Below are 115343 nucleotides of genomic sequence, written 5' to 3'. Positions count from 1 at the left end.
GCAGCATTTATTCTGGATATTCGGTCACCCAGAAGTATACATACTGATCTTACCTGCATTTGGGGTATTCAGTGATATCTTATCAACCTTCTCTAAAAAACGTTTATTCGGATACACAGCAATGGTATTTGCAACCATTCTAATTGCGTTTTTAGGATTTATGGTATGGGCGCACCATATGTTTACCGTGGGATTAGGGCCTGTCGCCAATGCAATTTTCGCCATTGCAACAATGGCCATTGCCGTACCAACGGGTATTAAAATATTTAACTGGTTAGCAACCATGTGGGGCGGAAGTATAACGATAAATTCAGCAATGCTTTGGTCGCTAGCATTCATTCCTTCCTTTACTATAGGTGGAATGACAGGGGTAATGCTTGCTTCAGCAGTTGCCGATTATCAGTATCACGATACGTATTTCGTTGTTGCGCATTTCCATTATGTCATTGTAGGTGGGGTTGTATTTGGTATCCTAGCAGCGCTTCATTATTGGTGGCCAAAACTTTTTGGGAAAATTCTTAATGAAGCAATGGGTAAATGGGCATTCTGGTTATTCTTTATTGGATTCCATTTAACGTTCTTTATTCAACATTTCCTAGGTTTAATGGGGATGCCACGTCGTTATTGGGTATTCTTAGAAGACCAAGGGCTTGATACCGGTAACTTGGTTAGTACGATTGGCGCTCTACTAATGGGTCTAGGTGGTTTAATCTTTGTTATTAATATTATTTATACGGCATTTAAAGGAGAGAATGCATCTGGAGATCCTTGGGATGGTCGTACGTTAGAATGGGCGATTCCTTCACCACCTCCATTCTATAACTTTAAACAGACGCCACTTGTTCGTGGTTTAGATCCATTATGGATTGAGAAAACAGAAGGAAAAGGTGAAATGACTGGTGCTGAACCGATTGGTGATATCCACATGCCAGATGGATCGATTTTACCATTTATTATGTCGATTGGTTTCTTTATCGCTGGTTTCGGGTTTATTTATCAAACGGATCAAAAAGCATGGTTACTGGCAGTATTTGCTGGAATGGGGATAGCACTACTATGTATGCTTATTCGCTCATTAAAAGATTACCATGGCTATCATATCACCAAAGAAGAACTAGAAAGGGAGGCTGACTAAGATGAGTCACGATCATTCCTTAAATCCAGAAACAATGCCTCAAGAACCAGAAAAAGCTACCCTGGAAGGCAAGAATAAATTTCTTGGGTTATGGTTTTTCTTAGGCGGTGAAACAGTCCTATTCGCAAGCTTATTCGGTACCTATCTCGCGCTTAGGAATTCAACCGCAAATGGTCCAACTGCACAAGATTTATTTGGACTTGAGCTTGTTTTCATCATGACAATGTTACTTTTAACTAGTTCATTGACCAGTGTATATGCAATGTATCATATGAAGAACAACGATTTTAAAAAGATGCAATTATGGCTAGGAATAACTGCTTTCCTTGGTATAGGTTTCTTAGCCTGTGAGATCTATGAATTTTATCACTATATCCATGAATATGAATTCACTTTTCGATCATCCGCATTTGGTTCAGCTTTCTATACACTAGTTGGCTTCCACGGTGGACACGTGGCATTCGGGTTAAGCTGGTTAATTGCTATTATGGTAAGAAATGCAAAACGAGGATTAAATCTTTACAATGCACCTAAATACTACACATTTAGTTTATACTGGCACTTCATCGATGTGGTATGGGTATTTATCTTTACAGTCGTATATCTAATGGGAAAGGTGGGTTAATTCATGCCGGATAACACCAATACCAACTCATTTCAAAAGCAGAAAAATAAAGATGAAATGAAGAAACAATTAATTTCGTTTGCTTTAATGATTGGTTTTACCATTATTGCATTCGCGATTGTAGCTGCAGAAGTAATGGATAAAATGTTTGCTGTACCTTTACTGCTAGTACTGGCGGTAGTGCAAGTAGCATTTCAATTTTATTATTTTATGCATATGAAAGATCGGGGACATGAGTTTCCTGCTATGATGATTTACGGTGGTGTTTGGGCAGCTGTATTAACAATAGCGGCCCTTGTAGCTATCGTATGGTGGTAGATAGAATAAAGAAAGGTCGGGGGCATTGATTTCCCGACCTTTTTAAATGGTTTTTGGAAGGGATTAGCGGTTCAGTTACCGAATCTATATTCATATTTGTTGCTTTGTTTCTAAAAGTCGTCACATTATACACGTGTGTTATTGTTTCTTATAAGTTATAATGGTGGGGACAATCCTTTGATTTGAGGTGAATCGAGATGTGGTTAGAGTTGCAGATCTTTGGGTTTCGTGGGTTATGGAGTCCATACTTTCTATTATTTATCATCGGATTAAGTGTTGCCTATTTTCTAATAACAGGACCATATCGGCATAAATTTGGCGGAACAGATAAGCCAACAAATAAACAACAGGTAATGTTCTATACAGGGATGGTTCTTCTTTACGCAGTCAAAGGGTCGCCAATTGATTTATTATCCCATATCATGTTGTCGGCACATATGATTCAAATGGCGATTTATTACTTAGTTTTTCCGATATTATTAATTCAAGGTATTCCTGTTTGGATTTGGAAAAAGGTGATTTACGCACCAATTATTCAACCAATATTTAAATTAGTTACAAAACCATTAATTTCATTATTATTATTTAATGCATTATTTTCTATTTACCATATTCCTGCCGTATTCGATTTTGCAAAATCAAACACGGTGGCACATACATCGATTTCTTTAACTATTCTAATCACCGCGTTTATTGTATGGTGGCCAATTTTATCACCAATTAAAGAGCTAGATACAATGCGGCCGCTTGTCAAAATTGGTTATATCTTTGCAAATGGTGTATTAATTACACCTGCATGTGTTCTAATCATCTTTGCAGACCATCCGTTATTTGCTGCTTATAGCCAAGACGGTGCATGGTTACAAGCCTTAGCTTTGTGTGTACCTGGAGAAGTTCTACAAGGAATTTCTTTTAGTATATCAGGACCAGAAATGTTCTCACCAATGAGTACACTGGAAGATCAGCAACTAGGTGGAATTATTATGAAAATTATGCAGGAAATAACATATGGGATTTTGTTGGGAAGAATATTCTTTAAGTGGTTTAATAACGAAAGTTTGAAAGTCGATCCATTACCAAAAGATGTACAGCATGAACTTCGCTAAAGAAAAAATTCCCGTTTTTCTTTACATAAACGGGAATTTTTTCTATGAAGTGTAATTGCATTTTTGTTACTATGCTATAGAGAAGGGAGTTAGCAAGATGCCTATCTTACCATCAATCAGTACATTCTTTATTGTACTAAGTGGTATCTTAGTAGCTATCGGGTGGCGTTATATTGTAAAAGGTAATGCCAAAAAACATAAGAAGACAATGATAGCTGCTGCTATTAGTGCTTTGATCTTTTTTATCATTTATGTATCACGCACGATTTTTATTGGTAATACTAGTTTTGGAGGACCTGATGATTTAAAAATATACTATACCATTTTTCTAATCTTTCATATCACATTAGCAACAACGGGTGCTATTTTTGGAATTGTAACGTTAACGTTAGCTTTTAAGCGAAAAATTAGGATACATAGAAAGATTGGGCCAGTAACTAGTATCATTTGGTTTTTTACAGCAGCAACGGGTACCGTTGTTTACCTTCTTTTATATATTTTGTATGAGGGTGGAGAAACAACGAGTTTAATTAAAGCGATACTAGGAACATAATAAAAGGGTTGGAGTTCAAAACTCCAACCCTTTTATATTTTAACGTTCCAAGTAATAATACCTGCTTCTTTTGCAGAATTAAATGCGATAACTAATAATGGACCAAGAATGAAACCAAACAGTCCTAATAACTTTAGACCGATAAACATGGATATTAGTGTCGCTAATGGGGATAACCCAATGTGTTGCCCCATTACCTTTGGTTCAACAGTTCGTCTGATCGCTAATAAGATAATAGCCAGTACTGCTAATTGTATCCCCATGTTCGTATCTCCTGCTAAAAACATAAAAATAGACCATGGTCCGAGAATTGCTATGGAGCCAATTATTGGGATGAGGTCAACAATCCAAATAATCAGTGACATAATAATGGCAACTTCAGGTGCAATGAAGAAAAGTCCAATTAGGGTCACGGCTAATATTATTAAGCTTACTAGGAACTGAGCCTTAAAGAATCCGAGAAATACACTTGTCAGTCTTGCATTCATAAAGGAAACTTTTTCGGCTGTTTCTTTTGTCATTAAGTGGTACATCTTTGCTTTAAGTATTGGTAATTCAAGCATAAATAAGAATAAAGCAATTAAATAGACGATGAAGCTAATCAAGTATTGAGGCACTTTTGCAAATACTTGAGCAATATTTTCTAATGTAATGGTTTCTTGAGCAGTTCTACTAAGAGCATTGAGATTTGATTCAATACTATTGGATACTTGGTCGACAAATTCTTTGGGTAAGTTATCCGTATATTGTTGAATATCTGATTCCCAATTTTCATAGATACGATTTAATTCATTAAAATGGGAAGGAACATCTTCAACAAAATTGACAACTTGTGTTACTGCCCTAGTAACTGTAAATGTCCCAGCTACTGCTAAAACTACAAGAAAAAGTAAAAAAACAATCGTTACCGATATTTTACGATTTAATCTCAGTTTTCGCTGCATCATCCGTACAATTGGATTTAGGAAAAGGGCTGTAAAAAAAGCAACGATTAATGGGATTGAAATCGGTAAAATAAAGATGAAAAGCAGGATGGCAATGATACATAATAAGATGATGGTCCAATGGCGTTTTGTAATATTACGAAACAACGTATTACGATGGCTCCTTTCCTCATAAACAAACAGATTCATATACTATACAAAATATAGCATTTCTTTACTTATTTGAACAGAATTACGGATGCGATAGATAATAGAGGGGTAATCTATATTGGACTCATAACCGTGCAACCATAAGAAAAATCATGATAAGTGTAAAAAACCGGCTACTTTTTCCATGGAAGTAGTCGGCTATCGTATTCAAGCATTAAATTGATCGATTTCTGTTTTTACTTTGCTAACTAAATCATTTGCCCGTTCTACTAAGTTCTCCGGGAATATTTCTTCTTCTCCATATTCTACACCATGTGGGTAGTAGTGTTTCCCTAACAATGGGGTCATTAATTTAATGACTGCGTTTCCACGATCAACATCGCCTTCAATTGCATATCCTTGGATCCGGATATAGTATGTAATGTTTTTTTCTTTCGAGTCCATTCGATAATCATACGTAACACGTTCATAATCCCATTGCCCAGCCCGAATAAATGCGTGTTTTGCAGTTAAATGGTCCAGTGGTTTTAAATCAATAACCTTGTCTTCTAATCCAGTATTTTCTAATCTCATTTTATCCACCTCACCTAAAGAGTCCTCATTATCTTATATTAGTATGAATTCCAAAAACTTGCAATCGAAAAGGCTACCAAAGTGTATTGTTTGCTGTGCTACTTTATTTTTATTATGATACGTATAAATAATAGAGAAGATAGCATTGTTTATCTATGTTTTGCATATACATACGATAAAAACGATAAGGAGACCAAGTGATGCGATTTATTCGAAATCTAATTCTTTTATCTCTAGTAGCAGTCGTAGGATTTTATTTTTTGGAACGAAATGATGTGTCTCCAGAAGCTACCATTGAATCCATTAGTCAGACTGTAAAAGAGAAGAAACAAATGCTTGAATCAAAAGTTGTTCCAGAACGAGAGGAAGAAGTGCCTTTAGAAGGGGAATTATTTCAATGGTTTGGAAAATCGTCCGATGACTTAGAACAACAGTTAGGAGATCCAAATAGAAAAGATCCCAGTGCATATGGATATACTTGGTGGGTTTATACAGATCAATCAGAACAATATGTACAATTTGGTGTACAGAACGGTGAAATAAAAACGATCTATGCTACAGGGAATCAATTAAATATGAAACCTGTATCCATTGGTGATTCATATGAAGAAATTGGTAAGGAGTTTTCATTTACGGAAGAAGTGAATTATCGAAATGGTCTGGCTTCTTATACATTCAAGCTGAAAGAAGAAGACCAAAATATGCGTCCACTTGTAAAAATATCAGATTCGATTTTTATGCAACTCTATTTCGATACATTTACAAATAAGTTATCCTCTGTACGTGTATTAGACGCTGATACACTATTAAAGCATCAGCCATATGAACTACAGTATCGTGGAGATATGCCGTCAAAACCAGATTTATCTAATGAAGAATGGCAGAAAGTTGAAGAGGGAATGGAAAAGCAGATTTTCGATATAACGAATGTTATGCGGAACCAGTATGAGAAAGACCAATTAAAATGGGAAGCATCCGTTGGCGAAGTTGCATTTTTGCATAGTAAGGACATGGAGAACAATAATTATTTCTCTCATTCAAGCCAGGATGGAAGAGGATTAAAGGAACGACTAGATGCAGGAGACGTTTCTTTTACTTCAGCTGGAGAAAATATCGCGGCGCAGTATCCAGATGCTGCAGCTGCAATGGAAGGATGGCTTAATAGCGAAGGTCATCGGGAAGCATTGTTAAGCGATAAATTCACGCATTTGGGTGTGGGGGTATATCGGCTATATTATACACAGAATTTCCTAGCGAAGCCTTTTTAAGTAGATGGAGAGGAAAAGCTTACCACATAAAAAACGTGGTAAGCTTTTTTCACATCTATCATGATGGAACATAAAATGAATAGTACAGATGACCATATAAAAGAGGTGATGAGGATGAATGATACGAACTTGCATCCTTCAGTTAGTGAATTTAAACAGTTTATTAATCAACATCCCAAGCTGATTAAGCATATTAGAAAAAATGGCAGGCCGTGGCAAGAAATGTATGAAAAATGGGTGTTATTAGGAGAGGACGACCCATATTGGGAATCATTTAAAAGCGATAGTGAAGACAACAAAGAAGAAAAGAAAGAAAGTAAAAAAGATAAAAACTCGGAACTGTTTAGTCAGTTAGTGAAAATGACGGAGTCCATGGATTTGGATAAATTTCAAAAACAAATGGATCAATTCAGCTCGTCATTAGGAACAATTCAAGAATTGATAGGGCAATTTCAAAAGACAAAAGAAAACAAACAACCCCCAATTAATGAACGCATGGGCTGGTTCCGTGATTAAGGAGATAAATAATGGATCGAATGTGTTATGAATATTTACAGCGTAACCCGGAATTAAAACAGTTTGTTCGACTAAATCCTGTATGGTATCGTTATTTATCCAGAGATCCAAGTCTAATACCTGAGATGAAAAAAGAAGCAAAACGGTATTATGGAAAGACATTTCCCCAACAAGTTGAAAAGGTGAATAACCAAGTGCAAATGATTGGAATGCTTATGCAGTTCGCTGGTGCGATGAAAGATTAGTTATTTCCAGATCTAACAAAAGATGATAAGATGAAAGTGGAGGTGTATAGGATGATAGCGACAATGGAGTATGTAGATATTCTAGATCGTTCTGAGGAATTAGGAAGAATGGTATTGGATTCAGACGTTATGGAAGCCTATAATCAATCCCAAAAAGAACTTAATCAGGACCCTAAAGCACAAGAGCTAATTCAAGCGTTTAGTGATATAAAAACTCATTATGAAGATGTACAGAGATTTGGCAGGTATCATCCGGATTACAATTCAATTATGAAAGAAGTACGCAAAGCGAAAAGAGAAATGGATATGAATGATAAAGTAGCTTCTTTCAAAATAGCTGAACGTAATCTGCAGCAATTATTGGATGAAATCAGTAATTATGTTGCACATAGTGTCAGCGAACAAATTAAAGCACCTAAAGACGGCGCAGCATTGACTGATAGTGGTTGTGGCTGTGGAAGCGGTGGAGGCTGTGGATGTGCCTCTTAAGTTAAAATCTTAATTGTTGTTAGTGAGGATAAATGATATGCGGACAAAACGTCAAGGAATTATCGTTTGGTTTCAACATATGAAGAATCTGAAACAAATTAAACGTTATGGTCATTACCTATATAGTTCAAAGAAAATGAAGTATGCTGTCTTGTATATTGATCAGGATCAGATAGAAGTGATAGAAGCTAAACTATTAAAGCTTTCTTTTGTTTCGAAAGTCGATCGTTCGTATAAGCCTTTTATAAGAATAGATTTTGAAAATGCGAAACCAGACAAGGCTAAACAATATGATTATAAGATGGGCATTTAATCGATAAAAGCTGCGATATCACTCGCAGCTTTTATCGTGTACATGAATTTTACTTAAAAAAAGAAAAAACCTGCAGAAATAAATTATCTACAGGTCCCTTTGTTTTCCTGTTAGAAAACAAAAAGGCAAAGGGAGAGGAGAAACCGGAAGAAGAACTTATGGGGAAGAGTAAGTCTTCTCCGTGTTTGAAACAGCTAAGCTAATATATTAGCTGTTACATTAACCTAGTATGTACGTTGAAAAGAAATTTATACGCTTTCAAATAATATTTTTCTGAAGAATAATTCTTATTTTAGTTTCTTAACTTTTGTGGTAGGATAAATGTCGAATAGTAGTTAATTGAGGTGGAGTTATGCGCATAATTGCAGGAGAGCATAAGGGGAGACAACTAAAGTCTGTCCCCGGAAAGATGACCAGACCAACTACTGATAAAGTAAAAGAGGCTGTTTTCCAAGTGATTGGCCCATTTTTTCAAGGTGGGATAGTTTTAGATCTTTTTGCAGGTAGTGGAGGGCTAGGAATAGAAGCTTTGAGTCGGGGAATGGACAAGGCAGTATTTGTAGATAAACAGCCAAAAGCGATACATACGATTTATGAGAATATTAAACAATTTGGACTCGAAGAGAGAGTGGAAGTATTTAGAGCGGACGCATATCGTGCGATGCAAGCTGCTGCTAAACGTAATCTACAATTTGATTTGGTTTTGCTTGATCCTCCCTATAAAAAAGTTCATTATGAAAACCTACTACATGAACTTATCAAGCTCGATCTATTGAAACCAGAAGCTAGGATCTATTGTGAGCATGATCTATCCGAAAAGCTACCAACAGATTTGAGAGAGCAACACTTAGAGATTGTTAAACAGTCGAATTATGGTGGAACGATAGGAATCACGATTTATAAAAAGAATTAGAAGGGAGCACTTATCTTGACCAGACTGGCAATATGTCCTGGGAGTTTTGACCCGGTGACTTATGGACACTTGGATATCATTCAACGAGGCGCAAAGATATTTGACCATGTGATTGTAGCTGTATTTAATAATCAATCGAAATCACCTTTATTTACGGTAGAAGAACGAATTGATTTATTGGAAAAGTGTACTACTGATTTACCAAATGTTACGATTGATTCTTCTAATGGTTTATTGATGGATTATGCCAAATCGAAAAACGCCCAAGCAGTTATTCGGGGGCTTCGGGCTGTAAGTGATTTTGAATATGAAATGCAAATAACATCGATGAACCGAAAGTTAAATAAAGATATTGAAACCTTTTTTATGATGACCAATAACCAGTATTCGTTTCTAAGTTCGAGTATTGTGAAGGAGATCGCCAAATATCGTGGTAATGTAAGTGATCTAGTACCTGATGCAGTAGAAGCAGCACTAGAAAGGAAATTTAAACAGCTTTAAAGTAAAAGAGTCGAACAGACATTTTGTGTACTTCATCTAATGTCTGTTCTTTTTCTATAGGCAATAATTAGCGCTGCGCATAGAGATAGAATAGTTACCATAGGTCCTATTTCTGCTAATTGATTCAAAATTGTAACCCATAAACTATCACTTGTGCTTATCGATACTGGGATATCATTTGTATCAAAAGCTTGCTTATCTAAATACAATGGTTTGTAAAGAATGATTGTTAGAATGCTTGCAATAACACCATGAAGAATACGAGCAAAGAAGTAGGGAGCAAATCGTATATCCGTTTTTGCTAACACACTAGCAACCTGTGCTTGGACACTAAAACCATTAAACCCTAAAATAAAGCTAACAAGGATAGCTTGTATGAGTAATGTATCATTAACATGGGAAATGCTTTGTGCTCCAATTGTAATTTCAAATAGCCCGGAAAGTAATGGTAAAGCAAAGTCAGGGGACATTGAAAATAGCTGTAAAAGCTGTTCAAAGAAGATGCCGATAATAGAAGATAGTCCTACTAAAAAGAACAGTTTCGTTAAAACTGAAAATAAAACAATGAATCCTCCTACGGTTACTAGTGTTTTAACCGAATTAATCACTGAATCGCCTAAGATCTCGCCCAGTGGGCGTTTATCGCCTAACCTGGTTTGATGCATTTCGTGAAAAGCGGCAGTTAGCGACACTTTTCCTTTATGTTTTTTACTAAGCTTGTCTTGCTTTCTACCATAAAATCGCATGCATATCCCAACGATTGCATTACTGATATAATGACAGGCAGCTAATAAAATTCCGAGTTTTGTATCATGAAAAAAACCGACGGAAATGGCTGCAAAAATAAACAAAGGACTAGAAGCATTTGTAAAGGATACAAGCCTTTCTGCCTCGATTTGAGATAACTGTTGTTCTTCTCTTAACCGACTAGCAATTTTAGCCCCAGTCGGATAACCGCTGGCCATCCCCATCATCCAGCCAAAACTGCCAACTCCTGGTAGGTTAAACAGCGGGCGCATGATTGGTTCAAATAACACACCAATAAACTTCACAACACCAAAACTGATTAAAAGTTCTGCGGTTATGAAAAAAGGCAATAACGAAGGGAAAACAACTTCCCACCAGATATTTAAGCCACGAATGCTTGCTTCCAGTGCTTGATCTGGAAATTTTATTAAGGAAAATGCAATAAATGCAGTAATACTAGAAAATAAAATGGTTTTTAGTATTTGTGTCAATGTTGCGCCTCCTAAATCATTAGCCTTACTCTGTACTTATTCGGATGATAGTAGTAGAATTGGAATATCGTTGTTAGGGCTTTCTTTAATAAATGTACAAGTCTATTTAAATATACGCACATACATATTAATTTTATGCCATACACTTTTTAAACAGGGATGTTAATGGTGGTAGTGGAGGGTAAGAAATGACAAAAAAAAATTTAGCTAGCTTGCTACTGGTAATCGTCGCTGTCTATTTTTTGGCAGTTTATCAGCTCCCGTATTATATTTATAAACCGGGCGGAGCAGATGCTCTAAACCCAATTGTCGAAGTTGAACAAGGTTATGACAGTAAGGGAGACATGCATCTCGTGACAGTCAGTGGTGGACAAGCTACGATTACGCAATACATATTAGCAAAGGTACTACCACATCATCAGGTAGTTCCAATAGAAGATGTATTCCCAGAAGGGGTTACGGATGATGAATATATGCATGTACAATTACAAATGATGGAAAATTCCCAAGAGGCTTCGACCGTTGTTGCTTACGAAGCAGCAGAAAAAGATATTACCATTGATTATAATGGAGTTTATGTTGTTTCTGTAGTGGAAGGAATGCCGGCTGAAGGCAAGCTTGCAATGGGTGACAGGATTAATGGTATTGATGGTAAAGAAATAAATGAAGCAGATGATTTAATAGAATATGTTGAAGGAAAGAAAGCAAATGATACCATTACCGTTGAATTTGTTAGAGATGATAAACAAATGACAGAAGAAATCGTCCTGAAAAAATTATCCGATTTAGGAAATAAACCAGGGATCGGAATTCAATTGGTAACCGACCGTGCTGTATCAGTGAATCCAGAGGTTCATTTTTCTAGCGGTAATATCGGAGGACCAAGTGCTGGCTTAATGTTTTCTTTAGAAATTTATGATCAATTAACAGAAGCGGATTTGACGCATGGATATGAAATTGCCGGTACTGGCGAAATTGACTATGATGGGAATGTACATCGAATTGGAGGAATTGATAAAAAGGTAGTAGCTGCCGATAAAGAAGGCGCAGATGTCTTTTTTGCTCCAAATGAAGAAGCTGGTGAAGAATCAAATTATCAAGTAGCTCGTAAGAAAGCAGAAGAAATTGATACCGATATGAAAATCGTTCCAATAAAAACATTTGACGATGCATTGCAATATTTACAGGATTTAAATTAAATAATAACAGGCCCTCCTTCTCTAGGGGGCCTGTTATTTCGTTTGTATTGGTGGATTTATTTCCTGTCTACGCAAGGTAATTTTATTTGTTGGTGGTAGAATGCTATAATAAGCATTACTTGCGCGTTCTTCGATTTCTAGCATCGGATGCATATGACGGCCGATTTTTTGAATAATTGGAACTTCCATCTGTTTCTTTTGTTGATGGATATAGGCTTGACCTGTTCTGTTAAAGCCAAGAATGCGTACATAAGGCAACTTTGATGGAGTGGATAAAATATCAATTTCCTTCTTTTTGGTATTGGTAAGAATATGTACAAACATGCGCTGTAATCTTGTCCAAGTATAACGCTTGGTTTTTAACTTCTCCATCCATTCGTTAAAGGAGCATACATTTCTGGCTGTTTTTTTAAGGCGATGTTCGAGCCCCTCATCAACTCCTTGAATCAGGGAAAGCTCTTGCAAGGATAATGTCAACACACGGTAATGAATATAAGAGAAATAATGATCCCAAGAATGCCATAACGATGCCTTGCTTTTATATTCCTCTATTTGCAATTTGGTAGCGTCAGGTATCGCATTCGTAATTGATGTTGTCAGTCTATTTTTATTTGAAAGTGTTTTTCGAATACTTGTTGCACTAGCGATCGTACCTGTTATGGATTGATCATGATAGCCACTTTGGCTTCGCTTGATGGTTAGAGGTGTAATTGACAAATTATAATCTAATATTGTCTTAACATAACTGAACCCTAGGATATTATTGGGTTTCGTCAAATCCATTTCTTCAGTGGAGATGTTGGTCTGCTGATAGGCTAAGCTGCTCGCTTCTGGAAATGACGCTCCATCTGCTAAATGACGCTTTAGTGTTTGTTGGTATTGATTTCGTTTTTCTTTAAAAAGGTGATAACTTCGAATAAAATGGGAAGTATCTCCAGATTCACTGCCAAAGCATAAACTTGTAATTCCAAGTTCTTTTAGTGTTAATATAGACCCTTTGGCAAATAAATCACTACTTTGCACCGCAAATGGATAAGGGAGTTCTACAACAATGTCAACCCCATTGCTAAGTGCCGCCTTTGTTCGAGAAAACTTATCAATAATAGCCGGTTCGCCGCGTTGTAAAAACGGACCGCTCATGACTGCAATTATACAGTCTGCCTGTGATGCTTTTTTTGCTTGCTCCACATGATATACATGACCATTATGGAACGGGTTATATTCAACTATTACTCCACATGCTTTCATTTCACCATCTCCCTGTAAGTATGTGTTTTATTGTAGCAGAAAGTTTAGACATTCGCATTATCAAGGTGTAGGATGACTATTGTAAAGAATTAAGGGAAGACTTTTTAAAGATAGAATGAAGTATTGATAAGGTTAAAATCTGTAAAGAAAATATGTTGACAAAAGACGTGTTTTCTTTTAAAATTACTCTTGTTGCCTTGAGGTGATTAAAATGAAATTTGCATTGGCTCAGTTGAAAAAAAGTGCTTACAATGAACCATTCACTTTTAATGAAAAAGTAGATGTTTCTGAACTGGAAAAAATGAATAATGATATTCGTCAGATTAAACCTGTGGACGTCTATGGACAGTGTTTTTTCCAAGGAGATAAAATTATCTTTTCCTTTCATATTACAGGAGAAATGATTCTCCCTTGTGCACGGACATTAGTAGATGTACCATATCCGTTTGATATACAAGCTGATGAAGTCTTTACGACATCATCCTTTATTACAAAAGAAGAGGCGGAAGATGAAATTCATCCAGTTGAGGGGGAAGTGCTTGACTTAGCCCCGCATATAAAGGAAAATGTTCTATTAGAGGTTCCGTATCGAGTATTTTCTAATGAAACAAATAACCAGCAGAATCCTCCTTCCGAAGGGGAAGGCTGGGAATTTATTTCGCAAGAAAAGAACGAAAAGACGATAGATAAGCGTTTTAAAAAATTGGAATCATTACTGAAAGATGACGAGACGGAAAAGTAATAACGCTCGGTTTTCTTATCTTCTATGAAGGAGGTGTAAGTCATGGCAGTACCTAAAAGAAGAACTTCTAAAAAAGTAAAAAATCAACGTCGTACTCATAAAAAATTACACGTACCTGGCATGGTAGAATGTTCAAATTGTGGGGAATTGACAAAACCACATCATGTATGTAAATCATGCGGACAATATGACGGGAAAGAAGTAGTAAGTAAGTAATTTGGAATAATTTAAAATTACGAGTAAACAGGTCACAGTAAGTGATCTGTTTTTATTTTTGTTAAAATATAGTTTGTCTATTTGCTGTAGGGAAAAACTAATAGTTGCTACTTGTATTGACGAAGAATGGGCATGAAAACGGCACGAAATTATTTAAAAATGAAAAAACTGTTAAAAATACATTCTATCACTCCTAGTTTTCGCATACATTGATAGCAAATGTATAAGGAGGGATGATATGAATGCAACGCGACAAGATGCCTGGACAAAGGATGAAGATATTTTACTTGCTGATACAGTCTTACGCTATATAAGAGACGGGAAGACACAATTAGAGGCCTTTAAAGAAGTAGCTAATAAGCTATCAAGAACTGCTGCTGCTTGTGGGTTTCGATGGAATGCTTCTATTCGCAAGCAATATCAGGATGCTATACAAACAGCGAAAGAAGAAAGAAAACAAGGAAATCGAAAAGATATTTGGAGTTTTTCTGAACCGCATGATCATGAAAGAGAAACAATAGAGACAGCTATTTTGTTATTGGAACGCATGAAGTCCAACTTTGGAATTACGAATGAAAATCATCTAAAAGCACATCAAGAGAAGACAGAACAATTAGAAAAAGAAAATGCCCAATTAAAGGAAGTATTGGCTCGTTATGAAAATGCCTGGGAAGAAATGGGGAAACTTTGGAACTGGGTAGAACCAGAAAAGGATTTACAAAAGTTGAAGTGAAAATAGAATGTGGAATTATTTATAGAACTTTTCTTCACGTTTATACATCCATTTACTAAATCAGTGTAAAGAAGACAATCTCTCGTATTTAAACACATCACTTTAAATAGGCAATTAGTGTCTATACTGTTAAGAGGGATGATTTTCTTTTAAAACAAAACCTTGCCTGTTAAAAAAAGACATGAATGCATTCACACATTCATGTCTTTAGTTGTATATGGACGCCATATTTAATTAGTGTGTTCTTGTTCTTTAACACCTTCAGGTAGCCAAATTAACGGATTTTCCCCTAAATCCCTTTCCATTTCGTAGTGAGCTTTTTGGAAGCCCATTTTTTCCCAAAAACCATGAGAATTAATGCGTGGATTTGTTTTAATTGGTATATTGTATCCTTTGGCAAAATCGACAAGTACTTTACCGTAGCCTTCCCCTTGATATTCAGGTAAGACTTCTAATTTCCACAGAGTTAAATAATCTTGGGCTGGCTCAAAGTAAAAATCGTATTTTTTGTTTATTTTATAAAGACTCATGCGGGCAATTAGACTGTCACCAATATAAATTCCGTAAAATGGTGAATCGTTTTGATTCTCGATCATATTGTTTTCAAGATCTTCAAGCATCGATAATTCTTGATTTCCATACTCCTTAAAATGTTTAAACTTTTCAAGTGTTTTATAATTGATCATGAGTTTTTCCACTTTCACAGCTTGCATAATAACTCCCCCTCGTATCTGTGGTGTATGGTTTTGTGAAATTATTTTTGCTTTTCTATATATTTATTATAATATAAAAAGAGGACAGATGAAATAAAAGAATGATAAAAGACCAATAATGGCATTTTTGTGGAGGGATTAGAATGGGGAATGGTCTTATCTATATTTTCGCATTTTTTATTACAGCTCCAATCGTAATTACATTTATTATTTATGTGATTGCTTATATGGCAAGCAATTACCGATTGAAAGCCTTCCATCATGCAGTAAATTGGACAACATGGTTATACATTATTTCCGTGATTGTTTTAACAAAAATGATCTTCGGAGTGCAAATGGTTGGTATCGTCATTGTATTATTGCTAATCATACTAGGTGCTATTATGTTTTCGCAATGGAAAATACAAACAGAAATCATACTGAGAAAAGCTTTGAAAATTATGTGGCGATTTTCTTTTTTATTGTTTGCATTTCTATATATTGGACTTATTTTGATTGGTGTTATTCAAAAGATAGTCAGTTAGCATTTGCTTATAAACAGATGACATGAAATTTTCGTTTTTTTTATGTACAATACATGAAGGACATTACATATAGAAGGAGCATGGGATCTATGCAGGTCGACCCTATCGTTTTGGAAAAACAAAACAAACTAGTAAAAGATTATCGAGATAATGCGGGGCAAATCACCGCTTTTTTTGACTATCCAATACCAAATAAGTTTTATCAGAGGTATCAAGATCTCAAAGAACGATGTTTTAAGCGAGAAGCGCTAAGCCAAGTACTACGTACGATTAATAAGCAGTGGGGTGCTCCGTCATCTACATATCATAATATCGATCGACTTGAAAGAGAAGATAGTGTTGTGGTTATTGGTGGACAGCAAGCTGGATTATTAACTGGTCCAATGTATACCATTAATAAAGTGATATCGATTATCCAACTTGCGAAAGAACAGGAAGAAAAATTGCAAGTTCCGGTGATTCCTGTTTTTTGGATTGCCGGAGAGGACCACGATTTTGAAGAAGTAAACCATGTATTTTTACCACATGAACAACAGATGAAAAAATTCAAGTTGCATGATCAAAATTGGGAAAAACGATCGTTGTCTGAAAAGGCAATCGATCACAACAAAATGGAAGAATGGCTCGACTCCTTGTTTGTTCAATTATCAGAAACAGATCATACGAAGGGTTTGCATGAACGAATTAAACAGTGTTTGTCTCAGTCTAATACCTATGTAGATTTCTTTGCAACGTTAATTTATCAACTATTTCCTGATCATGGATTAGTATTGATCGACTCAGGAAACCATCTCGTGCGTAAACTAGAAAGCGAGTATTTTATTCAATTAATCGAAAATCAACCCAAAATTAGTGAAGGGGTATGCAATGCGTTAATGGGTTTAGATCAATATGGTTATTCAGTATCGTTAGAAGTTGAAAAATCAGATGCGCATCTATTCTTTCATAAAGATAATGAACGAATCCTACTCCGACGAACAGCAGATGGACAGTGGCAGGGAAAACAAAATGAAGTGCTATTATCGACAGAGGAAATAATCTCAGTTGCCAAAGAAAATCCAGAGAGTTTAAGTAATAATGTAGTAACAAGGCCAGTAATGCAAGAGTTAGTCTTCCCCACTCTAGCTTTCATTGGTGGTCCGGGTGAGATAAGTTATTGGTCTGCTTTAAAACCAGCTTTTCATGCACTGGAAATAAATATGCCACCAGTATTACCACGTCTTTCCTTTACTATTATTGAGCGGCAAGTGGAAAAGTTATTAAAGGAATATCATATTTCTGCCCACTATGCAATCAACTATGGGACAATGGATGAGAAAAAGCAGTGGTTTGAAGAAAAGAATCAACCTGCCGTTGACAAAGTAGCGCAGCAAGTTAAAAAAGCTGTTGAAGAAGCACATGTACCGTTAAAAGAATTGGCTAAAGGCATGGGTAATGATTTAGGTGATTTAGCTGATAAAAACTTATATTACTTGAAAGATACGATAAACTTTTTAGAAGATCGGTTGATAAAAGCGTTAGAAGAAGAGCATTCAGAAGAGTTAGCAGCATTTAATTCCTTACACTGTACACTACAACCAGAAGATGGGTTGCAAGAACGAATATGGAATCCACTACCTTGGCTAAATCGTTATGGTTTAGAGGTCATAAAAGAAATTACTGATCACTCTTTCCCACTTGAGAATGAACACTATGCTATTTATTTGTAATAATAGGGATAATCCCCCACTTTCATTTTATTTTATAAATTAAAGCCGTTATACCTTGGTATAACGGCTTTTTTTGTTTGTTTTAAATTAGTGCTTAATGGTTAATTTTATGGCAGAAATAAATAAATTTAAAAAACTAGTGGTGAATAGTGGGGCAATGTGGTAATATAGATTGTACGAAGGTGGGGCGGACTATATGTTCATGGGTGAATACCAACATAACATTGATACTAAAGGTAGAATCATTGTCCCTTCTAAGTTCCGTGAAGAGCTTGGAGAAAACTTTGTTGTGACTCGTGGACTGGATAAATGTCTGTTTGCTTATCCAATGGAAGAATGGAAATTATTGGAAGAAAAGTTAAAAAAACTCCCACTTACAAAAAAAGATGCAAGAGCTTTTACACGGTTTTTCTTCTCTGGAGCTATTGAATGTGAAATAGACAAACAGGGCAGGATAAACATTCCACAAACTTTACGAAACTATGCTGCTTTAGAAAAGGAATGTGTCGTGATTGGAGTATCAAATCGAATTGAAATTTGGTCCAATGAAAATTGGGAAACGTATTTTTCTGACTCAGAGGAATCATTCACAGAAATTGCTGAAAACCTCATGGACTTTGACATTTAAGTGATGAATTTTCATTTCAACTCAGATTACCGATTATGGATAACAAATGCAATCAAAAGCGGCAAGGGTAGAAATGGGTGTATGACATGTTTGAACATTATAGTGTCTTAAAAGAAGAGACGATTAAAGGGCTGAATATTCAACCGAACGGTATATATATTGACTGTACGGTTGGTGGAGGCGGTCATTCTGAAGCAATCGCATCACAATTAGGTGAGAATGGGTTATTGATTGCTTTTGATCAAGACCTAGCAGCTTTAGAGGCGGCAAAACATCGATTAGCTGCTTACCAAGATCGCATTTTATTTATTCATTCCAACTTTAGCCAACTTGAAGAAGCATTGACTAAACAACAAATTAAACATATTGACGGTATTTTATTTGATTTAGGCGTATCTTCTCCTCAATTGGATAGAGGAGAGAGAGGTTTTAGCTATCAACATGATGCGAAGCTTGATATGCGAATGGATCAAACAAAAGACTTAGATGCATATCAAATCGTAAACCATTGGGAATATAACGACTTAGTGAAAATTTTCTTTCGTTATGGTGAAGAAAAGTTTTCAAAGCAAATCGCCAGGAAAATTGAAGCATTCCGTAAAAACAAACCAATTCAGACAACACATGAGTTAGTAGAAATTATTAAAGAAAGTATACCTGCGCCAGCAAGACGAAAAGGCGGACATCCTGCGAAGCGCATCTTTCAGGCGATACGAATTGCTGTTAATGATGAACTAGGTGTTTTTAATGAAGCTCTTCATCAAGCAGCACGATCGATTGCTGTTGGAGGAAGAATTACGGTAATAACCTTTCATTCTTTGGAGGACAGGCTATGCAAACAAGCCTTTAAGAAATGGAGTACTCCGAAAGAGACACCAAGGAATTTGCCTATTTTGCCTAAAGAAAATCAAGCACCATTTCGTCTAATTACAAGAAAACCAATTGTTGCAAACGATGAGGAGTTAGAAGAGAATCGTAGATCACGGTCTGCAAAGCTGCGTATCATTGAAAAAGTGACGGACTGGAACGAACAATTTACGTATGAGGAAGGGTGGAGAAAATAATGAGTGCAAATCATGCAAGAACTTGGGAACCGACAAAACCGCAGCAAACGCCAAGCCAAGAACAATCTACAACTGTAAGGGTTCATAGACAGGGGTGGATAACGAAAGGAGAAAAATTAATATATTCCATTGTAGCAGTCTGTATTATTATAGCAGGTATATACATGGTTTCTTTTTCTTCGTCAACGGACACGGTAAATCGTGAAATGCAGCAATTAGAAACTCAAGTAAACACACAAAAATCAGTCAATGAACAGTTAAGCTTTGAAAAAAAAGAATTAAGCCGTCCTGAACGTATAACAAAAATCGCAAAAGAAAATGGGTTGAAAATCCAAGATGCTAAAGTAAAACAAGCACACGAGATGAACAACTAAATAACTAATTACTCAAGGAGAACATGTTATGAGGAAAAATAAAACTACTCACTTCATGGCAGGGATTCTAATTATCTTTTTTGTTGGTATATTCTTGACGTTGACAGGGCGTTTTCTTTATATACAAGCAACCGGAGAAATTAATGATGTTTCATTGGAGGAATGGGCAGATAAAAAACGAACAGCTTCTTATACATTACCTGCTGAACGTGGAAAAATATATGATAGTAATGGAATGACTTTGGCGTATGATCGGCCAACATATCGTTTATACGCCATTGTTGATGAAGCTTATTCCGAAGATTTAGAGGAGCCAAAGCATGTTAAAGATCCGGAGAAAACTGCGGAAATGCTGGCTCCTCTATTAGATATGGAAGAAAGTGATATTCTTAAGCGTTTAAAGACAGGAATTGAAGAAGATAGGTTCCAAGTGGAATTCGGTACGAATGCGAGAGAACTTTCACAACAAAAGAAAGATGAAATTGCTGCCTTAGACCTGCCAGGAATTAATTTTGAGGAAGAAGCAGTGCGATTTTATCCAAATGGGATGTTTGCTTCACAAATCATTGGTTTTGCTAGGGAACTTGAGCAAGAAAATGAGAATGGTGGCACAACACAGGAAATCAAAGGAATTGCCGGTATGGAAAACCAGATGAATGCCTTGTTAAGTGGAAAAGATGGTCGTATTTCTTACCAACGTGACAATTATAATACAAAGCTACTTCATCCTGAAGAAGTGGTTACAGAACCAGAGGATGGAGATGATGTTTACTTAACAATTGATCAAAAAATACAGATGTTGTTAGAGGATACCTTAACACAAGTGGATGAAGAATATAATCCAGAAAGAATTTCAGCTGTAGTTATGGACCCGAAGACTGGAGAAGTTGTAGCTATGAGTAACCGTCCTAGTTACAATCCAAATAATCCTGAGGATGTAGAAAATTGGTATAATGATGTTGTCTCTACACCGTTTGAACCAGGTTCAACCGTTAAGATGTTTACTTGGGCGGCGGCAATTGAAGAAGGTGTCTATAATGGGAATGACACGTTTAAATCCGGAAGTTATCAACCGAATGAACAAATAAAGCCAGTACATGATCATAATGGTGGTGAAGGATGGGGGACGATCACGTATGATGAAGGTTTTCAACGGTCGTCTAACGTCGCTGCTTCTAAATTAGCATGGGAAAAGATCGGTCCAGATAAGTACTTAGAATATCTAAAGGCATTTCAACTGGATCAAAAAACCGATATTGATTTACCGAATGAAACGGCTGGCGAGATATTATATAAATGGCCTGCTGAAAAGCTGACAACCGCTTTTGGGCAAGGTACAACATTAACACCGATTCAACAAATGAAGGCAGCGACAGCTATTGCAAATGATGGTAAAATGTTACAACCCTATGTGATAGATAAAATAGTTGATTCTAACTCTGGAGAAATATTAAAAGAGAAATCACCAAATGTGGTAGGTCAACCTATTTCAAAAGATACTTCTGAACAAGTGTTAAAACTCCTAGAATCTGTAGTAAATGGTGAAAAAGGTACCGGAAAAATGTATAAACTAGATGATTATACTGTCGGAGGTAAAACAGGTACTGCGCAAATTCCAAATCCAGAGGGTGGTTATCTAACAGGCAATGAAAATCATATCTTTTCATTCCTAGGTATGGCACCAATAGATGATCCACAGTTAATGATGTATGTATCTGTGAAACAACCAAAGCTTGAGCCAAAAGAAGACGGTACGATACCAACAGGTTCCGAACCCGTATCCTTTATATTTAAAAATGTAATGGAAAATGGTTTGCATTACTTAAATATAAATCCGGATAAAGAGAAGACGGAAGGTGTGAATAGAGTTGAAATTCCTTCCCTTATTGGAAAGAATGCAAAAGATATTGAAAAAGAATTATCTGAGAAGGGATTACAAGTAACAGTAGCTGGTAAAGGGGAAATTACTGCAAGTAATGTAACGGAAGGGGATAGTGTATTACCAAATGATCATATTATTTTGGTAACAGAAAATCCAAAGATGCCTAAAATTATTGGCTGGTCATTAAGAGATGCTTTACAACTAGCTAATCTATTGGAATTAAAAACAGAGACATTTGGTAATGGTTATGTTGTAACACAGAATATAGAATCAGGAAAAGCAGTCAAAAAAGGTGATTATTTAGGAATTGAGTTAGAGCTCCCTAATCAAGAACAACAAAGTGAGGAAGAAGCAGAAGAAGAAAATAATGAAAGTTAAAACCAGTAGAGAAACAGTGTTCTAATCCAGTTTCTTTGTTCATATAGTGGATACAAGCATGTCTACGAAAAGGAGATGTACTATGAAACGTGTATCCGCTGTAACGACGAAGAAAAGGATAGTCGCTGTTTTTCTTATTGGCGTATTAATTTTTACGGTTATTGATATTCGCTTGGGCTATGTCCAATTTATGATAGGTGATAAATTAATGGGACAGGCTACTGAACTATGGACAAGAGATATCGAATTTGAGCCGGAAAGAGGAAATATCTTAGATAGGAATGGTGAAGTACTTGCAGAAAATGTTACAGCTCCTTCTGTAGTCGTCGTACCAAGACAAATTGTGAATCCAAAACAAACTGCTGAAAACTTAGCGTCTATTCTAGACATATCTTATGATAAAGCATATGCGTATGTCACTAGGGATGCTTCGAGTGTCAATATCCATCCAGAGGGACGAAAGATTAATGAAAAACAAGAAAAAGCTATACGTACACTAGATATGAGTGGTGTTTACTTAGCAAAAGATTCGAAGCGACATTATCCATACGGAGACGATCTTTCTCATGTATTGGGTTTTGCCGGGATCGACAATCAAGGATTAATGGGCCTGGAGCTATATTATGATGAAAAATTAAGTGGGGAGAAAGGCAGCCTTTCGTTTTATTCCGATGCTAAAGGGAGAAGATTAGATCGATTAGCAGACGACTATTCCCCGCCAGAAGATGGATTAGACTTAAAAACAACAATTAATACGAAGGTCCAAACAATTATGGAACGTGAATTAGACTTGGCTGTATCTAAGTATAATCCAGATGGCGCGTTAGCAATTGCTGTTAACCCTAAAACAGGTGGTGTATTAGGGATGACAACAAGACCCAATTTTTATCCAGAAAATTATCAAGAAGTAGATTCCGATATCTTTGATCGAAATTTACCAATTTGGAGCACATATGAACCAGGTTCCACATTTAAAATTATTACGCTAGCGGCTGCTCTGGAAGAGGATGTAGTAGATTTAGAAAACGACCATTTTCATGATGATGGGGATATTTCTGTTGGTGGTGCCGAGCTACATTGCTGGAAAAGCGGTGGGCATGGACATCAAAGCTACTTAGAAGTAGTACAAAATTCATGTAACCCTGGCTTTGTAAGTCTAGGACAAATGTTAGGTACAGAAAAGCTATTCTCTTATATTCATAATTTTGGGTTCGGCCAAAAAACCGGAATTGATTTGCAGGGCGAAGGTAATGGGATACTATTCAAACCAGAAAATGTGGGTCCAGTAGAATTAGCTACAACAGCATTTGGCCAAGGGGTATCTGTAACACCGATTCAGCAAGTTATGGCTGTAGCGGCTGCTGTAAATGGAGGCTATCTATATGAGCCTTATATAGCAAAAGAATGGGTTAACTCAAAAACTAATCAAGTTACTGAAAAAATAGAACCAACACTCAAGGAGCGTGTGATCTCAGAATCTACTTCAAAAGAAATTCGAAATGCCTTAGAGAGTGTTGTCGCAAAAGGAACAGGTCGTCCGGCTTATGTTGATGGTTACCGAGTAGGCGGAAAAACGGGAACCGCCCAGAAAGTTGGACCGGATGGAAGATACATGGAAAATAATTATATTGTATCATTTATCGGATTCGCACCTGCAGATGACCCGGAAATTGTGGTATATGTTGCAGTAGATAATCCGAAAAATACCGTGCAATTCGGTGGTACTGTCGCAGCACCAATTGTAGGAAACATTATTGGAGATAGTTTACCAGCTATGGGAGTTGAACCTCGAACTGGAGGGTTGGATAAAGAGTATCAATGGCCAGAACAACCTAAGGTCGAAGTACCAGATTTAATGGGGCTAGAAAAGAAAGAGTTATCCGAATACATGACGAACTTATCTATTCAAACAAGTGGTCAAGGCGATTATATTGTGGATCAAGAACCGAGTCCTGGTACAAAAGTGGAACAGGGCTCAAAAATCAGGATATATTTATCGGAAAATAATCGTTAAACAAGTGGAAATTTGCTATAATAGATAAGCAGAAATCAATAAGAGGGTGATACCACCCTCTTAAAAATTGTTATCTATGAGAATACATATGTGGGATATTATTTTAGAATGGGATGTTACGAATGAATTTAGCAGAATTAATAAGCGCATTACCTTTTTATGAAACGAATGCAAGACTGGATCAAATTGAAATTTCGAATATTGTCATGGATTCACGTGCTGTAAAACCAGGCAATTTATTTGTATGTATTAATGGTTATACCGTGGATGGGCATGACTTTATAGTGCAAGCAGTACAAAATGGAGCACAAGCGATTATTGCTGAAAGACCTGTAGAGGCGGAGGTACCAACCATTGTTGTACCTGATACACAACGTGCCTTATCTATGATAGCAGTGAAATTTTACCACAATCCTTCCACGAAACTTCCATTAATTGGTATTACTGGTACGAATGGGAAAACGACAGTTACTTATATATTAGAAAAGATTTTTAATGAATTTAAAAGAAAGACAGCAGTTATTGGAACCATTCAAATGAAAATAGGTAGTGAAACATATCCGGTTACAAATACAACTCCTGATGCGTTACTACTACAGCAATCTTTTAAAAAAATGCTTGATAAAGGTGTAAACCAAGTAATGATGGAAGTGTCTTCCCATGCGTTAGTCCAAGGCCGTGTCTATGGTTGTGATTATGACATTGCAATTTTTACGAACTTATCGCAGGACCATCTAGATTTTCATAAGGATTTGGATGATTATTTACGAGCAAAGAGTCTGTTATTTGCTCAATTAGGAAATACCTATAGCGAAGAAAATCAAAAGTATGCTGTAATTAATCAGGACGATGATGCTAGTACGCTTCTTAAAAGCAGTACTGCCCAACATGTTATCACCTATGGAGTGAAGCATGCTTCACAAGTCATGGCAAATAATATTACCCTTGGTTCAGGTGGAACAACTTTTCAATTACAGACACCTATTGGTGAAATAATGATTCAGAGTAAATTAATTGGAATGTTTAATGTCTATAATATGCTAGCTGCTAGTGCAGCTGCAGTTTGTTCGAATGTTCCGTTGTCCGTTATCCAAGCCGCGTTAGCGAAGATATCTGGTGTAGATGGTAGGTTTGAGCCAGTAGATGCAGGTCAATCATTTGCAGTCATCGTCGATTATGCACATACTCCAGATTCGTTGGATAATGTTCTGCAAACCGTTAAAGAATTTGCTGAGAATAATGTATTTGTGATTGTTGGTTGTGGAGGAGATCGTGATCGATCGAAGCGTCCTATCATGGCAGAAATTGCTTTGAAATATGCAGATCAAGCAATCTTTACATCCGATAATCCACGTACAGAAAATCCACAGGCAATTTTAGATGACATGACAAACGGTCTGCATCAAGATGAAAATTACCAAGTTATTGTTGATAGGAAAGAGGCGATCCATGTTGCAGTATCGCAGGCAAAAGCCGGTGATGTAATTCTTATTGCTGGTAAAGGCCATGAAACATATCAGCAAGTTGGAAATACGAAATATGATTTTGACGATCGCGAGGTCGCTAAAGAAGCGATTCAAATTAAGGAGAAATGATGATGTTTACGTTAGAATGGCTAGCTAGTTTTTTACAAGAATTCACTGGACAGTTAAAGAACCGATCTATCGACCATGTGTACACAGATAGCAGACTAGAGAAGCAGAATGGGTTATTTATACCAATTATTGGAGAGAACTTTGATGGTCATGACTTTGCAGAACAAGCAATTGACAATGGAGCAACCGCCATTCTATGGGATACAACGAAGAAGCTTCCAGCGAATATACCGAGTACCTTTCCTGTATTTAAGGTGGATAACACCATAAATGCGCTCCAACAAATTGCATTTCACTACCGACATGAGGTTAACCCAACTGTGATTGGAATAACTGGTTCTAATGGTAAAACATCAACAAAAGATATTGTAGCTGCAGTTATGAATAGGAAATATCGTACACATTTTACAGATGGTAATCTAAACAACCATATTGGACTGCCGTTGACTATTTTAACGATGCCTACAAATACGGAAGTGTTAGTATTAGAAATGGGAATGAATAATTTTGGAGAAATACAAACACTTTCTGAGATAGCAAATCCGGATTATGCGGTCATTACAAATATTGGTGAATCACATATTGAGTTTCTTGGTTCTCGCGAAGGAATAGCTAAAGCAAAACTCGAGATTACCAGTGGACTTGCGGAGGAAGGTCAGCTAATTGTTGATGGTGATGAAGCATTATTACAACATGTTCATCACAAGCGGAATGTTCAAACATGTGGTTTTCATAAAAATAACCAAAAGCGAATATCGTCTGTACAATTAAAGCATCAGCAAACGATCTTTAAATTAAATGACGAACCATACACGATTCCTTTTTTAGGAGAACATCATGCCAAGAATGCTGCTTTTGCAATACTATTGGGTGAACTTCTTCATATAGAGAAAGAGGAAATACAAACTGCTTTTTCTAACATGGAAAAAACGGCTATGCGTTTTGAGTGGATTACAGGTAGAAATGAAGCTACACTAATTAATGATGCCTATAATGCATCACCCACATCAATGAAAGCAGCCATTCGAGTTGTAAAGCAGTTAGCTCACTTTCAGGAAAAGATTCTTGTACTTGGGGATGTATTAGAGTTAGGTGAACAATCTGAAAGCTATCATCGTTCCATCGCTGAGGAGATTACTAAACCAATTACGAAAGTATTCACATTTGGTAACGATGCGAAATATATTACAGAAGCACTGAAAGCAAAGCAGATGACAGATGAAATTTTGGCAATGCATTATACTAGTCAGGATGCATTAGTGACAGATTTGAACCCATATTTAAATCAAAACACGGTAATATTATTTAAAGCTTCAAGAGGGTTAAGGTTAGAAGCAATTATCAATCAATTAATTGAATATTAGTTGGACGGTTTTGAACAAGGAGGAGAAATAATGAATATTTCCGTTTTATTAATAACTATAGCAATAGCGTTTCTAATTACCGTCCTTTTCTCTCCAATTTTTATTCCATTTTTACGACGATTAAAGTTTGGACAAAGCATTAGGGAAGAAGGACCACAATCTCATATGAAAAAGACTGGGACTCCAACGATGGGCGGCCTAATGATAGTGTTTAGTGTTATCATTACTTCAATTATAATGGCTGCTAAAACTAGTCCGGATGGTATTGGCTATGAGCTGTGGGTATTACTTCTGGTATTAATCGGCTACGGCCTTTTAGGGTTTTTAGATGATTTTATAAAGGTTGCAATGAAGCGCAACCTTGGCCTTACTTCAAAACAAAAAATGCTGGGCCAATTAATTATTGCACTCATTGTTTATTTCATTTTAAGAGACCAGGGCTTTCCTACTTATATTTCTATACCTGGAACTTCTGTTCAATTAGAATTAGGCTGGGGGTATGCTTTATTAATCATTTTCATGCTTGTTGGTGCATCAAATGCTGTTAACCTAACCGATGGTTTAGATGGATTGCTCGCAGGAACTGCCGCAATTGCATTTGGAGCTTTTGGTATATTAGCATGGTACGGTTTCCCTCAAAATGAAGTTACCATTTTTTCATTAGCTGTAGTCGGTGCATTATTAGGTTTCTTAGTCTTTAATGCACACCCTGCGAAAGTCTTCATGGGAGATACTGGTTCACTGGCACTAGGTGGGGCAATTGCAGCCATTGCAATTTTAACCAAATTAGAGATATTATTAGTTATTATTGGCGGTGTTTTCGTCATAGAGACATTATCAGTAATTATTCAAGTAATTTCTTTTAAAACAACAGGAAAAAGGGTGTTTAAAATGAGCCCACTTCATCATCATTATGAATTATTAGGATGGTCAGAATGGCGTGTAGTTACTACTTTTTGGCTAGTTGGTCTCATTTTTGCAGCTTTAGGTATTTATATTGAGGTGGGCTTAAATTGAGGAAACTTAAAAACTTTCCCTATCAACATGTATTAGTTTTGGGGTTAGCCAAAAGTGGTACAGCTGCTGCAGAAGCTTTATTGAAGAATGGGAAAACAGTACGAATAAATGATAAAAAGGCAACGAAAAATGATCCAGAAGTTATTCGATTGGAAGAGATGGGCGCAGAGGTAGTTATTGGCTCCCATCCTATTGATGTGCTTGACGGCATAGACATTCTTGTCAAGAACCCAGGAATATCTTATGAGAATATTATTGTTGATGGAGCAGTCCAACGTGGAATTCCAGTGATTACTGAAATAGAAATTGCTGCCCAATTAACGGATGCCAATATTATTGGAATCACTGGTTCAAATGGAAAAACGACAACAACAACCTTAACAGCAGAGATGCTAACACAAAGCAAGCAGCCTGTAAAAGTTGCTGGAAACATAGGAATTGTTGCCACTGAGGTAGCTCAAACCATAAACGAAACAGATAACCTCGTGCTAGAACTATCTTCATTTCAATTAATGGGAATTCAAAACTTTAAACCAAATATTGCTGTGCTATTGAATATATTCGAAGCACATTTAGATTATCATAAGACACTTGAAAATTATAAACAAGCGAAGTTTAATATCTTTAAAAATCAAACAAGTGATGATTACTTGGTGTACAATGCGAATGATGAAAGTATCATAGAAGCTGTAAAAGCGTCTTACGCAATAAAAATTCCATTTTCCGTTAAAGAAAAGGTAGCAGATGGGGCATGGATGGATGAGAATTCCTTGTATTTTCAAAATGAAAAAATAATTGACCGATTGGATATCGCTTTATTAGGAGAACATAATTATGAAAATATCCTAGCATCGATTGCTGCTGCAAAATTAAGTGGTGCAACGAATGAAGGGATACAAAATGTCTTATCTATTTTTACTGGTGTAAAGCACCGACTTCAATTTGTAGGTAAGCACAAAGAACGGATGTTTTATAATGATTCAAAAGCAACAAACATTTTAGCTACTCAGAAGGCGTTATCTGCTTTTGAAAAACCAGTTATTTTGTTAGCTGGCGGTTTAGATAGAGGCAATGAATTTTCTGAGTTATTACCATACTTAAATCGCGTGAAAGCAATGGTATTATTTGGCGAGACGGCTGAAAAAATTAAAATGTTAGGGGAAGAGGCAGGGATTTCATCCATTTGTTTAACGGATAATGTACAGACTGCTGTACAAGAAGCATATAATATATCGGAAGAAAAAGATATCATTCTTTTGTCACCAGCATGCGCTAGCTGGGATCAGTATCGAACATTCGAGGAAAGAGGAGACATGTTTATACAAGCCGTGCATACATTAGTATAGGGGCTTGTTTAAAGACATGATAAAAATGAATAACACTTTAAACAACACCCCTAGGTTCAATTATGAAGAGGGGTGTTATTTTGCTGGAAAAATTAAAGAATTCCAAATCACATGCCTCACCTGATTATTTCTTATTAGGTGTTATTATTAGTTTACTTTTAATAGGAGTTATTATGGTTTACAGTTCGTCTTATGTTTGGGCGGAATACAAATTCGGGGATGCTTGGTACTATGTGAAAAGACAAGTATTGTTTGCTGGTGCAGGAATAATAGCAATGCTCTTTACGATGCAAGTACCTTATACCACATGGAAAAAATACGCAAAGCTAATTCTACTGGCATGTTTTGTTTTGTTATTCTTAGTACTTATTCCTGGTATAGGAATGGTTCGTGGCGGTGCACAAAGCTGGATAGGGATTGGAGCCTTTAGTATTCAACCATCTGAGTTTATGAAATTAGGATTGATTATTTTTCTGGCTACTTATCTAGCAGCTAACCAAAAATATATCACTTCGTTCAAAAAAGGTTTCATTCCCTCTATTTTATTAATATTTACTGCATTTGGCCTAATCATGCTACAGCCGGATTTAGGTACTGGTATGGTACTCGTACTCACTTGTATGATTATGGTATTTACTGCTGGTGCTCGTTTATCTCATTTTTTTGGACTAGCAGCATTAGGGTTAATCGGTTTTATTGGTCTAATTGCTTCTGCTCCTTATCGGATTAGTCGGATAACGGCTTTTTTGAATCCTTGGGAAGATCCATTAGGGGATGGATTCCAAATTATACAGTCTTTATATGCGATTGGACCGGGTGGTTTAATGGGTCTAGGATTCGGGAATAGTTTACAGAAGTATTTCTATTTACCTGAACCACAAACTGATTTTATTTTTGCTATATTAGGAGAGGAACTAGGCTTCATTGGAGGTACTATTGTATTGTTGCTTTTTTTACTCCTTTTATGGCGTGGTATCAAGGTTTCACTTGAAGCACCTGATAATTTTTCCAGATTTTTAGCATTAGGTATTGTCTCTATGCTTGCGATTCAAGCAATGATTAATATCAGTGTTGTAATCGGCTTAATTCCTGTTACAGGTATTACGTTGCCGTTTTTGAGTTATGGCGGCTCCTCTTTAACACTAATCCTGTGCTCTGTTGGGATATTGTTAAATATTAGTAAGTATACCAAATTATAAGCAAATACAAGCGAATAAAAGCCGTTTTCTGGTAGAGTAAGATTTCAGTGAGATTAAAATCTTGTTTTTACCTTAACTCTACTACATCAAGTAAGGGATAATGTGATATACTCTTTATAACAGTGAAGAAATGGCATTTTTTGTGCCATTTCTTATTGTTAATTTAGTACAAAGGAAGAAATGGAGATGGCTAAAAAAAAGATTGTTTCGATAGAAGATCGTATTCCGAAGTTGAAACAGGCAAGGAAGAAAAAAGCAAATCGACGATTAATATTTTATCTTTCAATTTTTTTCTTTTTAATTTCCATCATTGTTTATCTGCAATCTCCATTAAGTCAGGTGCGAACGATTGAAATAAAAGGAAATATTTTCCTGACAGATGAACAAGTGCGAGAACAAAGTGAAATAACGGAAGGTATGAATATTTGGACGATGGATAAATCTGCAAATGAAAAAGCCTTAAGTAATAATCCTATCGTTGCTTCCGTTGACATCAATCGCCATTTACCCTGGACAGTATCTATAGAAGTGGAAGAGTATCATCGTGTTGGATATATACAAAAAGATACGAGTTATTATCCAATTTTGGGAAATGGAACAATGCTTCAAAGTATGGAAACAGGAACGTTCTATGGGGACGCTCCATTAATTACCAATTTTGAAGAGGAAAGTTATTTACATAGGATGACAAGTGAGCTTGAGAAGTTACCAAAAAGCCTTCTTAAATTAATTTCAGAGATTCATTGGGCACCAACAGATGATAATAAAAATAAAGTCGTATTATACATGAACGATGGTTTTATGGTAGATGCAACGATACGTAACTTTGCTGAAAGAATGGAAGTGTACCCTTCTATCGTTGCTCAACTAGATGAAGAAAGTAGAGGAATTATCCATATTGGCGTAGGTGCCTACTTTGAATCATTTGATAAGGGTACTAGTTCAGAAGAATCAGAAGCGGAAGTTAATGGAGAAACAGAGGAAAATCAAGAATAGGTAATTAAATTACCGACGAAAGTCATAAGTTCCGCTTTGTTTACGAAATAGTTTAATAGAAGTGGCATGCTTATCGACTTCCTGATTAATAGGATGATTCTCTACGAATTGAGAAATTTGCTTCATTTTTTTAAAAAAATACCGAAAAATAAAGGGAATCCTTTGTTTTATGTGGAATAACCTATATATATTTTATTTTTAGGGAAAGTCTATACTATTATCATATCAGGATAATTACAGAAATGGATAGAGAGAAGTTTGCATGAAGCAACTTCTGAAATAGGGGGTGCCTTACTTGAACAACAATGAAATATTAGTAAGTCTTGATATAGGTACATCAAAAATCAAAGTAATTATAGGTGAAGTGTTAAATGATTCACTAAATATTATTGGAGTCGGTTCTGCAAAATCAAACGGCATGAAAAAAGGTGCTATTATTGATATTGATCAGACGGTCCAATCGATTAGAAATGCGGTTGAACAAGCCGAAAGAATGGTCGGTATGCAAATTGATCGTGTTGTAGTGGGAATTAATGGTAGTCATATACAACTACAACCTTGCCATGGAATAGTAGCGGTTCAAAGTGAAAACCGCGAGATCGATGATGAAGATATAAATCGAGTTATTGATGGAGCACAAGTTATGTCTATTCCTCCGGAGCGAGAAATTATTGATGTGATACCTAAACAGTTCATCGTAGACGGGTTAGATGAAATCAATGATCCTAGAGGGATGATCGGTGTACGATTAGAAATGGAAGGTACGATAATTACTTGTTCCAAGACAATCTTACATAACATTTTAAAATGTGTAGAACGAGCAAACCTACAAATAGCTGACATTTGCTTACAACCGCTTGCTGCCGGTACAATTGCATTATCCAAAGATGAAAGGAATATGGGAGTTGCACTGATCGATGTTGGAGGCGGCTGTTCAACGGTCTCTGTATTTGAGAATGATCAGTTAGTCTCTACAAGTGTCATTCAGCTTGGTGGCGACAATATAACAAAAGACCTTTCAATTGGACTCAGAACATCAACTGAAGAAGCAGAAGATGTTAAATTAAATCATGGACATGCTTTTTATGATTATGCATTAGAGGATGAAGTTTTTGATGTGTCAATTATTGGAAGCAATTCGAAACAAACGTATAACCAACTAGAAATTGCAGACATGATTGAAGCACGAATGGAAGAAATTTATGCATATGCAGAGCGTGAAATCAGGAAAATGGGATATCAGGGACTGCCAGGCGGGTATGTGCTAACTGGTGGTACAATGGCAATGCCAGGAGTACTAGAATTGGCAGAGGATTTATTCCATTCCAATGTACGTATTGCTATACCTGATTACATTGGGGTAAGAGAGCCACAATTCACTGCTGGTGTAGGAATCTTGCAATTTGCCTATCGTAATGCGAAAATACAAGGAAAAGAGTTATTTCCTACAGTTATAAGACAAGATCATCAAGAAAATCAACAACCAAAACGAGTGAAAAAGCAACAGAAATCTAATGAACCGAAAGAGAATAAGAAAAAGGAATCTGGGATTGCTAATTTGTTTAAGTACTTTTTTGATTAATTACTTATTCTACGTAAACTAGTTTTAGATATGAAGGTTTATAGTAGATTTAAATGATTATCTATCTAGAACGCTTGTAATTTTGCATATTAGGAGGAACGAGATATGTTGGATTTTGATACAAACATGGAAGAATTAGCTACAATAAAAGTAATCGGAGTTGGCGGTGGCGGGAATAATGCCGTTAACCGTATGATTGAACATGGTGTTGAAGGCGTTGAATTTATTGCTGTTAACACAGATGCTCAAGCGTTGAATCTATCAAAAGCAGAATTAAAAATACAAATTGGCGGTAAATTAACACGTGGTCTTGGTGCGGGTGCGAACCCGGAAGTCGGGAAAAAAGCTGCGGAAGAAAGTAAAGAGCAATTAGAAGAAGTGCTACAAGGAGCAGATATGATCTTTGTTACTGCCGGAATGGGTGGAGGCACAGGAACGGGTGCTGCACCAGTTATTGCACAAATTGCTAAAGATCTTGGTGCTTTAACGGTTGGTGTCGTTACACGTCCTTTTTCATTTGAAGGAAGGAGACGTTCTACACAAGCTATCTCTGGAATCGAATCATTAAAAGGTGCAGTAGATACATTGATTGTCATTCCAAACGATCGGCTATTAGAAATTGTAGATAAAAACACTCCGATGTTAGAAGCCTTCCGTGAAGCGGATAATGTTCTACGCCAGGGTGTTCAAGGGATTTCTGATCTAATTGCTAAGCCAGGTTTAATTAATGTGGACTTTGCCGATGTAAAAACAATCATGTTTGATAAAGGTTCAGCTCTTATGGGGATTGGGGTTGCTACTGGTGAAACAAGAGCAACGGAAGCTGCTAAAAAGGCAATTTCCTCACCATTACTAGAGACATCAATCGATGGTGCACATGGTATTTTAATGAATATTACTGGTGGTACTAATCTAAGTCTCTATGAAGTTCAAGAAGCAGCTGATTTGGTAACATCAGCTGCTGATAATGAGGTAAATGTCATCTTTGGTTCGGTTATTAATGAGAATCTAAAAGATGAGATCGTGGTTACTGTGATAGCTACAGGTTTTGATGAAACGAATAAACAAATGGAGCAACAAGCCAAACAGCAACGTCCTGTAATTAATCATAAGCAGCATGCTGCAACTCGTATGAATGATGATTTACCAACACGAGATAATAGAGAGCGTGAAACAGAAGTGCCTCAACAACAGAACCGTCCACGTCAAGAAGAAGATGGGTTGGATATTCCGACTTTCCTTCGAAATCGAAACCGAAATCGGAATCGTTAATTCGATGATGGATTTAAAAGCAAGTGTCTATATGGACATTTGCTTTTTTATGGAAAATTTTTTCTAATTGTTTCATGGTAATCAGGCAAGCGCCTTTCCCAATTGCAATTTTCAACATAGTTTAAGTAGTAGGTATTAGTACACTCTTCGTCCGTACCCACCAATTCGGTTGCGCCAGATCCAGTTCCAGGGGCCAAACCTAAATGATGTTTGCTACTTTCTAAATAGTACTTGTTCGTCAATGGATTTACAGATGAAGAGTCACCACGGTTTAGGGAATGTCCCAAGAGATTAATCATTGTTGAGCCAAGAAATTTAGTTTATGTAAGGCTTAGTGATGGCACCATTGTGGTGATTAATGAAAGCAATTATGAAGTTTTAGGGACAATAATCTTGGAAACTACCTACTGAAATTGATGTTTTGCCATAGTTTTTAAAACGACTACCTTTACCTTTTCGGTTTCTAGAAGCCACTTGCTGGCTTCTTTTTTTATTTCAATTTTACCCGACAATCTTTCTAATAACTCGGTAAAATTAGTCAAGTAGTTCGTACAGGAAATGACAGACTTTGCTTATTTGCTCCGTTATACTTTAGACACTATAAATTGAATAAAATATCTAATCTTTCAAATGACAGAATACGTGAAAGGAAGGAAAGGTGTGACTATTTATCTGGATGCTGTTTGGGCATTAAATTTTTTAATTGATTTAATGCTTATCATGCTAACTCAGGCTTTAGCAAGAGATAGTACACGAAAGCGTCGGCTAATTAGTGGAGGATTTGTAGCCTCTTTACTTGTGCCGATTTCTATTTATTTTCCTGACTCGTTTTTGACAACTGTAATAGGAAAATTGTTATTTTCCTGTTTAATTATTTATACGGCATTCGGATTTAAAAATTTTTACCGTTGGAGCAAGCTTGTATTCATATTCTATTTCGTCACCTTTGCTATTGGAGGTGGATTAATCGGTATTCATTTTTTATTCCAACAACCATTTAATATTGACAATAATGGTTTTTTAACCTTTCATAGTGGGTTTGGCGATCCAGTTAGTTGGATGTTTGTATTTATTGGATTTCCAATTGTTTGGCTTTTTACAAAATCCCGTATGGACAAGCATGCTGTGGAAAAAATACGCTATGACCAATTATACCCAGTTTCGATCGTATTAAATGGCAACAGTTTTTCTACTACTGGTTATATAGATAGTGGAAATCAATTGACCGATCCGATAACGAAGAAACCAGTTATTCTTTGTGATGAGCCCTTTTTAAAACAATGGTTTTCAGAAGACGAGTGGGAACAATTAAAAAAATGTAACGAATCATTGCAAATAGAAAATCTACCAACGAAATGGGAGAGCTCTATACAACTGGTACCCTATCAAGGAGTTCAAGGTAGCAGCATGTTTTTACTTACCTTACGTCCTGACAAATTAATTGTCTATTATGGCGAACAAAGAATTGAGACATCGAAAGTATTAATTGGAATACAATTTGCGGAACTAACGAAAGACAGAAGTTATCATTGTTTATTGCATCCACAAATTATAAACCTAGCCACAATCCATTCTGCATAAAGGGGAGATAGTATTGAAATTAATAAAATTACGGGTACGTCTGTGGTGGTATAAGGTATTAATTAAATTAGGTATCAAATCAGAAGAAATCTATTACATTGGAGGAAGTGAAGCTCTTCCACCACCCTTATCAAAAGAAGAGGAACAAGAACTTCTTGCGTTACTACCAAAAGGTGATAAATCAGCACGAGCTATATTAATTGAACGTAACTTACGATTGGTTGTTTATATTGCTCGTAAATTTGAGAATACAGGTATTAATATTGAGGACTTAATAAGTATTGGAACAATTGGGCTTATAAAGGCTGTAAATACATTTAATCCCGAGAAAAAAATAAAATTAGCAACTTATGCCTCACGCTGTATTGAAAATGAGATATTAATGTACTTAAGACGAAATAATAAATTAAAATCCGAGGTTTCTTTTGATGAACCATTAAATATTGATTGGGATGGCAATGAATTGCTTTTATCCGATGTGCTGGGAACAGATGAAGATATTATTACCAGAGATTTAGAATCAAGTGTAGATAAAAGTTTATTAAAAAATGCGCTTTCGCAGTTAAATGCACGCGAAAAACAGATTATGGAATTGCGGTTCGGGCTTATTGGCGAAGAAGAGAAGACACAGAAAGATGTTGCTGATATGTTAGGTATTTCTCAATCATATATTTCACGGTTAGAGAAGAAAATAATTCGGCGACTAAAAAAAGAATTTAATAAAATGGTCTAGCCTTGTGGCTCTAAGTTAAATCGATTATTATTGCTTCTTTAAGAAAAAGGATTCTGCATAAAAATCTTTCCAGTCGGAGATACTGTCCATGAACAGCATCACCAACTGGGAGGGTTGAACGTAGATGACAAGACATAAAGTTGAAATATGTGGTGTTGATACATCGAAGCTACCTGTACTAAAGAATGAAGAAATGCGGGAATTATTTAAAAAATTGCAGCAGGAGGATGGAGATTCATCTGCGCGGGAAGAACTGGTCAATGGTAACCTAAGACTTGTTTTAAGTGTAATTCAGCGCTTTAATAATCGCGGAGAATATGTCGATGACCTGTTTCAAGTAGGTTGTATCGGACTAATGAAATCCATAGATAATTTTGATTTATCCCATAATGTGAGATTTTCCACTTATGCTGTTCCAATGATTATTGGGGAAATCAGAAGGTACCTGAGAGATAATAATCCAATTCGAGTCTCTAGATCTCTACGAGACATTGCTTATAAAGCTTTACAAGTTAGAGAAAAACTTATAAGCAAAACATCAAAAGAACCAACACCAATGGAAATAGCTGAAGAAATGGGAATCCCTCATTCAGATATTGTATTTGCATTGGATGCTATTCAAGATCCAGTATCTTTATTTGAACCCATTTATAATGATGGCGGCGACCCTATTTATGTAATGGATCAGATAAGTGATGATAAGGATAAAGATTCAACATGGCTTGATAAACTATCATTAAAAGAAGGGATGTATCAATTAAACGAACGTGAAAAAGATATATTAAATAAACGGTTTTTTCAAGGGAAGACACAAATGGAAGTTGCCGATGAAATTGGTATCTCCCAAGCGCAAGTATCTCGTTTAGAAAAAGCCGCAATTAAACAAATGAATAAGCAAATGTTCGAATAACACTTATTTTATAAGTACGAGACAATAGGGAAGAAAATTCACTCTTTCCTATTGTTTTTTTGTGTTCCATGAAAGATTGACTTTCAAGCGCATATATATAAAGTAAGGTGAGGTGAATAACATGATAAAATTATCCGAGTTACAAATTAAAGAGGTTATTATTATCGATAGTGGCAGAAGGCTAGGTCATATTAGCGATTTAGAGATTGATACGAATAATGGTAGAATCCTTGCTATCGTAATTATTCCTAAGGATAAGAAAAGTGGTTTATTTGGTAAGTCAGAGGAGTTCGTTATCCATTGGAATCAAATTGTTCGAATTGGTTCAGATGTTATCCTCGTAAAGGATGTAGAGAAACCGAAATTATATAATGAGCCAATCGTACAAGAAAGAAAATAAAAATACCTAAATCTGTGGTAAAATAGATCAATAAGTAACTTCAGGGAGGAATAACGTTGAAAGATGCCTTTATTAGACAACATGAGACATGTTTACATATCGAAAAATGGCAGCAATTACATCCCAAATTAGTTGCTGGTTTTACCACAAGAAACGGTGGTGTCAGCTCCGCCCCTTATCAATCTTTAAATGGAGGGTTACATGTCAATGATGATCCGTATCATGTCCTGACCAATCGAGAACGTGTAGGTGAACATTTAGGCTTTCCACTAGATAAGTGGGTTTGCGGGGAACAGGTACACCAAACAAATATTAAAGTTATTGAAGACACGGATAAAGGAAAAGGAGCCTCTGAACTATCGACCGCAATTCAAGGAGTAGATGGGTTAATTACAAATAAGACAGATATACTATGCACAGCTTTCTTTGCTGATTGCGTTCCTTTGTTCTTTTATGATCCAAAAACGTCCTTTGTTGGTATTGCTCATGCTGGTTGGAAAGGGACAGTCAATCAAATTGGAGTTGAAATGGTAAGCGCGTTAAAACAGCAAGGTGTGATATCCAGTAATTTAATGGTGGCAATTGGACCATGTATAACGAAGAATTATTATGAAGTAGATCAACACGTCATTAATCATATTCCGCTAGAGTGGAGAGAGAATGCTGTTTCTTCTAGAGAAGGAGGTCGATATTTGCTTGATTTAAAACAGTTAAATATAGATATCCTTTTACAAGCTGGGGTTTTACGTAATAATATAGATGTAACCAATTACTGCACATTTCGTGATGAAGACTTATTTTTTTCACATCGAAGAGATCATGGAAGAACAGGTCGAATGTTAGGATTTATTGGCTTTTCTTCATGATTATACGAGGGAGGAGAATTGGGAACAATGGATGTAGCAACAAATCTAGAACAAATCCAGCAGAAAATTAGACAGGCATGTCTGAATACTAGCCGAAATCCAGAAGATATTACAATAATTGGTGTGACAAAATATGTTACAATAGAGCGAACAAGAGAAGCAATTGAGGCTGGGGTTACGAATCTTGGTGAAAATCGTCTAGAAGGTTTTCAGCAAAAATACGATTCTTTTCAAGATAAAGCCATTTGGCATTTTATTGGGACATTACAATCTAGAAAAGTAAAAGATGTTATTCAGCAAATTGATGTATTGCATTCCTTAGATCGTATTTCCTTAGCAAAAGAAATCAATAAACGAGCAGAACGCAAAATCGACTGTTTTGTACAAGTGAATGTAAGTGGTGAATCATCAAAGCATGGACTTGCACCAGACGAAGTAGCTAATTTTATTAAGGAAATCGAAAAATATCCTCACGTACGCGTCATTGGTTTGATGACAATGGCACCTCATATTAAAGATGAAGATCGCTTGCGTTCGATATTCAAACAACTAAAAAAGTTACAATTACACATTCAGGATAAACAGCATGCTCACGCACCTTGTATGTATTTATCGATGGGAATGAGTAATGACTATCAGTTGGCAATTGAAGAAGGTGCCACTCATGTTCGAATTGGAACAAATTTAGTAGGGTGAGGTGAACGAAATGAGTATTAAAAATAAGATTAAGAATTATTTTACGATGGATGATGAGTATGAATATGAATATGTTGATGTAGATGAATTTGATAACGAGCAACAGCAGTCTTCATCAAAAGAGAAGCATAGAAATGTCGTCAACTTGACCAGTATGCAAAATCCTACATCTAAAGTCGTACTGTGCGAACCAAGAACGTATAATGAAGCTCAAGAAATTGCAGATAACATTGTTAATCGCCGAGCGGTAGTCATTAATTTACAACGCCTTGACAGTAATCAAGCAAAACGAATCGTGGATTTTCTTAGTGGTACCGTATATGCTGTAAATGGAGATATCCAGAAACTTGGAGCACAAACGTTTCTTTGTACTCCGGATAATGTGAATGTTTCTGGTACCATTACAGATGCATTCTCAGAAGATGAATATGAAAAAGGATGGTAGCAGCAGATGTTTGAATTATACCGTATATTAGATTTAGCGTTTGTGATTTATAGTTACGCGTTAATTGTTTATATTTTTATGTCTTGGTTCCCTGGAGCACGTGAGTCCTCATTTGGAGAAATGTTAGGCAAAATATGTGAACCATATTTAGAGCAATTCCGTAAGTTTATTCCACCACTTGGTATGATTGATTTATCTCCAATTGTAGCGATATTTGTATTGTATTTAGCTAGAATGGGGTTAGGTCAATTTTTCCAAATGTTTGTTTTCTAGAGGGTACATAGGATGGATATATATCAGCATTTTAGAAAAGATGAAGAAGCTTTCATAGACCAGGTTTTTTCTTGGCGAGAGCAAGTATCGAAATCTTTTCAGCTTAAACTAACCGACTTTCTTGATCCACGTGAACAGCAGATTGTGGACATGCTGATGGGGACAAAGGAATCAGATATTCAGGTCATGTTTTTCGGTGGAAATCCACATACCGAAAGAAAACGTGCAATTATTGCTCCCTTTTATGAACAGATTGCAGAAAAAGATTTTCAATTGACGATGTTACAGACCAAGTTTCAAAGTAAATTTGTTAGTCTGACCCATCGCGATGCAATGGGAGCTTTTCTATCTTTAGGAATAAAACGAAAAAAGCTTGGTGATATTTTAGTAGAAGATGGTATTATCCAAATTGTTGTAGCTGAAGAAATTGCAGCTTATGTGATGGCAAATCTAAATGCAATAAAAAAAGCAACGTTACAATTAGAGGAAAAACCTTTAGACTTCCTACAGGTTAAGCAGCTAAATTGGGAAGAAACGGAAAGTACGGTTTCTTCTTTGCGATTGGATACTATCGTTAAAGAAATTTATCGTATTTCTAGAAAAGATGCTGCGGAATATATAAAAAAAATGTATGTAAAAGTGAATTTTAAAGTTGTAGAAGATGGGAAATTCCAATTGCAAGAAGGGGATTTAATTTCATTAAGAGGAAAAGGAAGAAGTAAGGTCGTAGAAGTGAGAGGAAAAACAAAAAAGGACAAGCTAAAACTTACAACTGCAATCTTAAAATAAATTGCAGGACTTAGCAGATATTTGTCGAATAGACATGGTAGGATGTGATGATTCGTTCTTTGATCTAAATTAAAATAGGAGGTGGCTATCGTGCCATTAACACCATTAGATATTCACAATAAAGAATTCACAAGAAGCTTTCGTGGATATGATGAAGATGAAGTAAATGAATTTTTGGATCAAGTAATTAAGGATTATGAAATGGTCATTCGCGAGAAAAAAGACCTACAAGAACAAGTCGATCATTTAAATGAAAAGCTTGGTCATTTTACTAATATTGAGGAAACATTGAATAAATCCATATTAATTGCTCAAGAGACTGCTGAGGAATTAAAAGGAAGTGCCTCAAAAGAATCGAAATTAATCATTAAAGAAGCAGAAAAAAATGCAGACCGTATTATTAATGAGGCATTAACCAAATCGCGTCGGATATCGATGGATGTAGAGGAATTAAAAAAGCAAGCAAAAGTATTCCGTACACGATTAAAAATGCTTGTTGAAGCCCAATTAGACATGATCGATACGGACGATTGGGACCAGCTATTTGATACTGAGCTTGGTGAGGACTTAGATTTAGTTGAAAATGAGTCATAAGCCTTGACGGTTGTTGATATTTTACATATAATTCATAAACAGATAGCTTTACTAAAACAAAATTGTTTAAAAGCAAAGATAGAGCCAGTATAGAAGTGTTAAACTGTTAAGCGAGCTAGGGTATGGTGAAAGCCTGGTACAGATACGCTTTTAGAATATCACTCTTGAGCTTTCATTATGAAAGTAGTAGTAATGAACGGTTATTCACGTTACGAATGCTAAGTGGATTTGACAGGTATGTCAAATTTATAAGGGTGGTACCGCGAGCCTTCTCGTCCCTTTTGGGGATGAAGAGGGCTTTTTTTGTTTAATTCAAAGGAGGAATTAATATGGAGTATAAAGATACATTACTTATGCCAAAAACAGGCTTCCCTATGCGAGGGAATCTGCCGAATAAAGAACCGATACGACAGGCTGCATGGGAAGAAAATAATATTTATGAAAAAAGTTTAAATCGAACAAAAGGCCGTCCGCTATTTATTCTTCACGATGGACCACCATATGCAAATGGAGATTTGCACATTGGTCATGCATTGAATAAAATTTTAAAAGACTTTATTACCCGTTATAAATCAATGAGTGGTTATTATGCTCCATATGTTCCAGGATGGGATACACATGGACTGCCAATTGAAACGGCATTAACGAAGAATAAAAAAATTAAACGTAAGGAATTGAGTATTGCTGAATTTCGTAAGTTATGTGCGGAGTATGCATTAAGTCAAGTAGATAATCAACGAGAACAATTCAAAAAATTAGGTGTCCGCGCAGATTGGGATAACCCATATATTACGCTTACCAAAGATTATGAAGCTGCCCAAATTAAGGTTTTCGGGGAAATGGCTAAGAAAGGATATATTTATAAAGGCTTAAAACCGGTATATTGGTCTCCTTCTTCTGAATCAGCACTTGCTGAAGCAGAAATCGAGTACCATGATAAACGGTCCCCTTCTATTTATGTTTCCTTTGAAGTAACCGAAGGAAAAGGATTACTAGAAGATGGAGAAAAATTCATTATTTGGACAACAACGCCATGGACGATCCCTGCAAATTTAGGTATAAGTGTTCATCCTGATTTGGATTATGCAGTAGTTGCAGTTGGAAGCGAAAAGTATGTTATTGCTCAAGCACTCATAGAAACGGTAGCAGAAACGCTCGAATGGCAAAATCCTGAAGTAGTTAAAACATTTAAAGGTGAAGAAGCAGAGAAAATTGTGGCAAAACATCCATTTTACGATCGAGAATCTCTTGTTATGTTAGGAGACCATGTAACTACAGATGCAGGTACAGGTTGTGTACACACAGCACCAGGGCATGGGGAAGATGACTTTTATGTATCGAAGCGCTATGGGATTGATGCATTATGTCCAGTGGATGAAAAAGGTGTATTTACCGACGAGGCACCAGGTTTTGAAGGTCTATTCTATGATACCGCAAATAAAAATGTATCAGAAAAACTAGAAGAAGCAGGTGCATTACTAAAGCTTGCATTTATTACACACTCTTATCCACATGATTGGCGTACCAAGAAACCAACCATATTCCGAGCAACATCGCAATGGTTTGCCTCTATAAAGGATTTTAGACAAACCATTTTGGATGAAATTAAAGCAATTAATTGGTACCCGCAATGGGGAGAGACACGGCTATATAATATGGTAAGAGATCGAGAAGATTGGTGTATTTCTCGTCAGCGTACGTGGGGAGTACCAATCCCAGTATTTTATGCAGAGGATAAAACACCAATTATTACAGATGAAACGATTACGCATGTGTCCAACTTGTTTAAGGAACATGGATCTAATATTTGGTTTGAATGGGAAGCAAAGGATCTGTTGCCAAAAGGATATACTTCCGAGCATAGTCCAAACGGCAACTTCACAAAAGAAACAGATATTATGGATGTATGGTTTGATTCTGGCTCTTCACATGAAGCAGTATTGTTAGGTAGGGAGGATCACTATCGACCAGCGGATGTGTATCTAGAAGGTAGTGACCAATATCGTGGATGGTTTAATTCTTCTCTGTCTACATCAGTAGCTGTAACAGGAAAATCACCTTATAAAACGGTTATAAGTCATGGGTTTACCCTGGACGGTAATGGTCGAAAAATGAGTAAATCATTAGGGAACGTTATTCGTCCTGCAAAGGTTCAAAAGCAACTTGGTGCTGATATTTTACGTTTATGGGTCTCTTCTGTAGACTATCAAGCAGATGTTCGGATTTCGGATGATATATTAAAGCAAATTTCAGAAGCTTATCGAAAAATTCGTAACACAATCAGGTTTATGCTAGCAAACTTGGCAGATTTTGATCCGAAGCAGGATCGTGTTCCAAATGAAGAATTAGAAGAAGTAGATAAATATATGCTTCATCGCCTGAAGAAATTAGTAACAGAGGTTCGTAACAACTATGATAATTATGAGTTCTCACCTATCTTTCACCAAATTCATAATTTCTGTGCGGTTGATCTTAGTTCATTCTATTTAGACTTTGCAAAAGATATTTTATATATTGAGGCTGCGAATAACCAGCGTAGACGTAGTATTCAAACAGGATACTTTGAAATCGTTACTGCGCTTGTAAAATTATTAACACCGATTATTCCTCATACAACTGAAGAAATATGGGAATATATTCCAGGTGCAGAAGCTGAAAGTGTTCAATTAACGGATATTCCGAACCCTGAAGAAATGTCAACGTTTAATGATACAGCTGAAAACTGGGATCATTTCATGCAAGTTCGTGACGATATCTTAAAAGCGTTGGAAGAAGCTAGAAATGAAAAGGTAATTGGAAAATCTCTTGAAGCAAAATTAACCATTGTTCCAAAAGATGAACAAACGAAAACCATCTTATCATCGATGGATCAGCTTCATCAGTATCTCATTGTTTCACAAGCAGATATTAGTGAAAATGCATCTAATACGAAAGCTTATGAATATGTTGATGTAGCTGTTGAAAAGCATCCTGGTGAAACCTGTGAACGTTGCTGGGTATCTTCTAATACCGTTGGGGAGGATGAAGCACATCCTACCTTATGTACGCGTTGTGCAACAGTTGTAAAAGAGCATTATCAACAATAAATCTTCTGATCTAGGATCATGAATTGCGATACAAAAAGCCCCCTGAATTATTGTTTTACAGGGGGCTTTTTATGTTTCGTTGATACATACGCAAGTAATAAATGGCATCGAACAGTTTTAGTTATGAACAATGCTTTTCGATTTATTGAATGCAATAAATATAAGTAAAGCAATAAAATAATAATGAATTTAGATAATTATTTATTGTAAAACGATAAATATATTGGTAAAATTGAATTGACGATAACTAAGCGAGGTGCTTTTATGAAACGAGAAACACTCTTCTTAAGGGTAGTTGTATTTATTCTTGGAATTCCGATTCTTGGTTTGTGTATAGTTGGATTACCTAGATTAGCCCAAATATATAATTCATGGCTCCCTGAGTTGGCTTATCTACAATATCCTTTACTTATTGTTTTGTATGCTACGGCAATTCCTTTTTTCTTTGCTCTGTATCAGACATTAAAACTTTTAACTTACATTGATAAGAACAAAGCATTTTCGGAATTATCGGTGATGGCCTTGAAGAATATAAAGCACTGTGCAACTACAATCAGTGCCTTGTATGTATTAATTATCCCAATTTTATATCTAATGGCAGAGATAGATGACGCTCCAGGTATTGTTTTGCTCGGCTTGGTGATCATTTTTGCTTCCATTGTTATTGCGGTCTTTGCTGCTGTTCTTCAGAAGTTGTTAAAGAATGCCATAGAAATAAAATCAGAAAATGATTTAACGGTCTGAGGTGAATAACATGGCGATTATAATTAATATTGATGTGATGTTGGCGAAACGAAAAATGAGTGTAACAGAACTATCTGAACGGGTTGGTATTACAATGGCTAATCTTTCTATTTTGAAAAATGGAAAGGCAAAAGCGGTTCGAATATCAACTTTAGACGCAATTTGTAAGGCATTAGAATGTCAGCCTGGAGATATTTTAGAATACCGAAGAGATGAAGATAGTCATGATTAATAAAATTGGGACACTTAACATGAAAAGAAAGGGAAAAATCGTTATAGCTCTACAGCAACTTATTCGTTTTGGGTGGCAACAGGCCATGTCTTGTTTATTTCCTGTCGTTATCTTTGCCTCTTTAGCTTTGACGCAAGTCATTCCACTTCCTTTTCTCCCAAGGTATGACTGGTTACTCCTGATCTGTTTACTAATGCAGTGGTGGATGGTGTATTCCGGGCTAGAAACCAAGGATGAACTAAAGGTGATTACATTGTTTCACGTTATTGGACTTGCGCTTGAACTTTTTAAGGTGCATATGGGTTCCTGGTCTTATCCAGAGGAGGGGTATGCCAAGATTTTGGGGGTGCCTTTGTACAGTGGATTTATGTACGCAAGTGTAGCAAGTTATCTTTGTCAGGCATGGAGGAGGCTAGAGGTTGAACTGGTTAGATGGCCATCGTTTTTGATAGTTGTACCGCTGGCAGCTGCGATTTATTTGAATTTTTTTACCCATCATTATTGGTTTGATATTCGTTGGGTTCTATCTGGTCTTGTAATTATCGTTTTTTGGAAATCATGGGTTATATACGAAATTAATGGGACTCAATATCGTATGCCAATCGTATTTTCTTTTACCCTCATCGGATTTTTTATATGGGTAGCTGAAAATATTGCAACGTTTTTTGGAGCCTGGGAATATCCCAATCAGGCCGATGCATGGAGTATCGTTCATCTAGGGAAGGTGAGTTCCTGGCTGTTATTGGTTATTGTTAGTTTTCTTATTGTAGCGACATTAAAGCAGGTGAAAAAAATAAGCAATTAAACAATAGGCCTGCCATTGGGGATCTTACGTTTATTTTGGGATACGCTAATTCTTTAAACACGCATAAAATATTTTCAATATACACTTATGCGTGTATTATATTTTATAGAATGAAGAGGGGCGTAACTATCTATCTTCTTCATACCTTTTATTTTCTAGTAGTTATTTTTATTCTCTCTATTTCTAGGAATGAATGTAGGTTATGAATCATATTTAAGAATTGGTAGCAACTATGAAAGATGCTTGTGCTTTTGCTTGATTGTGATATATTGAAAATACTTGATGAAACCATTATGCTATTAAGGGATACAAATTAGAATAAATCGGGGGAAAAACAATGTATTGGTACTACTTGATTGCACTAATAATGATATCCATTGATCAACTAACGAAATGGATAATTGTTAAAACAATGGAGCTTGGTGATCAAATTACGATTATTGATAACTTTTTTTACATAACCTCACATCGAAATACAGGAGCAGCATGGGGAATATTAGAAGGTCAGATGACATTTTTCTATATCGTAACCGCTATTGTGGTCATCGTCGTTATCTATTATATGCAAATGTATGCAAAAGAGAGTAAATGGCTTGCAATCGCGTTAAGCTTGGTGTTAGGAGGAGCCATTGGTAATTTCATTGATCGTTTATTTCGTCAGGAAGTAGTTGATTTCTTTGATTTTATTATATTCGGTTATGATTTTCCGATATTTAATGTAGCTGATTCAAGTCTCGTTATTGGTGCATGCCTGATTATCTTGGCAATGATTATGGATGAAGTAAAGAAAGGAAAAGTCAAATCATGACAACATTTGAACATACTGTAACTGAAGAGCAGCATCGTACCCGGATTGACAAAGTATTAGCTGATTTAAATAAAGATATATCTCGATCACAAGTGCAGACGTGGATTGCTCAACAATTCGTTTATGTAAATCATGAAGTCACGAAGGCTAATTATAAATGTCAATCAGGTGATATTATTCAATGGTCGATTCCAGAAGTTGAACCGTTAAATCTTACACCAGAAGCAATCGACTTAGATATTGTGTTTGAAGATAGCGATTTATTAGTCGTTAATAAACAAAAAGGAATGGTTGTTCATCCATCTCCTGGTCATCAACATGGTACACTTGTACATGCCTTATTGTATCATTGTGATGATTTATCTGGAATAAATGGTGTGGAACGTCCTGGGATCGTACATCGAATCGATAAAGATACAAGCGGTTTATTGGTTGTTGCTAAAAATGACCAAGCACATCAGCGTTTAGCAGAACAATTGGCAAATAAGGATATAAAACGAACCTATCAAGCAATGGTTCATGGTGAAATTCCACATGAAAAAGGAATGATTGATGCCCCTATTGGGCGGGATCCTAAAGACCGTCAAAAAATGGCAGTTGTGGACAATGGGAAAGCAGCGATAACCCATTTTCAAATACTAGATCGATTCCCGGGTTATACACATGTCGAATGTCAACTAGAGACGGGAAGAACCCATCAGATTCGTGTTCATATGAAATATATTAATCATCCATTAGTAGGTGACCCAAAATACGGTCCAAGAAAAACAATTGATGTAAACGGACAAGCATTACATGCAAAAGAGATAGCATTTACCCATCCAACCACGAAGGAATATATGCACTTTGAAGTAGACTTACCAGATTATTTTCAGGAATTAATTGCCTATCTTCATAAAAAATATTGACATTCGAATTATCTTTTGTAATAATTAAACAGATGAATTGATAAGGCCCTTTAATAATAGTCCCGTGAGGCTAGAAAGGATACGGAAATGATTCGAGTAAAGAATCCTAATCCCTTTTTTCCTCATGGAAAAGAGGGATATTTTTGTAAGTAGAGGGCCTGTAGGAAAAGTTTTCAAACGATTGGTTGGTGGCAGAATGAAGAAAAAAACGGATATCTTAGATAAGCCGTCAATAAACAGAGCATTGACAAGAATTGCGCATGAAATACTGGAAAAGAATAAAGGTGGGGACGATCTAGTACTTGTTGGAATTAAAACAAGAGGAGTTCCGCTTACCAAACGATTACAGGAAAAGATAAAGCAAATAGAAAATATGGATGTGCCAATCGGTGAATTAGATATAACTTTATATCGTGACGACTTGGATAAGGCTACAGATGGAGAAGATCCAAAATTAAAAGAGACGAATATTCCTGCAGATTTGACTGGGAAGAAAGTCGTTTTGCTAGATGATGTTCTATTTACCGGTCGTACAGTTCGAGCTGCTATGGACGCAGTAATGGATATTGGCAGACCTTCACAAATTCAACTTGGTGTATTAGTAGATAGAGGTCATCGAGAATTGCCAATTCGGGCAGATTATGTAGGTAAGAATATCCCAACTTCTGATAAAGAAATTATTATGGTGAAGCTGGAAGAAATTGATGGCATGGAAGACACTGTTTCAATATATGAAAAGAATCAATAAGATAATACTAAACCTTTAATTAGGTCCGAGAGATCTGAAAGGTTGCCCAGACATACGTGTATCGTTTTACATGTATACCTCTTTGCGACCTTTAGGCAAAGAGGTTTTTTTATGGATTTATATCTTACAATCATTTGCACGTTTCTTTTACAACATCAGTTAGTCAAAATTATTCACTTAAGGAGGATCTATGCGACATTTCTTTTCTGTAAATCAGTTAGATGAAGTTGAAATTATGGAGATATTACGTATGGCAGAACAATTGCAGCAAAAGCAGTGTGCAATTGAACAGCAGAGGTTTGCTGCGAATTTATTCTTTGAACCTAGTACCAGGACAAAAATGAGTTTTTTGGTAGCTGAACGTAAATTAGGAATGGAAGTACTTGATTTTCATCAAGAAACCTCTAGTACGCAAAAGGGGGAATCATTATATGATACGGCAAAAACCTTTCAAGCTATTGGAGCTAACCTATTAGTAATTCGTCATCCGGCGGATGATTGGTTTCATGAACTAAAAGATCAACTCTCCATTCCGATTATCAATGCTGGTGCAGGTAAAGAAGAACATCCGACTCAGTGTATGCTTGATCTATTAACGATCTATCAAGAATTCCAACAATTCAATGGAATTAATGTTGTTATCTCAGGTGATATCTTGCATAGTCGGGTTGCAAAATCAAACGCTCAAACTTTAAAAAGACTGGGAGCAAACGTATATTTATCCACTGTTGATGGTTGTAAGGATGAAACGCTTGATTTTCCTTATATAACCATGGATGAAGCTGTAGAGATCTGCGATGTTTTAATGCTATTAAGAATTCAACATGAGAGACATCAAGAAGTCGCCATAGATCAAAGTAGTTATTTAAGGAAATTTGGTTTAACGAAAGAAAGGGAAAGAAATATGAATCCTAGTGCTATTCTTCTACACCCAGCTCCAATTAACCGAGGGGTAGAAATAGATTCGGATCTCGTAGAATGTGAACGTTCTAGAATATTTAAACAAATGAATAATGGTGTATATATACGTATGGCTATTATCACAAAACTATTACGAGCATGGGGGATATCGTATGAAGCAAATACTCAAAAACGTGAAAAAGTTGTCATCAACGGGTGATTTTGAAGCATGTGAATTATTCATAGATGGTAAGTACATCTCAAAGGTAGATACAAAGATTTCAGAACCGGCTGATCAAATAATTGATGGCAACGGACATCTTCTTGTTCCAGGATTTATCGACGTACATGTTCATTTACGTGAACCTGGAGGGGAGCATAAGGAAACAATTCGAACAGGCACCATGGCAGCAGCAAAGGGTGGCTATACAACCATTTGTGCAATGCCAAACACCAATCCAGTTCCAGGTACTAACGATACGATAGAAAGTTTATTCAGGAAAATTGAAACAAATGCACATATTCGAGTATTGCCTTATGCAGCAATCACGAAAAATTTGCAGGGAAAAGAATTAACAGATATGGAGGAATTATCGAGAAAAAATATATTTGCCTTTACAGATGATGGAGTTGGGGTTCAAACAGCTGATCAAATGCTTCAGGCTATGAAGCTAGCAAAAGCAGGGAATAAAGCAATTGTGGCCCATTGTGAGGATAATTCCATAGTTTATGAAGGGGTCCTGCATCACGGCGAAGTAAGTGAGCGGATGCAAATGCCTGGGATACCTTCTTTGAGTGAATCTGTCCAAATTGCTAGGGATGTCTTATTAGCAGAAGCAACTGGTTGCCATTATCATGTATGTCATGTTAGTACGAAAGAATCTGTCAGGGTTATACGAGATGCCAAACGAGCAGGGATTCATGTATCAGCAGAAGTTACACCACATCATTTAATACTGAATGAAACGGCGATACAGACAGATGATGCAAATTATAAAATGAATCCGCCTTTACGTGCAAAAGAGGATCAGCAAGCATTACTGGAAGGATTATTAGATGGCACCATTGATTTTATTGCGACAGATCATGCGCCACATGCAACAAATGAGAAAGAACAGGGGTTTTTAAAAGCACCCTTTGGTATCGTTGGACTGGAAAATGCTTTTTCATTGCTTTATACACATCTTGTTCAACCAGGTAAGATAACGCTTCAACAACTTATTAATTGGATGACGGTAAAACCTGCAGAAACATTCCAATTGCCATATGGCAAGATGGAAGCTGGCTGCATAGCCGATCTAACTTTGATTGATTTGCATGCAACTGCTTCAATTAATAAGCATGACTTTTATTCAAAAGGAAAAAATACACCTTTCCATCAATGGGAAGTAACTGGATTGCCAGTGTTAACGATGACAGAAGGTAATATTGTTTATGAAGGGGAGCTGATCGGATGAAAAGACAACTCGTATTAGAAGATGGCACCATGTTTGTTGGCAATAGTTTTGGAAGTGAAAAAGAGACCGTTGGTGAATTAGTATTCAATACTGGAATGACTGGCTACCAAGAAATCATTACAGACCCTTCTTATTGTGGGCAGATTGTCATGATGACCTATCCGTTATCAGGTAATTACGGTATTAATCGGGATGATTTTGAAACAGTTACCCCATTTATACATGGATTTATTGTTAAAGAAGTAGCAGAACATCCTTCTAATTTCCGTAATGAAGAAACACTTGATCACTATTTGCGAGCAAATGACATTCCTGGTATTTATGGAATTGATACACGCCAGTTAACAAAAATTATTCGAAGATATGGAACGATGAAGGCAAAGATCGTGGATGCTGCTATCCCTGCTAAGGAAGTAGTAAATCAGCTAAATGAAAGTAAATTAGCTACAAATCAAGTATCCCAAACTTCAACCATTAAACCATATGTAGTTCCTGGAAGGGGAAAACGAGTGGTCGTTGTTGATTGCGGTATGAAGCATGGGATTTTGCGAGAACTAACCAAGCGAGATTGTCACATCACGGTTGTTCCCTATAACTACAGCGCAGAAAATATGTTGCGGTTAAAAGCGGATGGTATCATGCTGACAAACGGACCAGGAGATCCAAAGGATGTCCCAGAAACGATTGAAATGATTAAGCAAGTGTTAGGGAAAGTACCGATCTTTGGTATTTGTTTAGGCCATCAACTATTAGCACTGGCTTGTGGTGCAGATACGGAAAAGATGAAGTTTGGTCATCGTGGTTCGAATCATCCAGTAAAAGATCTTCAGACAGATCGAACCTATATTACGTCACAAAATCATAGTTATGCTGTAAAACAAGCTTCATTATCAGGAACAGAGCTAAAATTAACTCAAATAGCTTTGAATGATCATACCGTTGAAGGAATTGAACACGCAAGATATCCTGCATTTTCTGTACAGTATCATCCAGAGAGTTCACCGGGGCCTGAAGATACCAGTCATTTATTTGATTCATTTTTAACAATGATGGAACAGGGGAAAAAGGAGGAAGTAGTCTATGCCTAAAAACACAAACATAAATAAAATATTAGTAATTGGTTCAGGGCCTATTGTCATAGGACAGGCAGCAGAGTTTGACTACTCAGGGACACAAGCATGTCAAGCACTTAAGGAAGAAGGATATACGGTAATATTGGCAAATTCAAATCCAGCTACAATTATGACAGATCATACCGTAGCGGATAAGGTATATATGGAACCATTGACAGTAGAATTTCTAACAAAAATAATTCGTACCGAGCAGCCGGATGCTTTGTTACCTACACTTGGTGGACAGACAGGGCTAAATCTCGCTGTCGCTTTAAATAATACAGGTATATTACAAGAATACCATGTCGAATTATTAGGAACTTCTTTAGAAGCTATTCAAAAAGCAGAGGATAGGGAAAAGTTTAGAAATTTAATGAATGAATTAAATGAACCCGTTCCAGCAAGTCAAATTATCAATACGGTGGATCAAGCCTGTAATTTTGCCGATTCCATTGGTTATCCAGTAATTGTTCGACCAGCCTATACACTTGGTGGAACTGGCGGCGGAATGTGTAACAACGAAACCGAACTAAGAGAGATTGCCCGTAATGGCTTGTCACTATCTCCTGTTACTCAATGCTTAATAGAGAAGAATATTGCTGGATATAAAGAGATTGAATATGAAGTTATGCGAGATAAGAATGATCAAGCTATTGTTGTTTGTAACATGGAGAATATTGATCCTGTAGGTATTCATACAGGAGATTCGATGGTTGTTGCTCCTTCCCAAACATTAAGTGACCGAGAATATCAATTATTACGAAATGCGTCGTTAAAAATTATTCGAGCACTGGAAATTGAAGGAGGATGCAATGTTCAACTTGCAATCGATCCAGATAGCTTCCAATATTACATTATTGAAGTAAATCCTAGAGTAAGCAGGTCGTCAGCACTTGCCTCAAAGGCAACAGGTTATCCAATTGCTAAAATGGCAGCAAAGATTGCTATTGGTCTAACCCTAGATGAAATAATCAATCCGATTACTGGCAAAACATACGCTTGCTTCGAGCCTGCGCTTGATTATGTTGTAACTAAAATACCTCGCTTCCCGTTTGATAAATTTACTGCAGGAGATCGCAATTTAGGAACGCAAATGAAGGCAACGGGAGAGGTAATGGCAATTGGACGAAATTTTGAGGAATCTTTATTAAAAGGGATTCGATCTCTTGATATAGGAACGGATCAACTATGGATTAGTAGTTTACAAGATGTCAATAATTCAATTCTGTTCGAGCGAATGCAAAAAGCAGATGATGAGCGGATCTTTGTTTTAGCAGAAGCTTTACGACGAAATATATCCGTGGAACGTATTTTTGAACATACGAAAATTGACCGCTTCTTCTTAATGAAGTTAAAGAAACTAATCGATATGGAAGAGCAGCTGAAATATAATAAGCAGGATAGTGAAATTGCCTTAGCTGCTAAGCGACTGGGATTTTCAGATGCACATATTGCCCGACTTTGGGAACAGTCAGAAGATGCTGTTTACAACTATCGCATTAATAACGATATTTCTCCCGTTTATAAAATGGTAGATACATGTGCAGCAGAATTCGAATCCGAAACACCTTATTTTTATAGTACGTATGAATCTGAAAATGAATCCATCCCGTCTAGCCGAAAAAAAGTTCTTGTCCTTGGCTCAGGTCCAATCCGTATTGGCCAGGGAATTGAATTTGATTATGCTACTGTTCACTCTGTATTAGCAATTAAAGAAATGGGCTATGAAGCAATTATTATGAATAATAACCCAGAAACTGTCTCTACTGATTTTAGCATCTCTGATAAGTTATACTTCGAACCCTTAACATTGGAAGATGTTATGCATGTTATTGACTTAGAAGATCCAGTAGGTGTCATTGTTCAATTTGGTGGTCAAACTGCTATTAATTTAGCAGCTGGGCTGGAACGTCGTGGTGTTAAAATTTTAGGCACCAATTTAGAGGCGATTGATCGGGCTGAAGATCGTGACAAGTTTGAAGTGCTGGTTGATGACTTACAATTGTTACGACCAGATGGCAAGACGGTTTTGAATATGCGAAAAGCGAGAGAAGTAGCAGATTCAATTGGTTATCCCGTTCTTGTTCGACCTTCCTATGTTATTGGTGGAAGTCGAATGGAGATTGTTTATAACGAGGATGAATTGGAAACGTATCTTGCTAAAACAAATCACGTGTCCGATGCGCATCCAATTTTAATCGATAAATATATCACTGGTATGGAAGTAGAAGTAGATGCTATTAGTGATGGTGAGACAGTAATTATTCCTGGAATTATGGAGCATATTGAGCGGGCAGGAGTTCATTCAGGCGATTCCATTGCTGTATATCCGCCACAGCGAATAAGTAAAGTAGTCAAGCAAAAATGTTTAGAAGCTGCGACACGTATTGCTCATGCGTTACAGGTCAAAGGACTTATTAATATCCAGTTTATTGTTTGTGATCAAGAAGTATATGTACTAGAGGTGAATCCTAGAGCAAGTAGAACGATTCCATTTTTAAGTAAAATTACTGGAGTAACAATGGCAAATATAGCTACAAAATGTATACTTGGGCAAAAATTAAGTGATCTAGGGTATACTACTGGCATTCTTCCTGAAGATAATCAAGTTTCTGTTAAAGTTCCAGTATTTTCATTTGAAAAATTACGAAGTGTAGACACCATTTTGGGACCGGAAATGAAATCTACCGGAGAAGCCATTGGCTATGATAAGACATTAGAAAAAGCATTATACAAAGGGTTAATTGCATCAGGCATTAAACTGCCGCAAGAAGGAGCGGTTCTATTAACAGTTGCCGATAAAGATAAGGAAGAAATGCTTGGTAATGCAGCAAGATTCCATCAATTAGGCTTCCAGTTATACGCTACAGAAGGAACGGCAGCATATATAAGGGATGCTGGAATACCAGTAACCAAAGTTGAAAAAATTGGAGCTGCAGAACCAAATGTACTGTCCATTATTGAAAATGGTGATGTACAGTATGTTATTAATACATTGACTTCCGGTCAGCAGCCGCGGTCGGATGGCTTCCGTATTCGTAGAGAGTCCGTAGAACACGGGATTGCTTGCTTAACTAACTTAGACACAGCGAATGCAATCCTAAATGTAATTGATTCCATGACGTTTCAAGCTAAACCAATGGTGGATAAAGAGGTAGCCAGCTTATGATGCGAAAAGAAAACATGATCATTAAACACACTAGAATAATCGCATTAGATACAATAGAAATGGTGTTAGAAAATGAATATATAAGTCAGAATGCTGTTCCGGGACAATTTTTACATCTTCTACTAACAGGACATATGTTAAGGCGGCCAATATCAATTGCACAAGTGAATAAACAAGAAAATACGGTGACAATTCTTTTTAAAGTTGTCGGTGAAGGAACAAGGACATTAGCTTCAAATTCCATAGGAAGCACAATTAATGCATTAGGACCAAGCGGAAATGGGTTTCCGCTTGAACCTAATGCTCATTCAACAGCACTTATTATAGGTGGTGGTATTGGTATACCTCCACTCTATTATCTGGCCAATGAGTTAACGAAAAAAAAGATTAATATTGTATCCGTGTTAGGTTTTCAATCCAAAGATTATGTTTTCTATGAGAATAAATTCAAGCAGCTAGGTCGCTCAATAATTGTAACAAATGATGGATCTTACGGGGAAAAAGGGTTTGTAACTAACGTGCTGGATCAGATCGGAGCATTTGATTGTTTTTATTCGTGTGGACCTTTACCGATGTTAAAAGCTATAACGACACAACTCAAGGACATACCTGGATATATCTCTTTGGAAGAACGAATGGGATGTGGTGTAGGTGCTTGCTTTGCTTGTGTTATCCCTGCAGTTCCATCTGGAGGTTATAAAAAGATATGTCATGATGGACCTGTCTTCCATACGAAGGAGGTACAGTTATCGTGAGTTTAGCAGTAGAACTACCAGGTCTATCATTAAAAAATCCAATCATGCCTGCCTCTGGATGTTTTGGATTCGGTAGAGAATATAGCGAATTCTATGATTTAAATAGATTAGGTGCGATTATTATGAAAGCTGCCACCAAACAAGCTCGATTCGGAAATCAAACTCCCCGAGTCGCGGAAACTGCTGCTGGTATGTTAAATGCTATTGGTTTGCAGAATCCAGGGGTAGATAAAATTATAGAAAACGAACTACCATTTCTAGCAAACTATGCTACTCCGATAATTGCGAACATTGCTGGCAGCACATTAGAAGAATACAAAGAGGTAGCATCAGCGTTTAATGCAGTAAAGGAAGTGGCAGCCTTAGAATTAAATATCTCTTGTCCAAACGTAAAAGAAGGTGGTATTCAGTTTGGTACAGATCCAGAAATGGCTGCAAAGGTAACCAGCGTTGTAAAGGAGTCAAGTAATTTACCGGTCTATGTAAAGCTTTCCCCAAATGTAGTAGATATCGTAGCCATGGCTAAAGCTGTGGAGCAAGCAGGAGCGGATGGTTTATCTATGATTAATACGGTAACTGGGATGCAAATTCACTTACCATCAAAACAACCATTACTTGCTAATCAAACGGGAGGGTTGTCTGGACCCGCTATTAAGCCAATAGCCATTCGAATGATTTATGAAGTCAAACAATGCGTTAGCCTTCCAATTATAGGAATGGGAGGTATTACTACTGCAATAGATGTTCTCGAATTTTTACTGGCAGGGGCTAGTGCTGTAGCTGTTGGAACAGCAAACTTTCAAAATCCGTTTGCTTGTACAGAGATCATTGAAGAATTACCAAATACATTGCAAACATATGGTTTTGCATCGGTGAAAGATGCAATTGGAGAGGGGATTAAATGATGAACATACCTATTTTTCTTGCACTGGATTTCCCAGATCTGGATAGAACAAATATGTTTCTAGAGCAAAATAATTTGCAGGGAGTACCTGTAAAGGTAGGCATGGAATTATTTTATCGAGAAGGCCCAAAGATCATTGAAAAGTTAAAAGAAAAAAATCATCCTATATTTCTTGATTTAAAACTTCATGATATCCCCACCACGGTAAATCGTGCGATGCAGAATATTGCCAAACTAGAAATAGAGATGGTTAATGTTCATGCATTAGGTGGCAGTGAGATGATTTTACAAGCAAAAGAAGGGTTATTAAAAGGCAATCCCAATCATGATACAAAGTTATTGGCTGTTACTATATTGACTTCTATGAATAAAACAATCATGAATGATCAGATGTTAATTCCTGGAGACATTCAAGCGAATGTGATGTATTATTCACAGTTTGCTAAGCAAAACGGTGCAGATGGAGTAGTCTGTTCTGTTCATGAAGCAGCTAAAGTAAAAGAAGTATGTAGTCAATCCTTTTTAACAGTTACACCTGGCATTCGTTTGTCCCAATCTAGTAAGAATGACCAAAAACGGATTGCTACCCCTTCTTTTGCTCGAAAAAATGCAGCAGATTATCTTGTGGTTGGTAGAAGTATAACCAAAGCTGATAACCCCTATGAGGCATATCAGCAATTAAAAAGGGAGTGGGAGAATGAATAAGTATCATGACATTACCCGTGAGTTACTTCGTATTCAAGCAGTGCAAATAAAAACAAAAGGATATTTCACGTGGACCTCAGGTATTCAATCTCCTATCTACTGTGATAACCGATTGACAATGTCTTATCCTGATGTACGCCAAAAAATTACCGCTTCCTTTATTCAATTAATGGAGGAGCGGCAACTAACCCCCGATATTATTGCCGGATGTGCTACTGCGGGGATCCCCCATGCAGCATGGTTAGCACAAGAACTAAACCTACCGATGATCTATGTTCGTTCAAAACCGAAAGGTCATGGCAAAGGGAATCAAATCGAAGGAGAGCTGGCAGAAGGAAAGAAAGTACTTGTAATTGAAGATCTTATTTCTACAGGAGGATCATCAATAGAAGCAGCTGAAGCAATTGAACATGCGGGAGGCACAATAAGTGCGGTATTTTCCATTTTCACTTATGGACTTAAAAAAGCAACAGATGCCTTCTTGGAATCAGGTTTTTCCCAATATAGCCTTACAGGATTTGATCAATTAATTGAAGATTTGAGAATAAACCGTGAGATTAATGAACAAGAAGCCGTAGAATTATTAACATGGAGAAATAAATTAGCATAACAACCACATTTCTTGGAGATATTCTTTCTCTGAGAAATGTGGTTGTTACTATGTTATAGCAGTTTTTGAGCAACGACCATCCATTCGTCGATCGTGAATTGTTGGATCTTTCCATTGGCTTGCTTGAATTCAAAGTAGGACTGGATTTCTTGATCTGCCTTTAACATATACTGATGCACTTTTTCTTTAGCTGGAAATTGATGTAATGTTCGATTTATCCAATTAGTATAATTTAATTTTTTCTTACGATATTCTTGTTGAATAACTGTTAAATGATTCTCTTTAAACAAGTGATTCCATTCATTCACGGACAAGCAACGTACATGACTATAATCCCGCATTTTCTCCAATCGATTCAAAAAGGATGCATATCGGGGTACTTCAGGAACGGTATTATCAATAAATAGAAATTTACCATTTGGTTTTAAAACACGATTCACCTCTTGAATAAACTGTTCTGGATGTGGAAAATGATGTGCAGCTATACGGCAGGTTACCATATCGAATGTAAGATCTAAAAAAGGGAGATTCTCTGCATCAGCAATAACATATTTAATATTCGCATATGCTTGTAGATGTTGTCTGGTATTTTCTAGCATCGCTTTTGTTATATCCGTTGCGAAAACTTCTCTAACAGATGGTGCAAGACGTTTTGCAGCATGCCCTCCGCCTGTAGCAATATCAAGTACCGCCATTGTCGGATCTGGATCTAACCAGCTTTCCATTTTTAATAAATCATCCCCATATGCATGGGTTGAGCTTGTAACATAGGCATACTTGTTCTTTGAGAAAACTCGTTTCACATTGTCTTTTTCGTTCATTTTCCATCTCTCCTAAAAAAATATGTGCTTTATCACATGCACACACCCCTTGGATAAAGAACATCTTTATTACTATTAGTTTATGTAATATAATGCAATAAGTAAAATATTAAATTATAATCATGATAGATAATTAAAAATTATCAAAAGGGATGGTGAATATGAAAATTGATGATTATGAACTTCTGTTAAAGCTTAGCGAAATCGGAACAATACGAGGAACAGCTAAGGCAGTACTTATTTCTCAGCCTGCAGTAACACAACGCTTAAAGTATATTGAAGAATATTTTGGGCATCAGGTGTTTATTCGAACGCCTAAACGATTACTACCTACACCAGAAGGAGAAATTGTTCTCAAACATGCAAAAGAAGTAATTGATGGTGAAAGGTCTCTAAAGAATCAATTGGCCCAATCCAGTGAAGATGTTCAGGGGACCCTGTCTATTGCATGTTCATCGCTGATTAGTCAGCGTTTTCTGCCAGCTATACTGGGGAACTTCACTGCACTTTATCCGAAAGTAGCCATTGATTTAGTTACTGGAATTAGTGAAGATATTAAGCGAGATCACAAAAACTATCATGTTTGTATTATTCGTGGGGAAAAATTAAAAGAAAGTACGTGTATTCAACTTTTTGATGATCCACTTTACATATTTGATACGGAACCTTTTCCACATGATTCTTTAAAAGAAAGACCGCTTATTTCGTTTAGTACAGATGATAGTATGCACGAGCTTGTCGATAATTGGTTATATGCCCATCAGGATAAGATGAAACCAGTAAAGACCATTACAGTTGATCAAATCGAAACATGTAAACAATTTATGAAACAAGGTTTAGGCATGGCCGTACTTCCTGAAAGTGTGTCTGATACCATGCGCGAAGAGTACCCTAATCTGCCTTTAACTTTGAATAACCAAGTTGTTTCTCGTCATACTTGGGTTTGTTTTCAAGAAGGGGTTCGAGCGTTACCGCAAGTAGATCATTTTATTGATAAACTAGTAGAACTATTATCGACTTGAAAAGGGATGTTTAAAATATCGCTAGAAAAGGTATACCATTATTAGATTAGAAAAAGGGAGTGTTAGATCATGAAAGATGTTATTTTTACATCAAATGCAACAGCAAAAAACGGTCGAGATGGACATGTTAAATCTGACGATGGATTAATTGATTTAAAACTAGTAAACCCAGCGAATAATAAAGAAGATAAAGGTTCTAATCCGGAACAGCTATTTGCTGCAGCTTATTCTGCTTGTTTTGATGGAGCTTTAAATTTGGTAGCATCAAAAGCGAAAAAAAACATCGACTCAGAGACGACTGCGGCAGTCAGCTTTTTAAAAGACCCTGAAGATAATGGATTTAAAATCAGTGTAGAGCTAACGATTAAAATAAAAGGTGTCGAGCAATCAGAAGCAGAAGAGCTTGCTGACAAAGCACATCAAGCTTGTCCATATTCAAAGGCGACGAGAGGGAATATTAAGGTTCAATTGAATCCACAGGCAGTATAGTTTGTAAACAAAGAAGGATGATCCAGTTATCATGGATCATCCTTCTTTTATTTTTAATTTCGTAACGAGTGCTTCACTTGGAGTAACAAAAACCGTTTTTTGATTATCATACGTAACATATCCTGGTTTTGCTCCGTTTGGTTTTTTCACATGACGAATTTTTGTGAAATCGACCGGTACTGTTGAAGAATGACGGGATTTACTAAAATAGGCTGCTAAAATAGCTGCTTCCTGAATGGTTTCTTCACTTGGATCTTTAGTCCGAATAACAACATGTGAGCCAGGAATATCTTTTGTATGAAGCCAGATATCATCACGTGCTGCTAATTTCATTGTTAAATATTCATTCTGTTTATTGTTTTTGCCGACTAGCAGCTCTGTACCATCTGATGACCGGTATTTTTCTAGTGTTGGTTTTGACGGTTTTTTCTTCGCCTTCTTTTGTTTGGTTTGTTTCTTTAGATATCCTTCTTCACGAAGCTCTTCACGAATTTCTTCAATATCCGCCATGCTGGCAGCATCAATTTGCTGAATTAGTTGCTCCAGATAAGCGATTTCTTCTTTTGTTTTAATAATCTCTTTCGAAACGATTTGTTCTGACGTTTTCAGTTTTTGATAGGTTTTATAGTAGCTTTGTGCATTCTCACTTGGAGATTTATTGGGATTTAACTCGATATTCAGTTCAGACTGGTTTGGATCATAATAGTCGATTACTTTTACTTGTTTATCCCCAGGCGAGATAAGATGCATATGCGCCGTTAATAATTCCCCTATTTTTTGATAGTGTTCCTTGTTTTCTGCTTTTTTAATGGTCTGTTCATGTTTTTTTAATTTACGCTTATTTTTGTCTTTCTCATTTTTTAAAAATCGATAAAGGTCTTTCGCTTGTTGTTTAACACGATCCCGTTCAGCTTTTCCTGTATAGTAGTCATCTAACATTTTGTTGGTGGAAGCATATGTGATCACTTCCCCGGGACATGAATGTATGGGTATGACATGAAATTCTTCTTTTTTGTCTATATATATAGCTGGTGTGTACTCGGATTGAAGTAACTGCGTTTGTACCGTGTTAAAAACTTGTTTATACGTATTAGCTGAACCAAGATTGGCGCGACTCACTAGTTCTTTAGCGATAAATGGTGAAAAGCCGATAAGATTTTGGACAATTTGTGTATCTAACTTACCAGCATTAAAGTCTAATCGCTTGATAAATTGTTCTTCATTGATATGAAGTGGATTTAACTTATCTGGTTGTGGGGGCATTTGATATGGATGTCCAGGTAATATGGTGCGATGCCGGTTTTGGGCCATAGAAATATGTTTCAAACTATCTATAATGTGATTTTGTTCGGCATCAACTAACATAATATTACTGTGCTTTCCCATTAATTCAATCACTAATTTTTTAGTTGTCAAATCACCAATTTCATTTCTTGTCTTTATCGTGAAAGAGACAATTCGCTCCAATTTGTACTGTTCTATATCTTCAATGATTGCTCCTGAGAGATGCTTTCTCAACACCATACAAAACATTGGCGGCTCTTTCGGATTATCGAAACTAGCAGCTGTTAAATGAAATCTCGCATAAGAAGGATGAATGGATAATAACAAGTTTACATTGTTACCTCTACTTCTTACTGTAAACAACAACTCTGTATTGGTGGGCTGATATATTTTAGTTATTTTTCCAGGAATAATGTCTTTATTCAATTCCTCTGTTACTGCGTGTGTAACGATACCGTCAAATGGCATAAAATCACCTCAAGCGCAATTATAGCATTTTTTGGGACAAGTCTGCATATATATCCATTAAAGACATGAAAAACATCGAAACTAACATAGAAACAAGCGCTATGATTTGGAGGAATGAGGAATGAATTGGTATCAATTGGATGTAGAAAACGTAGAACAAAAATTACATGTTACAGCGAATCGTGGGTTAAATGATAGACAGGTAGAAAAGAGACGGAAACAATACGGAACCAATGCATTAGAAGCTCAGAAAAAGGTACCGAAGTGGCTAATCTTTTTGAAACAATTTCAAGATTTTATGGTACTTGTTTTATTAGCGGCTACATTAGTTGCTGGGCTGCTTGGTGAATATATTGATGCGATTGCCATTATGGTAATTGTACTTGTTAATGGTTGTATCGGTTTTTTCCAAGAACAAAAAGCGGAGAAATCGTTAGATAAATTAAAAGAACTATCTGCTCCAATGGCTCATGTTTTACGTAATGAAAAATGGAGTAAGATTCCTTCACAGCATGTAGTTGTTGGAGATGTGGTTCGAATTTCCAGTGGAGACCGGATTCCTGCAGATGTTCGTATCGTTAAATCAAATAGTTTAGAAACAGAGGAGTCTGCTCTAACTGGGGAATCTTTACCCGTTATGAAACACGCCACTGCGATTAGGAAAGATAAGCTAGATGCACAAGACCAAGTTAATATGGGATTTATGGGGACATTGGTTACAAGAGGAACAGGAGTAGGCATAGTTGTTGGTACGGGAATGAATACAGTAATGGGACAAATCGCTTCTTTGATGGGAAACACAAAGAAAATATTAACACCATTGGAGCGGAAATTATCGGAATTAGGTAAGATATTAATTGTTGTTGCGTTATTATTAACAGCGCTCGTGGTAGTCTTAGGCGTATTACAAGGTCACCCAGTGTATACCATGTTTTTAGCAGGTGTATCATTAGCTGTTGCAGCTATTCCAGAAGGATTACCAGCTATTGTTACAGTGGCCCTATCTCTGGGTGTTCAACGGATGATACGTAAAAAAGCGATTGTAAGAAAACTGTCTGCAGTAGAAACACTTGGATGTGCTTCGGTTATTTGTTCAGATAAAACAGGAACGATGACGGAAAATCAAATGACAGTAAAAGAACTGTATTTAAATGAAAAACAAATCTATGTAACTGGTGATGGGTATGATATACGTGGTGATTATTTCATCGATAAACAAAAGGTAGATCATACATTTCCGAATATGCAATCGATGCTTTTATATGGCATGCTTTGTAACCAGGCGTCGCTCATAGTAAAAAAAGGGAAATATTTTATTGATGGTGATCCAACTGATGGTGCTTTACTTGTCGCTGCACGAAAAATCGGGCTAACTGTTTCAGATGAGGAATCGTATAAAGTAATAAAGGAGTTTCCGTTCGATTCAGAAAGAAAGCGGATGAGTGTGGTGCTTGAGGATTCTAATGACCGACGATTTTTAGTAACAAAAGGTGCACCTGATGTTTTATTGCCTCGATCCTCGTTTCATATGAATGAAAGTGGAAGGCAGTTATTAAAAACAACCGATCAACGTAACATTGAACATGCCATCGATCATATGGCGGCTAAAGCGCTGCGAACATTAGCCATTGCTGTTAAACCATTATCTAAACAAGATGACTTGGAATCATCCATGTTAGAGAAAGATCTAACGTTTATTGGTCTATATGGAATGATAGATCCTCCAAGAAAAGAAGTGAAAAAGGCCATTGCTGAATGCCGAAATGCAGGTATTAAAACAGTAATGATTACTGGTGATCATGTAAAGACTGCTCGCGCAATTGCGCAGAGTCTTGATTTACTGCCCAATCATGGACAAGTGTTAGAGGGGTATCAAATAAATGAAATGTCAGATACGGAATTAGAAGATATAATTGAAGACTCGTACGTTTTTGCTCGAGTGACACCTGAACATAAATTACGTATTGTTCATGCTTTCCAAGAGAAAGGCCATGTTGTAGCCATGACAGGAGATGGGGTTAATGACGCTCCGGCTATTAAAGCTAGTAATATAGGTGTGAGCATGGGAATGGGTGGTACAGATGTAACCAAAGAAGCATCGTCACTTATTCTTATGGATGACAATTTTGCTACAATTAAATCAGCTATTCAAGAAGGACGTAATATATATGAAAATATTAGGAAATTTATCCGTTATTTGCTAGCATCCAACGTTGGAGAGATATTGGTAATGTTGTTTGCCATGATGCTTTCGTTACCACTCCCACTAGTTCCCGTCCAAATTCTCTGGGTGAATCTTGTGACAGATGGATTACCGGCAATGGCACTAGGACTGGATAAACCAGAAGGAAATGTGATGACACGTCGACCAAGAAGTTTACAAGAGGGTGTGTTCGCAAGAGGGCTTGGTTATAAGATTATTAGTAGAGGAATTCTAATAGGGATAGTGACGTTAATAGGCTTTATGACTACGTATCAAAATGATCCAGAAAATTTAATTTATGCGCAAACAATTGCCTTTACAACCCTAGTGATGGCTCAGCTGATTCACGTGTTCGATTGTCGAAGTGAAAATTCTATTTTTTCACGAAATCCGTTTGAAAACCTTTATCTCGTATTTGCGGTACTTTCATCGCTATTACTTTTACTAATTGTAATCTATTGGGAGCCATTACAACCTGTCTTCCATACAACTTCCTTAAGTATTAGAGATTGGATGTATATTGGTGTATTAAGTGCCTTACCAACCGTGCTATTTGGATTCACTAAAAAATAAAATAACAAAATATCATCTACTAATTTTTGACCTGCCTCTATTTGAAAGGGCAGGTTCTTTCATTTAAATAACATTATTTTATAATCGAAAATAACGGAAAATGTAAACATAACACTTTTCAAATTGTATTCCATCCGCTTATAATTAGATGTGGAGTGATTTTAATGGCCTTTAGTATGACTGGATATGGAAGAAGTAGTATTTCATTTGAACAAACAAATATTACGGTAGAGATGAGAAGTGTTAATCATCGATTCTTAGATGTTAGTGTGAAATTACCACCTTCTTTTTTATTTATGGAAGATAAAGTGAAGAAAATGGTACAGTCTTTATTTCATAGAGGAAAAATGGAAGTGTTTATTCGTATTGAGGGAAATGACCTTATTCAAAGGCGTCTAACAACAGATTGGAATCTTGTTGACCAATATATGAATGAAATGAAGCGAATGAAACAACATTACGATCTCAATGATCATGATATTCCCCCAACGATTATTACAGCGCTTCCCGAAGTGTTTACAGTACAGGAAGAAGAAACACAATCCGATCATCTTAAAAAGGAAATACTAGCTGTTGTTAAAGATGCATGTCATCAGATAGTTGAAATGCGCCAAAGTGAAGGTGCGTACTTAATTACTGATTTGCAACATCGACTACATACGATGGAAGCTACGATCGATAAAATTAAAATGAGGCGATCTGTAGTGATTCAAGAATATCGTGAACGGATAAAAAATAGAGTAGAACAGCATTTAACAGATGAAATAGACTTGGATAATTCTAGAATCCATCAAGAAATCGTGCTTCTAGCTGAAAAAGGAGATATTTCTGAAGAAGTAACTCGGTTATTCAGTCATATTTCTCATTTTAAACGTACGATGGTATTAGAGGGTGCCATTGGCAGAAGACTAGATTTTATTGCTCAGGAGATGCATCGAGAAGCAAATACAATCGGTTCAAAATCAATGGATGGGATGATAAGTGAGCATACAGTAGCATTAAAGAGTGAAATTGAAAAATTAAAAGAACAAGTACAAAATATCGAATAATATTTGAGTTTTGGGTCCTATTTTACGTATAATGATACTAGAATAGAGAGTAAGAATATACGGAGGGTTCATTTTGAGTTTACGATTAATTAATATTGGTTTTGGAAATGTTGTTTCAGCAAATCGAGTAATTTCCATAGTTTCTCCGGAATCAGCTCCTATCAAACGAATTATTACGGTAGCAAGGGATAATAATAAGTTGGTAGACGCTACATATGGAAGAAGAACAAGAGCCGTTATTATTACAGATAGCGACCATGTCGTGTTATCAGCTGTTCAACCTGAAACGGTAGGGCAGCGTGTATTAAGTCATGAGGAAGTATCGGACGAAAATTAGGAGGAAATGTTTTGATAGAAGAAAAAGGAATCCTTTTTATTCTTTCCGGGCCTTCCGGTGTTGGAAAGGGAACAGTTAGAAAAGCACTTTTTAGTCGGGATACGGATTTAAAATACTCAATTTCGATGACTACTCGTCAGCAAAGGCCTGGTGAAAAAGATGGCGTAGATTATTTCTATAAAACAAAAGAAGCATTTGAAGCGTTGATTGAGCAGAATCAACTACTAGAATACGCAAAATATGTCAATAATTATTATGGCACGCCTCGTAATTATGTGGAAGAAACATTAGCGGCAGGTCATGATGTGTTTTTGGAAATCGAAGTCCAAGGTGCACTTCAGGTAAAGGAAAATTTTCCTGAAGGTGTTTTTATCTTTCTGTTTCCCCCAAGTTTGGAAGAGTTAAAGAATCGCATCGTCCATCGAGGCACGGAGTCCGCGGAGCTTGTACTAAATCGATTAAAAGAAGCGAGAAAAGAAATAGAAATGATGGATGCTTATGATTATGTTGTAGTAAATGACCATGTAGATCTTGCTGTTGAAAAAATACAATCGATTATACAAAGTGAACATTTAAAGCGTGAAAGAATAGCAAAACAATATAAACAATTATTGGAGGATGAATTGTAATGTTAGAACCGTCTATTGATTTACTGCAGACTAAAATTAATTCAAAATATACACTTGTAACCTTATCGGCCAAGCGTGCAAGACAGATTAGTGAAACAAAAAAGGTATTGGTTGATAATCCTAAGTCGCATAAGTATGTGGGCATGGCACTTGAGGAAGTGTATGCAGAAAAGCTTTATTTAGAAGAGGAGTTATCAATATAGCCGGTCATAAACAAGTACCCTCGCGATGTATAAGCGAGGGTTTTTTCTTCTACTTTTAGTTTGTGTTATAACTATTAATAGAGAAAACCGTTTATGTATGGAATGTAGAAAGGGGATTTGAGGTCAATGGTCAATCAAAAGAATATTCTGCTCGGTGTTACTGGAGGAATTGCAGCATATAAAGCTTGTGCACTTACAAGTAAACTAACGCAAAAAGGTGCGAATGTAAAAGTTGTAATGACAGAAAATGCAACTAAATTTGTATCTCCTTTAACTTTCCAAGCGCTTTCTCGTCACGCTGTCTATACAGATACGTTTGATGAAAAAGACCCTGCTAAAATTGCACATATTGATATTGCTGATTGGGCTGATATAGCTATATTAGCGCCAGCAACTGCTAATGCTATTGGGAAACTTGCAAACGGAATTGCGGATGACATGCTATCCACCATCTTATTAGCTACGCAAGCAGATGTTTATATTGCTCCAGCGATGAATGTACATATGTATGCACATCCAGCAGTAATTCAAAATATGAAGCAATTAGACGGATGGGGATACCACTTTATTGAACCTGGAGCCGGATATTTAGCTTGTGGCTATGTTGGTAAGGGGAGGTTAGAAGAACCAGCAACCATTATTGAGACAATAGAATCTCATCAGTTATCAAAAAAGGCAGAAGGCAATGTTGACGACAAAGAAAGGTTTTTACAAGGTAAACATGTTTTGATCTCTGCTGGACCGACTAGAGAAAAGGTTGATCCAGTACGTTTTTTCACAAATCGTTCCTCAGGAAAAATGGGGTTTGCTCTAGCGGAAGCAGCTGCTCAAGCAGGGGCTGAAGTTACTTTGATAGCTGGGCCAACTTCGCAAGTTGTCAGCCACCCTCAAATAAACCGAATTGATATTTTAACGGCTGAAGAAATGTATCAAGCGATGCATGCGAACTTTGCAAGTAATGACATTGTTATTAAAGCAGCTGCGGTAGCAGATTATCGCCCAAAAATAATCTATGATCAAAAGATGAAAAAGCAAGATGGTGAATGGCAAGTGGCCATGGAAAGGACTAAAGATATATTACATTCGCTTGGTGAACGAAAAGAAGGTCAATTTCTCGTGGGTTTTGCTGCGGAGTCCGAAGAACCAATTGAGAATGGATTGAGGAAGTTAGCATATAAAAATTTAGATGCTATTGTTATTAATAATATTGCAGCAGAAGGTGCAGGGTTTGAAGGAGATACGAATGTAGTCACGTACATCAATAAGCATCAAAACACGGAATCGATTCCTTTAGCATCAAAAAAAGAAATTGCTACACAGTTATTAACATTAATTGCAAACGATTTGAAGGATGAGGTCGTGTGAATATAGCCAATGTAATTGTTGATGTGCCTGCAGCTTCGATTAACCAAACCTTTGACTATAGAGTCCCTGATAAATTTAAAGATATAGCAACAATAGGTATGCGGGTAATTGTTCCGTTTGGTCCTAGGAAAGTGATGGGTTTTATTGTTGGTGCTACTGAAAATTCTTCGTATAATAGCTTGAAGTCGATTATTGATGTGTTGGATCTTCATCCTGTACTAACAAAGGAGTTATTAGATTTAGGGAAATGGCTAGCCAATCAAACGGTAAGTTTACAGATTACTGCATTACAAGTGATGCTTCCACAAGTATTAAAAGCCACATATAAAAAAGAGATTGTGCTTAATACCGAAGCGTTGCTTTCTAAAGAATTGGAAGCCTTATTTGCTGGTAGAGATAGCATCGCCTACGAGGAATTTACTGCGTCAACCTTAAAATACGGGGTTCTTTCTAAAGCTGTGAAGGATGGTGATGTATCCATCGAGTATTTGGTTAAATCGAGAATCACAAAAAAATTTCGAACCATGCTCAAACCAGCAAAGCAGCTGCATGAACTAGAAGAGCAATTGCTCGATTTACCAAAGAATGCTAAAAAGCAAAGGCAGCTCGTAAACCATTTTTTGGAAAATCCAAATCCAATAGAAAAACAAAAACTGCTAAAAAAAGTTCAAACAACGGCTAATACAGTTAATATATTAAAGGAAAAAGGATTAATAGAAAGTTATCAAACCGAATTATTCCGTAACCCTTATGAGAATCACCTTTTTTCACAGACAACTGATTTACCCTTAACAGACCAGCAAGCAGCCGCTATAAAGCCGATGAAAGAAGCAATTGCTGAAAATGAACATCATGTTTTCCTGCTGCACGGTATAACTGGTAGTGGTAAAACGGAAATATATTTACAGGTTATTCAAGATGTCATTCATAAAGGAAAAGAAGCAATTGTATTAGTGCCGGAAATATCACTAACTCCACAAATGGTTAAACGATTTAAGGGAAGGTTTGGATCTAATGTCGCGGTCATGCATAGCGGTTTATCTGCGGGTGAGAAATATGATGAATGGCGCCGTATTCAACGAAAAGAAGTGCAGGTAGTAGTAGGAGCGAGGTCAGCTATATTCGCTCCATTTGAACAGATTGGTGTCATCATTATTGATGAGGAACATGAAACTAGCTATAAACAAGAAGATCAGCCTCGTTATCATGCGAGAGATGTGGCCATATATAGAGGAGAAACACATCAGTGTCCAGTCATCTTAGGTAGTGCTACACCGACTTTGGAATCCTATGCTAGAGCCATGAAGGGTGTCTATAAGTTAGCTACTTTGGATAAACGAACGAATAATAAGATGCTTCCTCCAGTCGAGATTGTTGATATGCGTGATGAGCTTCATGCTGGAAACCGCACGATGTTTTCGAGAAAACTGAAAGAGGAGATACAGCAATGTATCCAAAAAGGAGAGCAGATCGTATTACTTTTAAATCGTAGGGGTTATTCTACTTTTGTTATGTGTCGGGATTGTGGACATGTAAATGAATGCCCGCATTGTGATATTGCACTTACTTACCATAAGAAAAGCAGCCAGTTAAAATGTCATTACTGTTCTTACGAAGAAAAGGTTCCTGTGCACTGTCCGGAATGCGGAAGTGATACCATCCGTTATTTTGGAACGGGGACGCAGCGAGTAGAAGAAGCATTAACGCAATTGATACCAGAGGCCCGTGTAATAAGAATGGATGTAGATACAACTAGACGTAAAGGAGCTCATGAAAAGCTTTTAAATCAATTCGCTAACAAAGAGGCGGATATTCTATTAGGTACGCAAATGATCGCTAAAGGCTTAGACTTTGAGAATGTAACTCTAGTAGGAGTTCTTACTGCAGATTCAATGCTGCATTTGCCAGATTTTCGCTCATCTGAAAAAACATTTCAAATCTTAACTCAAGTAAGCGGACGAGCTGGCCGTCATGAATTGACAGGAAAAGTAATTGTTCAAACCTATACACCAGATCACTATAGTATTGAACTTGCAAGCAAATATGATTTTATGACGTTTTATAAACAAGAAATGCAAATGAGGAGAACATTTCAGTATCCGCCTTATTATTTTTTGGCACTTATAACAATCTCTCATCCTAATCAAGTTAAGGTAGTTCAAACGACGCAGCGTTTTGTTCAAATGTTAAACAAATTGGTGAAAGACGAGACGATAATTTTAGGTCCAACTCCTTCTGCTATCCCGCGTATTAAGGATAGATATCGTTACCAATGCATGATAAAATACAGAAATGAACCAGAGTTGCGAGGGTATTTAGCCAAAATTTTAGATCAATTCTCTGCTGATATTCGGAAAGAAGATATTCTAATCACCATAGATATGCAACCATATCATCTCATGTAAACAACCCCAAAACCAGAAAGTAGGTAATAAGATGAAACGAATTGTTTTTATGGGAACACCAGATTTTTCTGTTCCAGTTCTTCAAACACTCATTCATTCCCCTTATGAAGTGGTACTCGTTGTAACACAGCCTGACCGCCCGAAAGGAAGAAAGCGTACGATTACTCCTACACCTGTGAAACAAGAAGCATTACAGCATGATCTGCCGGTTTTTCAACCAGAAAAATTAAAGAATAATTATGAGGAGATTCTTGCATATCAACCTGATTTGATTGTAACAGCAGCGTATGGTCAAATCCTTCCAAATGAATTATTAACCACACCGGAATATGGATGTATTAATGTACATGCTTCATTACTTCCAGAATTACGTGGTGGTGCTCCGATACATTATGCGATTTTACAAGGGAAAAAAGAAACAGGTGTAACCATTATGTATATGGTGGAAAAGTTAGATGCTGGTGATATATTAACACAGCAAAGTGTCCCGATTGATGCTGATGATCATGTAGGGATACTACATGATAAACTTTCAAAAGCCGGTTCACAATTGTTAGAACAAACCATTCCAAAGCTTTTCAAAAAACAAATTCAACCAATACAACAAGACAATGATAAAGCTACCTTCGCAAGAAATATAAGACGGGAAGAAGAAAAAATTGATTGGAGTAAGAATGCAGAACAAGTCTATAATCATGTTCGAGGTTTGCATCCGTGGCCTGTTGCATTTACGAACTATGAAAAAAAGCCAATGAAAATTTGGTGGGGCAAGCCAGTAAAAGATAGGAATAACGGGTATACTGCTGGTGAAATTATTGATAAGCCAAACAATGCAAGTATTGTTGTAGCATGTGGACATCAACAGGCTTTTGAGATTACGGAGATACAGCCTGCTGGTAAAAAGCGGATGACTGTAAAGGATTATCTGCAAGGTAATCCAGATCGAATTAAAATCGGACAAATAATGGGTGAATAATTTAAATGCAAACAAATCAGTTAAGAAATTCAATTTTAGATGTGCTTATACGTATTGACAAAGACCAAGGGTTTAGCCATCTTGTTTTAAATGAGGAATTAAAGTCTGGAAGAATTCTTGCGAAAGATGAAGGTTTATTTACCGAAATCGTGTATGGGACGATACAACAAAAGATGACGTTGGACTTTTATTTAGAAGCATTCGTCAAACAAGGGAAAAAGGTACAGCCTTGGGTGAAAATGCTATTACGCATGTCGATATATCAGATGGTATACTTAGATCGGATTCCAGACCATGCAATCATACATGAAGCTGTAGAAATTGCTAAAACACGGGGGCATAAAGGAAGTGCTTCTTTTGTGAATGGAGTACTACGGTCGATTCAACGGAAAGGTGTACCTGAAACAAATCAAATTCAAGATAGGAATAAAAGAATAGCAATAACTACAAGTCACCCTATGTGGTTAGTCAATCGTTGGATTGATCAATATGGATTAGAGATTACCGAAGAAATGTGCAAGACCAACACGAAACACAAGCCAATAACCGTACGTGTTCAACCCTTAAAAGTAACCCGAGAGAAAGCCATACAGCAGTTGACTAGTGAAGGATTAGAAGTTGAACCATCACTCTTCTCACCTCAAGGTATAATTATCGTGGACGGAAATATCTTGAAGAGTAAATTATTTACAGAAGATTATGTTACTATACAGGATCAAACTTCCATGTTGGTTGCTGAGATTCTCCATCCTGAACAAAATATGAAAGTATTGGATGCATGCAGTGCGCCAGGCGGTAAAGCAACACATATTGCAGAAAAGATGCGCAATCATGGAGAAGTTTATGCACATGATCTCCATGCGAAAAAAGCAAAATTGGTTAAGGAAAAGGCAGATCAATTACACTTAACCAATATTCAAGCTTTAGCCTATGATGCTAGGAAATTACAAGAGTTGTATCCTGTTCATACGTTTGATCGTATTTTGATCGATGCTCCTTGTTCAGGATTAGGTGTGATTAGAGGGAAACCGGAAATTAAATATCATAAAACCGAAAATGACATTGAAAAATTGTCCTCTATTCAATTGGATATTCTAAATCATGTCTCTACATTATTAAAAGAAGAAGGAACTATGGTTTATAGTACGTGTACAACCGATAAACTAGAAAATGAAACCGTTGTAAGACGGTTTTTGGGCCAAAATGAATGCTGGCAAGTAGATAAAACGTTTTTTGATGAGTTGCCGGAACCATTACGTGGTTCAATTGGCATTAGTTCAGTTGGACTTCAGATTTTCCCTCATACATTTAATACAGATGGCTTTTTCCTTACAAGATTGAAGCGAAAAAGTAGTGAATAGACTTCTTTTATTACAAAGATTGTGTAATACTGTAAGTTAACAAGGTTATTGGATGAACAAAAGGGGTGAAATAATGAAAGCTCATTTTTTAACTGACCGGGGACTGGTTAGAACACATAACGAAGACTCTGGCGGGATTTTCTACAATACATCCGGCCAATTTTTAGCAGTAATAGCAGATGGAATGGGAGGACATCAGGCCGGAGATGTAGCAAGCCAGATGGCGACCTCTTTATTAGAAGAAAAATGGGAACAGAGTGGAAAATTACATACACCAGAAGCGACAGAAACGTGGATTAGCAATGTAATGATTGAAATAAATGCCTCCATTTTTCAGCATGCTCAAGAAAACGAAGAATGCCACGGAATGGGCACTACAATTGTTGTAGCTATTGTTATCGGAGATTTTATGACAATTGCACATATTGGTGATAGCAGATGTTATTTTTATACAGAAGAAGGTTTAAAGCAGGTTACTGAGGACCATTCTCTTGTCAATGCGCTTGTACAATCCGGCCAAATTTCAAAAGATGATGCAATAAGTCATCCACGAAAAAATGTGGTTTTAAGAGCATTAGGAACGGAAGAAGAAATTGATAGTGATGTTAAAACCCTAGGATTAGAAGAAGATGATAAACTCTTATTATGTACAGATGGCTTAACAGATAAAGTGCTTGATGAAGAATTATTTGAATTAATGCAAACAACAGATGGGTTATACGAAGCCGGTGAAAAAATGATAGCTCTAGCAAATGAACGTGGTGGAGAAGATAATATTTCCCTTATTCTATTTCAGTATACCGCTGCTGAGGAAGAAGGTGAATGGTTATGTTAAACGGCCATCTACTTAGTGATCGTTATCAAATTAAAGATACAATTGGTGGCGGAGGGATGGCGAATGTTTATTTAGCAAGAGATATAATCTTAGAAAGAGATGTTGCTATTAAAGCGCTGCGATTAGAGTATGCAAATGATGAGGAGTTTATTGCTCGTTTTGATCGAGAGGCTCATTCAGCAGCAAGTCTTTCCCATCCGAATATTGTTAACATATATGATGTAGGTGAAGAAGATAGTCTTCTCTACATGGTAATGGAATACGTAGATGGTATGACACTTAAGGAATACATACAAAAGAACGGTCCGTTAGATGTTCAGGAAGCACTGGACATTATGAAACAGATAGCGGCAGCAATTGCTCACGCTCATGCTAACGATTTAGTTCATCGTGACATTAAACCGCAAAATATCTTAATTGATGCATATGGTCAAGTAAAAGTAACTGATTTTGGTATTGCGATTGCTTTAAGTGCTACGGCATTAACACAAACAAATTCTATCCTCGGCTCGGTCCATTATTTATCACCTGAACAAGCCAGAGGAGGAATGGCTACGAAAAAATCTGATATATATTCAATTGGGATTGTACTATATGAGTTATTAACTGGGAGGCTGCCTTTTTCTGGGCAATCTGCCGTTTCGATTGCATTAAAACATTTACAGAGCGATACACCATCTGTTAGGAAATATAACCAGGATGTACCTCAGAGTGTGGAGAACATTGTATTAAAAGCAACTGCAAAGGATCCGTTCCATCGTTATGAGACAATTTATGATTTAGAAGAAGCACTGGAAGTCGCGTTGCATCCAGCGAAACTAAATGAGGAGGTATTTACACCTCCATCGGAAGCTGGTGAAGAAACAAAGGCTATTCCAATCATAACGGATGATGTCGGAGACAATGTAAATGATGGAGATACAATCATTCATCAGACCAATGGGCCAACCAAACCTTATAAAGAACCGGACAAGCCGACTTCAAATAAGAAAGCAAAAAAACAAAAGAAGAAGAAAGACAAAAAGGCAAAAAAGCAACAAAGGAAAAAAAAGAAATGGGTAATTCCAGTCATTGTACTGCTATTATTAGTAGCAACTGCTGTTACCTTATTTGCGTTTCCTGATTTATTTCAGCCAAAAGATGTAACTATTCCCGATGTAACGGATAACTCATATACGGATGCAGTTAGCGAATTAGAGGAACTAGGACTGGTTGTTAACCGCGAAGAAGTATTCTCGGAAGATATAGAAGAAGGCAATGTAGTTAGAACGAGTCCTGAAGCTAGCAGTACAGTAAAAGAGGGGTCGAATATTACCGTATTTATTAGTAAAGGAAAAGAAAAAGTAACGTTTGAGAATTATGAAGGAAAGGATTTTGATCAAGTAAAAAGACTCTTGGAAGATGAAGGATATGAAGTTCTAGATCCATATGAAGAAAATTCGGATCAACCTGTTGGTGAAATTATCAATCAGATTCAACCTACAGCAGATAGTGAAGTAGTCCCAAGCGAAACAAAAGTTATATTTCGTGTGAGTAGTGGACCGAAGACCATTAATTTAAATAATCTTAAAGGAATGACTGAGGCAGAGGCAAGAGATTATTTAGAAAGCAATAATTTAACTATGGAAGTTGTAGAGGAAAATTCGGAAACGACACCGGAAGGGGAAATTATTCGTCAAGATCCAGGTACGAACACGGAGTTAGAAGAAGGTCAGTCAGTAACTGTTTATATTTCTACAGGACCAGAGAAAAAGCCTCCAGTTTCACATACAGTCACATTTACTGTACCTTATAACCCAGATACATCAGGAGAAATAGATGAAGAACCAATCGAACAAACGGTCCAAATTTATATTGATGATATGGAACATGATATATCAGAAGTATATAAAGAAGATACAATTACTGAAGATACAGAGTATGAATTTACATTGACAATTGCTCCGGATAGTAAAGCAGAATATATTATAAAGCGCGATGACGATACGATATCAGAGAAAACAGTAACTTATGAAGAAGGTGAATAAATGGCAACAGGCAGAATTAAAAAGGCTTTGAGCGGATTTTATTATGTTGAATCAAAAGAAGGCGAAACATATCAGTGTAAAGGCAGGGGGGTATTCCGTAAAAGGAATATTACCCCACTTGTCGGTGATATGGTGACCTTTGATATTAGCGGACAACATGAAGGATATATTGTAGAAATACATCCACGAGAAAATGAACTGGTTAGACCGCCGATTGCCAATATAACTCAGGCTATTATTGTCTGTTCTGCAATGAAGCCAGCCTTTAATACGACCTTGCTTGATCGGTTTCTTGTATTAGTGGAATCAAAGGATATTCAACCGGTTATTTTTCTAACCAAAATGGATATTGCAGGTCAAGAAGAAGCAAATCTTGTCTCTTATCAACGTGACTATGAAAATATCGGCTATCAGGTGGAGATGCTTTCTGTAGAGAATATCGAAACACTTTCCGTTGTTGAAAGTTATTTTAAAGATAACATTACTGTAATTGCGGGACAGTCTGGTGTGGGCAAATCTTCATTATTAAATGCTATTGATCCGTCTTTATTATTAAAAACAGGAGAAATTTCCGATAGTTTGGGTAGAGGGAAGCACACTACTAGACATGTTGAATTAATTTCACTGTATGGAGGGTTGGTAGCAGATACCCCTGGATTTAGTTCTTTAGACTTTCAAGATATATCATTAGAAGAATTGGCAGATTGTTTTCCTGAAATAAGAGAGAGAAGGCAAGGTTGTAAATTTCGAGGATGTATGCATCATAAAGAGCCCAAATGTGCTGTGAAAGCAGCGGTAGAAGAAGGCGAAATTCCCAGCTATCGCTATGACCATTATTTACGTTTTTTCGAAGAAATACAAACAAGAAAGCCGAGGTATTAGTAATGACAAAAATTGCACCATCTATTTTATCAGCGGATTTCGCAAAGCTTGGTAAAGAGATCAACGACGTAGAATTGGGAGGAGCAGATTATATACATGTAGATGTGATGGATGGTCGTTTCGTACCGAATATCACTCTTGGTCCATTAGTGGTAGAAGCAATTCGTCCAACAACGAAGCTACCGCTAGATGTCCATTTAATGATTGAAGATCCAGATCGTTATATTGAGGAATTTGCAAAGGCAGGAGCAGATATTATTACCGTACATCAAGAGGTAAGCCCTCATCTACATCGAACCATTCAATTAATCAAGGATCAACAAGTAAGAGCCGGTGTAGTAATTAACCCAGCCACCCCAGCTGAATTATTATTACCAGTTTTAAGTGATATTGACATGGTATTAATTATGACTGTAAATCCAGGGTTTGGTGGGCAGTCATTTATCGAAAATACGGTTAAAAAGATTAGACAAGTTGCCCAATGGCGTAAAGAACAAGGACTTGAATTTGAAATTGAAGTGGATGGTGGAATTAAAGCATCTACTGCTAAATTATGTTCCGATGCGGGTGCTGATGTACTAGTAGCAGGGAGTGCCATCTTTTCTCAGCAAAATCGTCGACAAGCGATTGAAGATATTAAAGCGGCATTAAAGGAGTAAGTATTGAAAGTGAAAACTATTGCTATAATTGGAAATGGTCCAGAGTGGTACCCTGATTTTTCTAGCTTACGGAACACCGTTGACTTTTGGATAGGTGCTGATCGTGGGGCATTATCAGTCATTAAACATCGGTTACAACTGGAATATGCAGTTGGTGACTTTGATTCCACAACAGATGAAGAGAAAGCAACAATCATTTCCTATGCCAATTATTTTAACGAATATCCGTCTGACAAAGATGAAACAGACTTAGAGATTGCATTGAATAAAGCGTTCGAGCTAGAACCTGATATCATTTATTTAATTGGTGTTACTGGTGGAAGGATGGATCATGAGCTCATTAATATTCAATTACTATATGAAATCGCTCGTAAAGGTATAAAAGGGATCATTCTGGATAAAACAAATTATATTGAATTAACATTTGCTGGAGAATATTCTATCGAATATGACGATACCTATCCCAACATCTCGTTTGTTCCGTTTTCGCACGAAGTTAAAGGGCTTACCTTATCAAATTTCTATTATCCATTGATGGATGCGACCGTTACATGGGGGTCCACACTTTGCATATCAAACAAGCTTATTGGAAATAGTGGTACTTTTTCGTACAACGAAGGCATACTATTATTAATAAAGAGTCGTGATACGATTCCTAGATAGCTTTGTTTGTTAAAAGAGGAGGGCGAACTCATGAAATTTTATACGATTAAGCTCCCAAGATTTATCGGTGGATTTGTCAGAGTTATTATTGGTACCTTCAAGAAAGAGAAGTAAAATTGAATTTGCTTTTGTCAGATGACAGAAGCTTATTTTTTTCTTAATGCATAGAAACAAGCACCTTTTATTCAAAAGGTGCTTGTTTCATAACTAATGTGATAAGTGGTATTTTCGTATATTAAACGCGCTCTACTTTTCCTGACTTTAAGGCACGTGCAGAAACATAAACTTTTTTCGGTTTACCATCTACCATAATACGTACTTTTTGTACATTAGCTTTCCATTTACGCTTATTGGAATTCATAGCGTGAGAGCGTTGGTTTCCACTGCGAGTTTGACGTCCAGTTACAACACATTTTCTGGCCATGTTATCCCTCCTACTTTTCCATGTAATTGCATTTTCATACTTATACAATTTACCATAACTCCTGTTAGAATGCAATGAATCTTTTTCTACTCAATCCATGAGAATAACATTATTTCACATATCAAGAGAAAAGCCTTGACAGATTAACGTAAATCGTACATTGTTAAAGGGGTATTTTTTATATACGTTTATCTTTACTTTTAAAATGGTTCTGCATGTAGTAGAATGTTTTTAGGTAATGTGAGCAGGTATTATAAGGAGGATTCATATGTCCATTGAACTTCATACAAATGATGGTCAAGTAACAATAACGAATGAGGTTATTGCCACAATCGCCGGCGGTGCGGCAGTTGAGTGCTATGGTATAGTAGGGATGGCATCTAAAAGTCAAATTAGAGATGGAATTGCTGAAATATTAAAGAAAGAAAATTATTCCAAAGGAGTAATTGTACGTCAAGAAGACAATAACTTACATATTGACATGTATATTATTGTAAGTTATGGAACAAAAATATCTGAAATTGCGCATAATGTTCAATCGCAAGTAAAATATACGTTAAGTCAATCATTAGGATTAGAAATTGACTCTGTTAATATTTATATTCAAGGAGTTCGCGTTTCACAAGAGTAAGTTACCGAAAGAATCGCACTAGTATTCATTTTAACCGTATGGAGTGTCGGCTCTGACGTTTGTTATAAATTAGTCGTGAAAGCTCTTGTTTATAGAGGAGGAAATATAAAAGTGAGTTTACAGAAGATTGATGGCTCGGATCTGACCCAAATGTTCCTGTCCGGAGCACATCATTTATCAAATAATGCAAAAAACATTGATGCTTTAAATGTATTCCCTGTTCCGGATGGTGATACAGGAACAAATATGAATTTGACGATTACATCTGGTGCAAATGAGGTTAAGCAAATTAACAGCACCAATGCTTCCGTTGTGGCTGAGGCATTCGCGAAAGGATTATTGATGGGAGCTAGAGGCAACTCTGGAGTGATTTTATCCCAAATTTTTCGCGGATTTTCAAAAGGGTTAGAAAAAAAAGAAGCGGTTACATCAGACGAACTTGCTAAGGCGTTTGAAAGCGGGGTATCTACTGCTTATAATGCTGTAATGAAGCCTGTTGAAGGAACGATCTTAACAGTGGCAAAGGATTCAGGTAATCAAGCTGTTGCCATTGCCAAGAAAGAAAAGGATATTATCCAGTTAATGGATCAAATTGTAGTTGAAGCGAAAGCATCTCTAAAACGGACACCTGATCTGCTTCCTGTATTAAAGGAAGTTGGCGTTGTTGATTCTGGTGGCCAAGGTTTGGTAACTATATATGAAGGGTTTTTAGCTGCACTAAAAGGTGAAGAACTTACAGAGGATAATTCGAACATTGATATGGATGAAATGATTAATGCGGAACATCATAAAGTCACACAAGATTTCATGGATACCTCTGATATAGAATATGGGTACTGTACAGAATTCATGGTTAAATTTGAAGATGAAAAATTAGCGGAGCACCCTTTTGATGAAACTACTTTCCGTAACGAACTTAGTGAACATGGAGATTCCCTATTGGTAGTTTCAGATGATGAACTTGTAAAAGTCCACATCCATGCCGAATACCCTGGGGACTGTCTAACGATGGGACAACGGTATGGAAGCCTAGTCAATATGAAAATCGAAAATATGCGTGAACAGCACACCGCTCTTGTCGGAAATAAAGATAAATCACAAGTATCAACAGAAAAAGGAAATTATGCAATTGTGACAGTTGCTATGGGCAAAGGATTGAAAGAGCTTTTAGAAAGTCTTGGAGCGTCTGTCGTAATTGAAGGTGGACAAACCATGAATCCAAGTACTCAAGATATTACAGATGCAATCCAACAAGCCAATGCAAAAAATGTACTCATCTTGCCAAACAATAAGAACATTTTAATGGCTGCTGACCAGGCAGCTGAATTAGCTGATGAAAATGTACGAGTTGTACCTACAAAGACTATCCCTCAAGGTATTAGTGCAATGCTTTCTTTCCATCCTGATGCAAATCTAGATACTAATCAGCAAGCAATGGATGAAGCTCGAAAACAGGTTAAGACTGGTCAGGTTACTTATGCAGTTCGAGATACACAGATAGATGGAATTACCATTGAAAACGGTAATTTTATGGGGATTGAAGATGGAAAAATTATTGCTACAGACCCAGATAAACTAGAAACAGTGAAGTTACTACTTAATAAGATGATTTCCGAGGAAGACGAGATATTAACAATTCTTCAAGGGGAAGACGTTGAAGATAAGGAAGTTCAAATATTAGTTGAATATATTGAAGAAACCTATGAAGATATAGAGATTGAAGTACACAATGGCAATCAGCCGATATATTCTTATATTTTTTCTGTAGAGTGAATGACAAGACTGGCGAAACGCTTTCGCCAGTCTTGTTTTTAGTTATTTTCTGAAACTTAATTTATTAGAACGCTTAAGTGTTGGGGCTGAGTTGTTTCGATCATGGAACAGGCGATGAAGACAGTGATTGTCGAAATATAACATTTTAGGACTAATTAAGGAGCGAAGGCACCTTCCACTTTGCACTGGAACGAGTGAGCGGAGCCGAAATCACCTAACGTAGGCTTTACAAAGAATGCGCTTATCCATGGGAAAGAGAATGATTTGTACTCCTAATAGCAAGAAAAAAGCTTGTAGCAAAACAACTGTGTGTTCTCTACAAGCTGAAATCGCCCAAATAAACGGCAATTTTCATATTCCGATAATCTTCATGATGAAATCAAATAGGAATAAACCAGATATAACAACTAATGCTGTTGATAATTCGCGTTGTTTTCCAATCGCAAATTTCACGATAGGGTATGCAATAAATCCAAATGCCATACCGTCAGCAATGCTATACGTGAAAGGGATCATGACAACAATTAAAAAAGCTGGAAGAGCTTCTGATAGATCATCTAAAGGTAAGTGACGGATATTTTGCACCATTAGAAAGCCAACAATAATTAGAATTGGGCTGATTGCAGTATTGGGAATCATTGTAATCCAAGGTATAATGAATAATGTTCCTAAAAACAATACTCCTGCAATCACAGCTGTTTTTCCAGTTTTCCCTTTGGAAGCAATCACAGCAGCATTTTCAGCAGCTGATACAGTTGGTGAAGTGCCGAAGAATGCGCAAGTAATTGTTGAAAATGCGGTGACTTGATATGCTCGTTTATAGCTTTTATCACGTTGCAACATGTCAAGCTGTCCATGTAATAGACCCATGTTTTCGAAAATTAGGATCATCGCCAATGGAAATACCGCAAGCCAAAAAGAGAGCTCATTAATCGCTGAAAAGGAAGGAAGAAACAGCAGCTCATCCCAAGTAATTGATAGAGCTTTATTTCCAGTTTCAATAATACCTGCAATGGATGCAAGGATCGTACCTGCTATCATTGTTAGCAAAAAGTTAGCTGGGATATTCTTTACAAATAAGAAAATGGCAAGGAACAATGTTAATAAACTAACAATTACGGTTGGAGAAGTAAAGTCTCCAATTGCAACGATGGTATTCGTGCCACTCTTAACTAATCCGCTTTTTTCTAAACCAATTAAGATAAGAAAAAAACCTAAGCCAACTGTAATTGCATGCTTTAAAGAGCTAGGAATAGCGTCTTTTAAGATCACACCTAATTTAGTAAATGCCGTTATTAGAAAGATAACAGCAGCAATTAGAATGACGGCTAAGCCTTCCTGAAATGATAGGTTTGTTCCTTGTACAATGGAGTACGCAAATAAAGCGTTGATTCCCATTCCTGGTATAAGAATTAACGGAAGCTTCCCTACGATTCCCATGATTAAAGTGCCAACAAAGCTTGCAAGAATGGTTGCGATCATGCCGCTTTCAATGGAAATACCTGCCTCACTAAGAATTGATCCATTAACAACAATGATATACATTGTTGTTAAATAACCAATAATACCAGCAATCAATTCTTGCTTTAAGTTTGATTGCAGATGATCTTGGTGTTTACTATCAGGCATATTAACTCCTCATTAAATTCCTGTCCCTCTCCCACCCGATTATAAACGTATAATCCACAAATTAATATTATAGCTTTTTTATTAAACTTCGTCAATTTCCCTTATACTGAAGTGGAATTGCAACCCACGCATACAATTTCATTCGTTTATAATAATAACGAAAATGATTATTAATCGTTTTTTTGTTATAATTTAAAGAGGGAATATATCATATAACGAAATTTTAGTTGCAGTTTTTAAATGTTCCCAGTAAGTTGATTAAACGTGTAAATGGGCGGTGGTTAATAATGAAATATAATTCAGTTTTTGATATTATTGGTCCGGTAATGATTGGGCCTTCTAGTTCACATACAGCCGGAGCAGCTAGAATTGGAAAGGCTGCAAGATCTCTATTTGGAAAAGAACCAACATGGGCAAAAATTCATTTATATGAATCCTTTTCCAAAACATATAAGGGTCACGGTACCGATTTCGCATTAGCTGGTGGCCTTTTAGGTTTTGATACAGATGATCCACGTATGAAAGATGCCCTGGAGCTAGCAAAAGAGCAGAATCTTAAGATTGAATTTATTGAGGATAGCGCTGCAGTTGATCATCCTAATACAGCTCGTATTATAGTTGGAAATGACACAGAATCTCTTGAGTTAGTAGGAATATCCATAGGTGGTGGAAAGGTAGAAATTACAGAACTAAATGGATTTGAACTACGTTTATCTGGAAATCATCCAGCTATATTAATTATGCACAACGACCGATTTGGAGCAATCGCTTCGGTAACAACGATCCTAGCTAAGTATCAAATTAATATTGGTCATATGGAAGTTAATCGGAAAGACGTAGGAAAAGAAGCACTCATGGTAATTGAAGTTGATCAGAACATTGATGATTCGATATTGAAAGAATTGGATAATGCAGATCATATTATACAAATCTCAAAAATTGTCAGCTAGATTTTAACAGGAAAGGTGGGAATCTTATGTTTCGTACGGTAAAGGAATTAGTGGAATTTGCAGAGAAAGATAGCATTTCGATCTCTGAGGTAATGATTCGCCAGGAAATGGAAGTAAAGGAAAAGACACGTGAGCAGTTATTTGAAGAGATGGAAACGAATCTACAAGTAATGGAAAATGCAATTGAAGATGCGTTAAAGGGAGTTGAATCAGTAACAGGTTTAACCGGTGGAGACGCCGTCTTAATTCAAAATTATATGAAAGAAAAAACCCCGTTGTCTGGTAACTTATTGATGGATGCAGTTAGTAAAGCAATGGGAACAAATGAAGTTAATGCCGCGATGGGAACAATTTGTGCCACTCCGACAGCTGGAAGCGCAGGCTGTGTACCTGGGACACTATTTGCGGTTAAAAACCAACTTCATCCATCAAGAGAACAAATGATACGTTATTTATTTACAGCAGGCGCTTTTGGGTTTGTGGTTGCTAATAATTCATTTATCTCTGGTGCAGCAGGTGGGTGTCAGGCAGAGGTAGGTTCAGCAGGAGCGATGGCATCTGCTGCTATTGTTGAAATGGCTGGAGGTACTCCGCAGCAATCTGCTGAGGCTTTCGCAATGACATTAAAGAATATGCTTGGTCTTGTTTGTGACCCTGTTGCTGGATTAGTGGAGGTTCCTTGTGTAAAACGAAATGCAGGTGGTTCATCATTAGCTATAGTTTCAGCAGATATGGCATTAGCAGGTGTTACTAGCAGAATACCATGTGATGAAGTTATCGGTGCTATGTATCGTATTGGTAAGCAAATGCCTTCAAGCTTACGTGAAACTGGCGAGGGTGGACTAGCAGATACCCCAACCGGACGTTTTCTAAAGGATAAATTATTCGGAATAACAAGTTAGAAGAGTGGAAAAGAGTGATTGTCATGCTACTAGATCCCGTAACAAATGTAAAAGGAATCGGAGGGAAATTCGCAGAAAATCTTGCATTATTGAATATTTATTCGGTTGAAGATTTATTAAACTATTTCCCCTACCGATACGATACATTTGAAATAAGACCACTTAGTGAGTTGGTTCATGAAGATAAAGTTACGATTGAGGGAAGGGTGATTCATGATCCTTCTCTTACTTTTTATGGAAAGAAGAAATCAAGACTCGTTTTTACTGTTGAAGTAGAAGGAGTTGCAGTTAAAGCTGTAATGTTTAATCGGGCATTCGCCAAAAAGCAATTAAAACAAGGTGATACGGTGACGTTAACAGGAAAATGGGATGCACACCGATTGCAAATTACGGTTAGCAATTATAAAAAGGGGCCAGCAAGTCAACAAGCGGAAATTCAGCCCTTCTATTCCTTGAAAGGTGATATTTCTAATATTAAATTAAAAAAGGCAATTCAACAAGCTCTCTCTTCGTATGCCGATCGCATACAAGAAATTTTACCAGAAACCTATTTAATAAACTATAAGCTGCCATTAAGGAAAGATGCGTATCAGTCCATGCATTTTCCTTTAAATCGTGTTGATTTAAAACATGCTAGGCGCCGATTTATATACGAGGAATTTTTATTGTTTCAATTAAAAATGCAATTATTACGGAAATTAAAACGTGAGGCGACGACAGGAAATGCACAGCAATATAAATCGGATCTTGTTCAGGACTTTATAAAAGGTTTTCCCTTTACACTAACTGCTGCCCAACAAAAATCGCTAAACCAAATACTTGCTGATATGAAATCCTCGTATCGAATGAATCGCCTGTTACAGGGGGATGTAGGTTCAGGGAAAACAGCGGTAGCTGCCATCTGTTTATATGCTTCGATTACAGCCGGAAAGCAAGGTGCCCTCATGGTGCCGACTGAGATTTTAGCTGAACAGCACTTTCACTCATTAGTGGAACTGTTTAAAGATAAAGCGAAAATTACATTACTCACAGGTTCAGTAAAAGGGAAAAAGAGAAGAGAAATTACTGAACAAATTAGAGAGCATCAAATACATATTGTTGTCGGAACACATGCATTAATTCAAGAGGATGTCGTTTTTAATGACCTTGGATTTGTTATTGTGGATGAGCAGCATCGCTTTGGTGTAAAACAAAGGCGAGCACTACGTGAAAAAGGGCTGTTTCCAGATGTGTTATTTATGACAGCTACGCCAATACCCAGGACTTTGGCGATTACTTCATTTGGTGATATGGATGTATCGGTGATTGATCAAATGCCTCAAGGACGAAAGGAAATAGAAACATATTGGGTGAAAGAAAATACATTAGATCGTGTGCTGCAGTTCATCGAAAATCAAGTTGCGAAGGGAGAACAGGCTTATGTAATTTGTCCACTTATCGAAGAGTCTGATAAATTAGATATTCAAAATGCTGTCGACGTTTTCCATCAATTACATAGTTTCTATTCAGAAGAAGTGAAAATTGGATTAATGCATGGAAAATTATCGACCGACGAAAAAGATGCGGTTATGAAAGAGTTTGCTGAGAATAAAGTACAAATCCTTGTTTCGACAACGGTTGTTGAAGTTGGGGTGAACGTTCCAAATGCAACTGTAATGGTTATTTATGATGCGGAACGATTCGGGCTATCACAATTACATCAATTACGCGGACGAGTTGGTAGAGGAGCTAAGCAGAGCTATTGTATATTAATTGCTGATCCTAAGGGGGAAACAGGAAAAGAGCGAATGCGGATTATGGCGGAGACTACTGACGGATTTGCCTTATCGGAACAGGACCTGCAATTACGAGGTCCAGGGGATTTTTTCGGGAGAAAGCAAAGTGGTGTTCCAGAGTTTAAGGTTGCTGATATGGTCCATGATTATCGAGCTTTAGAGACGGCTAGGAATGATGCTCAATGGATTATTGAAAACAATTTACTCGATAAGCCAGAGTACCAGTATCTTCAGCGCTATGTAGAAAATAATGCTGCTTTTAAAGAAAAGTTAGACTAAAGAAATATTTGCATAAACAGAAAAGGTATTATATATTACTATTAGGACCAAGTCATAAATAATGATATGGACGGTGCAAGAATGAAGCGACCAAAGGCTGATCGGCAACGATTATTAAAAGATACAATAGAACAAACCCCATTTATAACGGATGAAGAATTAGCGAAGAAATTTGAGGTTAGTATTCAAACCATACGTTTGGACCGAATGGAACTGTCTATTCCAGAATTACGACAACGCATAAAGTCAGTTGCGACGGATCAGTGGAATGAAACGGTAAAAGCATTACCATTGGAAGAAGTTATTGGTGAAGTCATAGATCTTGAATTGGATAGCCGTGCTATTTCTATCTTAGATATTGGATCGGAGCATGTATTTTCTCGTAATAAGATTGCGCGTGGTCACCATTTATTTGCGCAAGCAAATTCATTAGCAGTAGCTGTAATAAACGATGAATTAGCATTGACGGCTAAATCTGAACTGAAATTCACGAGACAAGTAAATGAAGGAGAACGTGTTATTGCTAAGGCTACCGTAGAAGGAAAAGCGAAAGGTTTAACACTTGTTCAAGTGCAAAGTTTTGTAGAGAATGAAATGGTGTTTACAGGCAATTTTCATATGTATCAATCCAACGAGCATAAAGGAGAACACTAAATGAAAATAGCAATAGATGCAATGGGAGGCGATCATGCTCCAAAAGCAGCCGTTTTGGGTGCCATGGAGGCGGTCTCCCAGATTGAAGCATTAGAAATTACGTTAATCGGTGATGAAGAACAAATTAATCAGTACCTAACAAATGCAACAAATATCCATGTCTTACATACCAAAGAAGTAATTACTTCAGAAGATGAGCCTGTGCGCGCTGTTCGCAGGAAAAAAAATGCTTCCCTTGTATTAATGGCTCACGAAGTTAAAGAGGGTAACGCAGATGCTTGTATCTCAGCAGGAAATACAGGAGCGTTAATGAGTGCTGGCCTATTTGTTGTGGGAAGAATTAACGGTATCGATCGTCCAGCTTTAAGTCCAACTTTACCAACGATTGATGGACAAGGTTTCCTACTGTTGGATGTCGGGGCAAACGTTGACGCAAAGCCTAACCACTTACTTCAATATGCAATAATGGGATCCATTTATGCTGAAAAGGTTAGGGGGATTAAACATCCAAGAATAGGCTTATTAAATGTTGGTACCGAGAATGGTAAAGGAAATGATCTTACCAAAAGAACTTTTCAGCTATTACAAGATGCCCCTCTCCATTTTGTCGGAAATGTAGAAGCAAGAGATGTCTTAGCAAATGTTGCGGATGTCGTCGTGACAGATGGTTTTACAGGAAATATAGCTTTAAAAACAATTGAAGGTACAGCTGAATCCATGTTTTCTATGATAAAGGACACATTTATGACATCAACGAAAACAAAGATTGCCGCAGGATTAATGAAAAACGATCTAAAAGCTCTGAAAGGTAAGTTGGACTACTCGGAGTATGGGGGTGCTGGCCTTTTTGGTCTGGCTGCTCCTGTAGTTAAAGCACACGGATCCTCTGATCAACGAGCTATCCTGAATGCAATTAAACAAACTTGTCATATGGTTAATAACCATATAACAGATACAATTAAGCAAACAGTGGAGACAATGGAATTGGATAAGGAGGATTAATCATGAAAAAAGTAGCTTTCATGTTTCCCGGACAAGGGTCTCAAGAAGTAGGAATGGGAAAAGAGTTATATGAAACATATCCAGATATGAAACAGCTATTTGAAGAGGCAGATCGTACGCTTAATACAGATTTAACCAAAATAATGTTTGAGGGGCCGAAGGAAAGATTAACAGAAACAGAGAATGCCCAACCTGCTTTACTTTTAATGAGTGTAGCACTCCACACACTTTTGTTAAAACATGAGGTACAACCAGTTATGACCGTTGGACATAGCTTAGGGGAATATAGTGCATTAGTAGCCGCAGGTGCTATCTCATTAGAAGAGGCACTTCCGTTAGTATCAACACGTGGTAAGCTAATGGAACAAGCTTTCCCAAAAGGACAAGGGACAATGGCGGCTGTATTGGGATTAGATGTCGAAACTATTCAAGCAGGATTAGACGAAATAGATGATGAGATTGTAGATCTTGCAAATTTAAATTGTCCTGGACAAATCGTTATTTCTGGATCTGTTAAAGGAATAGAACAAGCTACAACTATACTAAAATCTAAAGGTGCAAAACGGGTCATGCCATTAAATGTTAGTGGGCCATTCCACTCTCGTCTAATGAAGGCTGCAAATGAATCATTCGCTAATTATTTAAATGAAGTGTCGATTAAAGATGCAACCATACCGGTATATGCAAATGTTTCAGCTTCACCTGTTCGCGAAAGTAATGAAATCAAGAATTTATTAATTAAGCAGCTTTATTCGCCAGTTCGTTTTGAAGAATCGATAATGAATATGATGGACCATGACATGGATGCATTTGTAGAAGTCGGAAATGGTAAAGTATTGAGTGGTTTGGTTAGGAAAATAAATAGAAGAACAAAAACATTTGCGGTCCAAGATACAGCGTCTTTAGAAGAATTCATAGCTTGGTATAGGGAGGATATTTAATGCTTAACGGGAAAAATGCGCTAGTAACAGGAGCTTCACGTGGTATTGGTCGTGCAATTGCATTAGAATTAGCAAAGCAAGGTGCAAATGTTGCCATTAATTATTCTGGGAATGAGGCGAAAGCCCAAGCAGTAGCTGAAGAAATTAAACAAATGGGAAGAGAAGCATTCATTGTACAGGCTGATGTTGCAAGTGAAACAAGTGTAAAAGATATGATGAAAGAAGTAGTATCTCAGTTTGGATCATTAGATATACTTGTTAATAATGCTGGAATTACGAGAGACAATTTATTAATGAGAATGAAAGAAACTGAATTTGATGAAGTTATAAATACCAACTTAAAAGGCGTATTTGTTTGTACAAAGGCTGTTACCAGACAAATGATGAAACAACGATCTGGGAAAATTGTGAATGTAGCTTCCATTGTAGGTATTAGCGGCAACCCTGGACAAGCAAATTATGTTGCTGCAAAAGCAGGAGTAATTGGGCTAACAAAAACAACTGCGAAAGAGCTAGCTTCCAGAAATATCCATGTTAATGCAGTTGCGCCTGGGTTTATTTCGACAGATATGACGGACGCTCTTACAGAAGAACAACATAATCAGATGTTGCAGATGATACCTTTGGAAAAACTAGGGGAACCAGAAGATGTTGCTAAAGTCGTCCGCTTCTTAGCAAGTGATGATGCTAATTATATTACCGGTCAAACGATTCATATCGATGGCGGCATGGTTATGTAATCATCCATTTACTAATTGAAAGGAGGTGAAATGCCGTGGCAGATGTATTTGATCGTGTAAAAGATATGATTGTTGATCGTCTTGATGTGGAAGAGTCAAAAGTAACTATGGAGGCATCTTTTAAAGATGATTTAGAGGCAGATTCATTAGACGTTGTTGAACTAGTAATGGAACTGGAAGACGAATTTGATATGGAAATTGCTGATGAAGAAGCTGAAAAAATAAATACAGTAGGAGATGCTGTTAACTACATAAATAACATTAAGGGTTAACAGTTGAAGAAAGTCTCGCATGAAGCGAGACTTTCCGTATATTTTTAACAAATTGAGGTGCCGACATGAATATTGCTCAGTTAGAACAACAATTGGATATTCAGTTTCGAGATCATAATTTAATAACGCAGGCATTTACGCATTCATCCTATGTGAATGAGCATCGTGATGAAGGATATGCTGATAATGAGCGTCTGGAATTCTTAGGAGATGCTGTATTGGAACTAGGCGTTTCCCAATACTTATTCCGGGAGCATCCGCATATGCCAGAAGGAGAAATGACTAAATTACGCGCCTCTATTGTTTGTGAACCTTCGTTAGCAAGTTTTGCTAGAGGATTAGAATTGGGGCAGTTTATTCGTTTAGGGAAAGGTGAAGAACAAACAGGCGGCCGTGATCGCTCCGCTTTACTAGCAGATGTTTTTGAAGCTTTTCTAGGCGCCTTATATTTAGATAAAGGATTTAATGCGTCTTTACAATTTCTTGAAACGTTTGTTTTTCCTAAGATAATAAATGGTGCTTTTTCCCATGCGATGGATTACAAAAGTCAATTGCAAGAGTTAATTCAACAGGTGCGAAACCATTCCGTGTCTTATAAGATTGTCGAGGAAAGAGGGCCTTCACACCATAAAGAGTTTGTTGCAAATGTATTTTTGAAGGACGAAGTATATGGTTCAGGTGTAGGCAGAACCAAAAAAGAAGCAGAACAGCGTGCCGCCAAAGCAGCGATAGATAAGTATAATGTTTAGAAAAAGGCTGTACCAAAATACAGCCTTTTTCTATGCATTATGATGATTGTTTCCGTACAGCTCTTAATTCTTCAATGAATGCTTGCGTTTCTTGTGCACTTAAATGGCCTTTTTGGTTAATCATATCATACATGAGCTTTAATTCATTATACTTGTTTAAGTCATAATCCTTTGGATCCATAATCGTGCGATTAACGACATCTAATCGTTCTGCAATCCCATCCAATAGTATTTTCAGATTTTCCTCTGTTGGTTGCTCTAAGTTCAATATTCCCCACTCCTTCCATATAAACTTGAGTATGTATAGCATCATCTCTTCTTTTGTTCCTATGTTTATGATAAAATAAATGCGGTAAAAAGCCAAATTGTATTATTTAATATTAATAAAGTATATTGTAATAGTTTAATGAGAATCTTCGTAAGTAAAATTGAAGATGTTCTTTAAGATAAATAGGAGAATGTAATATGTATTTAAAAAGGCTGGAAAGTGTAGGCTTTAAATCTTTTGCTAAACGGATAAATGTTGATTTTGTACCTGGTGTTACGGCAGTAGTAGGACCAAATGGCAGCGGGAAAAGCAATATAACGGATGCCATTCGGTGGGTGCTTGGAGAACAGTCAGCAAAATCCTTACGAGGATCGAAAATGGAAGACATTATTTTTCAGGGCAGCGATACACGAAAAGCATTGAATGTAGCAGAAGTTACATTGGTACTCGATAATCACGATCAACAACTTCCATTGGATTATGAGGAAGTAAGTGTTACGAGGCGTGTTTTTCGATCTGGTGAAAGTGAATTCTTTATTAATAATCAGGCTTGTCGATTAAAGGATATTGTAGATTTATTTATGGACTCTGGGCTCGGGAGAGAAGCATTCTCGATTATTAGTCAAGGAAAAGTTGAAGAAATATTAAGTTCCAAAGCTGAGGAACGAAGAACGATATTCGAAGAAGCTGCTGGGGTATTAAAATACAAACAAAGAAAAAAGAAATCGGAATATAAATTAGCAGAAACACAAGAAAACCTGAATCGTGTAGAAGATATTATTCATGAAATTGAACAACAAATTGAACCATTAAAAGCGCAGGCAGACACAGCCAGTAAATATTTGCAATTAAAAGATCAGTTAAAAGAAAAAGAGATAGCTTATTTGCTAGCTGAAATAGAAGTACTACATAAACAATGGGAAACCAAACGAAATGAATTAGAACAAGCAAAACAAAAAGAACAACATATAAAAGCATCCATTGAACAAAAAGAAACAGCCCAAGAAGAACGACGACAAATGATCGAGCAAATAGATGAAGCGATTGAAAAATTACAAGCAGATTTGTTAGCAGCTACGCAAACATTAGAAAAATACGAGGGAAAAAAACAGCTTTTTCTTGAAAAGAACAAGCATTTTGAAGAAAATAAAACAAAATTAGAGGCACAGAAAGACGATACTTCAGTTCGAATTGGAAAATTACATGATGAATTAATACAAGAAAAGAAGCATTTGGCTGAACTAGAACAGACGAAACAAGAAACAGCGGGTATAGTAAATCAATTAGATCAGAAACTCCAATTAGGTAAAGAAAACTTAGAAGAGAAAATAGAAGATTTAAAGTCGGAATACATTGAGTATCTAAATAAACAAGCAGTAAAACGGAATGAAAGACAATCGATCGAAGAGAGACTTCAACAACTGAATGGTAAAAAAGAAAAACAGGAAACGAAATTCGCTGATCTCGTTCAGGAAAGAGAAACACTTCAACAGCAATTGCAACAAATAAGCAAAGACTTACAAATACAAGAAGCCACTTCTTATGAAAAAGAAAACAAAGTAAAGGCATTAAAACAAACATTGGAAATGAAACGAAATGAGTTTCAAGATGCACAAACGAAATTATATCAAGGCTATCAATATGTAGAAAAAATAAAATCAAAAAGAGAAATGTTAGAAGAAATGAAAGAAGACTTTCAAGGGTTTTTCCATGGCGTTAAAGCTGTGTTAACGGCTCGAGAGAATGGTAAATTATCGGATATCTACGGAGCTGTCATTGAACTCATAGAGGTCCCCAAACCTTATATTACTGCAATTGAAACCGTGTTAGGCGGGCAAGCACAACATATCATCGTAAAAGATGATAAAGCTGCAAGAAAGTCAATCGGCTGGTTGAAACAAACCAATAGTGGTCGAGCAACGTTTCTTCCATTAAGTACGATTCAAGAACGATCTATACCAGAGAATACGGTCCGTAACATAGAGGAACATGCGGGTTATATTGGTATCGCTGCGCAATTAATCGATACGACTAACCACTATCAAAAAGCAATTAATCATTTAATGGGGCATGTGATTATTGCTCAATCATTAAAGGATGCAAATGAAATTGCCAACATGGTGATGAGACGTTTCCGTATTGTTACATTGGAAGGAGATGTGGTTAATCCTGGAGGTTCAATGTCTGGTGGGGCACAAAAAAAGACCAACCAGTCATTGTTTACTCGAGAGAAAGATTTACAGGAAATGACCGAGAAGCTAACAGAATTCCAAGAAAAAATCTTGCGTTTTGAACAAAATCTTCGTGAGCAAAAACAAGCTGTTCAAGAGGTAGAACGTCAATTAACACTTGCTGAGTCGTCACAACAATCGGAGCAGCAGCATTTACAGGAATTGCAATCCCAACATCGTGAATTGGAAATGAAAATACAGACGATGAATGAAAACTTACAATTGTATGATCAAGATAAGCAGCAATTTGATGAAGACACTGTACAAATGAACAAAAGGCAAACAGCTATCGATCAAGAACTACAACAACTAACTGTCAATGCAAAAAATCTAGAGCAGGAGATCGAAACCTTAACGAAGCAGCAAACAGAGGTTAAAGAAAATAAAGAAAAACTTCAGGAAGAGATGCATCGTAATCAAATTCTCCTTGCAGAGCAAGATGAGCGAGTGAAGAGCCAACGAAATAAAACAAGTACGGTTCAAAAACAACTGACAGAATTACAGAATCAATACGATGCTTTCCAAGAAGAAATACAGCAGTTACTCGGTTTCCAAGAATCAAATGAAACCGAAGAAGAAATTGATGAAACGATTACAGTGCAAATGGATAACAAAGCGCAAATCACCAATGAAATCCAGGAGCAAAAAACAAAACGAGCAGAGCAATCGCAACAATTACAAGATAAAGACCATGATTTAAAGCAAGACACAAAGCAGTACGAAATAATCAGGCAAGATATTCAACAGAAAGAAGTCCAGTCAAATCGAATGGATGTCGAACTAGAGAATCTTCTATCGCATTTGCAAAATGAATATACGATCAGCTATGATAAAGCGAAGCAATCCTATGAAAAAGCTAAAAATAAAGAGGAAGCTCAAGCTATAGTAAATCAACTAAAACAACAAATTGAAGGTTTAGGTACTGTTAATTTAGGTGCAATTGATGAATATGAGCGAATTGCTGAACGTTACAACTTTTTAACGGAACAGCAAACAGATCTAGTAGAGGCAAAGCAAACATTATATACCGTAATTGCAGAAATGGATGAAGAGATGATCAAACGATTTGGGGAGACGTTTACCAAGATAAAAGACGAGTTTGCAATTGTATTTCAGCAGCTTTTTGGTGGTGGACATGCGGAATTAAAATTAACCGATCCTCAAAACTTATTAGACACAGGAGTCGACATCGTTGCACAGCCACCAGGAAAGAAACTACAGCATTTAGGATTATTGTCTGGTGGAGAAAGGGCACTAACTGCAATAGCACTACTTTTCGCGATTTTACGCGTTCGTCCAGTTCCATTTTGTGTCTTAGATGAAGTAGAAGCTGCTTTGGACGAAGCTAATGTAGTTCGATTCGCTAAGTATATTAAGTTATTTAGTCAAAATACCCAGTTTATCGTAATAACTCATCGTAAAGGAACAATGGAAGAAGCGGATGTACTATATGGTGTAACGATGCAAGAATCCGGTGTATCAAGGCTTGTGTCTGTGCGCTTAGAAGATACCGAAGAATTAGTAAATGCTTAAGGAGGCGGTTTTATGGGATTCATGGACAAATTAAAGAATAAATTCCAAAAAAGTGAAGAAGAAGTAGAAGAAGTATCAGCCAAATATAAAGATGGAATGAAAAAGTCACGCCAAACGTTTTCTGGGAAGATTAATGATTTAATCGCCCGTTATCGTAAAGTGGATGAGGAGTTTTTCGAGGAATTAGAAGAAGTTTTGATCTCTGCTGATACGGGTGTTGCCACTGTAATGGATTTAATTGACGAACTAAAAATGGAAGTAAAGCGCCAAAATATAAAGGATTCTGAACAAATGAAGGAAGTAATTTCAGAGAAGTTGGTTGAGATTTACTATGGAGATGAAGATCCTAAAACGGAAAAGCTTCAATTACAAACAGGTCAATTATCCATTATTTTAGTTGTTGGTGTGAACGGTGCTGGAAAAACTACATCAATCGGAAAGCTAGCTCATCAATTAAAAAGCGAAGGGAAACAAGTTATACTTGCAGCTGGTGATACGTTTAGAGCAGGTGCGATAGAACAACTGGATATTTGGGGAGAACGAGCAGGCGTCGATGTCATTAAGCAAACTGCGGGGAGCGATCCTGCTGCGGTGATCTATGACGGAATTAAAGCTGCTAAGTCTCGGAAGGCAGATGTATTAATTTGTGATACAGCAGGTAGGTTACAGAACAAAGTAAATTTAATGAATGAATTAGCGAAAGTAAAACGAGTTATTGAACGTGAGGTTCCCCAGGCACCTCACGAAGTATTATTGGTTTTAGATGCAACCACTGGTCAGAATGCACTAAATCAAGCAAAAACTTTTGCTGAAGCTACAGATGTTTCTGGTATTGTATTAACGAAATTAGACGGCACAGCAAAAGGTGGCATTGTCTTAGCCATTCGCAATGAATTACAAATACCGGTTAAGTTTGTAGGACTTGGAGAAGGTATGGAAGATTTACAGGAATTTGATGCACATGCATTTGTGTATGGATTATTTGCGGACATGTTAGAAGAGGATGAATGAGTCATTGCTTGACACGTAAACGTATCGTTCGTTATTATAATTGTAAAGGTAAATCACTTAACAAGGGGTGTGGATTATGCTAGAAAAAACAACACGTATGAATTATCTTTTTGATTTTTACCAGGCATTACTAACACCCAAACAGCGCAATTACATGGAAATGTATTACTTGGAAGATTATTCTCTAGGTGAAATATCAGAAGTGTTTCATGTATCCAGACAAGCTGTCTATGATAATATAAGACGAACGGAACATATGTTGGAAACATATGAAGAAAAGCTTTTACTGTACGATAAGTTTCAGCAGCGTCTAAAAGTTATGGAAAGCTTAGAAGAATTAGTAAGGGATAAAGATAATCAGATACAACACCTTATTGATAAATTAAAAGAATTAGATTAGGGGGACACCTTCTATGGCATTTGAAGGCTTGGCCGACCGTTTGCAAAGTACAATCAAAAAAATTACTGGTAAAGGAAAAGTTTCTGAGCAAGATGTTAAAGAAATGACAAGGGAAGTACGTCTTGCCTTACTTGAAGCCGACGTAAACTATAAAGTAGTAAAAGATTTAATTAAAAGAATTAAAGAAAGAGCTGTTGGTCAGGAAGTAATGGATAGCCTGACACCAGGTCAGCAAGTAATTAAGGTAGTAAAAGATGAATTAACCATATTAATGGGTGGAGAACAAAGTAAAATTGCCGTCGCTGATCGAGGTCCAACGGTTATAATGATGACTGGTCTGCAAGGTGCTGGTAAAACGACAACTTCAGGTAAATTAGCTAATCTACTTCGTAAAAAGCATAATCGTTCGCCATTACTTGTTGCTTGTGATGTGTACCGGCCGGCAGCGATTAAACAATTAGAGACACTTGGTCAACAGCTTGATATGCCCGTATTTTCTATGGGAACCGAAGCTGATCCGGTGGATATTGCGACAAAAGCGATTGAAAAAGCAAAGGAAGAACATCATGATTATGTCATCATTGATACAGCAGGACGTTTGCATGTTGACAATGAATTAATGGAAGAATTACAAGATATTAAAGCAAAGGTCAACCCTGAAGAGATTTATCTAGTTGTTGATTCTATGACAGGACAAGATGCAGTGAATGTTGCTGAAAGCTTTAATGAGCAGCTGGATATTACTGGAGTTGTCTTAACCAAATTAGATGGTGATACACGTGGTGGTGCTGCTCTTTCAATTAAAGCTGTTACCGACAAGCCAATCAAATTTGCTGGTATGGGAGAGAAGTTGGATGAATTAGAAGCATTCCATCCGGACCGCATGGCCTCGCGTATCCTAGGTATGGGAGACGTACTTTCGTTAATAGAAAAAGCACAGACCAATGTAGATGAAAAGCAGGCGAAAGAATTAGAAGAAAAAATGCGTACGATGTCATTTACTTTTGATGACTTTTTAGAACAAATGGGACAAGTAAAAAACATGGGACCTTTAGAGGATCTAATGTCTATGATCCCTGGTGCAAATAAAATGAAGGGTCTAAAAAATGCCCAAATTGATGAAAAGCAAATTACGCATGTAGAAGCTATTATTCAATCAATGACTAAAAAAGAGCGTCAAGATCCAAGCTTAATGAACGCAAGTAGAAAAAAACGAATTGCAAAGGGTTCCGGAACTTCTGTATCACAAGTTAATCGGTTGTTAAAGCAATTTGATGAGATGAAGAAAATGATGAAGCAAATGACAAACATGCAAAAAGGAAAAAAGGAAAGGGAATGAAATTTCCGTTTATGTAAGACTGTATTCGTTTAGATTGATGAAAACTTTTCTTGATAGACGGCGTTATAACATTGTAATGCAAAAACACTTTACAGACTTTTAGTTTTCTGCTAAAATCTAAAAATGTGTTAAATATTTATTTTGGAGGTGCAAGTACATGGCTGTTAAAATTCGTTTGAAACGTATGGGATCTAAAAGAAATCCATTTTATCGTATTGTTGTAGCTGATTCACGTTCTCCTCGTGATGGACGTTCTATTGAACAAATCGGAACTTATAATCCTGTTGTAAATCCAGTTGAAGTTAAAATAGATGAAGATAAAGCACTTGACTGGATGACAAAAGGTGCAAAACCTAGTGACACAGTTCGTAATCTATTCTCTAAAGAAGGCATCATGAAGAAATTCCACGAGCAAAAAAATCAAGTTGCAAAGTAGTGTGATATCATGAGAGCCCTTATTGAATCTATTATTACGTCACTTGTAGATCACCCTGAAGACATTAAAATTACAGAAACGGAAGAAAATGCTAAAATGGTTTATCATCTCTCCGTTCACCCTGATGATGTTGGTAAGGTGATTGGAAAAAATGGACGAATTGCTAAAGCAATCCGTACGGTTGTCTATGCAGCAAAAACAGATAGCAATAAGCGTGTTTATTTAGATATTATGTAAAGGGAAAGGGGGAAATCCTTTCCCTTTTTACACATTACCTGCAAATATATTGATGTTTTGTGAGAGCGAGGAATAATTGTGAAGATAATCAAAAAAGTCCTAATCAAGCAAATAATCACAGAGAAAAGTAAAGAGAAATTAAAAGCTAATTTTCATGATCATAAAATGCGACTTGAACAAGAGTGTCAACAGCTTCTGTTCGAACAAAGAAAATTACAAAATAAAGCAGGAATATCAAAACCAGAGGTTAATGAACGTTTTCAGCAAGAAATTAATAATCGTAAGGAAAAGATTAAGCTTGCTGATTTTAAAATGGAACAGTTGGACATGTTAGAATTGGGAAGCGAAATTACGGAAAAAGAAGTTGAAGCTCTTGTTGAGGTCTCTGAAGGTTCGCATTGGGAAGAAGTAATGGGAGAACGTGCTATCGTTATTAAAGATGGTATTGTCATTCGAATTGATGAATAGCAGGTGAGAATAATGACAGATAAAATGTTTACAGTAGGAAAAATAATTAATACACACGGAATTAAAGGGGAAGTCAAAGTACTGCGTATAACAGATTTCGAGGAACGATTTGAAATTGGAAATACCCTTTATATTATAAGAGCTAATGATGATCCTCTTACAGTGACCATTACTGGTCATCGCATGCATAAAGGATACGATCTTCTTCAATTTAAGGGGTTTACAGATATAAATGATGTTGTTGGATTTAAGGGATTAGAGTTAAAGATTACTGAGAAACAGTTAACCGAGCTAGGTGAGACTGAATTTTATTATCACCAAATAATTGGATGTAAGGTATATACCCAAGAAGATAAAGAAATTGGGACGATTAAAGAAATCCTTTCCCCAGGCGCTAATGATGTATGGGTGGTAGGAAGGCATTCACGTAAAGATGTGTACATTCCATACATTACAGATGTCGTGAAAGAAGTTGATGTTCAATCCCAAAAAGTAATGATTGAACCAATGGAAGGACTGTTGGATTGATGCATATTGACGTATTGACATTATTTCCCGAAATGTTTAATGGTGTGTTACAATCCTCCATTTTAAAAAAAGCACAAGATAAAGGCAGATTCACTTACCAATTAGTTAATTTTCGAGATTATACAGTAAATAAGCATCATAAAGTGGATGATTATCCCTACGGTGGTGGAGCTGGGATGGTTTTAACCCCACAGCCGGTATTTGATGCGGTTGATGCAATTATGAAAGGCAAAGAATCAAAACCAAGGGTTGTACTAATGTGTCCACAAGGTGAAACCTTCAATCAAAAGAAAGCGGAAGAATTGGCCAATGAAGAGCACCTAGTGTTTATTTGTGGTCATTATGAAGGATATGATGAGAGAATTCGAGAATATCTTGTTACAGATGAAATTTCAATTGGAGACTACGTCTTGACCGGCGGAGAATTAGGTGCGATGGTCGTAATGGATAGTGTCGTTCGGTTACTTCCTCAAGTATTAGGAAATGATACCTCAGCTCCTCAGGATTCATATTCAACCGGACTGTTGGAGCATCCCCATTATACAAGACCAGCAGATTTTCGAGGGATGAAAGTTCCGGAAGTTCTGTTATCAGGGAACCATGCTAAAATCGAAGAATGGCGGAAAAACCAGTCATTACAACGGACATATCAACGCCGAAATGATTTATTACATGATTATCCTTTAACAGAAAAAGAAAAACAACTTCTAAACGAATGGAATACAAATAAGTAGTTGAAGTCTATTATTTCATATGGTATATTAAATGTTGTGCTTAAAGTTTCGTCTTTAGGTACTATAAACGATGTTCCGCTGTCCCTTAGGAGATAAGAGCATTGGTTTGGAAGGAGTGAAGCAGAATGCAAAAAATTATTGAAAACATTACGAAGGATCAATTACGTACAGACCACCCTGATTTCCGCCCAGGAGATACAGTAAAAGTACACGTTAAAGTTGTAGAAGGTAGTCGTGAACGTATTCAGGTATTCGAAGGTGTCGTTATTAAACGTCAAAACGGTGGAATTAGTGAAACATTTACTGTAAGAAAGCTTTCTTATGGTGTAGGTGTAGAACGTACATTCCCAATGCATTCACCTCGTATTGATAAGATAGAAGTATCTCGTCGTGGTATTGTTCGTCGTGCGAAACTATACTACCTACGAAATCTTCGTGGTAAAGCAGCTCGTATTAAAGAACGTCGCTAGTCGAAAAACGCATGTATACGAGTAAGGTAAATTCTTTTAGAAAGGAGCTTGGCAAATGTGCACAAGCTCCTTTTTTGCACATGAATTTAATGGCAATAGTCTCATACACTAAATAAGTAGTATAAGTAATTATTTTGCCAACAAAGTTGGAGGGGGAAATATGCCAAAACGGAAAAAAGAAAGTAAGAATGAATGGTTGGACTGGTTAAAGGCTCTATTGATAGCTTTTGGTATAGCGTTTATTGTTCGCATGTTTTTCTTTGCCCCTATTGTCGTTGACGGACCATCCATGTTGCCAACTTTACATAATGGTGATCAATTAATTGTAAATAAATTTACGTATCATTTACATGAACCAGAACGTTTTGATGTGGTTGTTTTTCATGCGTCATCCAAAAAAGATTTTATTAAACGTGTGATCGGTCTGCCTGGAGAACATGTTGAAGTGAAAGATAATGTGTTGTACATTAATGGAGAAGAGGTAAAAGAACCATTCTTAAAGTCCAATGAAGGCAAGTCTCAGCCTTTTCAAATTCATACCGAAGATTTTACATTGGAAAATCTTCCAGGTGGATATCAAGAAATTCCAGCAGACCATGTTTTGGTATTAGGTGATAATCGTGGGAATTCAACAGATAGTCGAGTGATTGGCGTAATTCCAATGGATCAAATTGTTGGTAAGACTAGCTTACTGTACTGGCCGTTAGATAGAATGCAAATGATGGGAAAGTAGGTTAAATAATGACCATACAATGGTTTCCCGGGCATATGGCAAAAGCTCGGAGAGAAGTAGAAGAAAAATTAAAGCTTGTTGATTTTGTGATGGAGTTAGTTGATGCAAGGGTGCCTTTATCATCACAAAATCCAATGTTGCAACAAGTATTACAAAATAAACCAAAAATGATTGTTATGATGAAAAAGGATTTAGCAGATCCAGATATTACAAATCAGTGGATAAATTATTTTTCAGAAAAACAAATTCCTGCTATCGCAATTAATGTTAATGATAAAACCGATATAAAGCAGGTTATCCAGCTAGCAAAGGCACAGGCCCAAGCAAAAATGGATAAATTACGTAATAAAGGAATACAACCACGGGCAGCTCGTGCCATGATTGTTGGTATACCAAATGTCGGTAAATCGACATTGATTAATCGATTAGCAAATAAAAAAATTGCTAAAACGGGGGATAAACCAGGTGTCACGAAGCAACAAATTTGGATTAAAGTAAAAAACGACTTTGAATTACTTGATACGCCTGGAATACTGTGGCCAAAATTCGAAGAGGAAATTGTTGGGTATCGACTTGCGGCGATAGGGACAATTAAAGATCAATTATTATCATTGCAGGATATTGTGGCTTATGTAATTACCTATTTGCAGAAGCATTATCCTGAAAATCTGGAAAACCGCTATGTCATTAATCGAAACATGGAAGATATGTGGGAAATATTTGTCCATATCGGCAAACAAAGAGGCGCTTTAGGGAGTGGTGGTAACGTAGATTTTGCAAAAGTTTCCGATATCGTAATGAGAGACTTACGGACTGGAAAACTAGGTAGAATTTCCTTGGAAACACCTGCAGAAGTATAATACCGTTCATAAACCATAAGGCATGCATCTATTGATGGATGTCTTGTTTCATGTAACGGGTAGTTTTTTGAAATTATAGTCCTTAACATTTATTGCTATATCACCGATACTAAATAGAGAGATGGTGTGATGATGAATAAACATTCAATATCTGTATTAAAACAATTATTTGAAGCTGGAGAATTAAGTGAAGAATTAATTGCTAACTTGCGTTCCGATGAACGAAAAGGTGTTCAACAATTAATAGCGAGTTATGAAAAGAAACAGCAAAAAAACAAGGAATTGCAGGAGAAATTTTTACAAATGTCAAGTTATGAACAAAATTGTTTTGCAAAAGGAATGGAATATATTGCTGGAGTTGATGAAGCTGGCAGAGGTCCTTTAGCAGGGCCAGTAGTTGCTGCTTCAGTGATATTACCTGCGAATTTTGAACTGCTTGGTCTTAATGATTCAAAGCAGTTAACGGAATCCGCTCGAAATCGGTTTTACCAAACAATTAAAGAAAATGCGATAAGTTACGGTATATCTATTGTAAATAGTGAAACAATCGATCAAGTGAATATATATGAAGCTGCAAAGCTAGCAATGAGGGATGCTATTAAGCAACTACGTCCATCCCCAGAGCATGTATTAATTGATGCTGTTGAGTTGGACAAGCTTTCATGCCCATCTGAATCCATCATTAAAGGAGATGCAAAAAGTATTTCCATTGCAGCTGCAAGTATCCTAGCAAAAGTAACCCGAGATCATTATATGAAAGCATTACATAGTGAATACCCCATGTATGATTTTGCTTCTAATATGGGGTATGGTACCAAACAACATATGGAAAATATAAAGAAATACGGGGTTTGTCCTTATCACAGGCGTTCATTTGCACCAGTTAAACATGTTGTCTCTTAATCGTAAAGGAGGAAGGGCTCTGTGCATGTATCTAGCCTTCATCGTCAATTTATATCCAATCCCGCTTTGTTGACGAAGCCTTTAAAACCAGGGCAAATTGTGCAAGGGAAAATTACTACCATATATCCAGATAATCAAGCACAGATTCAACTAGGTAATCAGCGCATCATTGCTCAATTACAAGCCTCCCTAAAGCTTGGCGGCAATTATCATTTTCAAGTCCAAAGCATGGATGAAATTTTGGTGTTAAAGGTTTTAGGAGAACATAATAATTCACAATCAAAACGAAGTTTTCCATTGTTAGATCAAGTAGGATTGAAAGCATCTAAGTATGCTGTATTGCTGATGGAGCAATTAATACGGGACCATATCCCTTTTGACAAAAACCAATTAAAGCAAGCATTTGAGTTATTGTCAAAACGCAAAGATAAAGGACAGGCAATCCTAACACTCAAAGAGATGATACGATTTCAGTTTCCAATTACTTCAGCAGTGTTCGAGGCTTTGCATGCGAAGCGAACGATTTCATTGACGCGACAGATGCAAGGGCTATTGGACTTTATCCAAAAACAAGAAGAACAGCACGCTCCGTTGCTAGAAAAACAATTGATGCAATTGCTCCGACCTTCTGCTAATACAAATCTTGTTGTACAACAGTTTTTAAGTCGAGCTTTAGCAAAGCAACCAAACGTACATGTATTGTTACAGCATATAGGATTCACAAACAATGAGCGTTTGAATAGGAGTAATTTAATTTCTAACTTATATGGATTAATTATAGATAAAGGTTTAAACATAGATAAAGCAGCATCCATTCTAAATAACTGGGAAAAGCAACTTATACTTTCTAAGAATAATCCATCTGTTTTCACCAAAGGAGAATGGCAACAATTCAAGCAACAAGTTATGGAGTCATTTCCACAACTGCAAAACATCAACTCTATGCAAAACATCAACTCTACAGGTGATATTGCTGAAGGGCGGCTTTTAGATACTTTAAAGTTGTTGCAAAAGCAAGATGTATATTCAGAATTAAAAGATGTCTTGCTACTGATTCAAAGACCAAATCATTTGCCATTTCCAAAGGAACAATTCTTATCTTTATTAAACCAGTACTTACATGTATCTGGGATGGATTATGAACATGGCTTAGTTAATAATAAGCTGCAAGAAGCAAGCATCAAAGGAAACTTGCTATCCCTGTTGCGTAACAGCGAAGGTATATTTCATGAGCGTATACAGCAAATACTCCATGGAATAAATGGCATACAAGTACAATCCGTAATGGAGTTAGAAAGTAGTTTCTTGCAATCCCATTTAATCGTTCCCGGAAGTAAATTAGGGTTCAAAAATGATATAGAACTAAACATAGAGGGGAGAAAAACGAAACAGGGTAAGATTGACCCTGATCATTGTCGAATACTATTTGTTCTCGATCTCATGCAGATGAAGGAAACGATGATTGAAATGCATATTCAAAATCGACATATTGCAATCACGGTATTTAATAATCATAAAAAACTGCATGAACTTTCAAAATCTCTCCAACCGTTATTAAAAACCGGATTACAACAGATGAAGTATACGCTAACTTCTATTTCATTTAAACCTATTGAAAATGCCGAAGACAACAAGCAATCATTAGATAGGCAGGTTTACCATACTCAAGGAGTGGATTACAAAGTATGACTGGCAAATATAGCAAGGCAGCAGCTCTTCGATACGATGAAACGAAACAAGCAGCTCCAGTTGTTTCAGCAGTAGGTAAAGGGTGGGTAGCAGACGACATCATAGAAAAGGCAAAAGAATATAATGTCCCTGTATTAGAAGATGCTACGTTAGTAGAATTAGTAGCACAGCTGAATATTAATGAATCAATTCCTGAGGAATTATACGAGGCCGTAGCAGAAGTATTTGCCTTTATTTATCGAATGGATCAACAGCTAGAGCAGTAAATACTAATAGGAGGTACAATATTCGACATAACATTGACAATAAATTTCGGTAATTCTTGTGAAATTTATTGTTTTTTTATACAATGGAAATGCAGTGAAATTTGATGGGAGGATTAAGGATGAACATTCATGAGTATCAAGGCAAAGATATTTTGCGAAAATATGGTGTTAATGTTCCTAATGGATATGTTGCATATACGGTTGACGAAGCTGTAGAAGCTGCAAAAAAATTAGGAAGTGACGTCACAGTAGTAAAAGCACAAATTCATGCTGGTGGACGTGGTAAAGCCGGTGGGGTAAAAATCGCAAAAAATTTAGATGATGTGCGTACATATGCAAATGAAATACTAGGTAAAACATTGGTAACACATCAAACTGGACCAGAAGGAAAAGAAGTGAAACGCCTTTTAATTGAAGAAGGCTGCGATATTAAAAAGGAATACTATGTTGGTGTTGTACTTGATCGCGCAACTTCTCGTGTTGTTATGATGGCATCAGAAGAAGGCGGAACAGAAATTGAAGAAGTTGCAGCAGCAACTCCAGAGAAAATATTCAAAGAAGTAATTGACCCAGTTGTTGGATTATCAGGCTATCAAGCTCGTAGACTTGCATTCAATATTAATATTCCAGATGAATTAATTGGTAAAGCTGTCAAGTTTATGACAAGCTTATACAATGCTTTTGTTGATAAAGATTGTTCAATTGCAGAGATCAATCCATTAGTGACAACAGGAGATGGAGAAGTACTAGCTCTAGACTCGAAATTAAATTTTGATGATAACGCTTTATTCCGTCAAAAGGATGTGGTTGATTTACGTGATCTAGACGAAGAAGATGAAAAAGAAATCGAAGCTTCCAAATATGATTTAAGTTATATTCCGCTAGATGGAAACATCGGCTGCATGGTAAATGGAGCTGGTTTAGCTATGTCTACCATGGATATTATTAAACATTATGGTGGCGATCCAGCAAACTTCCTAGATGTTGGTGGCGGTGCAACAGCAGAAAAAGTAACGGCAGCATTTAAAATCATTCTTTCAGATGCCCATGTCAAAGGAATTTTTGTGAATATTTTTGGTGGTATTATGAAATGTGATGTTATTGCTGAAGGTGTCGTAGAAGCTACGAAACAAGTTGGACTTGAAATTCCATTAGTCGTACGTCTTGAAGGTACGAATGTTTCAAAAGGGAAGCAAATTCTTGAGGAGTCTGGATTAAATATTACATCAGCGAATTCAATGGCTGATGGAGCAGAAAAAATTGTCTCCATGGTGAAGTAATAAATAGAATACGATTGACGTTATTATCAGATCTTGCGGAAAGGACGGACGAAGATGAGTGTATATATTAATAAAGATACAAAAGTAATTGTCCAAGGGATTACTGGTGGTACTGCAAAATTTCACACCAAACAAATGCTTGATTATGGCACGAAAATTGTTGGTGGTGTTACTCCAAAAAAAGGTGGTACTGAGGTAGAAGGTGTCCCTGTATTTAATACTGTACAGGATGCAATTGACGAAACTGGTGCTACAGCTTCGGTTATATATGTACCAGCCCCATTTGCTGCGGATGCTATCTTAGAAGCTGTGGATGCAGAACTTGATTTAGTAATTTGTATTACTGAGCATATTCCCGTAATGGACATGGTAAAAGTGAAACGTTATATGGAAGGGAAAAAGACACGTTTAGTTGGACCGAATTGCCCAGGAGTAATTACTGCTGATGAAAGTAAAATTGGTATCATGCCAGGCTATATTCATAAAAAAGGTCATATAGGTGTTGTTTCTCGTTCAGGAACATTAACTTATGAAGCTGTTCATCAGCTATCTGAGGAAGGATACGGACAGTCTACTGCCGTTGGTATTGGTGGGGACCCAGTAAATGGTACGAACTTTATTGATGTACTAGATGCGTTCAACCAAGACCCAGAAACATATGCTGTAATTATGATCGGTGAAATTGGTGGAACAGCGGAAGAAGAAGCTGCTGAATGGGTAAAAGCAAATATGAAAAAACCAGTTGTCGGATTTATCGGTGGTGCTACTGCTCCTCCAGGAAAACGTATGGGTCATGCTGGTGCCATTATTTCAGGTGGAAAAGGTACTGCTGACGAAAAGATTCGTATCATGACAGAATGTGGCATTAAAGTAGCAGAAACGCCTTCTGTAATGGGCGAAACGATGATTAAAGCTCTTGAAGAAAATGGCATTAAAGAAAAGTGTAAAACACATTAAGAAAACATTAGGGAACTCAATCAAGGTTGGGTTCCCTCTATACTATTGGAAAAGGAAGTGTCAAATTGAATGATCAACAAATTCGACTTCTTCATCTGAGCAGATGTCGAGGTGTCTCGCGAGCGTGGTTACGCAAATGGTGGGATGATCTCTGTTTAACAGAGTTATATCACCTAACACCTCAACAAATTTGCCATGATTTTCAAATGCCTTTAAAGAACGCTATTGTGCTTCAAAATGATCTACATCACTATCCCCTCTTACGTCAAATTGAAAAAGATATAGCCAATTATCAGGTAATTACAATACTTGACGATAATTATCCCCCTATGTTAAAAGCTATTAAAGATGCACCACTTGTGTTATACGCATCCGGAAATCTCTCATTAATAAATCAGCTTCCATTATTAAGTGTAATCGGTACGAGACTGCCATCAGGTGAAGCAATGAAGAAGGTAATTAAAATATTACATCCCTTACTGCTACAAGAATGGGTGATTGTCAGTGGAATGGCCAAAGGAATAGACAGTTATGCACATGAGGTTACTTTGAATAAAAATGGGTATACAATAGCTGTATTAGGTGGTGGATTTCATCATATTTACCCAAAGGAGAACACAAGTTTATTTCAACAAATTAGTAATCGTGGATTAGTTCTTTCTGAATACGCCCCTGAATCCCCTCCTGCAAAATACCATTTTCCTGAAAGAAATCGAATCATAAGTGGCTTGAGTTTTGGCACATTAGTGATTGAAGCTAAAGAAAAGAGTGGGACATTGATTACGGTTGAGCAGGCATTAGATCAAGGAAGAGAAGTTTTTGCCGTCCCAGGTTCTCCATTAAGCTTACAATCCACAGGCTGTCACAAAATGATTCAAGATGGTGCGAAACTAGTAACGAAAGCACAAGATATTTATGAAGAATGGGAAACGATGAAACATGCATACGTATAACCGTAATGATGATGAAAGGATAAAAAATAAAATATATTCTAATGAACCCTTAAAATCCTTTGACAACAATGGATTTATAAAAGGAAAATCTTTACAAATTTGCGTTACTTTTATATGTGTATGTTTGACAAATGTACTGTATATATTTAATATTAGTGAAGATTTCTAAATTTTTTCGATTGAATGGGTTTGCATATAAAATAGTTATATTGTAGAAACAATCCAGTAATAAATGAAATAAGATTATACTATCACCTTATAGTTCTATGTGATAGTTCATGGTTTTCTATTGATAACCTCATTTTGGGAGGAAATGTTATGTCAGATTATCTAGTAATCGTCGAATCACCTGCAAAAGCAAAGACGATTGAACGTTATTTAGGAAAAAAATATAAAGTGAAAGCTTCAATGGGACATGTCCGTGACTTACCAAAAAGTCAAACGGGCATTGATACAGAAAATGGTTATGCTCCTAAGTATATTACGATACGTGGTAAAGGCGATGTTGTAAAAGAATTAAAATCAGCAGCAAAGAAAGCAAAAAAAGTATACCTTGCAGCCGACCCTGATAGAGAAGGTGAAGCGATTGCGTGGCATCTTGCTCATATTTTGAATATTGATGGGGAATCTGAATGCCGTGTAGTATTTAATGAGATTACCAAGGATGCTATCAAGAATTCGTTTAAACATCCACGTTCGATTGACATGGACCTTGTCGATGCGCAACAAGCCAGAAGAATCTTGGATCGTTTAGTCGGATATAATATTAGTCCTTTACTATGGAAGAAAATAAAAAAAGGGCTTAGTGCTGGAAGGGTTCAATCTGTAGCAGTAAAACTAATCATTGATAGAGAGAAAGAGATAGAGAACTTTAAACCAGAAGAGTATTGGTCCATTGAAGGACAATTTCAAAAAGACAAAGATGCTTTTGAAGGATCTTTTTACGGCGTAGATGGGAAAAAGAAAGAATTGAAAACAGAAGCGGATGTTCAAGAAATACTTCAATTAATAAAAGGGAAGACATTCTCTGTTAATAAAGTGAACAAGAAGGAACGTCGGCGTAATCCAGCGCAGCCTTTTACTACTTCATCCTTGCAACAAGAAGCAGCTAGAAAGTTAAATTTTAAAGCGAAAAAAACGATGATGGTTGCGCAGCAATTATATGAAGGAATAGATTTGGGCAAAAAAGCAGGAGGAATTAATGGTTTAATTACGTACATGCGTACGGATTCAACACGTGTATCTGATGCAGCAAAAGATGAAGCAAAAACATATATTAATGAACAATATGGAAAGGAATTCCTTGGTGTAAATAAGAAACAGAAAAAATCAGAGGGGGCGCAAGACGCGCATGAAGCAGTTCGTCCCACTTCGGTTGCCAGAGATCCAAAATCGCTAAAAGCTAGTTTATCCAGAGATCAGTTTCGTCTTTATAAGTTAATTTGGGAACGTTTCTTAGCAAGTCAAATGGCACCAGCAATCATGGATACAATGACCGTGCACTTATTAAATAATCATGTTGAATTTAGAGCAACTGGGTCAAAAGTAAAATTCAAAGGGTTTATGAAAGTTTATATAGAAGGTACGGATGATAAGAAAAAAGAAGAGAATAAATTTCTCCCTGCTTTATCTGAAGGGATGGAAGTGGAAGCGAAGGAAATTAAGCCGAATCAACACTTCACACAGCCTCCTCCAAGATATACCGAAGCTAGACTTGTACGAACAATGGAAGAATTAAGCATTGGTAGACCGTCTACGTATGCACCTACTTTAGATACAATACAACGACGAGGTTATGTAAGTATTGATAATAAACGGTTTAGCCCAACAGAACTTGGTACCATCGTCACAGAAGTGATGGAAGAATTTTTTCCAAAGATCATCGATGTCGATTTCACTGCAAAAATGGAAGGTGATTTAGATGCTGTTGAAGAAGGGAAAACCGAATGGTTCATCATTATTGATCAATTTTATAAAGAATTTGAGAAACGATTAAAAAAAGCAGAAGAGGAAATGGAAAAAATAGAGATAAAAGATGAACCGGCAGGAATTGAATGTGAAAATTGCGGCCATGAAATGGTATATAAGATGGGACGATACGGGAAATTCCTTGCCTGTTCTAATTTTCCTGAATGCAGAAACACCAAGCCGATTCTCAAAGAAATTGGTGTAAAATGTCCGAAGTGTAAAGAAGGAAATGTAGTAGAAAGGAAATCAAAGAAACGCCGCGTATTCTACGGTTGCGATCGATTTCCAGAATGTGATTTTATATCATGGGATAAACCAATAGCTCGTCCTTGTCCAAAATGTGACTCCATGCTTGTAGAGAAAAAAGCTAAAAAAGGTACACAGATTCAATGCACAAATTGTGAGTATAAAGAAGAAGCTCAAACTTAACTGCTCGTACTACACGAGCAGTTTTCTTTTTGCAAAAATATACACATTCATTTCAAAAGTTTGAGTTTAATTAAAAAAGGATACATAGCTAATAAGGGAGGCGCTAAACATGGCGGATAAAAAACATTATTTTATAACTGTAGATACCCAAGATATTCGAGAGTTCTCCGTGCCTGGAAGTGGTGTAGAATATGAAATCATTGCAGATACAAGTGATATTGAAGAAATGAAAAAGTTATTTATGAATAAGGATAAATACGCTGTTAATGCTGTTGAGTATTTAGCGAAGCCTTTTGATGAATGGGGAGCAGATGACGAACGTGATGGGTATAGTGAATATTTAGTGAAAATTTATCAAGAATTATACCGTTTAGGGACAATTGAAACGAAAGCAAAAATAGATGAGTTAGGCATTTTAAAGTAGCAAAATAGAGGGAGTAGACGGATTCGGTAAGGTGTAGAAAATTTCTTTTTTTCATTATAGATGTAAATTGTTGACTTACTATCTCGAAACAGATATAATTACGCATTGGTAAGGATAATTACTTGACAGTAAGAAAATGGAAGTATGTCAAAATAAATTCATCAAGCATGTTAGTAAATAGCTTGGGGTGACATCAATTCAGAATTTTGTTACAATTTAGTTAAGTTTATTGCTTATCACTATTTTCTATGTTATGATTTATTCGCTGCTTAACGGGGTGAAATTTTGAATAATTACATGAATTATTGGCAATCCTTTAAGGAGTATTTGCAAATAGAAAAAAATGCTTCGCCTTATACTGTTAAATATTATCTGAATGATCTGGAAATATTTTTCGATTTCCTGAATTCAGAAGGTATAGCTGATTTAAAAGATGTAGACCAAAGGGTTGTTCGTTTATTCCTTAATCTATTGTATGACAGGAGGTTAAGTAGAAGATCCGTTTCAAGAAAAATATCAACGCTTCGTACTTTCTTTAAATATCTAGAAAGGGAAAACCTAAGCGCAGGTAACCCATTTGTGCATATTCATTTACCGAAGACAGATACGGCAATACCGGGTTTCCTATATAAAGAAGAGTTGAAGAAATTATTTGAAGTCAGTGATCTTACTAAACCACTAGGTCAACGCGACCAAGCAATTTTAGAGCTTCTGTATGCTACAGGAATGCGAGTAAGCGAATGTCAACAGTTAACCATAGACAACATTGATTTTTTTATAGGCACCGTATTTGTTAAAGGTAAAGGCAGAAAGGAACGCTATATTCCTTATGGTAAGTTTGCCGAAATTGCCCTGGAAACATACATACAGGATGGTAGAAAAGCGTTACTGTCGAAATCAAACCAAGCAACGAATGCTGTCTTCCTGAATCATCGTGGTACGCCTATTACTACTAGAGGTATTCGCAATTTGTTGAATAAAATGGTAGAAAAGGCGGCTCTTACTGTGCATGTACATCCGCATAAATTACGCCATACATTTGCTACACATCTCTTGAATGAGGGAGCCGATCTCCGAAGCGTTCAGGAATTACTAGGTCATGAAAATTTGTCTACTACACAAATCTATACCCACGTAACAAAGGATCATTTGCGCAGCGTATATATGAAAAGTCACCCAAGAGCAAATGATTAATTTATGGAGCGAAAGAGGTGAGAGGTGTGACCAATGAAATGCATGCCACCACAATTTTTGCCATAAGGCATAACGATCAATGTGCAATGAGTGGTGACGGTCAAGTAACGTTAGGAAATGCAGTTGTTATGAAACATAAAGCTAAAAAAGTCCGTACTTTATATAAAGGGCAGGTGCTAGCAGGCTTTGCCGGTTCTGTAGCAGATGCATTTACGTTATTTGAAAAATTCGAAGGTAAATTAGAGGCATTTAATGGAAACCTTCCTCGAGCAGCGGTTGAACTTGCAAAGGAATGGCGAAGTGATAAGGTATTAAGAAAACTAGAAGCAATGCTCATTGTAATGAACAAAGACAATATGTTTTTAGTTTCAGGTACAGGAGAAGTAATTGAACCGGATGACGGGATATTAGCGATTGGGTCTGGTGGGAATTATGCACTTAGTGCTGGTAGAGCGCTAGCTAGATATTCTAGTCAAATGACAGCAAAAGAGATAGCTCAATCAGCATTAGAAATTGCGGGAGAAATCTGTGTGTATACGAATGATCATATCACACTTGAGGTGCTTGATTAAAAGGAGGCCTTTTGGCATATGGGTATTGATTACACACCGAAGCAAATTGTTGGACAGTTAGATAAGTATATTATTGGACAGAACAGCGCGAAGCGTTCCGTAGCTGTAGCTTTACGAAATAGATATCGAAGAATGCAGTTAGAAGAGTCTTTAAAAGATGAAATTGTTCCCAAGAATATCTTAATGATTGGTCCGACGGGTGTTGGTAAAACAGAAATAGCAAGAAGGTTGGCGAAACTAGTTGGAGCCCCTTTTGTTAAGGTGGAAGCTACCAAATTTACCGAAGTAGGTTATGTTGGTCGCGATGTTGAATCAATGGTAAGAGATTTAGTAGAAATGGCTTTGCGTATGGTAAAAGAAGAAAAAATGAAAGAAGTTATGGGCAAAGCTGAAAAAGAAGCGAACAAGAAATTAGTTAAACTGTTGGTCCCACAAGCGAAAAAAGACAATAATGCAAGAAATCCTTTTGAAATGTTATTTCCATCACAGTCTAATGATGAAAGTGATGAAGAAAACGAACCTAAAGAAGAAGAAATTCGTAATAAGCGGCAGCGAACCGAACACCAATTAGCATTAGGGGAGCTGGAGGATCATATCGTAACCATTGAAATCGAAGAACAAAGTCCTTCGATGTTCGATATGCTTCAAGGCTCAGGAATGGAACAAATGGGCATGAATATGCAGGATGCATTTAGTCAGTTTATGCCAAAGAAGAAAAAGAAAAGAAAATTACCAGTATCAGAAGCCAGGAAGGTTTTAACACAACAAGAAGCTAGTAAGCTTGTTGATATGGAAGAAGCTGCACAGGAAGCCATTCAGCGTGCAGAGCAGTCAGGTATATTATTTATTGATGAAATAGATAAAGTTGCTGGCAAACAAGAAAACAGTGCAAATGTTTCTCGCGAAGGTGTGCAGCGTGATATCCTTCCTATCATTGAAGGTTCAACAGTTGTAACCAAGCATGGTGCTGTGAAAACAGACCATATGTTATTTATAGCAGCTGGGGCTTTTCACATGTCTAAGCCCTCTGATTTGATTCCTGAGCTTCAAGGAAGATTTCCAATACGGGTAGAACTTGACAAACTTTCAACCGAAGATTTCAAGCGCATTCTGAAGGAACCTTCAAATGCATTAATTAAACAATATAAAGCTTTATTGAAAACGGAAGGTATAAATGTTACGTTTACAGACGATGCTGTAGATAGATTAGCCGAAATTGCTTATGAAGTAAACCAAGAAATGGATAACATTGGTGCAAGAAGGCTTCATACAATTTTAGAAAAACTATTGGAAGATCTATCATTTGAAGCACCTGAAGTAAATATGGATACAATTGACATAACTCCAGCTTATGTTGACGAAAAATTAAGTACTATCGCTAAAAATAAAGATTTAAGCCAATATATATTATAATTACAAAGATCGAATGGAGGATCCTTATGGAACTATTAAATCGTGCAAGAAAAATTAATGCTATGTTGCAAAAATCTACCGGAAAGTCAGTTGATTTTAATGACATGTCTGCTTCGCTAAGGGAAGTAATTAAGGGGAATGTTTATATTCTTAGCAGACGCGG

General features: G+C 36.7%; 118 protein-coding genes, 1 pseudogene and 1 other annotated feature (2 of these 120 cut by a window edge). Of the genes and pseudogenes, 108 read left to right on the top strand and 11 right to left on the bottom strand.

Annotation, left to right across the window (positions count from 1 at the left end):
• From ctaD to BN990_RS12190, 5 genes are all read left to right on the top strand, one after another.
• A protein-coding gene (gene ctaD, locus BN990_RS12210; RefSeq protein ID WP_021291701.1) for a cytochrome c oxidase subunit I crosses the window boundary here: on the top strand, positions 1–1135 show its 3' portion. It extends 719 nt beyond the left edge of the window; 1135 of the gene's 1854 nt are visible here — the last part of the coding sequence; the start codon falls outside the window, past its left edge; its stop codon occupies positions 1133–1135.
• Position 1136: 1 nt separating this feature from the next.
• A complete protein-coding gene (locus tag BN990_RS12205; protein WP_021291700.1) occupies positions 1137–1760 on the top strand; it encodes a cytochrome (ubi)quinol oxidase subunit III in 624 nt (207 codons plus the stop codon).
• A 3-nt stretch (positions 1761–1763) separates the two neighbouring features.
• Complete coding sequence (gene ctaF, locus BN990_RS12200) at positions 1764–2078, top strand: cytochrome c oxidase subunit IVB (protein ID WP_021291699.1); 315 nt, start codon at positions 1764–1766, stop codon at positions 2076–2078.
• Positions 2079–2275: 197 nt separating this feature from the next.
• Positions 2276–3184, top strand: a complete 909-nt coding sequence (gene ctaG / locus BN990_RS12195; protein WP_021291698.1) for a cytochrome c oxidase assembly factor CtaG — start codon at positions 2276–2278, stop codon at positions 3182–3184.
• A gap of 97 nt (positions 3185–3281) precedes the next feature.
• Complete coding sequence (locus tag BN990_RS12190) at positions 3282–3737, top strand: DUF420 domain-containing protein (RefSeq protein WP_021291697.1); 456 nt, start codon at positions 3282–3284, stop codon at positions 3735–3737.
• A gap of 32 nt (positions 3738–3769) precedes the next feature.
• Here the strand turns inward: BN990_RS12190 and ytvI are convergent, their stop codons facing one another.
• Positions 3770–4828, bottom strand: coding sequence for a sporulation integral membrane protein YtvI (gene ytvI / locus BN990_RS12185; RefSeq protein ID WP_021291696.1), 1059 nt, complete (start codon positions 4826–4828; stop codon positions 3770–3772).
• 210 nt (positions 4829–5038) lie between these two features.
• Complete coding sequence (locus tag BN990_RS12180; protein WP_021291695.1) at positions 5039–5404, bottom strand: YugN family protein; 366 nt, start codon at positions 5402–5404, stop codon at positions 5039–5041.
• Between the two features lie 200 nt (positions 5405–5604).
• Between BN990_RS12180 and BN990_RS12175 the strand changes: the two genes are divergently transcribed.
• The 7 genes from BN990_RS12175 (at position 5605) to coaD (ending at position 9649) form a co-directional block, all read left to right on the top strand.
• Positions 5605–6672: a CAP domain-containing protein gene (locus BN990_RS12175; RefSeq protein ID WP_021291694.1), complete on the top strand. Its 1068-nt coding sequence runs from the start codon at positions 5605–5607 to the stop codon at positions 6670–6672.
• A 60-nt stretch (positions 6673–6732) separates the two neighbouring features.
• Positions 6733–7188, top strand: coding sequence for a YlbD family protein (gene ylbD / locus BN990_RS12170; protein ID WP_234447091.1), 456 nt, complete (start codon positions 6733–6735; stop codon positions 7186–7188).
• Between the two features lie 11 nt (positions 7189–7199).
• Entirely contained in the window at positions 7200–7433 is a 234-nt protein-coding gene (locus BN990_RS12165; protein WP_021291692.1) for a YlbE-like family protein, read from the top strand.
• 51 nt (positions 7434–7484) lie between these two features.
• Complete coding sequence (locus BN990_RS12160) at positions 7485–7922, top strand: YlbF family regulator (RefSeq protein WP_021291691.1); 438 nt, start codon at positions 7485–7487, stop codon at positions 7920–7922.
• A 37-nt stretch (positions 7923–7959) separates the two neighbouring features.
• Complete coding sequence (locus BN990_RS12155) at positions 7960–8235, top strand: YlbG family protein (RefSeq protein ID WP_038244490.1); 276 nt, start codon at positions 7960–7962, stop codon at positions 8233–8235.
• Between the two features lie 352 nt (positions 8236–8587).
• Positions 8588–9148, top strand: coding sequence for a 16S rRNA (guanine(966)-N(2))-methyltransferase RsmD (rsmD, locus tag BN990_RS12150; RefSeq protein WP_021291689.1), 561 nt, complete (start codon positions 8588–8590; stop codon positions 9146–9148).
• A gap of 15 nt (positions 9149–9163) precedes the next feature.
• On the top strand, positions 9164–9649 hold the full coding sequence (coaD, locus tag BN990_RS12145) for a pantetheine-phosphate adenylyltransferase (protein WP_031335607.1): 486 nt from the start codon (positions 9164–9166) through the stop codon (positions 9647–9649).
• Positions 9650–9681: 32 nt separating this feature from the next.
• Here coaD and ylbJ read toward each other — a convergent pair whose 3' ends face one another.
• Positions 9682–10887 carry a sporulation integral membrane protein YlbJ gene (gene ylbJ / locus BN990_RS12140; protein WP_021291687.1) on the bottom strand — a complete coding sequence of 402 codons (1206 nt, stop codon included), beginning with the start codon at positions 10885–10887 and terminating at the stop codon, positions 9682–9684.
• Between the two features lie 188 nt (positions 10888–11075).
• On the opposite strand from ylbJ, the gene BN990_RS12135 reads away from it, so the two are divergent.
• On the top strand, positions 11076–12086 hold the full coding sequence (locus tag BN990_RS12135; protein WP_038244486.1) for a SepM family pheromone-processing serine protease: 1011 nt from the start codon (positions 11076–11078) through the stop codon (positions 12084–12086).
• Between the two features lie 33 nt (positions 12087–12119).
• Here the strand turns inward: BN990_RS12135 and BN990_RS12130 are convergent, their stop codons facing one another.
• Complete coding sequence (locus BN990_RS12130; RefSeq protein WP_021291685.1) at positions 12120–13334, bottom strand: nucleotidyltransferase; 1215 nt, start codon at positions 13332–13334, stop codon at positions 12120–12122.
• A 211-nt stretch (positions 13335–13545) separates the two neighbouring features.
• On the opposite strand from BN990_RS12130, the gene BN990_RS12125 reads away from it, so the two are divergent.
• From BN990_RS12125 to BN990_RS12115, 3 genes are all read left to right on the top strand, one after another.
• Positions 13546–14076 carry a YceD family protein gene (locus BN990_RS12125; RefSeq protein ID WP_021291684.1) on the top strand — a complete coding sequence of 177 codons (531 nt, stop codon included), beginning with the start codon at positions 13546–13548 and terminating at the stop codon, positions 14074–14076.
• Between the two features lie 42 nt (positions 14077–14118).
• Positions 14119–14292 carry a 50S ribosomal protein L32 gene (rpmF, locus tag BN990_RS12120; protein WP_021291683.1) on the top strand — a complete coding sequence of 58 codons (174 nt, stop codon included), beginning with the start codon at positions 14119–14121 and terminating at the stop codon, positions 14290–14292.
• A 238-nt stretch (positions 14293–14530) separates the two neighbouring features.
• Entirely contained in the window at positions 14531–15025 is a 495-nt protein-coding gene (locus BN990_RS12115; protein ID WP_038244484.1) for an RsfA family transcriptional regulator, read from the top strand.
• A gap of 230 nt (positions 15026–15255) precedes the next feature.
• Here the strand turns inward: BN990_RS12115 and BN990_RS12110 are convergent, their stop codons facing one another.
• On the bottom strand, positions 15256–15738 hold the full coding sequence (locus tag BN990_RS12110; protein ID WP_021291681.1) for an N-acetyltransferase: 483 nt from the start codon (positions 15736–15738) through the stop codon (positions 15256–15258).
• A gap of 143 nt (positions 15739–15881) precedes the next feature.
• On the opposite strand from BN990_RS12110, the gene BN990_RS12105 reads away from it, so the two are divergent.
• The 15 genes from BN990_RS12105 to ftsZ all read left to right on the top strand — a co-directional run bounded on the left by BN990_RS12105 (position 15882) and on the right by ftsZ (position 34682).
• A complete protein-coding gene (locus tag BN990_RS12105; RefSeq protein WP_021291680.1) occupies positions 15882–16262 on the top strand; it encodes a DUF3397 domain-containing protein in 381 nt (126 codons plus the stop codon).
• An 80-nt stretch (positions 16263–16342) separates the two neighbouring features.
• Positions 16343–17971, top strand: coding sequence for a bacillithiol biosynthesis cysteine-adding enzyme BshC (gene bshC, locus BN990_RS12100; RefSeq protein ID WP_232620903.1), 1629 nt, complete (start codon positions 16343–16345; stop codon positions 17969–17971).
• A gap of 196 nt (positions 17972–18167) precedes the next feature.
• Positions 18168–18599: a division/cell wall cluster transcriptional repressor MraZ gene (gene mraZ, locus BN990_RS12095; protein WP_021291678.1), complete on the top strand. Its 432-nt coding sequence runs from the start codon at positions 18168–18170 to the stop codon at positions 18597–18599.
• Between the two features lie 86 nt (positions 18600–18685).
• Positions 18686–19663 carry a 16S rRNA (cytosine(1402)-N(4))-methyltransferase RsmH gene (gene rsmH / locus BN990_RS12090; protein WP_038244478.1) on the top strand — a complete coding sequence of 326 codons (978 nt, stop codon included), beginning with the start codon at positions 18686–18688 and terminating at the stop codon, positions 19661–19663.
• Positions 19663–20037 carry a cell division protein FtsL gene (gene ftsL / locus BN990_RS12085; protein WP_021291676.1) on the top strand — a complete coding sequence of 125 codons (375 nt, stop codon included), beginning with the start codon at positions 19663–19665 and terminating at the stop codon, positions 20035–20037. Before rsmH ends, ftsL begins: the two co-directional genes overlap by 1 nt.
• Before the next feature lie 28 nt (positions 20038–20065).
• Complete coding sequence (locus tag BN990_RS12080) at positions 20066–22297, top strand: penicillin-binding protein (RefSeq protein WP_021291675.1); 2232 nt, start codon at positions 20066–20068, stop codon at positions 22295–22297.
• Positions 22298–22379: 82 nt separating this feature from the next.
• Positions 22380–24311, top strand: a complete 1932-nt coding sequence (locus BN990_RS12075) for a stage V sporulation protein D (protein WP_021291674.1) — start codon at positions 22380–22382, stop codon at positions 24309–24311.
• Between the two features lie 122 nt (positions 24312–24433).
• On the top strand, positions 24434–25906 hold the full coding sequence (locus BN990_RS12070; RefSeq protein ID WP_021291673.1) for a UDP-N-acetylmuramoyl-L-alanyl-D-glutamate--2,6-diaminopimelate ligase: 1473 nt from the start codon (positions 24434–24436) through the stop codon (positions 25904–25906).
• 2 nt (positions 25907–25908) lie between these two features.
• Positions 25909–27270: a UDP-N-acetylmuramoyl-tripeptide--D-alanyl-D-alanine ligase gene (locus tag BN990_RS12065; RefSeq protein WP_021291672.1), complete on the top strand. Its 1362-nt coding sequence runs from the start codon at positions 25909–25911 to the stop codon at positions 27268–27270.
• Positions 27271–27300: 30 nt separating this feature from the next.
• On the top strand, positions 27301–28287 hold the full coding sequence (gene mraY / locus BN990_RS12060; RefSeq protein ID WP_021291671.1) for a phospho-N-acetylmuramoyl-pentapeptide-transferase: 987 nt from the start codon (positions 27301–27303) through the stop codon (positions 28285–28287).
• Positions 28284–29633 (top strand): UDP-N-acetylmuramoyl-L-alanine--D-glutamate ligase, encoded by a 1350-nt coding sequence (murD, locus tag BN990_RS12055; protein ID WP_021291670.1) that lies wholly within the window; start codon positions 28284–28286, stop codon positions 29631–29633. Before mraY ends, murD begins: the two co-directional genes overlap by 4 nt.
• An 80-nt stretch (positions 29634–29713) precedes the next feature.
• Positions 29714–30832, top strand: coding sequence for a stage V sporulation protein E (gene spoVE, locus BN990_RS12050; protein WP_021291669.1), 1119 nt, complete (start codon positions 29714–29716; stop codon positions 30830–30832).
• A gap of 186 nt (positions 30833–31018) precedes the next feature.
• A complete protein-coding gene (locus BN990_RS12045) occupies positions 31019–31828 on the top strand; it encodes a cell division protein FtsQ/DivIB (protein ID WP_021291668.1) in 810 nt (269 codons plus the stop codon).
• 295 nt (positions 31829–32123) lie between these two features.
• Entirely contained in the window at positions 32124–33410 is a 1287-nt protein-coding gene (gene ftsA, locus BN990_RS12040; RefSeq protein WP_021291667.1) for a cell division protein FtsA, read from the top strand.
• Positions 33411–33515: 105 nt separating this feature from the next.
• Positions 33516–34682: a cell division protein FtsZ gene (ftsZ, locus tag BN990_RS12035; RefSeq protein ID WP_021291666.1), complete on the top strand. Its 1167-nt coding sequence runs from the start codon at positions 33516–33518 to the stop codon at positions 34680–34682.
• 47 nt (positions 34683–34729) lie between these two features.
• On the opposite strand, the gene BN990_RS23175 is transcribed toward ftsZ, so the two are convergent.
• The gene (locus tag BN990_RS23175; protein ID WP_148530706.1) at positions 34730–34924 is read right to left on the bottom strand and encodes a hypothetical protein; all 195 of its coding nucleotides are present in this window, start codon (positions 34922–34924) and stop codon (positions 34730–34732) included.
• Between the two features lie 418 nt (positions 34925–35342).
• On the opposite strand from BN990_RS23175, the gene spoIIGA reads away from it, so the two are divergent.
• From spoIIGA to pyrE, 25 genes are all read left to right on the top strand, one after another.
• Positions 35343–36263 (top strand): sigma-E processing peptidase SpoIIGA, encoded by a 921-nt coding sequence (gene spoIIGA / locus BN990_RS12030; protein WP_021291665.1) that lies wholly within the window; start codon positions 35343–35345, stop codon positions 36261–36263.
• A gap of 13 nt (positions 36264–36276) precedes the next feature.
• A complete protein-coding gene (gene sigE, locus BN990_RS12025; protein ID WP_038244471.1) occupies positions 36277–36996 on the top strand; it encodes an RNA polymerase sporulation sigma factor SigE in 720 nt (239 codons plus the stop codon).
• A 124-nt stretch (positions 36997–37120) separates the two neighbouring features.
• The gene (gene sigG / locus BN990_RS12020; RefSeq protein WP_038244470.1) at positions 37121–37906 is read left to right on the top strand and encodes an RNA polymerase sporulation sigma factor SigG; all 786 of its coding nucleotides are present in this window, start codon (positions 37121–37123) and stop codon (positions 37904–37906) included.
• A gap of 121 nt (positions 37907–38027) precedes the next feature.
• Positions 38028–38306 carry a YlmC/YmxH family sporulation protein gene (locus BN990_RS12015; protein ID WP_021291662.1) on the top strand — a complete coding sequence of 93 codons (279 nt, stop codon included), beginning with the start codon at positions 38028–38030 and terminating at the stop codon, positions 38304–38306.
• 56 nt (positions 38307–38362) lie between these two features.
• Entirely contained in the window at positions 38363–39172 is an 810-nt protein-coding gene (gene pgeF, locus BN990_RS12010; protein ID WP_021291661.1) for a peptidoglycan editing factor PgeF, read from the top strand.
• Between the two features lie 27 nt (positions 39173–39199).
• Complete coding sequence (locus BN990_RS12005; RefSeq protein WP_021291660.1) at positions 39200–39868, top strand: YggS family pyridoxal phosphate-dependent enzyme; 669 nt, start codon at positions 39200–39202, stop codon at positions 39866–39868.
• A gap of 10 nt (positions 39869–39878) precedes the next feature.
• Positions 39879–40313, top strand: a complete 435-nt coding sequence (locus tag BN990_RS12000; protein ID WP_021291659.1) for a cell division protein SepF — start codon at positions 39879–39881, stop codon at positions 40311–40313.
• Positions 40314–40319: 6 nt separating this feature from the next.
• Positions 40320–40586: a YggT family protein gene (locus tag BN990_RS11995; RefSeq protein WP_021291658.1), complete on the top strand. Its 267-nt coding sequence runs from the start codon at positions 40320–40322 to the stop codon at positions 40584–40586.
• 12 nt (positions 40587–40598) lie between these two features.
• Entirely contained in the window at positions 40599–41375 is a 777-nt protein-coding gene (locus BN990_RS11990; RefSeq protein ID WP_038244469.1) for a YlmH family RNA-binding protein, read from the top strand.
• A gap of 90 nt (positions 41376–41465) precedes the next feature.
• The gene (locus BN990_RS11985) at positions 41466–41969 is read left to right on the top strand and encodes a DivIVA domain-containing protein (RefSeq protein ID WP_021291656.1); all 504 of its coding nucleotides are present in this window, start codon (positions 41466–41468) and stop codon (positions 41967–41969) included.
• 66 nt (positions 41970–42035) lie between these two features.
• Positions 42036–42252 (top strand) — a binding site (T-box leader).
• Positions 42253–42298: 46 nt separating this feature from the next.
• The gene (gene ileS / locus BN990_RS11980) at positions 42299–45055 is read left to right on the top strand and encodes an isoleucine--tRNA ligase (protein WP_038244466.1); all 2757 of its coding nucleotides are present in this window, start codon (positions 42299–42301) and stop codon (positions 45053–45055) included.
• A gap of 264 nt (positions 45056–45319) precedes the next feature.
• Entirely contained in the window at positions 45320–45799 is a 480-nt protein-coding gene (locus tag BN990_RS11975; protein WP_021291654.1) for a DUF2975 domain-containing protein, read from the top strand.
• A 10-nt stretch (positions 45800–45809) separates the two neighbouring features.
• Positions 45810–46031 (top strand): helix-turn-helix domain-containing protein, encoded by a 222-nt coding sequence (locus BN990_RS11970; protein ID WP_021291653.1) that lies wholly within the window; start codon positions 45810–45812, stop codon positions 46029–46031.
• Positions 46024–46836 (top strand): DUF817 domain-containing protein, encoded by an 813-nt coding sequence (locus tag BN990_RS11965; protein ID WP_021291652.1) that lies wholly within the window; start codon positions 46024–46026, stop codon positions 46834–46836. The genes BN990_RS11970 and BN990_RS11965 overlap by 8 nt, the downstream gene beginning before the upstream one ends.
• Positions 46837–47173: 337 nt before the next feature.
• Positions 47174–47644 carry a signal peptidase II gene (gene lspA, locus BN990_RS11960; RefSeq protein WP_021291651.1) on the top strand — a complete coding sequence of 157 codons (471 nt, stop codon included), beginning with the start codon at positions 47174–47176 and terminating at the stop codon, positions 47642–47644.
• The gene (locus tag BN990_RS11955; protein ID WP_021291650.1) at positions 47641–48552 is read left to right on the top strand and encodes an RluA family pseudouridine synthase; all 912 of its coding nucleotides are present in this window, start codon (positions 47641–47643) and stop codon (positions 48550–48552) included. The genes lspA and BN990_RS11955 overlap by 4 nt, the downstream gene beginning before the upstream one ends.
• Positions 48553–48748: 196 nt before the next feature.
• The gene (gene pyrR / locus BN990_RS11950; protein ID WP_021291649.1) at positions 48749–49300 is read left to right on the top strand and encodes a bifunctional pyr operon transcriptional regulator/uracil phosphoribosyltransferase PyrR; all 552 of its coding nucleotides are present in this window, start codon (positions 48749–48751) and stop codon (positions 49298–49300) included.
• 190 nt (positions 49301–49490) lie between these two features.
• On the top strand, positions 49491–50420 hold the full coding sequence (locus BN990_RS11945; protein ID WP_021291648.1) for an aspartate carbamoyltransferase catalytic subunit: 930 nt from the start codon (positions 49491–49493) through the stop codon (positions 50418–50420).
• Positions 50374–51657: a dihydroorotase gene (locus BN990_RS11940; protein WP_038244462.1), complete on the top strand. Its 1284-nt coding sequence runs from the start codon at positions 50374–50376 to the stop codon at positions 51655–51657. Before BN990_RS11945 ends, BN990_RS11940 begins: the two co-directional genes overlap by 47 nt.
• Positions 51654–52745: a carbamoyl phosphate synthase small subunit gene (locus BN990_RS11935; protein ID WP_038244459.1), complete on the top strand. Its 1092-nt coding sequence runs from the start codon at positions 51654–51656 to the stop codon at positions 52743–52745. The genes BN990_RS11940 and BN990_RS11935 overlap by 4 nt, the downstream gene beginning before the upstream one ends.
• Positions 52738–55938, top strand: a complete 3201-nt coding sequence (gene carB, locus BN990_RS11930; RefSeq protein WP_021291645.1) for a carbamoyl-phosphate synthase large subunit — start codon at positions 52738–52740, stop codon at positions 55936–55938. Before BN990_RS11935 ends, carB begins: the two co-directional genes overlap by 8 nt.
• Entirely contained in the window at positions 55935–56693 is a 759-nt protein-coding gene (locus BN990_RS11925) for a dihydroorotate dehydrogenase electron transfer subunit (RefSeq protein ID WP_021291644.1), read from the top strand. The genes carB and BN990_RS11925 overlap by 4 nt, the downstream gene beginning before the upstream one ends.
• Entirely contained in the window at positions 56690–57598 is a 909-nt protein-coding gene (locus tag BN990_RS11920) for a dihydroorotate dehydrogenase (RefSeq protein ID WP_038244455.1), read from the top strand. Before BN990_RS11925 ends, BN990_RS11920 begins: the two co-directional genes overlap by 4 nt.
• Positions 57598–58302, top strand: coding sequence for an orotidine-5'-phosphate decarboxylase (gene pyrF, locus BN990_RS11915; RefSeq protein WP_021291642.1), 705 nt, complete (start codon positions 57598–57600; stop codon positions 58300–58302). The genes BN990_RS11920 and pyrF overlap by 1 nt, the downstream gene beginning before the upstream one ends.
• Positions 58295–58912 carry an orotate phosphoribosyltransferase gene (gene pyrE, locus BN990_RS11910; protein WP_021291641.1) on the top strand — a complete coding sequence of 206 codons (618 nt, stop codon included), beginning with the start codon at positions 58295–58297 and terminating at the stop codon, positions 58910–58912. Before pyrF ends, pyrE begins: the two co-directional genes overlap by 8 nt.
• 53 nt (positions 58913–58965) lie before the next feature.
• Here pyrE and BN990_RS11905 read toward each other — a convergent pair whose 3' ends face one another.
• Entirely contained in the window at positions 58966–59733 is a 768-nt protein-coding gene (locus BN990_RS11905; RefSeq protein ID WP_038244452.1) for a class I SAM-dependent methyltransferase, read from the bottom strand.
• Positions 59734–59894: 161 nt separating this feature from the next.
• Here BN990_RS11905 and BN990_RS11900 point away from each other — a divergent pair, with 161 nt between their 5' ends.
• Positions 59895–60755, top strand: a complete 861-nt coding sequence (locus BN990_RS11900; RefSeq protein WP_021291639.1) for a LysR family transcriptional regulator — start codon at positions 59895–59897, stop codon at positions 60753–60755.
• A gap of 69 nt (positions 60756–60824) precedes the next feature.
• Positions 60825–61244, top strand: coding sequence for an organic hydroperoxide resistance protein (locus tag BN990_RS11895; protein ID WP_038244449.1), 420 nt, complete (start codon positions 60825–60827; stop codon positions 61242–61244).
• Positions 61245–61280: 36 nt separating this feature from the next.
• Here BN990_RS11895 and BN990_RS11890 read toward each other — a convergent pair whose 3' ends face one another.
• The gene (locus tag BN990_RS11890) at positions 61281–62996 is read right to left on the bottom strand and encodes an Rqc2 family fibronectin-binding protein (RefSeq protein WP_021291637.1); all 1716 of its coding nucleotides are present in this window, start codon (positions 62994–62996) and stop codon (positions 61281–61283) included.
• A 121-nt stretch (positions 62997–63117) separates the two neighbouring features.
• Here BN990_RS11890 and BN990_RS11885 point away from each other — a divergent pair, with 121 nt between their 5' ends.
• From BN990_RS11885 to spoVM, 15 genes are all read left to right on the top strand, one after another.
• Entirely contained in the window at positions 63118–65772 is a 2655-nt protein-coding gene (locus BN990_RS11885) for a calcium-translocating P-type ATPase, SERCA-type (protein WP_021291636.1), read from the top strand.
• 164 nt (positions 65773–65936) lie between these two features.
• Positions 65937–66821 (top strand): YicC/YloC family endoribonuclease, encoded by an 885-nt coding sequence (locus BN990_RS11880; protein WP_021291635.1) that lies wholly within the window; start codon positions 65937–65939, stop codon positions 66819–66821.
• 73 nt (positions 66822–66894) lie between these two features.
• The gene (gene remA, locus BN990_RS11875; RefSeq protein WP_021291634.1) at positions 66895–67158 is read left to right on the top strand and encodes an extracellular matrix/biofilm regulator RemA; all 264 of its coding nucleotides are present in this window, start codon (positions 66895–66897) and stop codon (positions 67156–67158) included.
• A gap of 11 nt (positions 67159–67169) precedes the next feature.
• Complete coding sequence (gene gmk, locus BN990_RS11870) at positions 67170–67787, top strand: guanylate kinase (RefSeq protein WP_021291633.1); 618 nt, start codon at positions 67170–67172, stop codon at positions 67785–67787.
• Positions 67787–67990: a DNA-directed RNA polymerase subunit omega gene (gene rpoZ, locus BN990_RS11865; RefSeq protein WP_021291632.1), complete on the top strand. Its 204-nt coding sequence runs from the start codon at positions 67787–67789 to the stop codon at positions 67988–67990. Before gmk ends, rpoZ begins: the two co-directional genes overlap by 1 nt.
• Positions 67991–68116: 126 nt before the next feature.
• A complete protein-coding gene (gene coaBC / locus BN990_RS11860; protein WP_021291631.1) occupies positions 68117–69355 on the top strand; it encodes a bifunctional phosphopantothenoylcysteine decarboxylase/phosphopantothenate--cysteine ligase CoaBC in 1239 nt (412 codons plus the stop codon).
• The gene (gene priA, locus BN990_RS11855) at positions 69352–71760 is read left to right on the top strand and encodes a primosomal protein N' (RefSeq protein ID WP_038244442.1); all 2409 of its coding nucleotides are present in this window, start codon (positions 69352–69354) and stop codon (positions 71758–71760) included. The genes coaBC and priA overlap by 4 nt, the downstream gene beginning before the upstream one ends.
• Positions 71761–71791: 31 nt before the next feature.
• Positions 71792–72736 (top strand): methionyl-tRNA formyltransferase, encoded by a 945-nt coding sequence (gene fmt, locus BN990_RS11850; RefSeq protein ID WP_021291629.1) that lies wholly within the window; start codon positions 71792–71794, stop codon positions 72734–72736.
• Positions 72737–72741: 5 nt separating this feature from the next.
• Complete coding sequence (gene rsmB / locus BN990_RS11845; protein WP_038244438.1) at positions 72742–74097, top strand: 16S rRNA (cytosine(967)-C(5))-methyltransferase RsmB; 1356 nt, start codon at positions 72742–72744, stop codon at positions 74095–74097.
• A gap of 73 nt (positions 74098–74170) precedes the next feature.
• The gene (locus BN990_RS11840; protein WP_021291627.1) at positions 74171–74932 is read left to right on the top strand and encodes a Stp1/IreP family PP2C-type Ser/Thr phosphatase; all 762 of its coding nucleotides are present in this window, start codon (positions 74171–74173) and stop codon (positions 74930–74932) included.
• Complete coding sequence (pknB, locus tag BN990_RS11835) at positions 74926–76959, top strand: Stk1 family PASTA domain-containing Ser/Thr kinase (protein ID WP_038245226.1); 2034 nt, start codon at positions 74926–74928, stop codon at positions 76957–76959. Before BN990_RS11840 ends, pknB begins: the two co-directional genes overlap by 7 nt.
• On the top strand, positions 76960–77841 hold the full coding sequence (gene rsgA, locus BN990_RS11830) for a ribosome small subunit-dependent GTPase A (protein WP_038244422.1): 882 nt from the start codon (positions 76960–76962) through the stop codon (positions 77839–77841).
• A gap of 2 nt (positions 77842–77843) precedes the next feature.
• A complete protein-coding gene (gene rpe, locus BN990_RS11825) occupies positions 77844–78500 on the top strand; it encodes a ribulose-phosphate 3-epimerase (protein ID WP_021291624.1) in 657 nt (218 codons plus the stop codon).
• A gap of 9 nt (positions 78501–78509) precedes the next feature.
• Positions 78510–79163 carry a thiamine diphosphokinase gene (locus tag BN990_RS11820; protein ID WP_031335598.1) on the top strand — a complete coding sequence of 218 codons (654 nt, stop codon included), beginning with the start codon at positions 78510–78512 and terminating at the stop codon, positions 79161–79163.
• Between the two features lie 30 nt (positions 79164–79193).
• The gene (gene spoVM / locus BN990_RS11815; RefSeq protein ID WP_021291622.1) at positions 79194–79277 is read left to right on the top strand and encodes a stage V sporulation protein SpoVM; all 84 of its coding nucleotides are present in this window, start codon (positions 79194–79196) and stop codon (positions 79275–79277) included.
• A gap of 121 nt (positions 79278–79398) precedes the next feature.
• Here spoVM and rpmB read toward each other — a convergent pair whose 3' ends face one another.
• Positions 79399–79587: a 50S ribosomal protein L28 gene (gene rpmB, locus BN990_RS11810; protein ID WP_021291621.1), complete on the bottom strand. Its 189-nt coding sequence runs from the start codon at positions 79585–79587 to the stop codon at positions 79399–79401.
• A gap of 268 nt (positions 79588–79855) precedes the next feature.
• On the opposite strand from rpmB, the gene BN990_RS11805 reads away from it, so the two are divergent.
• Both BN990_RS11805 and BN990_RS11800 read left to right on the top strand, forming a co-directional pair.
• A complete protein-coding gene (locus BN990_RS11805; protein WP_021291620.1) occupies positions 79856–80218 on the top strand; it encodes an Asp23/Gls24 family envelope stress response protein in 363 nt (120 codons plus the stop codon).
• A 111-nt stretch (positions 80219–80329) separates the two neighbouring features.
• On the top strand, positions 80330–81991 hold the full coding sequence (locus BN990_RS11800) for a DAK2 domain-containing protein (protein ID WP_038244419.1): 1662 nt from the start codon (positions 80330–80332) through the stop codon (positions 81989–81991).
• A gap of 351 nt (positions 81992–82342) precedes the next feature.
• On the opposite strand, the gene BN990_RS11795 is transcribed toward BN990_RS11800, so the two are convergent.
• Positions 82343–83620: an NCS2 family permease gene (locus BN990_RS11795; protein WP_021291618.1), complete on the bottom strand. Its 1278-nt coding sequence runs from the start codon at positions 83618–83620 to the stop codon at positions 82343–82345.
• A 287-nt stretch (positions 83621–83907) separates the two neighbouring features.
• Between BN990_RS11795 and sdaAB the strand changes: the two genes are divergently transcribed.
• The 9 genes from sdaAB (at position 83908) to rnc (ending at position 91884) form a co-directional block, all read left to right on the top strand.
• Positions 83908–84570, top strand: coding sequence for an L-serine ammonia-lyase, iron-sulfur-dependent subunit beta (sdaAB, locus tag BN990_RS11790; protein ID WP_038244418.1), 663 nt, complete (start codon positions 83908–83910; stop codon positions 84568–84570).
• A gap of 26 nt (positions 84571–84596) precedes the next feature.
• Entirely contained in the window at positions 84597–85472 is an 876-nt protein-coding gene (gene sdaAA / locus BN990_RS11785) for an L-serine ammonia-lyase, iron-sulfur-dependent, subunit alpha (RefSeq protein ID WP_021291616.1), read from the top strand.
• Between the two features lie 23 nt (positions 85473–85495).
• Positions 85496–87526, top strand: coding sequence for an ATP-dependent DNA helicase RecG (gene recG / locus BN990_RS11780; protein WP_038244415.1), 2031 nt, complete (start codon positions 85496–85498; stop codon positions 87524–87526).
• Positions 87527–87607: 81 nt separating this feature from the next.
• Positions 87608–88180, top strand: a complete 573-nt coding sequence (gene fapR, locus BN990_RS11775) for a transcription factor FapR (protein WP_021291614.1) — start codon at positions 87608–87610, stop codon at positions 88178–88180.
• Positions 88181–89182, top strand: a complete 1002-nt coding sequence (gene plsX / locus BN990_RS11770; protein ID WP_021291613.1) for a phosphate acyltransferase PlsX — start codon at positions 88181–88183, stop codon at positions 89180–89182.
• Between the two features lie 2 nt (positions 89183–89184).
• Positions 89185–90123, top strand: a complete 939-nt coding sequence (gene fabD, locus BN990_RS11765) for an ACP S-malonyltransferase (RefSeq protein WP_038244412.1) — start codon at positions 89185–89187, stop codon at positions 90121–90123.
• Positions 90123–90863, top strand: coding sequence for a 3-oxoacyl-[acyl-carrier-protein] reductase (fabG, locus tag BN990_RS11760; protein WP_021291611.1), 741 nt, complete (start codon positions 90123–90125; stop codon positions 90861–90863). Before fabD ends, fabG begins: the two co-directional genes overlap by 1 nt.
• Before the next feature lie 35 nt (positions 90864–90898).
• On the top strand, positions 90899–91135 hold the full coding sequence (gene acpP, locus BN990_RS11755) for an acyl carrier protein (protein ID WP_021291610.1): 237 nt from the start codon (positions 90899–90901) through the stop codon (positions 91133–91135).
• A gap of 65 nt (positions 91136–91200) precedes the next feature.
• Positions 91201–91884 carry a ribonuclease III gene (gene rnc / locus BN990_RS11750; protein ID WP_038244409.1) on the top strand — a complete coding sequence of 228 codons (684 nt, stop codon included), beginning with the start codon at positions 91201–91203 and terminating at the stop codon, positions 91882–91884.
• 37 nt (positions 91885–91921) lie between these two features.
• On the opposite strand, the gene BN990_RS11745 is transcribed toward rnc, so the two are convergent.
• Positions 91922–92152 (bottom strand): DUF1128 domain-containing protein, encoded by a 231-nt coding sequence (locus BN990_RS11745; RefSeq protein WP_021291608.1) that lies wholly within the window; start codon positions 92150–92152, stop codon positions 91922–91924.
• A 197-nt stretch (positions 92153–92349) separates the two neighbouring features.
• On the opposite strand from BN990_RS11745, the gene smc reads away from it, so the two are divergent.
• The 24 genes and pseudogenes from smc to codY all read left to right on the top strand — a co-directional run.
• Positions 92350–95916, top strand: a complete 3567-nt coding sequence (gene smc, locus BN990_RS11740) for a chromosome segregation protein SMC (protein ID WP_038244407.1) — start codon at positions 92350–92352, stop codon at positions 95914–95916.
• Between the two features lie 12 nt (positions 95917–95928).
• Positions 95929–96927 (top strand): signal recognition particle-docking protein FtsY, encoded by a 999-nt coding sequence (gene ftsY / locus BN990_RS11735; protein ID WP_021291606.1) that lies wholly within the window; start codon positions 95929–95931, stop codon positions 96925–96927.
• Between the two features lie 76 nt (positions 96928–97003).
• On the top strand, positions 97004–97327 hold the full coding sequence (locus tag BN990_RS11730; RefSeq protein WP_038244397.1) for a putative DNA-binding protein: 324 nt from the start codon (positions 97004–97006) through the stop codon (positions 97325–97327).
• 13 nt (positions 97328–97340) lie between these two features.
• A pseudogene (gene ffh / locus BN990_RS11725) lies at positions 97341–98683 on the top strand (signal recognition particle protein).
• Positions 98684–98823: 140 nt separating this feature from the next.
• On the top strand, positions 98824–99102 hold the full coding sequence (gene rpsP / locus BN990_RS11720; protein WP_021291603.1) for a 30S ribosomal protein S16: 279 nt from the start codon (positions 98824–98826) through the stop codon (positions 99100–99102).
• Positions 99103–99111: 9 nt separating this feature from the next.
• Positions 99112–99339, top strand: a complete 228-nt coding sequence (locus BN990_RS11715; protein WP_021291602.1) for a KH domain-containing protein — start codon at positions 99112–99114, stop codon at positions 99337–99339.
• A 78-nt stretch (positions 99340–99417) separates the two neighbouring features.
• Positions 99418–99807 (top strand): YlqD family protein, encoded by a 390-nt coding sequence (locus BN990_RS11710; protein ID WP_021291601.1) that lies wholly within the window; start codon positions 99418–99420, stop codon positions 99805–99807.
• A 12-nt stretch (positions 99808–99819) separates the two neighbouring features.
• Positions 99820–100335, top strand: coding sequence for a ribosome maturation factor RimM (gene rimM / locus BN990_RS11705; RefSeq protein ID WP_021291600.1), 516 nt, complete (start codon positions 99820–99822; stop codon positions 100333–100335).
• Positions 100335–101069 carry a tRNA (guanosine(37)-N1)-methyltransferase TrmD gene (trmD, locus tag BN990_RS11700; RefSeq protein ID WP_031335596.1) on the top strand — a complete coding sequence of 245 codons (735 nt, stop codon included), beginning with the start codon at positions 100335–100337 and terminating at the stop codon, positions 101067–101069. Before rimM ends, trmD begins: the two co-directional genes overlap by 1 nt.
• A 125-nt stretch (positions 101070–101194) precedes the next feature.
• Positions 101195–101539 carry a 50S ribosomal protein L19 gene (gene rplS, locus BN990_RS11695; protein ID WP_021291598.1) on the top strand — a complete coding sequence of 115 codons (345 nt, stop codon included), beginning with the start codon at positions 101195–101197 and terminating at the stop codon, positions 101537–101539.
• A 160-nt stretch (positions 101540–101699) separates the two neighbouring features.
• The gene (gene lepB, locus BN990_RS11690) at positions 101700–102272 is read left to right on the top strand and encodes a signal peptidase I (RefSeq protein ID WP_021291597.1); all 573 of its coding nucleotides are present in this window, start codon (positions 101700–101702) and stop codon (positions 102270–102272) included.
• An 8-nt stretch (positions 102273–102280) separates the two neighbouring features.
• Positions 102281–103132, top strand: a complete 852-nt coding sequence (ylqF, locus tag BN990_RS11685; protein WP_038244388.1) for a ribosome biogenesis GTPase YlqF — start codon at positions 102281–102283, stop codon at positions 103130–103132.
• Positions 103133–103264: 132 nt separating this feature from the next.
• Complete coding sequence (locus BN990_RS11680; RefSeq protein ID WP_031335595.1) at positions 103265–104035, top strand: ribonuclease HII; 771 nt, start codon at positions 103265–103267, stop codon at positions 104033–104035.
• A gap of 21 nt (positions 104036–104056) precedes the next feature.
• Positions 104057–105724, top strand: a complete 1668-nt coding sequence (locus BN990_RS11675; protein ID WP_038244386.1) for a hypothetical protein — start codon at positions 104057–104059, stop codon at positions 105722–105724.
• Positions 105721–105990 (top strand): EscU/YscU/HrcU family type III secretion system export apparatus switch protein, encoded by a 270-nt coding sequence (locus BN990_RS11670; RefSeq protein WP_021291593.1) that lies wholly within the window; start codon positions 105721–105723, stop codon positions 105988–105990. Before BN990_RS11675 ends, BN990_RS11670 begins: the two co-directional genes overlap by 4 nt.
• Before the next feature lie 119 nt (positions 105991–106109).
• Positions 106110–107270 (top strand): ADP-forming succinate--CoA ligase subunit beta, encoded by a 1161-nt coding sequence (gene sucC, locus BN990_RS11665; protein ID WP_038244383.1) that lies wholly within the window; start codon positions 106110–106112, stop codon positions 107268–107270.
• Between the two features lie 54 nt (positions 107271–107324).
• Complete coding sequence (gene sucD, locus BN990_RS11660) at positions 107325–108227, top strand: succinate--CoA ligase subunit alpha (protein ID WP_021291591.1); 903 nt, start codon at positions 107325–107327, stop codon at positions 108225–108227.
• Positions 108228–108292: 65 nt separating this feature from the next.
• The gene (dprA, locus tag BN990_RS11655) at positions 108293–109180 is read left to right on the top strand and encodes a DNA-processing protein DprA (protein ID WP_038244334.1); all 888 of its coding nucleotides are present in this window, start codon (positions 108293–108295) and stop codon (positions 109178–109180) included.
• Positions 109181–109498: 318 nt separating this feature from the next.
• Positions 109499–111577 carry a type I DNA topoisomerase gene (topA, locus tag BN990_RS11650; protein ID WP_021291589.1) on the top strand — a complete coding sequence of 693 codons (2079 nt, stop codon included), beginning with the start codon at positions 109499–109501 and terminating at the stop codon, positions 111575–111577.
• A 109-nt stretch (positions 111578–111686) separates the two neighbouring features.
• Positions 111687–112001, top strand: coding sequence for a hypothetical protein (locus BN990_RS11645; protein WP_021291588.1), 315 nt, complete (start codon positions 111687–111689; stop codon positions 111999–112001).
• A 297-nt stretch (positions 112002–112298) separates the two neighbouring features.
• Positions 112299–113195 (top strand): tyrosine recombinase XerC, encoded by an 897-nt coding sequence (xerC, locus tag BN990_RS11640; protein ID WP_031335593.1) that lies wholly within the window; start codon positions 112299–112301, stop codon positions 113193–113195.
• Positions 113196–113221: 26 nt separating this feature from the next.
• Entirely contained in the window at positions 113222–113767 is a 546-nt protein-coding gene (hslV, locus tag BN990_RS11635; protein ID WP_021291586.1) for an ATP-dependent protease subunit HslV, read from the top strand.
• Between the two features lie 18 nt (positions 113768–113785).
• Positions 113786–115180 (top strand): HslU--HslV peptidase ATPase subunit, encoded by a 1395-nt coding sequence (gene hslU, locus BN990_RS11630; protein WP_021291585.1) that lies wholly within the window; start codon positions 113786–113788, stop codon positions 115178–115180.
• Between the two features lie 26 nt (positions 115181–115206).
• Positions 115207–115343, top strand: partial view of a GTP-sensing pleiotropic transcriptional regulator CodY gene (gene codY, locus BN990_RS11625; RefSeq protein ID WP_021291584.1) — the 5' portion only. It continues 643 nt past the right edge of the window; only the first 137 of its 780 coding nucleotides appear in the window; the start codon lies at positions 115207–115209; its stop codon lies beyond the right edge, outside the window.

The organism is Virgibacillus salexigens, from assembly GCF_000723585.1.
GTDB classification, from domain to species: Bacteria; Bacillota; Bacilli; order Bacillales; family Amphibacillaceae; genus Virgibacillus; species Virgibacillus salexigens.
The sequence above is the reverse complement of the archived record's forward strand: the minus strand, read 5'-3'. Positions and strand labels throughout refer to the sequence as shown.

What these genes read in the sequence shown, in the direction of transcription:
- hslU (WP_021291585.1), top strand. Translation starts at nt 113,786, where the DNA reads ATGGGTATTGATTACACACCGAAGCAAATTGTTGGACAGTTAGATAAG.
- sigG (WP_038244470.1), top strand. Translation starts at nt 37,121, where the DNA reads ATGACAAGACATAAAGTTGAAATATGTGGTGTTGATACATCGAAGCTA.
- trmD (WP_031335596.1), top strand. Translation starts at nt 100,335, where the DNA reads ATGCATATTGACGTATTGACATTATTTCCCGAAATGTTTAATGGTGTG.
- rsmB (WP_038244438.1), top strand. Translation starts at nt 72,742, where the DNA reads ATGCAAACAAATCAGTTAAGAAATTCAATTTTAGATGTGCTTATACGT.
- BN990_RS11945 (WP_021291648.1), top strand. Translation starts at nt 49,491, where the DNA reads ATGCGACATTTCTTTTCTGTAAATCAGTTAGATGAAGTTGAAATTATG.
- recG (WP_038244415.1), top strand. Translation starts at nt 85,496, where the DNA reads ATGCTACTAGATCCCGTAACAAATGTAAAAGGAATCGGAGGGAAATTC.
- topA (WP_021291589.1), top strand. Translation starts at nt 109,499, where the DNA reads ATGTCAGATTATCTAGTAATCGTCGAATCACCTGCAAAAGCAAAGACG.
- BN990_RS12115 (WP_038244484.1), top strand. Translation starts at nt 14,531, where the DNA reads ATGAATGCAACGCGACAAGATGCCTGGACAAAGGATGAAGATATTTTA.
- BN990_RS12135 (WP_038244486.1), top strand. Translation starts at nt 11,076, where the DNA reads ATGACAAAAAAAAATTTAGCTAGCTTGCTACTGGTAATCGTCGCTGTC.
- BN990_RS11925 (WP_021291644.1), top strand. Translation starts at nt 55,935, where the DNA reads ATGATGCGAAAAGAAAACATGATCATTAAACACACTAGAATAATCGCA.
- bshC (WP_232620903.1), top strand. Translation starts at nt 16,343, where the DNA reads ATGGGATCTATGCAGGTCGACCCTATCGTTTTGGAAAAACAAAACAAA.
- ylbD (WP_234447091.1), top strand. Translation starts at nt 6,733, where the DNA reads ATGATGGAACATAAAATGAATAGTACAGATGACCATATAAAAGAGGTG.
- rpmF (WP_021291683.1), top strand. Translation starts at nt 14,119, where the DNA reads ATGGCAGTACCTAAAAGAAGAACTTCTAAAAAAGTAAAAAATCAACGT.
- spoVM (WP_021291622.1), top strand. Translation starts at nt 79,194, where the DNA reads ATGAAATTTTATACGATTAAGCTCCCAAGATTTATCGGTGGATTTGTC.
- BN990_RS12180 (WP_021291695.1), bottom strand. Translation starts at nt 5,404, where the DNA reads ATGAGATTAGAAAATACTGGATTAGAAGACAAGGTTATTGATTTAAAA.
- BN990_RS12110 (WP_021291681.1), bottom strand. Translation starts at nt 15,738, where the DNA reads ATGCAAGCTGTGAAAGTGGAAAAACTCATGATCAATTATAAAACACTT.
- lspA (WP_021291651.1), top strand. Translation starts at nt 47,174, where the DNA reads ATGTATTGGTACTACTTGATTGCACTAATAATGATATCCATTGATCAA.
- BN990_RS12190 (WP_021291697.1), top strand. Translation starts at nt 3,282, where the DNA reads ATGCCTATCTTACCATCAATCAGTACATTCTTTATTGTACTAAGTGGT.
- BN990_RS11940 (WP_038244462.1), top strand. Translation starts at nt 50,374, where the DNA reads ATGAAGCAAATACTCAAAAACGTGAAAAAGTTGTCATCAACGGGTGAT.
- fabD (WP_038244412.1), top strand. Translation starts at nt 89,185, where the DNA reads ATGAAAAAAGTAGCTTTCATGTTTCCCGGACAAGGGTCTCAAGAAGTA.
- pyrR (WP_021291649.1), top strand. Translation starts at nt 48,749, where the DNA reads ATGAAGAAAAAAACGGATATCTTAGATAAGCCGTCAATAAACAGAGCA.
- lepB (WP_021291597.1), top strand. Translation starts at nt 101,700, where the DNA reads ATGCCAAAACGGAAAAAAGAAAGTAAGAATGAATGGTTGGACTGGTTA.
- BN990_RS12130 (WP_021291685.1), bottom strand. Translation starts at nt 13,334, where the DNA reads ATGAAAGCATGTGGAGTAATAGTTGAATATAACCCGTTCCATAATGGT.
- BN990_RS11955 (WP_021291650.1), top strand. Translation starts at nt 47,641, where the DNA reads ATGACAACATTTGAACATACTGTAACTGAAGAGCAGCATCGTACCCGG.
- BN990_RS12165 (WP_021291692.1), top strand. Translation starts at nt 7,200, where the DNA reads ATGGATCGAATGTGTTATGAATATTTACAGCGTAACCCGGAATTAAAA.
- BN990_RS11990 (WP_038244469.1), top strand. Translation starts at nt 40,599, where the DNA reads ATGGATATATATCAGCATTTTAGAAAAGATGAAGAAGCTTTCATAGAC.
- BN990_RS12125 (WP_021291684.1), top strand. Translation starts at nt 13,546, where the DNA reads ATGAAATTTGCATTGGCTCAGTTGAAAAAAAGTGCTTACAATGAACCA.
- BN990_RS11890 (WP_021291637.1), bottom strand. Translation starts at nt 62,996, where the DNA reads ATGCCATTTGACGGTATCGTTACACACGCAGTAACAGAGGAATTGAAT.
- BN990_RS11645 (WP_021291588.1), top strand. Translation starts at nt 111,687, where the DNA reads ATGGCGGATAAAAAACATTATTTTATAACTGTAGATACCCAAGATATT.
- BN990_RS12045 (WP_021291668.1), top strand. Translation starts at nt 31,019, where the DNA reads ATGGCTAAAAAAAAGATTGTTTCGATAGAAGATCGTATTCCGAAGTTG.
- ftsL (WP_021291676.1), top strand. Translation starts at nt 19,663, where the DNA reads ATGAGTGCAAATCATGCAAGAACTTGGGAACCGACAAAACCGCAGCAA.
- rplS (WP_021291598.1), top strand. Translation starts at nt 101,195, where the DNA reads ATGCAAAAAATTATTGAAAACATTACGAAGGATCAATTACGTACAGAC.
- BN990_RS11935 (WP_038244459.1), top strand. Translation starts at nt 51,654, where the DNA reads ATGAAAAGACAACTCGTATTAGAAGATGGCACCATGTTTGTTGGCAAT.
- BN990_RS12205 (WP_021291700.1), top strand. Translation starts at nt 1,137, where the DNA reads ATGAGTCACGATCATTCCTTAAATCCAGAAACAATGCCTCAAGAACCA.
- BN990_RS11880 (WP_021291635.1), top strand. Translation starts at nt 65,937, where the DNA reads ATGGCCTTTAGTATGACTGGATATGGAAGAAGTAGTATTTCATTTGAA.
- rsmD (WP_021291689.1), top strand. Translation starts at nt 8,588, where the DNA reads ATGCGCATAATTGCAGGAGAGCATAAGGGGAGACAACTAAAGTCTGTC.
- fmt (WP_021291629.1), top strand. Translation starts at nt 71,792, where the DNA reads ATGAAACGAATTGTTTTTATGGGAACACCAGATTTTTCTGTTCCAGTT.
- BN990_RS11970 (WP_021291653.1), top strand. Translation starts at nt 45,810, where the DNA reads ATGGCGATTATAATTAATATTGATGTGATGTTGGCGAAACGAAAAATG.
- ctaG (WP_021291698.1), top strand. Translation starts at nt 2,276, where the DNA reads ATGTGGTTAGAGTTGCAGATCTTTGGGTTTCGTGGGTTATGGAGTCCA.
- rpsP (WP_021291603.1), top strand. Translation starts at nt 98,824, where the DNA reads ATGGCTGTTAAAATTCGTTTGAAACGTATGGGATCTAAAAGAAATCCA.
- BN990_RS11895 (WP_038244449.1), top strand. Translation starts at nt 60,825, where the DNA reads ATGAAAGATGTTATTTTTACATCAAATGCAACAGCAAAAAACGGTCGA.
- BN990_RS12105 (WP_021291680.1), top strand. Translation starts at nt 15,882, where the DNA reads ATGGGGAATGGTCTTATCTATATTTTCGCATTTTTTATTACAGCTCCA.
- plsX (WP_021291613.1), top strand. Translation starts at nt 88,181, where the DNA reads ATGAAAATAGCAATAGATGCAATGGGAGGCGATCATGCTCCAAAAGCA.
- BN990_RS12155 (WP_038244490.1), top strand. Translation starts at nt 7,960, where the DNA reads ATGCGGACAAAACGTCAAGGAATTATCGTTTGGTTTCAACATATGAAG.
- mraY (WP_021291671.1), top strand. Translation starts at nt 27,301, where the DNA reads ATGAATATTTCCGTTTTATTAATAACTATAGCAATAGCGTTTCTAATT.
- BN990_RS12015 (WP_021291662.1), top strand. Translation starts at nt 38,028, where the DNA reads ATGATAAAATTATCCGAGTTACAAATTAAAGAGGTTATTATTATCGAT.
- fabG (WP_021291611.1), top strand. Translation starts at nt 90,123, where the DNA reads ATGCTTAACGGGAAAAATGCGCTAGTAACAGGAGCTTCACGTGGTATT.
- BN990_RS11670 (WP_021291593.1), top strand. Translation starts at nt 105,721, where the DNA reads ATGACTGGCAAATATAGCAAGGCAGCAGCTCTTCGATACGATGAAACG.
- BN990_RS12075 (WP_021291674.1), top strand. Translation starts at nt 22,380, where the DNA reads ATGAAACGTGTATCCGCTGTAACGACGAAGAAAAGGATAGTCGCTGTT.
- BN990_RS11965 (WP_021291652.1), top strand. Translation starts at nt 46,024, where the DNA reads ATGATTAATAAAATTGGGACACTTAACATGAAAAGAAAGGGAAAAATC.
- rsmH (WP_038244478.1), top strand. Translation starts at nt 18,686, where the DNA reads ATGTTTGAACATTATAGTGTCTTAAAAGAAGAGACGATTAAAGGGCTG.
- rsgA (WP_038244422.1), top strand. Translation starts at nt 76,960, where the DNA reads ATGGCAACAGGCAGAATTAAAAAGGCTTTGAGCGGATTTTATTATGTT.
- BN990_RS12005 (WP_021291660.1), top strand. Translation starts at nt 39,200, where the DNA reads ATGGATGTAGCAACAAATCTAGAACAAATCCAGCAGAAAATTAGACAG.
- BN990_RS12160 (WP_021291691.1), top strand. Translation starts at nt 7,485, where the DNA reads ATGATAGCGACAATGGAGTATGTAGATATTCTAGATCGTTCTGAGGAA.
- fapR (WP_021291614.1), top strand. Translation starts at nt 87,608, where the DNA reads ATGAAGCGACCAAAGGCTGATCGGCAACGATTATTAAAAGATACAATA.
- BN990_RS11840 (WP_021291627.1), top strand. Translation starts at nt 74,171, where the DNA reads ATGAAAGCTCATTTTTTAACTGACCGGGGACTGGTTAGAACACATAAC.
- sucD (WP_021291591.1), top strand. Translation starts at nt 107,325, where the DNA reads ATGAGTGTATATATTAATAAAGATACAAAAGTAATTGTCCAAGGGATT.
- BN990_RS11900 (WP_021291639.1), top strand. Translation starts at nt 59,895, where the DNA reads ATGAAAATTGATGATTATGAACTTCTGTTAAAGCTTAGCGAAATCGGA.
- BN990_RS11885 (WP_021291636.1), top strand. Translation starts at nt 63,118, where the DNA reads ATGAATTGGTATCAATTGGATGTAGAAAACGTAGAACAAAAATTACAT.
- rnc (WP_038244409.1), top strand. Translation starts at nt 91,201, where the DNA reads ATGAATATTGCTCAGTTAGAACAACAATTGGATATTCAGTTTCGAGAT.
- BN990_RS12070 (WP_021291673.1), top strand. Translation starts at nt 24,434, where the DNA reads ATGAATTTAGCAGAATTAATAAGCGCATTACCTTTTTATGAAACGAAT.
- BN990_RS11795 (WP_021291618.1), bottom strand. Translation starts at nt 83,620, where the DNA reads ATGCCTGATAGTAAACACCAAGATCATCTGCAATCAAACTTAAAGCAA.
- ileS (WP_038244466.1), top strand. Translation starts at nt 42,299, where the DNA reads ATGGAGTATAAAGATACATTACTTATGCCAAAAACAGGCTTCCCTATG.
- pknB (WP_038245226.1), top strand. Translation starts at nt 74,926, where the DNA reads ATGTTAAACGGCCATCTACTTAGTGATCGTTATCAAATTAAAGATACA.
- ftsY (WP_021291606.1), top strand. Translation starts at nt 95,929, where the DNA reads ATGGGATTCATGGACAAATTAAAGAATAAATTCCAAAAAAGTGAAGAA.
- BN990_RS12000 (WP_021291659.1), top strand. Translation starts at nt 39,879, where the DNA reads ATGAGTATTAAAAATAAGATTAAGAATTATTTTACGATGGATGATGAG.
- xerC (WP_031335593.1), top strand. Translation starts at nt 112,299, where the DNA reads ATGAATTATTGGCAATCCTTTAAGGAGTATTTGCAAATAGAAAAAAAT.
- BN990_RS11995 (WP_021291658.1), top strand. Translation starts at nt 40,320, where the DNA reads ATGTTTGAATTATACCGTATATTAGATTTAGCGTTTGTGATTTATAGT.
- smc (WP_038244407.1), top strand. Translation starts at nt 92,350, where the DNA reads ATGTATTTAAAAAGGCTGGAAAGTGTAGGCTTTAAATCTTTTGCTAAA.
- BN990_RS11975 (WP_021291654.1), top strand. Translation starts at nt 45,320, where the DNA reads ATGAAACGAGAAACACTCTTCTTAAGGGTAGTTGTATTTATTCTTGGA.
- rimM (WP_021291600.1), top strand. Translation starts at nt 99,820, where the DNA reads ATGACAGATAAAATGTTTACAGTAGGAAAAATAATTAATACACACGGA.
- pyrE (WP_021291641.1), top strand. Translation starts at nt 58,295, where the DNA reads ATGAATAAGTATCATGACATTACCCGTGAGTTACTTCGTATTCAAGCA.
- rpoZ (WP_021291632.1), top strand. Translation starts at nt 67,787, where the DNA reads ATGTTAGAACCGTCTATTGATTTACTGCAGACTAAAATTAATTCAAAA.
- BN990_RS12175 (WP_021291694.1), top strand. Translation starts at nt 5,605, where the DNA reads ATGCGATTTATTCGAAATCTAATTCTTTTATCTCTAGTAGCAGTCGTA.
- BN990_RS11905 (WP_038244452.1), bottom strand. Translation starts at nt 59,733, where the DNA reads ATGAACGAAAAAGACAATGTGAAACGAGTTTTCTCAAAGAACAAGTAT.
- rpe (WP_021291624.1), top strand. Translation starts at nt 77,844, where the DNA reads ATGACAAAAATTGCACCATCTATTTTATCAGCGGATTTCGCAAAGCTT.
- coaBC (WP_021291631.1), top strand. Translation starts at nt 68,117, where the DNA reads ATGGTCAATCAAAAGAATATTCTGCTCGGTGTTACTGGAGGAATTGCA.
- pyrF (WP_021291642.1), top strand. Translation starts at nt 57,598, where the DNA reads ATGAACATACCTATTTTTCTTGCACTGGATTTCCCAGATCTGGATAGA.
- BN990_RS11805 (WP_021291620.1), top strand. Translation starts at nt 79,856, where the DNA reads ATGTCCATTGAACTTCATACAAATGATGGTCAAGTAACAATAACGAAT.
- BN990_RS12080 (WP_021291675.1), top strand. Translation starts at nt 20,066, where the DNA reads ATGAGGAAAAATAAAACTACTCACTTCATGGCAGGGATTCTAATTATC.
- sdaAB (WP_038244418.1), top strand. Translation starts at nt 83,908, where the DNA reads ATGAAATATAATTCAGTTTTTGATATTATTGGTCCGGTAATGATTGGG.
- BN990_RS12065 (WP_021291672.1), top strand. Translation starts at nt 25,909, where the DNA reads ATGTTTACGTTAGAATGGCTAGCTAGTTTTTTACAAGAATTCACTGGA.
- ftsZ (WP_021291666.1), top strand. Translation starts at nt 33,516, where the DNA reads ATGTTGGATTTTGATACAAACATGGAAGAATTAGCTACAATAAAAGTA.
- ctaF (WP_021291699.1), top strand. Translation starts at nt 1,764, where the DNA reads ATGCCGGATAACACCAATACCAACTCATTTCAAAAGCAGAAAAATAAA.
- BN990_RS11680 (WP_031335595.1), top strand. Translation starts at nt 103,265, where the DNA reads ATGAATAAACATTCAATATCTGTATTAAAACAATTATTTGAAGCTGGA.
- BN990_RS11715 (WP_021291602.1), top strand. Translation starts at nt 99,112, where the DNA reads ATGAGAGCCCTTATTGAATCTATTATTACGTCACTTGTAGATCACCCT.
- rpmB (WP_021291621.1), bottom strand. Translation starts at nt 79,587, where the DNA reads ATGGCCAGAAAATGTGTTGTAACTGGACGTCAAACTCGCAGTGGAAAC.
- sdaAA (WP_021291616.1), top strand. Translation starts at nt 84,597, where the DNA reads ATGTTTCGTACGGTAAAGGAATTAGTGGAATTTGCAGAGAAAGATAGC.
- mraZ (WP_021291678.1), top strand. Translation starts at nt 18,168, where the DNA reads ATGTTCATGGGTGAATACCAACATAACATTGATACTAAAGGTAGAATC.
- sucC (WP_038244383.1), top strand. Translation starts at nt 106,110, where the DNA reads ATGAACATTCATGAGTATCAAGGCAAAGATATTTTGCGAAAATATGGT.
- ylqF (WP_038244388.1), top strand. Translation starts at nt 102,281, where the DNA reads ATGACCATACAATGGTTTCCCGGGCATATGGCAAAAGCTCGGAGAGAA.
- BN990_RS11730 (WP_038244397.1), top strand. Translation starts at nt 97,004, where the DNA reads ATGCTAGAAAAAACAACACGTATGAATTATCTTTTTGATTTTTACCAG.
- carB (WP_021291645.1), top strand. Translation starts at nt 52,738, where the DNA reads ATGCCTAAAAACACAAACATAAATAAAATATTAGTAATTGGTTCAGGG.